Source organism: Bacillus sp. ISO11 (assembly GCF_003458115.1).
Classification (GTDB): Bacteria; Bacillota; Bacilli; order Bacillales; family Bacillaceae_G; genus Bacillus_A; species Bacillus_A cereus.
In genome coordinates, this window is sequence record NZ_QXCO01000010.1 from 1 (window position 1) to 115,343 (window position 115,343).

The window sequence follows — 115,343 nt, forward strand, 5'->3', positions numbered from 1 at the left end:
AGATTTCCCATAGCGTAAGCTAGTAAGATCCCTGAAAGATGATCAGGTTGATAGGTTCGAGGTGGAAGCATGGTGACATGTGGAGCTGACGAATACTAATAGATCGAGGACTTAACCATATAATATGTAGCAATGTTATCTAGTTTTGAAGGAATATGCCTTCATAGTTTGGTGATGATGGCAGAGAGGTCACACCCGTTCCCATACCGAACACGGAAGTTAAGCTCTCTAGCGCCGATGGTAGTTGGGACCTTGTCCCTGTGAGAGTAGGACGTCGCCAAGCAAAAACCTAAGTCGTTTCGACTTAGGTTTTTTTGTGTTTATTTTTATTTACCGAAGGCTATAATCCATAAATTTAATAAAGCTAAAGACGAAAAAAGAATGAAATAGAGACTGTTTAAAATAATAGCAATGATTTTTTGTGTTCCTGATTTTCCTAATGCCACTAAAGTAATACTTAAAATAGGACAAATTATTACTATCATAAGTATATATTTTAAATAATGAGATGCTATAAATAAGTATTTAATAATTACAGAAATTACTGCAATAGAGAAAAATAAATAGGATAATAGCATAGTTCTTTCTTTAACAGTTATCCTCCTTAGAAATTAAATCGTTATAATAATACAAGAGTGTATATATATTGATTTAAAACATACTGAAGTGCCATTTAAACGATTATACGTAAAATAGATCTCTAGAAATATATATTCTAATTCCCTTTTCTTCTTGCATATAGTTGCAATTCTTCTTTTGAATATAACTAAAACACGAACGTTATTGACTACTAATAAAAAAACATTCGATTATTTATTGACATTGTTTATGAAATATTGTTAATATAACCATAGAAACAATAATATAAGACCTCATATAATCGCGGGGATATGGCCTGCAAGTCTCTACCTAACGACCGTTATTCGTTAGACTATGAGGGAAAGTCACTCGGTATTTTTCTATTCACAAGGGATACGTATGCCTGAGTAGAGCGCTTTCTCTCATAGTAAAAGAGAAACTGTTCTATTTCAGGCTTTTTTTATTTGAATCGGGGGGATTCTAATATGAAATCACTAGTTGGAGTCATAATGGGAAGCACGTCAGACTGGGAAACAATGAAATATGCTTGTGACATTTTAGATGAATTAAATATACCGTATGAGAAAAAAGTTGTATCCGCTCATCGGACTCCGGATTATATGTTTGAATATGCAGAGACGGCTCGTGAACGTGGATTGAAAGTTATTATTGCTGGAGCTGGTGGAGCAGCACATTTACCAGGAATGGTTGCAGCGAAGACAAATCTTCCTGTAATTGGAGTTCCAGTTCAATCAAAAGCATTAAACGGCTTAGATTCATTATTATCCATCGTCCAAATGCCAGGAGGTGTTCCAGTTGCAACTGTTGCAATTGGTAAAGCCGGTTCAACGAATGCTGGATTACTTGCCGCACAAATACTTGGATCATTCCATGATGATATACATGATGCATTAGAATTGAGACGAGAAGCGATTGAAAAAGATGTGCGTGAAGGTAGTGAGCTAGTATGACGAGGATCATTTTACCTGGAAAAACAATCGGTATTATTGGAGGCGGCCAGCTAGGAAGAATGATGGCATTGGCAGCTAAGGAAATGGGATATAAAATTGCTGTTTTAGATCCTACAAAGCATTCACCATGTGCACAAGTTGCTGATATTGAAATTGTTGCACCATATGATGATTTAAAAGCAATTCAGCATTTAGCAGAGATAAGTGATGTTGTCACATATGAATTTGAGAATATTGATTATAGATGTTTACAATGGCTTGAAAAACATGCGTACTTACCACAAGGTAGTCAGTTGTTAAATACAACGCAAAATCGTTTTACAGAAAAGAATGCGATTGAGAAGGCTGGGTTACCAGTAGCAACGTATAGATTAGTTCAAAATCAAGATCAGCTTACAGAAGCAATTGCTGAGTTATCATTCCCTTCCGTCTTAAAAACGACGACAGGTGGATATGATGGGAAAGGACAAGTTGTTTTAAGAAGTGAAGCTGATGTTGAGACAGCAAGAAATCTTGTGGATAAAGCAGAATGTATTTTAGAGAAATGGGTGCCTTTTGAAAAAGAAGTATCAGTTATTGTGATTCGTAGTGTAAGTGGTGAAACAAAAGTGTTTCCAGTAGCAGAAAATATTCATGTAAATAACATTTTACATGAATCTATCGTTCCAGCTCGCATTACAGAAGAGCTTTCTCAAAAAGCAATTGCTTATGCAAAGGTACTTGCGGATGAATTAGAACTTGTGGGAACACTAGCTGTAGAGATGTTTGCTACAGATAATGGTGAGATTTATATTAATGAATTAGCGCCAAGACCTCACAATTCAGGACACTATACACAGGATGCATGTGAGACGAGTCAATTTGGTCAACATATTCGAGCAATCTGTAATTTACCTCTAGGAGAAACAAATTTGTTAAAACCAGTTGTCATGGTAAACATTTTAGGCGAACATATAGAAGGGGTCCTAAGACAAGTGAATAGATTAACCGGGTGCTATTTACACTTGTATGGAAAAGAAGAAGCAAAAGCACAGCGAAAAATGGGGCATGTTAATATTTTAAATGATAATATTGAAGTCGCTCTAGAAAAAGCGAAGAGTTTGCATATTTGGGACCATCAAGAACAACTGTTGGAGGGAAAAAGATGATTAGTCGTTATACACGCCCAGAAATGGGTGCAATTTGGACGGAAGAGAACAAATTTAAAGCATGGTTAGAAGTTGAGATTTTAGCTTGTGAAGCATGGGCTGAGCTTGGCGATATTCCAAAAGAAGATGTTAAGAAAATTCGTGAGCATGCATCATTTGATATTGATCGTATTTATGAAATTGAAAAAGAAACACGTCATGACGTAGTTGCATTCACTCGTGCTGTATCAGAAACGCCAGCATTAGGTGAGGAACGTAAATGGGTTCATTACGGTTTAACATCTACAGACGTAGTAGATACAGCATTATCTTACATCTTAAAACAAGCGAATGAAATTATATTAAAAGACTTAGAGAACTTTGTAAGCATTTTAGCTAACAAAGCGAAAGAGCATAAATACACAATCATGATGGGAAGAACACATGGTGTTCATGCAGAACCAACAACATTTGGTTTAAAACTTGGTCTTTGGTATGAAGAAATGAAACGTAACGTAGAGCGTTTCAAACAAGCTGCTGATACAGTTCGTGTTGGTAAACTATCTGGTGCGGTTGGTACATATGCAAATATCGATCCATTCGTAGAAAAATATGTTTGTGAAAACTTAGGATTAGAAGCAGCACCAATTTCAACACAAACATTGCAACGTGATCGTCACGCACACTACATGTCAACACTTGCACTAATTGCAACATCTATCGAAAAGATGGCAGTTGAGATTCGTGGTTTACAAAAGAGTGAAACACGTGAAGTTGAAGAAGCTTTCGCAAAAGGTCAAAAAGGTTCTTCTGCAATGCCACATAAACGTAATCCAATTGGTTCTGAAAATATGACTGGTTTAGCTCGTGTTATCCGCGGTTATATGATGACAGCTTACGAAAATGTTCCATTATGGCATGAGCGTGACATTTCTCACTCTTCGGCAGAACGTGTAATTTTACCAGATGCTACAATCGCATTAAATTACATGTTAAATCGCTTTGGTAATATCGTTAAAAACTTAACTGTATACCCAGAGAATATGAAACGCAATATGACAAGAACATACGGCTTAATTTATTCTCAGCGCGTAATGCTTACACTAATCGACAAAGGTATGGTACGTGAAGAAGCTTATGATATCGTACAGCCTAAAGCGATGGAAGCTTGGGAAACACAAGTACAATTTAAAGAGCTTGTAGAAGCTGATGAGCGTATTACAAGCAAGTTAACACAAGAAGAAATTAATGAATGCTTCAACTATGAGCATCATATGCAACACGTTGATACAATCTTTGAACGCCTTGGATTAAACGAAGCGTAAAATTTCATATGGCACAGAATAGAGTCATTCTGTGCCATTCTTTATAAAAACATTATTCACATTTTTCAAACTACAGGGGGCTTGCGAAATGCAAAAGCTAGAATTGCTGTATGAAGGTAAGGCAAAAAGAATTTATCGTACAGAATCAGCAGATATGGTTTGGGTAGAGTACAAAGATAGTGCGACTGCTTTCAATGGGGAGAAAAAAGAGACGATTACAGGAAAAGGTCGTTTGAACAATGAAATTACAACTTTATTGTTCAGAAAGTTACAAGAAGTGGGAATTAAAACACATTTTGTTGAGAAGTTATCTGAAACAGAACAACTTGTTAAAAAAGTGAGTATTATTCCTTTAGAAGTTGTCACAAGAAATGTAATTGCAGGAAGTCTTTCAAAACGATTAGGAATGGAAGAGGGAACTGTACTTGCAGAACCAATCGTAGAATTTTACTTCAAAGATGATGATTTAGGAGATCCGCTTGTAACGGAAGATCATATTCGTGTATTAAACGTTGCATCACCAGAGCAAGTAAGTGTATTACGAGATATGGCTCTACAAATCAATCAAGTGTTGATTGATCATTTCGCAAGCTGTCGTGTAAGATTAGTAGATTTCAAATTAGAGTTTGGTGTAACGGAAGAAGGAGAAATCATTTTAGCGGATGAAATTTCACCGGATACTTGCCGTTTATGGGATGAAACGAGCAATGAAAAGTTTGATAAAGACGTATTCCGTCGCGATCTTGGAAATTTAACAGATGCTTATGAAGAGATTTTAAAACGTTTAGGGGGAATTTCACATGTATAAAGTTAAGGTATATGTAACATTAAGAGAAAGCGTATTAGATCCACAAGGAACAGCAGTAAAAGGAGCACTTCATAGTCTTTCATTCACAGAAGTACAAGATGTTCGAATCGGAAAGTACATGGAACTAACAATTGATAAATCTGTATCTGATTTAGATAGCAAGGTAAAGGAAATGTGTGAAAAACTATTAGCGAACGTTGTAATGGAAGACTTCCGTTATGAAGTTGAGGAGGTTGTCGCACAGTGAAATTTGCCGTAATAGTATTTCCGGGTTCGAACTGTGATGTCGATATGTTCCATGCAATTAAAGATGAGCTTGGCGAAGAAGTAGATTACGTTTGGCACGATACAGAGAATCTAGATGAATATGATGCAATTCTACTACCAGGTGGATTTTCTTATGGTGACTACTTACGCTGCGGTGCTATCTCTCGCTTTGCTAATGCAATGAAAGCAGTGCAAAAAGCTGCTGAGCAAGGAAAGCCGATTTTAGGTGTATGTAATGGATTCCAGATTCTTGTTGAATCAGGATTACTACCAGGAGCGTTAATGAGAAACGAAAACTTAAAATTTATGTGTCGCACTGTTCAGTTGCGTGTTGAAAATAATGAAACGATGTTTACATCACAATATGGAAAAGATGAAGTAATTAATATTCCAATCGCGCATGGTGAGGGGAATTACTATTGTGATGAAGCGACGCTTAAACAATTAGAAGAGAACAATCAAATCGCATTCCGTTACGTAGAAAACCCTAACGGTAGCGTTTCAGATATTGCTGGTATTGTAAATGAAAAAGGAAATGTACTTGGTATGATGCCACATCCAGAGCGTGCTGTAGATGAATTACTTGGCGGTGCTGAAGGGTTAAAAGTCTTTCAATCTATCTTAAAACAGTGGAGGGAAACATATGTCGTTAATGCTTGAACCAAATCCAACACAAATTAAAGAAGAGCGTATATATGCGGAAATGGGGCTAACAGACGAAGAGTTTGCCATGGTTGAAAAGATTTTAGGTCGTCTGCCAAATTATACAGAAACAGGGTTATTCTCTGTAATGTGGTCTGAACATTGTAGTTATAAAAATTCGAAACCAGTTCTTCGTAAGTTTCCAACTACAGGTGAGCGCGTTCTGCAAGGACCTGGAGAAGGTGCTGGAATTGTAGATATCGGTGATAATCAAGCAGTTGTATTTAAAATGGAAAGTCATAACCATCCTTCAGCTATTGAACCATATCAAGGAGCTGCAACAGGTGTTGGTGGTATTATTCGTGACGTATTCTCTATGGGAGCACGCCCGGTAGCTCTATTAAACTCACTTCGTTTCGGTGAATTACAGTCACCACGTGTGAAATATTTATTCGAAGAAGTAGTAGCAGGAATTGCAGGATACGGTAACTGCATCGGTATTCCGACTGTTGGCGGCGAAGTACAATTTGATCCATGTTATGAAGGAAATCCACTTGTAAATGCAATGTGCGTAGGTTTGATTAACCACGAAGACATTAAAAAAGGGCAAGCGCACGGTGCTGGTAACACAGTAATGTACGTAGGAGCATCAACTGGTCGTGACGGTATTCACGGTGCAACATTCGCGTCGGAAGAACTATCTGAAAGCTCAGAAGCGAAACGTCCAGCGGTTCAAGTAGGGGATCCATTTATGGAAAAGCTTCTTATTGAAGCGTGTTTAGAATTAATTCAATCCGATGCACTTGTTGGAATTCAAGATATGGGTGCGGCTGGTTTAACATCATCATCTGCAGAAATGGCAAGTAAAGCAGGAATGGGTATTGAAATGTACTTAGATGATGTACCACAGCGTGAAACAGGAATGACACCATATGAAATGATGCTATCTGAATCACAAGAGCGTATGTTAATTGTCGTGAAAAAAGGTAGAGAACAAGAAATAGTAGATTTATTTGAGAAGTATGGTCTTGCAGCGGTTACGATGGGGAAAGTAACAGAAGATAAAATGCTTCGTTTATTCCATAAAGGTGAAAAGGTAGCTGAAGTTCCAGCAGATGCTTTAGCAGAAGAAGCACCAATTTATCATAAGCCATCAAAAGAAGCAGCATACTTTGCTGAATTCCAAGCAATGAAAATGGAAACGCCAAAAGTAGAAAATTATAAAGAAACGTTATTCGCTTTATTACAGCAACCAACAATTGCAAGTAAAGAGTGGGTATACGATCAATACGATTACCAAGTTCGCACAAGCACAGTTGTTACGCCAGGTTCAGATGCTGCAGTTGTACGTGTACGCGGTACAGAAAAAGGATTAGCAATGACGACAGATTGTAACTCTCGCTACATTTATCTAGACCCAGAGATGGGCGGTAAAATTGCAGTAGCAGAGGCAGCGCGTAATATCGTATGTTCTGGCGGAGAGCCACTTGCAATTACAGATTGCTTAAACTTCGGGAACCCAGAAAAACCAGAAATCTTCTGGCAGATTGAGAAATCAGTAGACGGTATGAGTGAAGCTTGTCGCACATTACAAACACCAGTTATCGGCGGAAACGTATCGATGTATAACGAGCGTAGTGGTGAAGCTGTATATCCAACACCAACTGTTGGGATGGTCGGACTTGTGCATGACTTAAAACATGTAACAACACAAGAGTTTAAGCAAGCTGGTGATTTAGTGTATGTAATTGGTGAGACGAAAGCTGAGTTTGGCGGAAGTGAATTACAGAAAATGATTCACGGCAAAATTTTCGGTCAATCACCAAGTATCGATTTAGATGTAGAATTAAAACGCCAAAAACAAGTATTAGAAGCAATTCAAGCTGGTCTTGTTCAATCTGCACATGATGTTGCTGAAGGTGGTTTAGCAGTTGCGATTTCAGAAAGTGCAATTGGTGCTAAAGGCTTAGGTGCTACTGTGAAATTAGATGGAGAAGCAACAGCAGCATTATTCGCTGAATCACAGTCTCGTTTCGTGATAACTGTAAAACGTGAAAATAAAGAGGCGTTTGAGAAAGTGGTAGAAGCAATCCAAGTTGGAGAAGTAACAAGTACAAATGAAGTAACAATTCATAATGAAGAAAATGAAGTATTACTTACAGCAAATGTAGATGAAATGAGAAAGGCTTGGAAAGGGGCAATCCCATGCTTGCTGAAATAAAGGGGTTAAACGAAGAATGTGGCGTTTTCGGAATTTGGGGGCATGAAAATGCAGCACAAGTTTCATACTACGGATTGCACAGTTTACAGCACCGTGGGCAAGAAGGCGCAGGCATTGTCGTAAATAATGGGGAAAAAATCGTCGGTCACAAGGGGTTAGGTTTAATATCAGAAGTGTTTTCAAGAGGTGAGCTAGAAGGATTAAATGGAAAATCAGCAATCGGACATGTACGATATGCAACAGCTGGTGGAAGTGAAGTTGCTAACGTTCAACCATTGTTGTTCCGTTTTTCCGATCATAGTATGGCGTTAGCTCATAACGGAAATTTAATTAATGCAAAAATGCTTCGTCGTGAATTAGAAGCAGAGGGCAGTATTTTTCAAACTAGTTCAGATACAGAAGTACTTTTACATCTTATTAAACGTAGCACGAAAGATTCTTTAATTGAAAGTGTAAAAGAGGCTTTAAATAAAGTGAAAGGTGCGTTTGCGTATCTTTTACTAACTGGAAATGAAATGATCGTTGCATTAGATCCGAATGGGTTCCGTCCGCTTTCAATTGGAAAGATGGGGGATGCTTACGTTGTAGCGTCAGAAACATGTGCTTTTGATGTAGTAGGTGCAACATACATTCGCGATGTAGAACCGGGTGAATTACTTGTCATTAATGATGAAGGAATTCACGTGGATCGTTTCACAAATGATGTAGAACATGCAATTTGCAGTATGGAATACATTTACTTTGCACGCCCAGATTCAAATATTGCTGGTGTTAACGTCCATGCAGCACGTAAGAATATGGGGAAACGTTTAGCGGCAGAAGCTCCTATTGAAGCAGATGTTGTTACTGGTGTACCAGACTCTAGTATTTCAGCTGCGATTGGCTATGCGGAGGCGACAGGTATTCCATATGAGTTAGGATTAATTAAAAATCGTTACGTTGGACGTACGTTTATTCAACCTTCTCAAGAACTGCGCGAGCAAGGGGTTAAGATGAAGCTTTCCGCAGTAAGAGGTGTAGTTGAAGGGAAACGAGTTGTTATGATTGATGACTCTATCGTAAGAGGAACGACAAGTAAACGAATTGTTCGTATGCTTCGTGAGGCTGGAGCGACAGAAGTTCACGTAAGAATTGCTTCACCACCTCTGAAATATCCATGTTTCTATGGTATTGATATTCAAACGAGAAAAGAATTAATTGCAGCAAATCATACAGTAGAAGAAATCCGTGAAATGATCGGAGCAGATTCTTTAACATTTTTAAGTGAAGATGGATTAGTAGATGCAATTGGACGTCCATATGAAGGGAAATATGGCGGCCTATGCATGGCTTACTTTAATGGGGACTATCCAACAGCTCTTTATGATTATGAGCAAGAGCTTTTAGAAAGCATGAAATAAGAAAAGTGAGAAAAGCTTCTACTTCTTTTGATGTAGGAGCTAGATCCTTTCTTAAAATAGCCCGCCCTGGATGGGGAGAAATTAAAAGACGAGGTGTAAATAACGATGGCGAATGCATATAAGCAAGCAGGAGTAGATATTGAAGCTGGATATGAAGCGGTATCTCGCATGAAAAAACACGTACAAACAACTATGAGAAAAGAAGTACTAGGCGGTTTAGGCGGTTTTGGAGGTATGTTTGATCTATCAAAATTTGCATTAGAAGAACCTGTATTAGTATCTGGAACAGATGGCGTGGGAACGAAATTGATGCTCGCTTTTATGGCAGATAAACATGACACAATTGGTATTGATGCAGTAGCAATGTGTGTAAATGATATTGTTGTCCAAGGAGCAGAGCCGCTTTTCTTCCTTGATTATATTGCTTGTGGTAAAGCTGAACCTAGTAAAATTGAAAACATCGTCAAAGGTATATCAGAGGGCTGTCGCCAAGCTGGTTGTGCATTAATCGGTGGAGAAACAGCTGAAATGCCAGGAATGTATTCTACGGAAGAATATGATTTAGCTGGTTTTACAGTTGGGATTGTTGATAAAAAGAAAATTGTAACAGGTGAAAAGATTGAAGCTGGTCACGTGCTAATTGGCTTAGCATCTAGCGGTATTCATAGCAATGGTTACTCTTTAGTACGAAAAGTGTTATTAGAAGATGGGGAACTATCTTTAGAGCGTATTTATGGCCGCTTAGAACTACCTCTTGGTGAAGAATTATTAAAACCAACGAAAATTTATGTCAAACCTATTTTAGAACTATTGAAGAAACATGAAGTATACGGTATGGCGCATATTACAGGTGGTGGATTTATTGAAAATATTCCACGCATGTTGCCAGAAGGAATCGGTGCTGAGATTGAACTAGGATCTTGGGAAATTCAGCCGATCTTTAGTTTGCTTCAAGAAGTTGGAAAACTGGAAGAGAAAGAAATGTTCAATATTTTTAACATGGGTATTGGTATGGTAGTAGCAGTGAAGGAAGAAGATGCAAAAGATGTTGTTCGTCTTCTTGAAGAGCAAGGAGAAATGGCTCGTATTATTGGACGTACTATACAAGGAGCTGGCGTTACTTTTAATGGGGGCACAGCACTATGAGTAGATTAGCAGTTTTTGCTTCTGGAAGTGGATCTAACTTTCAATCTCTCGTTAATGCGGTAGAAGAAAAAAGATTGGATGCAGAAATTAGTTTATTAGTATGTGATAAACCAGAAGCGCGAGCTGTTGGACGGGCAAATTATCATCATATTCCGTGTTTTGCTTTTTCAGCGAAAGCATATGAGTCAAAAGAAGCGTTTGAAAAAGAGATATTAAAGAAGCTAGAAGAATATGAAATTGATTATGTTATTTTAGCTGGATATATGCGTTTAATCGGGCCGACGTTACTAGAAGCATACGGCGGGAAGATTATTAATATTCATCCATCATTACTACCGAGCTTTCCGGGTAAAGATGCTGTCGGTCAAGCGTTAGAAGCAGGTGTGAAAGTAACTGGAGTAACAATTCATTATGTAGATGCAGGTATGGATACAGGGCCAATTATTGCACAAGAAGCAGTGGTTGTTTCTGAAGGGGATACGAGAGAAAGCTTACAAAAGAAAATTCAACAAGTTGAACATAAATTATACGTAAATACAGTGAATCAAATTGTTCAGTCTGTGAAAGAATCAACTGTTAACTAACATACAACCAGGGGTGAAGGATAAATGAAAAAGCGTGCATTAGTAAGTGTTTCAGATAAAACAGGAGTAGTAGAATTTGTTAAAGGGTTACTAGAACAAGGGATTGAAGTTATTTCAACAGGTGGTACGAAAAAGTTACTAGAAGAAAATGGCTTACAAGTAATCGGCATTTCTGAAGTAACTGGTTTCCCTGAAATTATGGATGGCCGTGTGAAAACATTACATCCAAATATTCATGGTGGTCTATTAGCAGTTCGTGATAATGAAACACATGTAACACAAATGAATGAGTTAGGTATAGAGCCAATTGACTTTGTTGTTGTTAACTTATACCCATTTAAAGAAACAATCGCTAAGCCTGATGTAACATTTGCTGATGCAATTGAAAATATTGATATCGGTGGCCCAACAATGATTCGCTCTGCTGCGAAAAATCATAAATTCGTATCGGTAATTGTAGATCCAGTAGATTATGATATTGTGTTAGCAGAACTGAAAGAGAACGGTGAAGTAGCAGAGGAAACAAAACGTAAACTAGCAGCGAAAGTATTCCGTCATACAGCAGCGTATGATGCGTTAATTTCTAACTACTTAACAGAGCAAATGGGTGAAGAAAGTCCAGAAACATTAACTGTGACATTTGAGAAAAAGCAAGACTTACGCTATGGCGAGAACCCACATCAAAAAGCAACTTTCTATAAAGCGCCATTCGCAGCAACGTCTTCTGTTGCATACGCAGAACAATTACACGGTAAGGAATTATCGTATAACAATATTAATGATGCAGACGCAGCGCTTAGCATCGTAAAAGAATTTACAGAACCAGCAGTAGTAGCAGTAAAACATATGAATCCATGTGGTGTTGGAGTAGGAACTAATATTCACGAAGCATATAATCGTGCTTATGAAGCAGATCCAGTATCAATCTTCGGCGGTATTATTGCAGCAAATCGTGAAATTGATAAAGCTACAGCAGAAAAGTTACATGAAATTTTCTTAGAAATTGTTATCGCACCTTCGTTCTCGCAAGAAGCTTTAGAAGTGTTACAAAGTAAGAAGAACTTACGTTTATTAACTATAAATATTGAAAAAGCGACAAGTGCAAGCAAAAAACTAACTTCTGTACAAGGTGGACTTCTCGTTCAAGAGGAAGATACGTTATCATTAGATGAAAGTACAATTTCAATTCCAACGAAACGTGAACCTTCAGAGCAAGAATGGAAAGATTTAAAACTAGCTTGGAAAGTTGTAAAACATGTGAAATCAAACGCAATTGTTTTAGCGAAAGATGACATGACAATTGGTGTCGGTGCGGGACAGATGAACCGTGTAGGTTCTGCAAAAATCGCAATTACACAAGCTGGTGAAAAAGCACAAGGTAGCGCGCTTGCATCTGATGCTTTCTTCCCAATGCCAGATACATTAGAAGAAGCAGCAAAAGCAGGAATTACAGCAATCATTCAACCGGGCGGATCAATCCGTGATGAAGATTCTATTAAAGTGGCAGATACTTATGGGATTGCTATGGTGTTCACTGGCGTACGTCATTTCAAACACTAATAGAGGATGTTAAAAAAGTCCGGTTAAGATAACCTTCGCATGTCGTCGTTGCATCGCCAGTGCGGTACTCATGTAGGAAAGCTACACTCCGTGTCCTCCTGGCAAATGCGCCTCGACCTGCTTGGTTCTCTTAATCCTCCTTTTTAAACCTTTATTGATATGGATGTTAAAAAAGTCCGGTTAAGAGAACCTTCGCATGTCGTCGTTGCATCGCCAGTGCGGTACTCATGTAGGAAAGCTACACTCCGTGTCCTCCTGGCAAATGCGCCTCGACCTGCTCGGTTCTCTTAATCCTCCTTTTTAAACCTTTATTGATATGGATGTTTAAAAAGTCTGGTCGAGATAACCTTTTATTGATATGAAAAAGCAAACTAGGAGCATAGCTTCTAGTTTGTACTTATTTAATTATTGGGGGATGAAATATGAATGTTTTAGTAATTGGCCGCGGTGGGCGTGAGCATGCTTTAGCTTGGAAGTTTGCACAATCTGAAAAAGTAGAAAAGGTATATGTAGCACCAGGTAATGAAGGTATGAGAGATGTTGCAACACCAGTTGATATTGATGAAAATGATTTTGATGCATTAGTTTTATTTGCAAAAGAGAATAATGTTGAGTTAACTTTCGTTGGACCAGAAATTCCGCTTATGAATGGAATTGTTGATCGTTTTAAAGAAGAGGGACTTCGCGTATTTGGTCCGAATAAAGCGGCTGCTGTTATTGAAGGTAGTAAAGCTTTTACAAAAGAGCTTATGAAAAAGTATGATATTCCAACTGCGGCGTACGAAACTTTTACAGATTATGAAGAAGCAGTACAGTACATTCAAAAAGTTGGTGCACCAATCGTTATTAAAGCTGACGGCCTAGCTGCTGGTAAAGGTGTAACGGTAGCGATGACGCTTGAAGAGGCATTACAAGCTGTGAAAGAAATGCTGCAAGATGTGAAATTCGGCGCGGCAAGTAAGAAGGTCGTTATTGAAGAGTTTTTAGATGGACAAGAATTTTCATTAATGGCATTCGTGAATGGAACAACTGTACATCCAATGATAATCGCCCAAGATCATAAAAGAGCTTTTGATGGTGATAAAGGACCAAATACGGGCGGAATGGGTGCATATTCTCCAGTACCACAAATTCCAGAATCAGCAGTTCAAGAAGCGATTCAAACCGTATTGCATCCAACTGCTAAGGCGATGATTGAAGAAAACCGTTCGTTTACAGGTATTTTATACGCAGGTCTTATTTTAACAAATGATGGTCCGAAGGTAATTGAATTTAATGCACGCTTCGGTGATCCTGAAACAGAAGTTGTATTACCTCGATTAGAAAACGATTTAGTTGATGTATGTAACGCTGTATTAGATGAAAGTGAACTAACGTTACAATGGTCAGAAGAAGCGGTAATCGGTGTTGTACTTGCTTCTAAAGGATATCCAGAAGCATATAAAAAAGGTGATATTATTAGCGGACTAGATGCACTGCAAGATGTGATTGTTTTCCATGCAGGTACAGCAATGAAACATGGGGACTTTGTAACGAACGGTGGCCGTGTATTATTTGTTGCTTGTAAGGCAAATAGTTTACAAGAAGCAAAAGATAAAGTATATAAAGAAATCGGTAAAATTGAGAGTGATGGTCTATTTTATCGAAGTGATATAGGATATCGTGCAATTGGGCATGAGATGACGAAAAGTTAATATGTAAAAATCCCGCTGAGGAATCAGCGGGATTTTTTATGCATCTTTATCTTTTTTTAATTTCCCTTTTTGCTTTGCCATTTCTCGAAGTAAATACTCGATGTGTGCATTGACGCTACGAAATTCATCATTTGCCCATTTTTCGATGACTGCGTGTAATTCAGGATCAATACGTAATGGAAAGCTTTTCTTTTTAGCCATAATTACTTATAGCCCTTAGTATAGGCTTCCTGTATTAATAACTGGCTGCGCACCTTTATCTGAAACGATGGCAACTAATAAGTTGTTTACCATATTTGCTTTACGCTCGTCATCGAGTTCTAGTACGCCTTCTTCATCTAACATATGGATGGAATCTTTCGCCATCTTCACAGCACCTTCAACAATTTCTTTTCTAGCAGCTAATACTGCTTTTGCTTGCTGGCGTTGTAGCATTGCATGGGCAATTTCTGTTGCGTAAGCTAAGTGCGTTAAACGAGTTTCTAATACTTCTACACCAGCAATTTCAAGACGCGCCTCTAACTCACGTTTTAATTCTTCAGAGATTTCTTCAGTATTTCCGCGTAACGTAACGCAGGTTTCATCTTGGAAATTGTCATAAGGATATTTTGTTGCAACATGGCGGATTGCCGTTTCGCTTTGAATTTCTACAAATCGATCATAATGTTCAACACCAAACATTGCTTTTGCAGAATCAACAACTTTATATACGATAACAGCTGCAATTTCAATTGGATTTCCATCAACGTCATTTACTTTTAATTTTTTACTGTTAAAGTTTTCAACACGTAAAGATACAGTTTGACGGAATGCGAACGGAATCGTTAAAAATAAACCGTTTTGACGAATTGTTCCTAAATAATTACCGAAGAACGTAATAACCTTCGCTTGATTCGGTTGAACAATACCGATACCTGTAGCGAGAACTGCGGCTAATATAATAGTTAGTGCCGCTCCTATGAAAATTTCTTGTGCAAGGAAAAATACACCGATAGCAGCTAAAATCAAAATTCCAATAATACCGAGAAAACCATTTACATAAAATACTTGTTTTTCTTTCATATGATCGCCTCCTGATATAAAAATGATATCACTTTTATATCATTTTAAGCAAGAGGTATGCATCTAATTTTCTGAATTTTATTGGTTGATATCTTTTATATACATTTTAAGGTTCAAAAAGAGAATATACGTTCTGTTTTATGGTAAAATAAAGAAGACTTAACCGCCCACTGCAGCAGCTAAGTCCCTTTGAGAGCATCTTGCATCGTGACAAATGATTCAAAGCGGTTTTGCCAGGATTATATCTTCAATCGCTGACTCAATCTCTTTGTCAGAAGCGTCATAACTTCCTTTTGACTCTGGCTTGTCATGAGTGGAAGTTTGATTCACTTCTTCTTTAGCATGTCCTTTTTCACCAAAATTCATGCTAGGCATTTTAAATGCCCCCATATTCATGTATTTTCCGAATTTCCACATTTCAACAACAGGACAGAAACGAACAATTCCTTCTGCAACTTTCATTGCACCAATCCATAGAAAAATGTTAGACCAAGTGCACCACGGCTTGCGTACAAGTTTAGTTGCACTACATCCGAAGAGGACGAGCCCAAGTGTAATTCGAATTAGAGCGTTTATTGTCCCGATATTTTGCTTCATTAGAAAAACACTCCTTTTTATGAAAGTTGAAATAGATAATACTATTTCTCTTATTAGTATCCCGTTTGATTTTTGGGATATGTAATCCAACATTTGACGTGGAAAAAGATGTTGGATTGTGCGTGTGTGTAAGTAACTTTTTTTGTTATAATGAAAGAATGCATAAAAGGAACTTCAAAATTAAATCCTCTAGTTTAAAAAATATGGAAGAGGTAATTCCAAACTTAATTCTCCGTTTTAAACAAATATTTAAGATGAAGTTAAAACAATAATGATGAAAATAAACTGTTATTTTGAACAGAAATATATATAACTAGAGAAAAGGAAGGGTGTTTTCATGTACGATATTTCCGGATGGAAACATGTATTTAAGCTTGATCCAAATAAGGAGTTAAGCGATGAACATTTAGAAATGATTTGTGAGTCTGGAACTGATGCGGTTATTGTAGGCGGAAGTGATGGAGTTACAATTGATAACGTATTACACATGCTAGTTAGCATTCGTAGATATGCAGTTCCTTGTGTATTAGAGGTTTCTGATGTAGAAGCAATTACACCAGGATTTGATTTTTATTACATCCCAAGTGTTTTAAATAGCCGAAAAGTAGAATGGGTAACAGGTGTTCATCATGAGGCATTGAAAGAATTTGGGGATATTATGGACTGGGACGAAATTTTTATGGAAGGGTATTGTGTTTTAAATCCAGAAGCGAAAGTAGCCCAGCTTACAGAAGCGAAATGTGATTTAACAGAAGATGACGTTATTGCATATGCTCGTTTAGCAGACAAGCTATTACGTTTACCGATATTTTATTTAGAATATAGCGGTACGTATGGAGATGTTGAACTTGTTAAAAATGTAAAAGCAGAATTGAAACAAGCTAAGTTATATTATGGCGGTGGTATTTCTAATGCAGAACAGGCGAAAGAAATGGCACAATATGCTGATACAGTAGTTGTTGGAAATATTATTTATGATGATATAAAATCGGCGTTAAAAACAGTTAAAGCAGTAAAAGGAGAGTAGGTGCAGGCGTATATGAGTATGACAGATAAGTTATTAAACGGTTTAAATCCACAGCAACAAAAAGCAGTACAAACAACGAATGGACCACTTCTATTAATGGCAGGTGCAGGTAGTGGTAAGACACGTGTGTTAACACATCGTATTGCGTATTTACTTGGTGAAAAAGGTGTAGCACCATGGAATGTACTAGCTATTACCTTCACAAATAAAGCAGCTCGTGAAATGCGTGAGCGTATTGATACACTTGTGGGACCAGAAGCAGAAGATATTTGGATTTCGACGTTCCACTCTATGTGTGTACGTATTTTACGACGCGATATCGATCGTATTGGTATTAATCGTAACTTTACAATCTTAGATTCAGGTGATCAGCTAACTGTAGTCAAAAAAATTATGAAAGAGCGCAATGTTGATCCGAAGAAATTTGAGCCGCGCTCTATTTTAGCGGGTATTAGTAATGCGAAAAATGAACTGTTATCTGCGGATAAATATGCAAAAAAAATTACAATGGCTGATCCATATGAAAAATTAACGAGCGATGTATACACAGAGTATCAAAAACGTCTTTTGAAAAATAATTCATTAGACTTTGATGATTTAATTATGACGACGATTCAGCTATTTGAACGTGTTCCAGAAGTATTAGAGTTTTATCAGCGTAAGTTCCAATATATTCATGTTGATGAGTATCAAGATACGAACAAAGCGCAATATCTTCTTGTTAAACATTTGGCAGCGCGTTTTAAAAATCTTTGCGTTGTGGGTGACTCTGACCAGTCTATTTATCGCTGGCGTGGTGCAGATATTTCTAACATTTTGTCATTCGAAAAAGACTATGAGAATGCACAAGTAATTCTGTTAGAACAAAACTATCGTTCGTCACAAAATATTTTAAATGCAGCGAATGCTGTTATTGAAAAAAATACGAATCGTAAGCCGAAGAAATTATGGACAGACAATCAAGTTGGAAGTAAAATCTCGTATTATCGTGCTGCAACTGAAAAGGACGAAGCGTATTTTGTTGCAAAAAAAATTCGTGACGATATTCAAATGGGGAAACGAAAATATACTGATTTTGCAGTGCTATATCGTACGAATGCTCAGTCTCGTATGGTCGAGGAGATTTTCCTTAAATCTAACATTCCGTATAAAATTGTCGGGGGTACGAAGTTCTACGATCGTAAAGAGATTAAAGATATTTTGGCGTACTTACGTTTAATCGGTAATCCAGATGATGAAATTAGTTTTGCACGTATTATAAATGTGCCAAAGCGTGGCATTGGTGCGACTTCTATCGATAAAATTATTAATTACGGTGTGCAAAATGGAATTTCATTAACTGCTGTATTTGATGAGATTGAGCATGTTGGAGTAAGTGCAAAAATTACAAAGGCAGTAAAAGAATTCGCGAATTTATTAAATAACTGGGTAAATATGCAAGAGTATTTATCTGTTACAGAATTAGTAGAAGAAGTTATTGAAAAAACAGGCTATCGCGATATGTTGAAAAATGAACGTTCTTTAGAAGCGGAAGGTCGTTTAGAAAACTTAGACGAGTTCTTATCTGTTACGCAAACATTTGAATCTCAAAGCGAAGATAAGAGCCTTGTTGCATTCTTAACAGATTTAGCACTTGTTGCTGATATTGATCGTGTAGATGAAGACCCAACTGTTGGTGAAGAAGTTATTTTAATGACGATGCACTCGGCGAAAGGATTAGAGTTCCCGGTTGTCTTTATTGTTGGCTTAGAGGAAGGGATATTCCCTCATACTCGTTCTCTTATGGAAGAGGATGAAATGCAAGAAGAACGTCGTCTTGCTTATGTAGGTATTACTCGTGCAGAAGAAGAGCTATATTTATCTAACGCGCAAATGCGTACATTATTTGGTAGAACAAGTATGAACGCTGCGTCTCGATTTATTACAGAAATCCCGACAGAACTAGTGGAATCATTAAATGAAACAGCGCCGAAGCGTGAAACATCGTTTGGTACAAAAGGCAGAACGGCAAGTAGCGGCAAAACGACAATCACAACAGCAACACGCTCTCGTTCAGCTTTCGCGCGCCCTGCGGCTAAGACGACAGGCGGCGAACAAATTGGCTGGGCAGTAGGAGATAAAGCTTCCCACCAAAAATGGGGAGTCGGTACAGTTGTAAGTGTAAAAGGTGAAGGTGATGCAAAAGAATTAGATATTGCGTTCCCAAGCCCAATTGGTGTTAAACGTTTGTTAGCAAAATTTGCACCTGTGACGAAACAATAGGAAAGGAATGAGGATATGTCAAAAGAGATAGTAAAAAAACGTATAGAAGAATTACGTGACTTGTTAAATACATTTAACTATCAATATCACGTATTAGACAATCCTTCTGTTTCTGATGCGGAATATGACCGTAATATGCAGGAGCTTGTAAAATTAGAAGCAGAGAACCCAGAGTTTATGAGTGAAGATTCTCCCTCCGTTCGCGTTGGGGGGACTGTTCTTGATATATTTGAAAAAGTAACACATAAGTCACCAATGTTAAGTTTAGGAAATGCATTTAACGAAGGAGATTTACGTGATTTCGATAGAAGAGTACGTCAAGGAATTGATGGTGCGAATGTAAGATATATATGTGAATTAAAAATTGACGGGCTTGCCGTTTCGCTTCATTATGAAAAAGGACGCTTCATTCAAGGGGCAACACGTGGTGATGGTGTAACGGGTGAAGATATTACTCAAAATTTAAAAACGATTAAAGCTATCCCACTTCGTTTAAATGAAGAAGTAACGTTAGAAGCACGAGGCGAAGCTTATATGCCGAAGCGTTCATTCGTTAAACTAAATGAAGAAAAAGAGCAAAATGGAGAAGATGTATTTGCGAATCCGCGTAATGCAGCAGCAGGTTCAATACGTCAACTTGATCCGAAAATTGCAGCGAAGCGTAACTTATCTATGTTTGTGTATGGTCTTGCGAATGTAGAAGAAAAAACAATTTCATCACATAGTGAATCGCTGGATTTCTTAGGTGAACTTGGATTTAAGACAAATCCAAATCGCCGTACATGTGAAACAATTGAAGAAGTTATAGCTTATGTAGAAGAATGGCAAGAAAAACGTCCGCATCTTGATTATGAGATTGATGGAATCGTTATAAAAGTAGATGATGTTGCTCTTCAAGAAAGTCTAGGAACTACAGCGAAGAGTCCAAGGTGGGCGATTGCTTATAAATTTCCGGCTGAAGAAGTTGTAACGAGATTAACAGGCATTGAATTAAGTGTTGGCCGAACAGGGGTTGTAACACCGACTGCAGAACTAGAGCCAGTGAGAGTTGCTGGTACGATTGTTCGTCGTGCTTCTTTACATAACGAAGATTTAATTCGTGAAAAAGACATTCGAATTGGTGACTACGTTGTTGTGAAGAAGGCTGGAGATATTATTCCTGAAGTTGTGAACGTTATTTTTGATAAGCGTACTGGTGAGGAAGAAGAATACCGCATGCCAACTCATTGTCCAGCATGTGAGAGTGAACTTGTTCGTTTAGAAGAAGAAGTAGCACTTCGATGTATAAATCCGACTTGTCCGGCTCAAATTCGAGAGGGATTAATCCATTTCGTTTCAAGAAATGCGATGAATATTGATGGACTTGGAGAACGTGTCATTACACAACTCTTTGATGCAGATTACATTCGTACATTTGCTGATTTATATGCATTGACGAAAGAGCAATTATTACAGTTGGAACGTTTTGGTGAAAAATCAGCAACAAACTTAATACAAGCAATTGAAAATTCTAAAGAAAACTCGTTAGAGCGATTATTATTTGGTCTTGGAATTCGCCACGTTGGAGCGAAAGCAGCACGTACATTTGCAGAGCACTTTGAAACGATGGATGAGCTTGTAAAAGCAACGGAAGAAGAACTAAAAGCAATTAATGAAATTGGCGAAAAAATGGCTCAATCTGTTGTGACATATTTTGATAATGAAGATGTATTAGAGTTATTACAGCAGTTTAAAGAGTATGGCGTGAATATGACATACAAAGGTATAAAAATTGCAGATTTACAAAATGTTGAATCTTACTTCGCAGGAAAAACGGTTGTTTTAACAGGTAAGCTAGAAGTTATGGGACGAAGTGAAGCGAAGAAGAAGATTGAGGCATTAGGTGGAAAAGTAACAGGAAGTGTTAGTAAGAGTACGGATTTAGTTGTTGCAGGTGAAGCAGCTGGTTCGAAATTAGCACAAGCGGAGAAACATAATGTTGAGGTTTGGAATGAAGAGAGGTTCTTACAAGAGCTAAATAAGTAAGAGGTGCAAACTTACCATGAAAAAAATAGCATTAGCGGTATTAAGCCTTGGCCTACTTGTAAGTGGGTGTAGTGCAGGTGCCGACAAAGATGAAAAAGTGGCTGGGAAATCGGGGAAAGCAAAAGAACAATCAGTTGTTCCAAAATACGCTATTTCGGATGAATATTATAAGACGACTATTCCATTTGATGGTGGAAAGGCACGTGGTTTAGTGGTGCAAGGGTTAAATAGTCGCCTTGATATAGATGAATTTGAAACAGGATTAATGCGAATTGCAAAAGAATCATTTAGTACGAAAGATAATTTTTTAAAAGGCGGAAAAGCTCTAGATACTCAAACTATACAGATGCTTGTTAAAAGAAAACGTACAGATGCTGAACAAAAGGAACTAGAGGAAAAATTAAAAAAAGATGCAGTTAAATTTCCAAATATAGGATTAAATCCTGCATTAGGAACAGGATCCGAATCACTAGAAGTGAAAAATAAAAAAAATCCAATATATATTTCAAATATTTTAGAGCATGATTATTATGTGAAAAAAGGCGATAACGGCGAGGAACGTGTTGGTATGGTAGTTGGATTAGCGATGAATTCTGTTCAATATTTTAACGAAGAGCATGGTTACCCACGTGAAGCTGCAATCCCAGATGAAAAGATGTTAGCTGAAGGGAAAAAAATGGCGCAAGAAATTTTGAAAGTCATACATCAAAAAGAACCTGAAACAAAAAATATTCCGATAACATTTGCGATTTATCGCCAAGCTCCAAAGTCTTCGCTCGTGCCAGGTAATTTTGTTTCTTATGCAAATGTCGAAAAAGGTAGTGAAACGGTTGAAGATTGGAAACAAATTAATGAAAAATATTATTTGTTCCCATCAGAGCAAGCGAAAACAGATAATAAACGTGAAGATCTTGCAAGAGTATCCAACTTTAAGGCAAAACTAAGCGATTATTTCCAAGGCGACTATACAGCTGTTATTGGTACTGGTATGTATAGAGATGATGAATTAAGAGAAATGAAGCTTGATATTCCTGTCCAGTTTAATGGAAAAGCGGAAATAGTTGGTTTTACACAATATGTGGCAGGGCTTGTTATGGAATACTTCCCGAATTATATGAAAGTACAAGTAACGATTAAATCTGTAGAACGCCCAGAAGCTATTATTATACGTGAAGCAAAACAAGATGAACCACTTGTGAAAATTTTAGATTAAATATGAAGGCTGTTCCTCTATGGAACAGCTTTTTTTCTTATGTAATTTTGTTATAATTTAAAATGTTGTAAAAAATAGGGGTAAGGGGTAAAGCTCATGGAAGAATTAAGTTTTCAAGTCATTATTTTATTAATTGCATTCGGTTTTTTAGCAGCTTTTATTGATTCCGTTGTTGGAGGAGGAGGGTTAATTTCGCTTCCTGCACTTATGTTTGTTGGCCTATCGCCAGCTTCGGCAATTGCAACGAATAAATTAGCGGCAACAATGGGGACGTTTACGAGTGCGATGTATTTCATTCGATCAGGAAAAGTTGATTTTAAAATTGTAGGAAAGTTAATCCCGTTAACTATTGTTGGAGCTGTTGCAGGTGCTTTAGTAGTAAAATTTATTCCATCGGATATTTTACGCCCATTAGTACTTGTAATGTTGGTATTTATTGCTATTTATATTATTGCAAAAAAGAATTGGGGAAGTGTGTCTACCTATAAGAAGATGACGCAAAGAAAAACATTAATATTTTTCTTTGCTATTTTAATGATAGGATTTTATGATGGGTTTTTTGGACCAGGGACAGGGTCGTTTTTAATTTTTGCATTTTTATTAATTGGCTTGGATTTTATTCAAGCGGCAGCATCTGGAAAACTTTTGAACTTTGTTAGTAATATTGTATCTTTAATTACTTTTTTATTCTTAGACATAATTCATTTTGAATACGGTATTATCATGGGATTATCAATGATCTTAGGTGCTTATTTTGGATCGAAGTTTGCGGTTCAAAAAGGTGTTGGATATGTAAGGACTTTATTTTTATTAGTTACTATATTATTGATCGGGAAAAATGTTTTGGAATATACTCATATTTTGTAGATTCATACGCATGTATGAATCTCTTTTTTTTATTATATTTTAAAAATTTATTAATTTTTAAAATATAAGTCTAGGAATATTTGAATAAATCTAAATTATCGTGTAGAATAATGTTGTAAAATGTAAACGTTTTTCTAAGGGGAGGCTAAAAAAATGGTAGTAGCATACAAACATGAGCCATTTACAGATTTTTCAGTGGAGGCTAACAAATTAGCGTTTGAAGAAGGTTTAAAGAAAGTAGAATCTTATCTTGGACAAGACTATCCATTAATTATCGGGGGAGAAAAAATCACTACAGAAGACAAAATTGTTTCTGTAAACCCTGCAAATAAAGAGGAACTTGTTGGTCGTGTTTCAAAAGCAAGCCGTGAGTTAGCTGAAAAAGCAATGCAAGTAGCGGATGAAACATTCCAAACTTGGAGAAAATCAAAGCCAGAAATGCGTGCAGACATTTTATTCCGTGCTGCAGCAATCGTTCGTCGCAGAAAACATGAATTCTCTGCTATTCTTGTAAAAGAAGCAGGTAAGCCATGGAATGAGGCAGATGCTGATACAGCAGAAGCAATCGACTTTATGGAATATTATGGTCGTCAAATGTTAAAATTAAAAGACGGTATTCCAGTAGAAAGCCGTCCAATTGAATATAATCGTTTCTCTTACATTCCATTAGGAGTAGGTGTTATCATTTCTCCTTGGAACTTCCCATTCGCAATTATGGCAGGTATGACAACAGCTGCTTTAGTTTCTGGTAACACAGTATTACTAAAACCAGCTAGTACAACTCCTGTAGTAGCAGCGAAATTTATGGAAGTATTAGAAGAAGCTGGCTTACCAGCTGGCGTAGTAAACTTCGTTCCAGGTAACGGTTCTGAAGTTGGTGACTACTTAGTAGATCATCCTCGTACACGTTTCGTAAGCTTCACGGGATCTCGTGATGTAGGTATCCGCATCTATGAGCGTGCAGCGAAAGTAAACCCAGGACAAATTTGGTTAAAACGCGTTATCGCTGAAATGGGCGGTAAAGACACAATCGTTGTTGATAAAGAAGCAGATCTTGAATTAGCAGCTAAGTCTATCGTTGCATCAGCATTCGGATTCTCAGGACAAAAATGTTCTGCATGTTCTCGTGCAGTAATCCATGAAGATGTATACGATCACGTATTAAATCGTGCTGTTGAATTAACAAAAGAATTAACAGTTGCTAACCCAGCAGTATTAGGTACAAACATGGGTCCTGTTAATGACCAAGCTGCATTTGATAAAGTAATGAGCTATGTTGCAATTGGTAAAGAAGAAGGTAGAATCTTAGCAGGTGGCGAAGGAGACGATTCTAAAGGCTGGTTCATCCAACCAACAATCGTTGCTGACGTTGCAGAAGATGCTCGCTTAATGAAAGAAGAAATCTTCGGACCAGTAGTAGCATTCTGTAAAGCGAAAGACTTCGATCATGCACTTGCAATTGCAAACAATACGGAATACGGTTTAACAGGTGCTGTTATTACTAACAACCGTGACCATATTGAAAAAGCACGCGAAGACTTCCACGTTGGTAACTTATACTTCAACCGTGGATGTACTGGTGCAATCGTAGGTTACCAACCATTCGGTGGCTTTAACATGTCTGGTACAGACTCTAAAGCTGGTGGACCTGATTACTTAGCACTTCACATGCAAGCAAAAACTACTTCTGAAACTTTATAAGAAATAGTAGAGGAGCTCTTCACAGAATGTGAAGAGCTCCTTTTAAAATTGAACCCCCATATATTACCGTCGTTCGAAGAGAATGAGCTAAAACCTATTAATAGCGGGATAAACATGTAAACAGAAATAAAATAATGAGAAAAGTTGACTTATTAGTCATATTTTTTAGTATTCATTTTGAGAATTTCCTGTATAATACAATTTGAAAGAAAATCTATGGTTCGACAAGGAACACTCCTTTCGGTTTTGCTCACTGAAAGGAGTGTTTTTTTATGTAGCTAAAAATTCTTGCGTGCTTATTACATTTGCATATACGCCATTTAAACTAGCTAAAATTGTATTGTGAATATAAACAGCTGGTATAGTAGCGTTCTTAAAAGAAAGGTCTTTTGTAGCACAAGCGTCATGTATAACGGTACATTGAAAGCCAAAATCGAATGCAGCCCTTACTGTTGCATCGATACACATATGAGTCATCATCCCGCATACAACGACATGTTCAATATTAAAACGTTTTAATTGCTCTAGAAGATTAGTTTCTCGGAAGCTATTTGGATAATGTTTGACTATAACTGTTTCTTCTCTAAGTGGACGTACGCTTTCGTGAATATGTACACCTTCTGTATTAGGTAGGAAAAAAGTAGCGTCATCTTTTATAGCTACGTGTTGGATATGAAAAATAGGTTCGCTGTTTGTTCTAAATTGTTGTAATAACTGATTAGCATATTCGCTTGCTTCTACTGGATTACGCAATTCCATCTTTCCATTTGGAAAATAATCGTTTTGAATATCGACGAGTAAAAGAGCTGTTTTCATATATTTATCTTCCTCCGAGTTTCATATTCAAATAAATTTATTCAATTCGTAGAGAGGATTCTCCTGTTTAAAAATATGAGGAAGAAGAATTTTAAATAACCTTGAAAGTTACTATTTTTCAGATGAATATTCATCTGAAAATTTTAATAAAGGAATAATTAATATTTTTCTAAAAAATGTATTGACTCTTATTATTCTGAGTTCTATAATGAGAATTAATTAAACGACAATTAAATCGATACATTCTTATCCAGAGAGGTGGAGGGACTGGCCCTACGATACCTCAGCAACGGGTTTTTTAATACCGTGCTAACTCCAGCAAGCCATATAAAGGCTTGGAAGATGAGAAGATGTGAACGAGTACATATAAGTGCTCTCCTTCTTATCTTTATGGTTGATAAGAAGGAGGGCACTTTTTATTTTACCTCGAAAGCTCTGCTTCAAGTTTTTACAGCATATAGGAGGGAAAAAAATGATTTCTTTTACCAATGTAAGTAAAGTGTATGAATCAGCTGGCCAATCTGTTCATGCGGTGGAGGATGTAACATTATCAGTTGAGAAAGGCGAAATTTTTGGCATTATCGGTTTTAGTGGCGCTGGAAAGAGTACGTTATTACGCTTAGTAAATATGTTAGAGAGACCGACGGCAGGAACGATTTCAATAGATGATAAAGATATTACATCATTATCGACGAAAGAATTGCGTAAACTAAGACAAAGAATCGGAATGATTTTTCAAAGTTTTAATTTATTTAATTCAAGAACAGTATTTGGAAATATTGCTTATCCATTAAAGTTAGCGAAAGTACCAAAGAATGAGATAAAAGAAAGAGTAAATGAACTGCTGAAGTTTGTAGGGTTAGAAGATAAAGCAAACTATTATCCAGAGCAGCTATCAGGTGGGCAAAAGCAGCGTGTGGGCATTGCTAGAGCACTTGCGACATCGCCAGATATTCTTATATGTGATGAGGCAACATCAGCCTTAGATCCAGAAACGACGACAGAAATTCTAAACTTATTAAAGAAAGTAAATCGAGAATACAATTTAACAATTCTTCTTATTACACATGAAATGCATGTTGTGAAAGAAATTTGTCACCGTGTAGCTGTAATGGAGAAGGGGAAGGTTATTGAAGAAGGAAAACTGTTTGATGTTTTCACGCAACCAAAAACAAAGACGACTCAAAACTTTGTACGTTCTGTCATTAATGATCATTTACCGGAAAGTGTTCTAGCGAAAATTCAAAATGGTGGTCAAATTTATCGTCTAACATTTACTGGTGAGGAGACAGGACAGCCGGTACTATCATATATCGCAAAAAACTATAACGTCGATGTAAATGTACTGTACGGAAATATTATTGAACTTCAAAATGTGCTATTTGGAAATCTTCTTGTAGAGTTGCAAGGTGAGCAGAGGGGAATTCAAAAAGCATTACAACATCTAAGACTGCAAGTGCAGCTGAAGGAGGTAGAAGCTCATGCGAGTTGATTGGAGTATATTTTGGCCGCGCATACTAGATGCGACGGGGGATACCCTCTTAATGGTAATTGTAACCCTTATATTCGCTACAATTCTGGGTATACCTCTAGGTTTACTTTTATATGTAACGAGAAAAGGAAACTTTTTAGAAAATAAATGGGTCTTTTCTATTCTTAACATCATAATTAATACAATTCGTCCGGTACCATTCATTATCTTTTTAGTAGCCTTAAGTCCACTAACAAGAAGTGTTATCGGAACGACGATTGGAACAGCAGCGGCAATTTTCCCGATGACGTTAGTCGCATCAATTGGTATTGCTAGAATGGTTGAAACAAACCTTGTTTCCGTTCCGAAAGGAGTAATTGAAGCAGCGCAAGCAATGGGCGCCTCACCAATTAGAATTGTTTTTGAAATCCTTGTACCAGAAGCGTTAGCACCATTAATCTTAGGTGTCACATTTATGACAGTTGGTTTAATTGAATTCTCTGCAGTTGCTGGGCTTGTCGGTGGTGGCGGTCTTGGTGACTTGGCAATGACATATGGTTATCAACGTTTTGATACATCAGTTATGTTCGTAACGGTCGTGTTACTTATCATTCTCGTACAGATAGCTCAAAATTTAGGAAACTACTTTGCGAAAGTCTTGTTACGCAGATCATAAAAAGGAAGAGAGGAAAAGAAAATGAAGAAAATTTTAGCATTTGCATTATCAGCGATTGTAGGAGTCTCAGCATTAAGCGGCTGCTCAAGTGGAGACACGGGTGCAGGAGCGAAAGAAAAAGTAGTTCGCGTCGGTGTAACTGGAACGGATGGAGACGCTTGGGAAATTTTGAAGAAAAAAGCTGAAAAAGAAGGGATTAAGATTAAACTGGTCGAGTTCTCTGATTACACAACGCCAAATAAAGCGTTAGCTGATGGAGATATTGAATTAAACTCATTCCAGCATATTGCTTTCTTAGAGCAATTTAAAAAAGAGCATAAGTTAGATATTACAGCTGTTGGTACAACGCAAATTGCGCCAATGGGTTTATACTCTGAAAAATATAAGAAAGCAAATGAAATCCCAGATGGTTCAGAAATTGCAATTCCAAACGATCCAACGAACCAAGCACGGGCATTAAAACTTCTTGATGCAGCTGGATTATTAAAGCTTAAAAAAGACTTTGGTCTATTTGGAGATCCAAGTGGTATTGCTGAAAATCCGAAGAAATTAAAAATTACACCGGTTATCGCACAGCAAACACCTCGTGTGTTAAAAGATGTAGCGGCATCAGTTATTAATAACGGTGTTGCTGGTCAAGCTGGATTAGATCCAGCGAAGGATCCTATTTTCTTAGAAGATCCAAAGAATGAAAATGCAAAGCCATATATTAATATTTTTGCAGCTCGTAAGAAAGATAAAGATGATCCAACATTGAAAAAAGTAATTGAACTATATCATTCAAAAGAAGTAACAGACGCAATTAAGAAAGAAACAAATGATGGTTCCATTTCAGTAGATCTTTCACTTGATGAGCTTGAAAAAATCGTAAAATAATCATTGGGTTTAATGGACTAACAGAAGGAACCCCTCCGCTGTTAGTTCGTTCAACATATAAACTTAACAAACAAACCCTAATTCTGTACCTTCCAATTTTGTATAACATAGAATCCAATGTTTGTTAAGTAGAGTGATAGACCAGGAATTTTCCTGGTCTTTTTTTATGAATGAAAGTAGCTAGCGAACAGTAAGGTGATCCAAATTATAATGGGATAAGAAAATAAGCTGAAAAGGAGTGTAATTACGAATTGCTTTGGATGAATTAAGTGTTTTTTTGATAAAAAAAAGAAAATAGAAAAGAGAGTAATGAAAAATGCTGATATTACGCCGGGGTTATAAGAGCGATAAATGAAAAACAAAATAATATGTTGAACAGAGTTGAAGAAGATGGCCCCTTGTATAAAAATAATCCAGCATATAGAAGACAAGAAGTTAAGTTGATATAGAAAGACGATAAGTAATACAAAGATTGTTAATACGGAAATGGCGATGAAAAATTGTTGGCTAGTTATAAGACGGATTGAAAATTGATTAGCAAGGTATTGTGGCATTTGGAAAGCTTCTTCAAGGTTATGAATGAAAAATAATAAGGGAATGATCCAGAATATAGTAGTGGAATGTTTTTTCATCAATTTACATCACTCCAATAAAGTATAGAAAGCCTAAAAAAAGGCCCTCTATACAGAGATGGTTATTCAATTATGATATTTTTTAAATTAACTTCATGATGCTCTCGTTCTTTCAGATAAGCAGCTAGTTCCTCTTGTAAAATATTTAATATTTGCTTAGCTGATTGTTGGATTGGATTAGGTAGCTCTTCTAATATATGCATCCCGACTTTTACTTTTGTACGAATTACCCTTCGTAGTAATTCCTCATGCATGTACTACACCTCCAAACCGAATATTTAGTACATCTTCTTCAAATTTTGCTCCTTGAATAGAAAGGTGTGTTAATGTTTTTGGTAACGTGATGTTCCGTTTAACAGAACCCGCTCGAATAATAAGTTCATCACCTTTTTGATTTAAGGAAAGTTCACTTTTGTTTGAGAAGGGAATGGACAGAACGAAAATATACTCATCGCCATCCTTTTTTACATATTGAGTGCGCCCGTTAAATTTTACTTTTGTAGGGGAATGATCAGTTTTAAATAAAGAATCTCCTACACGTTCTAACATAGACAAACCAACAACTTCTTGTTCAAACATTGGAGCTTCGTAAATAGGAAGGGGTTGAAAACTATCTTTAATTAATGTTTTATATTTCTTCTGTGTATCTTTCCATGCCTGAAAATAAGGATCGGTGACAGTGTTAGGGATGACGCGGTTAATCATAATGGCATCTACGTTATAATCGTATAAATTCAAATAAGTAAAGCTGCGCTGGGCTTCTTTAATGACCATTTTTTCAGGATTTACAACGATGCGGATACTTGTTACTTCTCGATTTGATAAAATATCTCTCATTTCTCCGAGCTGTTCAAGTGTACTTGTTAATTCGTCCATAATATCGTCGGTTGGAAGAGGGACACCAAGGAGTGGTTGAGCTACTGGACGAACGACTTTTAAAACTTTTCTTTTAATAGGAAATAATTTTTCCATCCACCAGCCGAGCATGTCTGGAAAGCTTAGCATTGCTAATGTTTCTCCTGTAGGGGCACAATCAATAATGATAACATCATATGTGTCTTGCTTATAATAATCGAGTACGCGAAGTAGGCTAATTAAATCTTCCATACCGGGAAACATCGTTAATTCTTCTGTTGTAATATCATCAGCTGCTTTAGAAGTGAAGAGTAGTGTAATATATTTCTGTAATTTTCCCCAGCCTTTTTCCATTTCATAAATCGTATTAATTTCTTGTGCCCACAAATTTTCACGAATTTCTAGTGGTTCAGAAGATAGCTTTATACCAAATGAATCTCCTAAACTATGAGCAGGATCTGTGCTCATTACTAATGTTTTTAATCCTTGTTTCGCACTTTGAATTGCTGTTGCTGCTGAAATGCTAGTTTTTCCTACGCCGCCTTTACCTGTATACAAGATAATTCTCATCATTCATATCCCCTTTGTTTCGAATGTCGAATATTACGAGTGTCGAAGTAAATGGTTGAATAAAAACCCAGATAGGGTTTTATTCAATCGGAATGTTTTTCATTTTAGGTGTAGAAATCTTTTCTTCTGTTTTTTGCTGTGACGTAGCGATGTGATTCATGATTTTTTGGAAGATTTGTAGTAAGAATGCTTTTTCTTCTTCTGATAATGCTTCTGTTACTAAGCTAAAGTAATGGGCCGCATTTTGTTTTACTTCTTGAACGAGTATTACGCCGTTTTCTGTTAACCGAATTAATACAATACGTCGGTCATTTTCATCACGGTAGCGTTCAATATATCCCTTTTTTACAAGGCGATTTACAACGCCCGTTGTTGTACTCATCGGTATATCAAGAAGATCAGCAATTTTCGTCATTGTAATATCTGTATTTCGTTCCATCCAAAGTAAACAAAATACTTCTGTTTTAGAAAGTGTTAAATCTAGGCTTACCCATTCTTCAGGATAGAAAAGTTTCTTGGCGTTATCTAGCAGTAAGTCTAAAAAATGTTCATATTGCAACAATTAATTCCACTCCCGTATATTTCGAGGTTCGTAATATTTATTTTTATTTTATGTAGAATAGAAATAATTGTCAATGATTTTAATTGTTTTTTCAGATTAGGCAGAAAACTTTCTTTAAAATAGTATTCTTTTATGATAGATTTATAAATATAAAACGAGAATTTACATAAAAATCCATCATGGTAAATATACTTATCTATAATGGGTATGCAGCTAACGAGGGGGAGAACGATGAGAAGACGTAATACGCAAGCGTTCACGTTTTTAGCATGGACTTCATTTGTTTGTGCGATTTCAGGTATGCTAATTGGGATTTATACGTTAGATGAAACGCTTAGTGTAAAAGGATACTATTTAATTGGAACATTATTTTTAACGATGTCTTGTTTTGTATTACAAAAAACAATTCGTGATAATGAAGAAGATAACGAGAGATTTCCGAAAAATAAACCGTTAGATAAAGAGTAAATTGTAAAGAAAGGCATTTGCCTTTCTTTTTTTATGTAAAAATGGCGTAAGTACTCTGTGTTGACTTGCTTGAAGTACTGAAAATTTGGTATCATCAATAGTATTGTAGATTGAACGATATATTATGGAGGTGGCCTAGCCGTGTCAAGAATTTCCGTTGAGAATGTAAAGCACGTAGCACATTTAGCACGTCTTGCAATTACTGATCAAGAAGCAGAAAAATTTCAAAAACAACTAGATGCAATTGTTACATTTGCAGAACAGTTAAATGAATTAGATACAACAGATGTAAAACCAACAACTCATGTATTAACTATGAAAAATGTTATGCGTGAAGATGTACCAGAAAAAGGTTTACCAGTCGAAGAAGTATTAAAAAATGCACCGGATCACAAAGATAATCAAATCCGTGTTCCAGCAGTATTAGAATAGAGGAGGGGAATTTCGATGTCATTATTTGATCATTCAGTATCAGAGTTACATAAGAAGTTAAACAACAAAGAAATTTCCGTTACGGATTTAGTAGAAGAATCTTACAAACGTATTGCGGATGTTGAAGATAACGTAAAAGCTTTTCTTACATTAGATGAAGAAAATGCACGCGCAAAAGCGAAAGAATTAGATGCAAAAATCGGCGCTGAAGATAATGGTTTATTATTCGGTATGCCAATTGGTGTAAAAGATAACATTGTAACTAACGGTCTTCGTACAACTTGTGCGAGCAAAATGTTAGCAAACTTCGATCCAATTTATGATGCGACAGTTGTGCAAAAGCTAAAAGCTGCTGACACAATTACAATCGGTAAATTAAACATGGACGAGTTCGCAATGGGTTCTTCAAATGAAAACTCAGGATTCTACGCTACGAAAAACCCATGGAACTTAGATTACGTTCCGGGCGGATCTAGTGGTGGTTCTGCAGCAGCTGTAGCAGCAGGAGAAGTACTATTCTCTCTAGGTTCTGATACGGGTGGTTCTATCCGTCAGCCAGCTGCATATTGCGGTGTTGTAGGTTTAAAACCAACTTATGGACGCGTATCTCGTTACGGATTAGTAGCATTCGCATCTTCACTTGACCAAATCGGACCGATTACACGTACAGTAGAAGACAATGCATACTTATTACAAGCTATTTCAGGTATTGACCGCATGGATGCAACTTCTGCAAACGTTGAAGTTGGAAACTATTTAGCTGGTTTAACAGGCGATGTTAAAGGTTTACGCATTGCTGTACCGAAAGAATACTTAGGCGAAGGTGTTGGCGAAGAAGCTCGTGAGTCAGTACTAGCTGCTTTAAAAGTATTAGAAGGTATGGGCGCAACTTGGGAGGAAGTATCGCTTCCACACTCTAAATACGCTCTAGCAACGTATTACTTACTATCTTCTTCTGAAGCATCTGCGAACCTTTCACGCTTTGATGGCGTGCGTTACGGTGTTCGTTCTGATAATGTAAATAACTTATTAGATCTTTACAAAAACACACGTAGTGAAGGTTTCGGTGATGAAGTTAAACGTCGTATTATGCTTGGTACATTTGCGCTTAGCTCTGGTTACTATGATGCATATTACAAGAAAGCACAACAAGTACGTACATTAATTAAAAACGACTTTGAAAATGTATTTGCTAACTATGATGTTATTATTGGACCAACAACGCCAACTCCGGCATTTAAAGTGGGCGAAAAAGTTGATGATCCAATGACAATGTATGCAAATGACATTTTAACAATCCCAGTAAACTTAGCGGGTGTTCCAGCGATTTCTGTTCCATGTGGATTCGGTGCTAACAACATGCCACTTGGTCTACAAATCATTGGTAAACACTTCGATGAAGCGACAATTTACCGCGTTGCACATGCGTTTGAGCAAGCAACAGACTATCATACAAAAAAAGCAAGTCTGTAAGGAGGCGAGCATAGATGAATTTAGAAACAATTATTGGTTTAGAGGTTCACGTTGAGTTAAAAACAAATTCGAAAATTTTCTCTGCGAGTCCAACAGAATTCGGAGCGGAGCCAAATACACAAACAAGTGTAATTGACTTAGGATACCCAGGGGTACTTCCTACTTTAAATAAAGAAGCAGTTAACTTTGCAATGAAAGCTGCAATGGCATTAAACTGTGAAATCGCAACGGAAACGAAGTTTGACCGTAAAAACTATTTCTATCCAGATAACCCGAAAGCTTACCAAATCTCTCAATTTGATAAGCCAATTGGTGAAAATGGTTGGATTGAAATCGAAGTAGACGGTAAAAAGAAACGTATCGGTATTACACGTCTTCATTTAGAAGAAGATGCTGGTAAATCAACGCATACAGCTGATGGTTCATTAGTAGACTACAACCGTCAAGGTATGCCTTTAATCGAGATCGTATCTGAGCCAGATATGCGTACGCCAGAAGAAGCATATGCATACTTAGAGAAGTTAAAATCAATCATTCAATACACTGGTGTATCTGATTGTAAGATGGAAGAAGGTTCCTTACGTTGTGATGCGAACATTTCTCTTCGTCCAGTTGGACAAGAGAAGTTCGGTACAAAAGCGGAACTGAAAAACTTAAACTCATTCACTTACGTACAAAAAGGTCTTGAGCATGAGCAAGTGCGCCAAGAAAAAGAACTGTTATCTGGTGGCATCATCCAACAAGAAACACGTCGTTATGATGAAGCAACAAAGAAAACAATCTTAATGCGTGTGAAAGAAGGATCTGACGATTACCGTTACTTCCCGGAGCCAGACTTAGTTGAACTTTACATCGATGATGAGTGGAAAGAAGCAGTTCGAGCTTCTATTCCAGAACTTCCAGATGCACGTAAAGCTCGCTACGTTGCAGAATTAGGCTTACCAGCTTATGATGCACACGTGTTAACATTAACGAAAGAGATGTCTGATTTCTTTGAAGCAACTGTTGCAGACGGTGCTGATGCGAAATTAACATCGAACTGGTTAATGGGTGAAGTACTTGCATACTTAAACAAACAACAAAAAGAATTAAAAGACGTTGCATTAACGCCTGCTGGTTTATCTAAAATGGTTCAATTAATTGAAAAAGGTACAATTTCTTCTAAAATCGCGAAGAAAGTATTTAACGAATTAATTGAAAAAGGTGGAGACCCAGAAGAAATCGTTAAAGCGAAAGGTCTTGTTCAAATTTCTGACGAGGGTACACTTCGTAAAGTTGTAACAGAAATTCTTGATAATAATGAGCAATCTATCGAAGACTTTAAAAACGGTAAAGACCGTGCAATTGGCTTCTTAGTTGGTCAAATTATGAAAGCTACAAAAGGACAAGCAAATCCACCACTTGTTAACAAAATCTTACTTGAAGAGATTAATAAGCGATAATAGTAGTGACTTTTAAAGATTAAGCAGAAAAACACCCGTACATGGGTGTTTTTCTAGGTTAATCAAACGTTTGTTTAAATGAGACAAAATCGTTTAAACAAACGTTTGATTAACTGTCAAAAGTGGAAAAATGTTTGTATAGCAACTATGGTATGATAGTTGCAAAAAGGTGGGAATAATGATAAATCTAAACATAGAGGTTTTTTTCATCTCATGAAATAATAGATAGTTATTATTCGTTATATGTAAATTTTTATGGAAGAATGGATAGAAATAAAGTGAAACTTTAATCAGTAGGAGGTTCATCCACCATTGATTATTAGCCCTCACCAATCGGGCATTTACTGCCCGCAAATAGCGGGATAAATTTTGGAGTCAAATAAAAAACCATTGAAATGAATATTTACTTTTGATGGACTACACGAATCGGGTTCTTACTGCCTGTTTGAGCGGGATAAAAGAAGGATAGCAAGATGAGAGGAGGTAGGCATGGGAATACTGAATAGAAGTTCAGTATGTTCTTTTTCGATACATAAAGAAATTTCCTGTGCTAATAAATGATGAAGCGAGCAAGAATTATTTATAATCCTACTTCGGGGCGTGAGCTATTTAAGAAGAGCTTACCAGAAGTATTACAAAAATTAGAACAAGCTGGCTATGAGACATCTTGTCATGCGACAACGGGTCCTGGAGACGCTACTGTGGCGGCGAGGCAAGCTGCGGATCGTAAGTTTGATGTTGTTATTGCGGCTGGTGGCGACGGTACATTAAATGAAGTAGTAAACGGTTTAGTTGGGCATGAATTCCGTCCGAAATTTGGAATTATTCCAGTTGGAACGACAAATGACTTTGCACGTGCAATTGGTGTACCTCGTTCTATTGAAGAGGCAGCAGATATTATTTGCGAAGGAAAAACAGTGCCATTAGACCTTGGTAGAGCGAACGATACATATTTTATTAACATCGCTGGTGGCGGTCGTATTACAGAATTAACATACGAAGTACCGAGTAAGTTAAAGACAGTATTAGGACAACTTGCTTATTACCTAAAAGGTATCGAGATGTTACCATCATTGCATCCGACATATGTTGAAATTGAGTATGATGGAAAGTTACTACAAGAAGAAATTACGATGTTTTTAATTACGAATACCCGTTCAGTAGGTGGATTTGAAAAGGTAGCACCGTATGCATCTATTAACGATGGGTTATTTGACCTATTAGTACTGAAAAAAGGTTCTATCGCTGATTTAATTAAAGCAGCAACACAAGCACAACGTGGTGAACATATTAATAATCCAAAAGTGTTATATACACAAGCGAACCGAATTAAAGTACATTCACCAGATAAACTAATGATTAATTTAGATGGTGAGTATGGTGGAGATGCACCGATGGAATTCGAAAATATATATCATTGTTTAGAACTATTTGTTCCTGAACATCAAGAGGATGCCCTGTAAAGGCATCCTTTTTTACTTTGTTAAAATGAATTGTAAATTGGGAGTTAGTTTGATTTTTATGGTATTTTTACAATTCTTTTATTTTACATCCATATTTTATTGATACACTGGAGGAGATAAGAAACGAGAGGTAGGATGCTATGGAGAAGGTAAAAGCAATACTATTTGATAAAGATGGGACATTAATGGATTTTCATTCAATATGGATAAAAGTAGCTGAAGAACTTGTAGCTGAATGTATAAGTTTATATCATTTACCAAGTACAATGCGGCAGACCTTATTAGAAGAGATTGGTGTAGAGGGAGCATTTGTTAATCCGAGGAGTGCAATAGCTGCTGGAACAAGCCTTGATGTAGCGAAGGGGCTTTGTAATTATATTGAGTCTGCTAGAGAAGAAGAGATGCACCATTGGGTAAGTGAGAAGTTATTTTCCCTTATGTATGAGCATCGTTCGCATATGAAAATGACAGCAGATTTACCGAAAGTGTTACAGGCATTAAAAGATAAAGGATTTATATTAGGGGTTGTCACGGCGGATGATTTCGCACCAACAGAATTATTTTTAAGACAATATAAGTTGGAGAACTTTTTTGATTATATTATAGCCTCGGATACATTCCCTGCGCAAAAACCAGATAAAAAGATTATAGAAGTGTTTTGTGAGAAATTTAATTTAGAATCATGTGAGGTTGCGGTTGTTGGAGATACGCCAACTGATTTACATTTAGCCAAAAATGGCGATTGCTATGCAATTGGGGTGCTATCTGGTACGGGAGACCGTCCAACATTAGAACCACTTGCTGATTTAGTGTTAGATTCTGTTGAAGAGTTTATTTCTCAATCGGGTGAGTTTTTCTGGGAGAAAGAAAAGTCTAATGTGTAAGGAAAATAAGTCTATAAAGACTCTTAATGAGTCTTTATAGACTTATTTTTTATGCCTGGATACAAAGAATATAGGATAAATGCTAGAAAAGAAAGTTGGCATACATTTTGCAATAAAAAGAGAAAACAATGTAAAGAAAAGGATGGGGTACGCAATGAACACAAAAAAATTTGCTAAAGTAAATGAACAAATTCCAGGACCGAAAGCGGCATCTTTATTAGAACGCCGTCAAAATATAGTACCAAAAGGAGTAAGTAACGGCATCCCAACGTTTGTACAATCTGCAAATGGTGCTCTTGTAACGGATGTTGATGGCAATCAGTACATTGATTTTGCAGGAGCAATCGGGACAATTAACGTAGGGCATTGTCATCCAACGGTTAAAGAAGCGCTCCATAAACAAGTCGATCAATACATTCATACTGGATTTAATGTCATGATGTATGAGCCATATATTGAATTAGCGGAAAAGCTTGCGGCATTGGCACCGGGAAGTTTCGATAAGCAAGTCCTCTTTTTAAATAGTGGTGCAGAAGCAGTTGAGAACGCGGTGAAGATCGCTCGTAAATATACGAAGAGACCTGGTATTATCGCATTTTCTAAAGGTTTCCACGGGCGTACATTAATGACAATGACGATGACAAGTAAAGTGAAGCCATATAAATTTGGATTTGGTCCCTTTGCTCCAGAAGTATATAAAGCGCCATTTCCATACGAATACCGTCGCCCAGAGGGATTAACGGAAGAGCAGTATGATGATTTTATTATTGAAGAGTTTAAGAACTTCTTCATATCGGAAGTAGCACCAGAAACAATCGCAGCTGTTGTAATGGAACCTGTTCAAGGGGAAGGTGGATTTATCGTCCCAAGTAAGAAATTTGTTCAAGAAGTACGCCGCATTTGTTCAGAGAACGGCATCTTATTTGTAGCGGATGAAATACAAACAGGCTTTAGTCGTACAGGAAAATATTTTGCAATTGATCACTATGATGTCGTTCCAGATTTAATTACAGTGTCTAAATCATTAGGTGCTGGTGTACCGATAAGTGGTGTCATTGGACGTAAAGAAATTATGAATGAGTCTGCACCAGGTGAACTTGGTGGAACGTATGCAGGAAGTCCATTAGGATGTGCGGCTGCATTAGCTGTTCTCGATGTAATAGAAAATGAGAAATTAAATGATAGAGCGATAGAATTAGGAAAAGTCGTAATGAACCGATTCGAAGAGATGAAAAATAAATATCATTGCATCGGTGATGTGCGTGGGTTAGGAGCAATGTGTGCATTTGAGGTCGTTCAAGATCGTAAGACGAAAGCACCTGACAAAGCGTTAACAGCTAATCTATGTACAGAAGCAAATAAGCGTGGGTTACTGTTATTATCAGCAGGAACATATGGAAATGTTATCCGTGTGTTAATGCCTTTAGTTATTACAGATGAGCAACTTGAAGAAGGATTAACAATAATTGAAGAATCGTTGCAAGCTTGTTATGAACAAACAAACATCGCTCGCGTTTAAAAACTGAAGTATAAATAGCAAACATTCTAGCTGACTCTATATTAAATGCAGAAAATTCACTTTATAATAAAGGTAGTGAAGTGGATCGATGGATTTGAAGTTAGGGGTGGCTAGGATGGTTGCAGAAAAGGAACGAGTGTTAATGGATTTAAAAGATGTATTTGAATATGCGTTTGACGAAATTTTTGTTACAGATGAGCAAGGGATCGTTGTGCGTGTAAATAGTACATGTGAAAGGCACTACCAACTAGCTGCCGAAGAGTTAGTTGGTAAGCATGTAAAAGAACTACAAAAGGACGGAATCTTTTATCCATCAGCGACATTAGAAGTGATTGAAAAAAAGAGGCCAATTGAACTCGTTCAAACTACAAAATCAGGAGAGTATTTACACGTTCGTACAAGGCCTGTTTTTGATGATGAGGGAAATTTAAGAAGAGTGATTAGTTATTCTCGGGACCTTACTGAACTCTATCAATTACGTCAAAAGGTAGAGGAAATGGATAATCAGCTAAAAACATATAAAAAAGAATTAAGAGAAACATATGAGCATGAAGGACTTATTTTTAAAAGTCTAGCTATGCAAAAAATAGTCGATACAATCAAAAAAGTATCTGTAGTGGATAGTACTGTTCTCGTTTTAGGCGAGACTGGAGTTGGGAAAAGTCGATTAGTACGCCATTTACATGAAGTGAGTCACCGTAAGAATGAAAGTTTCTATGAAATTAATTGTGCGGCATTGCCAACTAATTTAATTGAATCAGAGCTTTTTGGATATTCAGGTGGATCTTTTACAGGTGCGAATCGTGAAGGGAAAAAGGGACTATTAGAATCCGCGCATAAAGGAACTCTTTTTTTAGATGAAATCGGTGAAATGCCGCTTGAAATTCAAGCGAAGCTTTTGCAAGTATTGCAAGAAAAAACATTTCGTCCTATAGGCGGAAGAGAATTAAAAAAAGTGGATGTCCGAATTGTGGCGGCAACAAATAGAGATTTAAGCGAGATGGTGAAACAAGGAACATTTCGGAAAGATTTATACTATCGTTTGAATGTCATTCCAATTGCAATTCCCCCGCTTAGGGAAAGAACAGAAGATATTTTGCCGCTTATTTATCATTACTTGCAGCAATTTAATAAAAAGTACGGACGTGATGTGAAACTAGCGCCGAGTACGTTACAAATGTTTGTTGGATATCCGTGGGAAGGAAACAATAGAGAAATAGAGAATGTAATTGAGAGAATTGTTATTACTGTCGATGATGTTGTAACGGTAGAGGATTTGCCACTCTCTATGCAAGAGGCTGCAGTTGAACAATCGGGGCAAAGCCTTTATAAAATGCTGGAAGAGGTAGAGAGAAATATTATTCTTAAAGCGTATAAAACGTATGGATCAAGTTATAAAGTAGCTGAGTTTTTGCAAATTAGTCAATCTGCTGCTACTAGGAAAATTAAGAAGTTCATAGAGGAGGAAGAAAACATTGGATAAAAAGGCGGCTTTTGTAAGTATAGATAAAAAGGCGATGTATATAAATGGTGAGTGGATTACACTACAAGAACAAATTGAAGTAAATAATCCTGCGACGAAGGAAATATTTGCAACTGTACCAAAAGGCGGAGTAACAGAGGCAAAGCAAGCTGTTGATGCTGCACATGAAGCTTTTAAAACGTGGTCTAAGTTAACGGCAGCAGATCGTGCAACGAAGTTAAAAAAGTGGTTCATGCTTATTGATAAAAATAAAGAAGAGATCGCAGCGCTTATGACGAAGGAACAAGGAAAGCCGTTTGCAGAAGCGCTTGGTGAAGTAAATTATGCAAATAGTTTTGTTGAATGGTATGCAGAAGAAGGGAAACGTGTATATGGTGAAATGATTCCTGCTTCTCATCCGAATAAGCGCATTTTAGTTATGAAGCAACCAGTTGGCGTTATGGCAGCTATTACACCTTGGAACTTCCCAGCTGCTATGATTACGAGAAAGGTAGCCCCAGCGCTTGCAGCAGGCTGTACAGCCGTTGTGAAACCGGCAAGTCAAACGCCGCTAACTGCATTGAAATTAGCTGAATTAGCCCATGAAGCAGATATTCCAAAGGGTGTAATCAATATCGTAACAGGTAGTGCAAAAGCAATTGCTGATACGTGGATGGAAGATAGTCGCGTTCGAAAAGTATCCTTTACAGGGTCAACGGAAATCGGGAAAGAGTTAATGGCTAGTGCTGCACAAACGATGAAAAAAGTTTCGCTTGAGTTAGGTGGCCACGCTCCGTTTATCGTAATGAATGATGCGGATTTAGATAAAGCAGTAGAAGCGGTGATTGGTTCGAAATTCCGTAACGCAGGACAAACGTGTATATGTACAAACCGAGTATTCGTTCAAGAAGAAGTATACGAAGTATTTGTAGAGAAGTTCCAAAAGGCAGTAGGGCAGTTGAAAGTAGGAGACGGTTTCGGTGACGGAACGACTGTCGGACCACTTATTGATGAGAATGCAGTTTCAAAAGTACAAGAACATATTGAAGACGCTATTCAAAAAGGTGGAACAGTTTTATATGGTGGTCAAAAGGTCGCAGAGTTAGAGGGACATTTCATTCAACCGACTGTAATTGGATTGGCAAATGATACGATGCTTTGTATGAATGAAGAAACATTTGGGCCAGTGGCACCAGTTGCGAAATTTAAAACAGTTGATGAAGTAATCGAACGTGCAAATAATACACCATACGGTTTAGCTGCGTATATTTTCACGAAAGACATTAGCCGAGCATTCCAAATTAGTGAAGCGTTAGAGTACGGTATTATCGGTCTAAACGACGGTCTTCCATCAGTTGCACAAGCACCATTCGGTGGATTTAAAGAAAGTGGTATCGGCCGTGAAGGAGGCCATTTCGGCATCGAGGAATATTTAGAAATTAAATATATTTCATTGGGACTATAAGTAGTATACTAGAATCTCTATAAGGTAACAGAGAAGGAGATTCTAGTATGGTATATTGGCTATTATTACTTGTTACAATTATTTTTGAAGTAGCTGGAACAATTGCAATGAAACTATCGAATGGTTTAACAAAGCTCGTTCCAAGTGTACTGATTTTCGTGTTTTATGGAATTTGTTTCAGCGTGTTCGCCATCGTTGTGAAAAAGATCCATTTAAGTATTGCTTATGCTATTTGGTCTGGCGTTGGAACATTACTTATTACAATCATTAGTGTTTACTTTTTTAAAGAGCATATTAGTTTATTCCAAGCATTTTGTATTCTTTTTATTGTTTTGGGTGTCATTGGGCTTAAGGTTTCATCGGCATCATGAAAGCTATCTTTTGTAGAAGATAGCTTTTTTCTATTTGTGCAGTTAGCAATTAATACGACAAAATATGACAAGAAAGCGTAAAGCATTTTGTTATGATACATATGAAATATTGTCTTATGTGGGGGAAAGAGTATGTTAAAAAAGGTGAGTCAAATTGTTTTAATTTTTGGCATAGCTTTTAGTTTAAGTGCTTGCACTGAGACTAAAGATAGTAATGAAAGTAAACAAGAAGATGTTCAAGATAAAGTGTATAAAATAGGGGAGACAGTAGACGTAGATGGTTTGCAAGTAACTATCGATTCAGTTAAATTAGGATATCCGGATTATGATGAGGATAAAAAGAAAGAGGAGATTTTGGGGATTATTTTCAAAGTAGAAAATAATAGTAAAAAGGAAATACCTTTTGCATTTTATGAATTTGAGATTACCGATAAGAAAGGTACAAGATTTAAAGAATATAATAACCCTGATAGCTTTATTAGTAAAAAGTTAGCACCAGAAGAAAAAATTCAAGATATCATGCTATTTGACGTAGCGAAAGAAAATACGTATATCGCTACGTATAGACCAGAGTTTACGCGTGAAAATAGAATAATAAAATTTGAATTGAAACCAAATAAATAAAGAAACACATTGGATTATCCAATGTGTTTCTTTATGGTAATAAATTTAAAACGCCCAGTTACCTTTACGGAAGATAGGCTCATGTCTGCCATCAGCAGTAATACCGTCAATATCAAGCTCAGCTGATCCAATCATGAAGTCGTTGTGTGTAATACTAGCGTTTGCGCCGTTTTCAGCAAGTTCTTCTTTAGACATTGTTTTTCCGCCAACTAAGTTAAATGCGTAAGCATTTCCAATCGCAAGGTGGCAAGATGCATTTTCGTCAAATAGTGTATTGTAGAATAAAACATTTGTGTTTGAAATTGGTGAGTCATGAGGTACTAAAGCTACTTCCCCTAAGAAGTGAGAACCTTCATCTGTTTCTACTAAATGTTTTAAAGCTTCTTCACCAGCTTCAGCTTTATAGTCTATGATACGTCCGTTTTCAAATGTTAACGTGAAATTATCGATAATATTACCTGCAAATACTAACGGTTTTGTACTAGAAACTTGGCCGTTTACACCTGTTTTAAGTGGCATTGTAAATACTTCTTCAGTTGGAATATTAGCCATAAATGGTACGTTCTTTTCATTTAAGCTACCAGCACCAGCCCATACATGTTTTTCTGGAAGTTCGATTGTTAAATCTGTTCCAGGACCTGTATAGTGAAGAGCTTTATAATGCTTTTCGTTTAAGTAATCCACTTTTGTATGTAATGTTTCATCATGTTCTTTCCATGCTTCTACAGGATTTTCTAAATCAGCACGAGTAGCTTTGAAAATAGCATCCCATAACTTTGCTTCTTGTTCTTCTGGCGCTACGTCAGGGAATACTTTCGCAGCCCATTCTTTCGTAGGAACAGAAATGACACACCAGCTTACTTTATCTGCTTGTACGTAATCACGGTATACTTTCATTGCTTCTCCAGCTACTTTATGAGCTGTTGCGATACGCGATGGTTCTACACCTTTTAATAAATCAGGGTTTTCTGCATAGATAGACATAAATGCAGCGCCTTCTTTTGCTAATTCTTCACGAGCATGTGCTTTCCAAGATGGAAATTCAGCGAAAGCTTCTTCAGGAGCTAGATCGAATTTTAAGCGTGTTAACGTCTCATCATTCCAATCTACATATACGTGTTTTGCACCAGATTTATATGCTTTTTCTGTAACGAGGCGTACAAATTGTACAGCTTCAAGAGGTGCACTAATTGATAAAGTTTGTCCAGGTTGAATATTAACACCAACATTAACTGCAAGAGCAGCATATTTCTCTAACGTTTGTTCAAATGACATATGTATAATCTCCTTTAATTTGAAAGATTTCTTACTATATATAATACAAGAAAATTCTAAAAATATATATAAATATAAATATAAAGAGAGCTCAAAATGTATTGAGCTCTTACATTTACTTAATTGAAGAAGCAAACTGCTCTACAGTCGTTGTATGGTGTATACGAACGCGCTTCATCTTTAACAATTCATCAGGTTCACCCTTTGTAATGAATTGCCCAGGCTTTGTCGTCGTCGCAAATTGATAATACTTCTTCGTTTCTGCAACAACCTTATCATCTACATGACCGAATGGATAAGCAATCGCGATAACAGGCTTACCTGTTATTTTTTCTAGCTTTTCTTTTGAACCTTTTAACTCTTCCTCATAGTTTGTAATTTTCGGTAAGTCTGCATGTGTTGCAGTATGAGATTGCACCGAGAAAATGCCGGAATCAACCATTTCTTTTATTTCAGAAGTAGACAATGCTCCTTCTATATCAACGTTATCAACAATCATATATTCTGTTGCTGCCGGTTTAAAAGTATCATCTTTTAGCTTTTGTAAAACGCGAAATGCATTCATATTATTTTTCATACCGTCATCAAATGTAACGAAAATCGGTTTATTTACTTTATTTATATCGCCCCAGCGTTCAAACGTTAAAAGCGTATAACCATTGTCCTTTAAATGCTTCATTTGTGCTTCAAAGTTAGCTGGTGATACGAATAAGTCTTTAATGCCTTGACCATGATAATCATCAATTGCGTGATACATAAGAACAGGAACCTTTTGTTCAAAAGTAATAGTAGATTTCGTAAGCGGGATTGTTTTCCCATCTTCTTTCATTCCTGTTGCTTCAATTTGAAACTCACCGCGTTTTCCTTCAAATTCTTTTATATCAAAAGAAATTGCAAATTGTTTCTCCTTTTCTTTAGAAGAAAAAGATTTAGCATGTTCCTTTCCATCAGCTGTGCGCCAAATTTTATATTGTACTTCATTTAAAGAATCTTTTATGTCTGTAATATGAATACTTGTGTTTGTAGACTTGTATGTGATGGGAGTATAAGAAATTTTACCTTGTTCTTGTACAGTCTCTTTTTGTTTAGCTACTTCTTGAACCTTTTTCTCTTTTTTAGGTTCTGGACTTACATTGTTAGTATTACAGCCTGCTAGAATGGCAGACGTACATAAAGCAATTGCTGCATATTTTCTCATGAAAATCACCTTCTATTGTGTAGTATGTTGCATATTGACATTAAAATCCCCACCGCTATAAGAGTGGTGGGGATATACCCTTGTTCATCATATCATTTGAAGAAAATGAGGGGAATATGATTTTTAGGAGGTTATTAATGTAATAGTTTAGTGACTTTGAATAGATGTATTTTTTTGTTTCTTATTAGAATTAATAATAATATAACCGACTACAAAGATAAGAGGAATAATGAAGCCATAGATAGGCATTCCCCATACATAATAGCTTTTCAGCGTTAAGACTAGTAAATGTAAGAAATCGAAAATTGCGTGAGCTTTCATAATATCCTCCAATGGTTTTTTGAAAATTATAACATTTTGAACTTGTTATTTGTATAATTTGGAAAGTTATTTAAGCTAATTTTAAAGTAAGAAGAATACATATTAATATGCAATTTTGCATAAGGGTATGTATTTTATTAAAATATAAAGATTTTATACTATAATGAAAACCGCTATAAAACTAAGTAAGAATAATGTATGGAGTGGAGAATAGAAATGAAATATAAAAAAATAATATATATCTTTTTCATATCGCTATTTATAGTTGGTTGTCAAAGTGAAGTGAGTAAAGCGAATAGCGTGGAAGAGTATATTCCATCGCATCTTATGAATGCGGAAGTAACGGCGGATATTATGACACTTGAATTTCCTTATGAGATAAAAGAGAAATTAGAGAAAATCGGAAATAAAATGAGCGATAGTATTACAAATAATTTAGATTGGTATTTGAAGTATGCCGAGGAAGAAATTATACCGAAAAAAACGTTTCCTTATCATCAAAACTTAGGTATTACAAAAGAAGAATATGATTTTATGATAGATAAAATGGATAATGCAGAATATATAAATACCAAAGACGGAAAACTCTTTTTTAAAAAGAAAGATCGTGAAATTCAAATTCTCTCTGATGAAAATTTGAATCTAATTAAAAATATTCGAATTGATACAGAGAAGAATACAATTAAAACTCCTTTGGGAGAATGCGAATATGAAGGTGAGATCAAGGCGTCGGATGAACAAAAAGCTACTGGTCCATGGAGTGGGAAGATGTGGACTTTAAAAAGCAATGGATTGCTTTATCATTTTTCATTAGGAAAGTTAAAAAACATAAACAAATCTATCATTTACATTTCAATAAAAGGTATATATAAAGATAGTATTATCAATACAGAAGAAGCAGTTGAATTTCACTCGGTTTCATAAAGAATCAAAAAAATCACCTTACTCGTTAAAGTAAGGTGATTTTTTATTAAATAAACAATCCAGCGATTGTCGCAGATAAAATAGAAGCAAGTGTTGATGCAAATAGCATTTTCCAACCAAATTTAGAAACAACGCTTCCTTGTTTTTCAGAAAGGGCACGGATTGTACCAACGATTGCACCAATTTGGCTAATACTTGCGAAGCTAATTAAGAATACTGTAACGATTCCAACTGTACGTGGAGCTAATGTTGTAGCTGTGTCTTTTAAATCAAGGATTGCTACAAACTCATTTAAAACAATCTTCGTACCCATAATACCACCAGCTGGGATAATATCTTGAGTTGGAATACCCATTAAGAATGCGAATGGAGAAAGTACGTAACCGAAGATTTGTTGTAAAGTAACAGCATGTCCCATTGCGCCTGAAGCTGCACTAATTACGTAGTTTACAACTTCCATCACACCGATAAAAGCGATCATTAATGCGGCAACGATACCAGCTACTTTTAAACCATCAAGCGCACCGTTAATCATTGCACCGATAAAGCTGTCCCCGAATAGAGTTCTATCAAATTTTTGAATCACTTCATCTTCTTTCTTCGTATCAACTGGTGTTAATAACGAACAAACGATTAAGCTTGAGAATAAATTTAGCGGAAGAGCTGCTAGTACGTATTTTGCATCTAACATCATTACGTATGATGCTGTAACAGAAGCAGAAACGGAGCTCATCGCAGAACAACAAATGATAAACATACGGTTTTTATTGAAATGCTGTAAATCGTTTTTAATAACGATTAACGCTTCACTTGAACCGAAGAATACAGAGTTTACTGCGTGGAATGACTCAACGCGTGGTAAACCAGTAATTTTTGAAATAGCACCGCCGACAACGCGAACGATGAATGGTAAAACACCTAAATAACTAAAGATTGAAAGTAGTGCTGAGAAAAATACGATAATTAATAATACGTTTAAGAAAAAGACAAAATCTCTGTGAATTCCATTAAAGAGAAAATCGACACCTGTCGTACCAAGTTTAATTAGTTTGTTGAAAACTTTACTAATGAAAATAATGATTTGTTGACCAATCTTTGTAGCAAACATAAACCAACCGATTAAAATTTGGAAACCAATCATAATTGCAATTGCACGGAAGTTGATTTTACTTTTGTTGTTTGACAAAGCAAAACATAAACCTAACACGGCAAGAATACCGATAATGCTCATTACATATTGCATGTAGTTGCCCCTTTCAGAAGTTCGTATAAAGTTTGTACATAAAACGCTCGTTATATTACTAAAAATAAAAGAACGAGGTTTTATGTCATACGTAAGATGTCTGACCTTTTAGAAAAATAAAAATAAAAAAAGACCCATATGGATTCACTTTCATCTATGAGAGAAAGCTAATCAATATGAGTCCTTTTTTGCGCATAGGCTAATATTCATTAGTTTTCCCCATAGTCCAGCAATTTAAGGTTGCCGGGTAGAAACTCTCGATCCATATTATCAAGTATATATGAGGTAACATCGTCCGTATTAAATTAGTAGTAGCGTAACATTAACAGAGAAGTATCGTCAATAGCTTTTTTTCTTCCAATAGAAAAAGACCATATAAGTATGATAAAATGTAACGCAGTGTTATGAAAAAGAGAGGTCGGAAAATGAGTACTAAAATGACGCCACCAGTTGAGAAAAACGAGTTTATAGATGTAGTATTTGAAGATTTAACACATGATGGTGCCGGTGTTGCGAAAGTAAAGGGCTATCCTATTTTCGTTAAAAACGGATTACCAGGTGAAGAAGCGCAAATTAAAATTATTAAAGTGAAGAAAAACTTCGCATTTGGTCGTTTAATGAAGCTTCATACAGAAAGTCCATATCGTAAAGATGCTGAATGTCCAGTATATAATCAGTGCGGCGGTTGTCAGCTTCAGCACTTAACTTATGAAGGACAATTACAAGCGAAAGAAAAACAAGTACGTGACGTTATGCAACGTATCGGAGGACTAGGTGATGTTCCTGTTCATCCTGTACTTGGCATGGAAAATCCGTGGGTATATCGCAATAAAGCACAAGTACCAATCGGAGAACGTGAAGGCGGACTTGTAGCTGGTTTCTATCGCCAAGGAACGCATGATATCATTAATATGGAATCATGCTTAATTCAGGCAGAAGAAAACGATACATTAATTCAAGAAGTAAAACGTATTTGTGAAAAGCACGGTATCACTGCGTACAACGAAGAGCGTAACAAAGGAACACTTCGTCACGTAATGGCTCGTTACGGACAAGTAACAGGGGAAATTATGCTTGTCTTCATTACACGTACAGCAGAATTGCCGAACAAAAACGCAATCATTGAAGAAATTGCAGCGAAATTCCCAGAAGTAAAATCCATTGTTCAAAACGTAAATACGAAGCGTACGAATGTAATCTTCGGAGATAAAACGACAGTACTGTACGGATCAGAATATATTTATGACTTTATCGGTGACATTAAATTTGCGATTTCAGCACGTTCATTCTATCAAGTAAACCCAGAACAAACGAAAGTGCTATACGATAAAACGTTAGAATACGCAAAATTAAACGGTAACGAAACAGTAATTGATGCCTATTGCGGAATCGGATCAATCTCGTTATTCCTAGCGCAAAAAGCGAAAAAAGTGTACGGCGTTGAAATCGTCCCAGAAGCAATTGAAGACGCAAACCGAAATGCAGCACTAAACAACATGACAAACGCTGAATTTGGCGTAGGAGAAGCAGAAGTAGTCATTCCAAAATGGTACAAAGAAGGCGTAATTGCTGACACAATGGTCGTAGACCCACCGCGTAAAGGCTGTGACGAAGCATTACTAAACACAATCATTGACATGAAGCCAAACCGCGTCGTATACGTATCATGTAACCCAGCAACATTAGCACGTGATTTAAAAGTACTAGAAGAAGGCGGATATAAAACACAGGAAGTACAACCTGTTGATATGTTCCCGCATACGACGCATGTGGAGTGTGTGGCTTGGCTTAAGTTAGTATAATAGGAAAGCAGTTGATATAGAAAAAATCTATACCATCTGCTTTTTGGTTTACAAAAATACCATTCATAAGCGATTTTAGTTAAAATAAATATTGCTGATTTTCACAAATTATAAATTGAGATTTTGAAATTGTATTCATAGTGAGAGGATTTGAATTTAAAATGATAGATAATTTTTGGCGTGAATTACCACGGCCATTTTTCGTACTTGCACCAATGGAAGATGTAACAGACGTTGTTTTCCGTCACGTAGTAAGTGAAGCTGGTCGTCCGGACGTATTCTTCACAGAGTTTACAAACTCGGATAGCTATTGTCATCCAGAAGGTATGAAAAGTGTACGTGGCCGTTTAATTTTTACAGAAGACGAGCAGCCGATGGTAGCACATATTTGGGGAGACAATCCCGAATACTTCCGTCAAATGAGTATCGGTATGGCAGAGCTAGGATTTAAAGGCATTGATATTAACATGGGTTGCCCAGTTCCGAACGTTGCATCAAGAGGAAAAGGTAGTGGCCTTATTCTACGTCCAGACGTTGCGGCAGAACTTATCCAAGCAGCAAAAGCGGGCGGACTACCTGTCAGCGTAAAAACACGACTTGGCTTTAAAGAGTTAAGCGAGTGGGAAGATTGGTTAACGCACATTTTCAAACAAGATATTGCAAACCTTTCTATTCACTTACGTACAAGAGAAGAAATGAGCCAAGTAGATGCGCATTGGGAACTAATTCCGGAAATTAAAAAATTACGTGACCGTATCGCACCAAATACGTTAATAACAATCAATGGAGACATCCTTGATCGTAAAATGGGACTGGAACTTGCTGAAAAATACGGCATTGATGGCGTAATGATCGGACGAGGCATCTTCAAAAATCCATTTGCTTTTGAAAAAGAGCCAAGAGAGCATAGCAGTAAAGAACATCTAGATCTTTTAAGACTACAACTTGATTTACAAGATCAATATGCAGAAGTACTGCCACGCTCAATCACAGGGCTTCACCGCTTCTTCAAAATTTATGTAAAAGGCTTCCCTGGAGCTGCTGAATTGAGAAATCAATTGATGAGCACGAAGTCGACGGATGAGGTGCGTGCTTTGTTGGATAAGTTTGAGGATAGTGTTGGTGAGGCTCAGGATAGTGAGATGGTTTAACTTTTAAGCAGTTAAATCATTTCATATGTAGTGCATGACATGAGTGAGTTGAAAATAAGTGCAGAGCTGGAAAAGAACAGTGTATTTGAGAAATCAAAGCACTGTTTTTTTCTTTTAGTTAATGTTAAGAGAGAAATTTTTTTATAGGCATATAAAAAACATGTAAGAGCTCTGTAGATACAATGATAGAGAAAAGTTCGGGTAAGACTATAAAACATATCTTTAAAATGTTAAAGTATTAATTTAGCGGACAATAACTAAAAGGTTAGATTAAACATGATAATTTAAAGCAGGTTATAGCATAAACTTTAACCGCTGAATAAATAATCAACATTTCAGGAGGAAACCCAATGGCAATGAGCAACAACGATATATTAAAAAGAGTACGATACGCTTTAGATATAAAAGATATAGATATGGTAGAAATCTTTAAACTTGGCGGGATGGAAGTAACGAAAGAAGACGTAGTTGATATGCTTACAAAAATAAAGAGAGCTCCTCAGCATGAAGCTGAAAATGATGAGGTAGCTGAAGATGAGTACGTAAAAACATGCGATATGATGATGTTAGAGGCATTTTTAAATGGATTTATTACTTTAAAAAGAGGAAAGCAAGATCCGAAACCAGGGCAGCCTGCACCTGTACAGAGCAAGGAGAGTGCCAATAACCTTCTTCTAAAGAAAATGAAAATCGCACTATCTTTAACGAGTGAGGATGTACTTGATATATTAGATAGCGTGGGCGTTACGGTAACAAAAGGAGAGTTAGGCGCTCTATTAAGAAAAAAAGGTCATAAAAATTACAAAGAGTGCGGCGATAGATACGCAAGGAATTTCATTAAGGGATTAGGTGTAAAGTATAGAGGATAATGAGTTCGTTAAAGCAGTAAATGATATAATAGGTAGAGTAGGACGTTCGTATCCTACTCTTTTTTATTTGTAAAAATACTATGCTAGGTGATGAAATGGTACATACATATTTAGGTGAGACAATTAATTTTCATATAACTTATAAGAAGAAAAAGTCCGTGCGTCTTTTTGTAGATTCGTATGGAAATGTAGAAATACAGGCTCCGAAAGGGACACCTGTTGAATACTTAGTCCAGTTGCTAGAAGAGAAGTGGGGTTGGATTCAGACAACACGTAAAGAAATGCAGGAGCGAGCGCATGGACCACAGGAAAAGGATTATGATCAAGGAGAAGGCTTTTTGTATTTAGGGAATACGTATCCGATACAGATTTCCCAAGATGCAAGCATTGAGCAAGACAACGCAGTATTTAAAGGGGATAAGTTACATATTTATGTGAAAGAGCTTAAGGATGAGAAAATACAACAAGCTTTAAAACGATTTTACTATAAGCAGTGTAAATCTTTAGTAGAGAAGAGTATTAAAGCGCATCAAAGTAATTTCAAAACAAAACCACGTTCTATTCGTATTACAGATAGTAGTCGTACTTGGGGTACTTGCGATTCGAATTTACAACTAACATTCAATTGGAAGCTAGCAATGGCACCACAGCGAGTAATTGACTATGTAGTTGTTCATGAAATGTGTCATATGGTTCATTTAAATCATGATCGATCGTTTTGGCGTCTTGTCGGGAAAATCATGCCCGATTATAAGGAAATGGAGAACTGGTTAGCTTTATCTAGTTGGAAGATGACGGTTTAATGTTGCGCTTTGTATAGGTTGCAATTATTGTCAATCTTTGTCGGTAAGTCGATATATTTCGAAAATCGCTGATATATTTGAAGTTGCGCCGATATATTTCGAAAATCGCTGATATATTCGGAGTTGCGCCGATATATTTCGAAAACCGCTGATATATTCGGAGTTGCGCCGATATATTTCGAAAACCGCTGATATATTTGGAGTTGCAATCGATATGTTCAATGAAGCGAAAGTAAAAGGAGAGGTCACAGCAGACATCTCCTCTTTTCGAGTATATAGATTATCGCCCAAACTTCACAACAAAATCTTCATCAACTTTCCCCATCTCATACCCACGATACCCCTCCGAAAGCAAAGCCTGCTGTCCACTAGCATCACTCATTAGAATACTTTGAACATCCGTCCAATCTCTTTTCTTGTCTTCACGCAATTCCTTCACAAAAACATACCGCAGACTACCACCATACTTTTCCTTCAGCGCAGCAATCTCCATCCCTTGCGCAAACTTATCCTTCAAACTCGGAATGTTAAAAGGAGCAACGGTGCAGCATACATAATCATATTTGCTGTCTTCTTTTTGTAATTCTTCCATAATGACTTTTGCTAATATTTTTTGCATACCATTTCCTCGGCAGTTCGGATGAACGTTTGAGATTTCTTGATAGATGACGCGGTGTAGTTCACTTTCTGGCAAACCAATATCAAGCCCTAAATGTTCATCGTCGATAGGAGGGACGAGTAGAGCGCGAAATGCGATGAGTTTGTTTTCGATAAAAGCACCGATCATCATGCCGTTTCCTTCTAGAATGTATTGAAATTCTTCTAGTGAGAGTGGTTGTAAACGACTTTTATCTTCTAGTGCTTCAACTACGATGTTTTGTAGTGATAAAATTTGTTCGATGTGCTCTAGTGATAGTAATGTAACGTGAAATGATTCGTTATTTTGTTTTAATGTTCCTTTGTATAGAACCGTCATATGATAGTCCTCCTTTAGCGTACAACGTCTTGAAAGACGGTTAGTTCTTGTAGTGTATCTTCGTTTATTTCAATACCGAGTCCGGGCTTTTCGTTTAAGCGAATGAATGGTACATCGTAATGTAAGTTTCCAATGTCTTTCGTGAATTTTAATGGTCCTGTTAGCTCTACGCTCGTAATGATTTTCTTTGAGAAAGCGACATGGAATCCTGCGGAAGAGGCAACAGATGATTCGACCATTGATCCCACTTGGCATTCAATGCCGGCCATTTCAGCTTGATGAGCGAGCTTTACAGCTGGATATATGCCACCGCATTTCATTAGTTTTATATTCACTTTATCAGCAGCTTCTAATTTAATAATTTGGCGCATTTCACGAGAACTTTTTAGTCCTTCATCAATCATAAGCGGGAGGTCTGTCTTAGAACGGATATGAGCCATGGCATCAATATCGTCCGCGATAACAGGTTGTTCAATCCAGTCAATGTTTAAATGTCCTAATGACCGCAGTGCTGTTAATGTGTTTGCGCTATTTTTCCAGCCTTGGTTTACATCAACGCGAATAGCGATGTCATTTCCTACACGTTCTCGTACAGCTTCAATACGTTTCACATCTTCTTTTACATTCGTACCAACTTTCATTTTGAAAGATTGGTAACCTTTTTGAATCATAGAAGCAGCTTCTTCAGCCATATCTTCAGGATCGGCAATACTTAAAACGTGAGTGACAGGGAATTCTTCATGATAGCGCCCGCCAATTAATTGATATACAGGTTGATTTAGTTTTTTGCCCATTATATCAAAACAAGCAATATCAATTGCAGCTTTCGCTGTTGGAACACCGTAAATTGTATTGTCCATTATGTCGTGTATTTTTTCGATATTCATTGGATTTTTCCCGATTAGAGCAGGGGTTAGCGTATGTTTTAAAGTATGGAAAGTACTTTCCCATGATTCACCTGTGACGTGATCATCAGCAACGCCTTCACCGTAACCGATAATACCTTCATCTGTTTCCATTTTGACGATAATAGAGGGCATATCAGAATAAGAGCCATAACTAATAACAAACGGATTGCGAAGCGGTAAACGAATTGCGTAAAGATGAATAGCTGTAATTTTCATTGAATAGAAACCCCTTCCTGTTTACAATAGTTTTGTACATTTGATATAGTTGACGTTAAATAGTCGTTAATTAATGATAAGGAGTTAGAGAAAATGATGATAAAAATTGCAGTTGTCGGTTCAAAGGAGTTTATGGAGAACCTTTTTCCTATTGCTCAAAAATTAGAAGGAATAGAAATTGATCCATATATTTACCTTCATCCGGCGGAATCTTCTGAATTATTAAAGTGTCTAAAGCCTTGTGATGTCATCTTTTTCTCAGGTGCTTTACCTTATTATATGGCAAAAGAAATAAGAGAACAATTACGAATTCCAAGTACATACTTACAGCAAGACGAGACAACTGTCGCATCTTCAATTCTTTCTATCATGTATCATCAAAGTATTCAACCACATAACATTTCCATCGATTTAGTAGACCGCTCGTTTATTACAAATGTGTTCCATGATATTGGTATAAAAGAAAGCCCGCAAGTGTTGGATTATGAAAATATGCTGTGGAGTAAAGATGAAATAAATAGAGTTATCGATTTTCATGTAGCTAAATATCAATCTGGAGAGGCTCATTTAGCTTTAACTAGTATTCACGCTGTTTACGATGAGCTTCAAAAAATAGGTGTTCCTTCAGAGCGTATGATTGATCCAACACAGTCCATTATACATGGGCTAAAAGATGCAAAAATAAAAGCTGAGTTAGCAAAAAGCTATTCAGCTACTGTTGGTGCTTGTATTATTTCTTCCTTAGAATTACGAGCGAGTTTGCTTGAAAAACTAGATTTCATTTCAAAAGAACTACGTGGTTCATTTAAACAAGTGGATGAAATGACATGCATTTTGTATACAACTCGTGGTGATATCGAATCAATTATTAAAACAAATGCGATAGATAACTTGTTTGCGAGCGTAGAAGGAACGATAGCTATTGGATTTGGTTATGGGAAAACCGTGAAAGAGGCGGAGCAAAATGCAAAAATTGCTCAAAGTTTTGCAAAGAATAATCCAATAGATCGTTGTTTTTATATACTAACAAGTGATAAAGATTTGTTTGGTCCGTTCCCGAAAGAACAGAGAGTACAAAGTTTGAAAAATGATAATCCGGAACTAATGAAAATAGCGAAGGAAACGAAGCTTAGTCCGGCCAACTTGTCAAAAATCATTCAATTTAGTCAATCGCATCCGTCATTGAAGTTTACAGCAGCTGACCTTTCTGAGTACTTACAAGTGACTCGAAGATCGACAGAAAGGTTGTTAAAGAAATTAGTTGATTACGGGTATGCTCATATTTGTGGCGAGGAAATGCCCTATCAACAAGGGCGACCTCGCGCACTATATGAACTGAATTTACCGCTATTTTTAAGCTTCTAGTTGAGCTTTTTGTTTCTTTAGTAATTCTGCTTTTTCAATGTCTGATAGTTTTACAATTGTGAAGCCTGTTATGCCATAAATGATTGAGATAATAGGTACGATGAAATTCAAAATAGCATAAGGGGCATATTCAAATGCACCTACGCCAAGTGTAGCGAGAATAAATACACCGCACGTATTCCAAGGAACGAAGACAGAAGTTAATGTTCCGCCATCTTCTAATGCTCTGGATAAGTTTTTTGAATATAGTCCTTTTTCTGTGTATGCATTTGCGTACATTCTTGAAGGGACAACAATTGAAATATATTGTTCAGAGCAAGTAAGGTTTGTTGCAAAACAAGATGCGATAGTAGAAGCGATAAGCCCTTTTGCTGATTTCGCTAACTTTAAAATTTGATTTACAATTGAGCGAAGAATACCTGTATGTTCTAATACTCCTCCGAAAGTCATAGCGACAATTGTAATAGAGACTGTATTCATCATCGAATCTAAGCCACCGCGGTTAAATAGTTCGTCTACTAGCTTGTTTCCAGTGTCTATAACAAATCCAGCTTGGAGTGCACCGACAGATGCTGAGACAGAACCACCTTGAATAAAGACTTGTGATAAAAATCCTAAAATAATACCGACGAGAATCGCTGGTATAGCAGGAACTTTTTTTGCGACCAATACCATAACGACTACGGGTATAATGAGTAGGAAAGGTGAGATAACAAAGTTTTGTTGCAATACTTGTAACGTTTGATCGATGCTCTTCGCATCAATATTGTTAGCGCCGAAGCTTCTTCCTAAGAGCGCGTAAACGATAAGAGTAATAATTAAACCTGGAACTGTAGTAAATAACATATGACGAATGTGTGCGAATAAATCTGTATTTGTTAATCCTGCGGCTAGGTTAGTTGTATCTGAAAGCGGTGACATTTTATCGCCAAAATAAGAGCCTGAAATAATGGCACCAGCAACCATTGGAGCTGGGATTCCCATACTTAGGCCAATTCCCATTCCAGCAACACCAATTGTCCCCATTGTAGACCAAGAGCTACCAATTGCTAATGCAACGATAGAACAAATGACGGTAATGGAAACTAAAAATAGTGATGGAGTTAAAAGTTTTAAACCGTAATAAATCATCGTTGCGACGATTCCACCGCCAATCCAAGCACCAATTGTTAAGCCAACAAGAATAATAATGACGATAGCAGGTAATGCAAGACGAATCCCTTTATACATTGCTTCTTCAAGATCATTCCATTTGTAACCATAACGCCAAGCGACAATAGAAGCAACGGTTGTACCGATAATAAGTGGAACGTGAGGGGTTTGTTTTAATACAACAATTGTAACCATCATAACTGCAACGGTAATGATAATAGGGATAATCGCTATTCCAAAAGGTATTTCTTTTTTCATAAAGTTCCTCCTTGTTACGTATGTTTGTTTGTATTTTTAGAATTGTCGTAAAATAGACGTTTATTAGGTTATGATAACTAAAAGTTTATGTAAGCGTCAACATAAAAAACAGAAAATAAGGAATGTTCTAGTTGTTTGTTTAGTTTGTAATATAAGTGCAGAGTAAGGTTTTTAAGTATTTAAAAATAAACAATTGACTTTTTTCTTAAAATTCAATATGTTCATAAAAACATCTGTTTTTCATAAGTATAATTAACCCGAATCGTTTGTAATGTGGGAAGGAGACTGGAACGTTGAAAACATTAGAACTACAAGAGCGCTTAACGGAGATTTTTCAGCATTTACACGAAAACCCTGAAGTAAGTTGGAAAGAATATGAAACGACAACGTATATTACTGACTTTTTAAAAGAAGAAGGAATTTCATATAGAACATTTGATGATTGTCCAGGTGTAATTGCTGAGATTGGAGGCGGGAATCCAGTTATTGCGATTCGTGCTGATATGGATGCACTTTGGCAAGAAGTAAATGGAGAATTTAAAGCGAACCATTCATGTGGCCATGATGCTCATATGACCATTGTAATGGGACTTATTTTACAATTGAAAAATATGAGATGGAAAAGTGGTACGGTTAGATTTATTTTTCAGCCGGCAGAAGAGAAGGGTAATGGTGCTTTGAAGATGGTGGAGAAAGGTGCTGTAGATGATGCCGATTTCTTATTTGGCGTCCATCTAAGACCAATTGAAGAACTATCTTTGAAACAAGCAGCCTCATCTATTCGCCATGGAGCAGCAGGATTTTTAGAGGGTATGATTCATGGGGAGGATGCACACGGGGCAAGACCACACCAAGGTGTGAATGCGATTGATGTCATTTCCATGATTAATGTCGGTTTGAAAAATATTTGGCTGCCACCGCAAAGTTCTTATTCAGTAAAAATGACGAGATGCCAAGCTGGTGGTGATAATTTAAATATTATTCCGGGAAATGGTCATTTCAGTTTAGATGTAAGAGCAGAGAGTAATATACTATTAGAAGAATTAAAGAAAAAGATTGAGCATGTAATAGAATCAGCTGCATCGATGGGGTCGAAAACTTCATACGAATGGATGGATCTTGCACCAGGAGCAGAGGTTTCTGAAGAAGCAGAGCGCTTTATGCGTAAAGGTATTCTCGAAGTGTATGGGGAAGAGAGATGCACAGGGCCTCTCTATACGACAGGAAGCGATGATTTCCATTACTATACAGTGAAAAGACCACATTTAAAAGCTGTCATGCTTGGACTAGGAGCAGACCTACAACCTGGATTACACCATCCGTATATGAGGTTTGATCATAGTTGTATTATGGATGGGGTAGAAATATTGAAACAAACTGTATTGAAAGTGTTAGAAGACAGGGGCTAAAGAGCTCCTGTTTTTTTGTCGTGAATTGTCGGTAAATCGATATATTGAGAAAATCGTTGATATATTTGAAGTTATGATAGATATATTGAGAAAATCGTTGATATATTTGAAGTTACGATAGATATATTAAGAAAATCGTTAATATAATTTCACGTACCTATTAATTTGATGAAAAATGAGCCTCCAGTACATGGTGTATAATAATAAGTACCATTTTTTAATAGGAGAAAACGAATGAACGAACAATATTACGATGCAGTTTTACATATAAAAACAGTCGGTGAGCAAAAAGGGTTTAACAAGTCTATGCATTATCACCGCTACGAACCGACGCCGTATAGCGGGTTAGATGAGTTATTGAATCAATATGAAATACGAAGTAGCGACCGAATTGTAGACTTTGGGTGCGGAAAAGGGCGATTAAACTTTTATATGCATCATAAATGTGGGGCTTCAGCAGTTGGAATTGAAATGAATGAAGAATTTTATAAAGAAGCGATGGATAATCGAGATCGTTATGCCCGAAAGGCACGAAACAGTAAGGGGAAAATTCAATTCCAATGTTGTTTAGCGCAGGAATATAAGATTGATCCACATGATAATAGGTTTTATTTCTTTAATCCGTTTTCTGTGCAAGTGTTTATGAATGTAGTAAATAACATTTTGCTTTCAGTAGAAAACACGGGGAGAGAAGTGGATATTATTTTATATTATCCTTCTGAGGACTATATTTTCTTCTTAGAAAATCAGACTGCGTTTGAGCTGAAGAAAGAAGTTAGATTGCCAGGTGCTTATGAGAAGAATGGGAATGAGAGGTTTTTAGTTTATACATTAGGGTAATAAAAAAACAGGTGCCAAGGCACCTGTTTTTTATTAGTTACGGATTAAGTAATCAAATGCACCTAAAGCTGCGTTTGCACCTGAACCCATAGAGATGATGATTTGTTTGTACGGATTATTTGTACAGTCACCTGCAGCAAACACTCCTGGTACGTTTGTAGCGCCGTGCTTGTCTGTTACGATTTCACCGCGAACGCGTTCAACTGTTTCGCCTAACCAGTCTGTGTTTGGCACAAGACCGATTTGTACGAATACACCTTGTAATTCAACGTGATGAACTTCTTCAGTTTCACGATCGATGTAAGAAATACCGTTTACTTTATCAGTACCAGTGATTTCTTTCGTTTGAACGTTTTTCAGAACAGTTACGTTTGGTAAGCTGTTAAGACGCTCTTGTAATACAGCATCAGCTTTTAATTCTGGCATGAATTCAAGAACAGTTACGTGCTTAACGATACCTGCTAAGTCGATAGCTGCTTCAATACCAGAGTTACCTCCGCCGATAACTGCTACGTCTTTTCCAGTGAATAATGGACCGTCACAGTGTGGGCAATATGCTACACCTTTATTTTTGAACTCAGCTTCACCTGGTACGCCAACATTACGCCAGCGAGCACCTGTAGAAACGATTACGCTCTTACTTTTCAGAATAGCGCCGTTTTCAAGTTCCACTTCAATAAGTTCTTTTTTCTCTAAACGTTTCGCACGTTGTAGATTCATTACATCGATGTCGTATTCTTTTACGTGTTCTTCAAGGCTTGCTACTAGCTTAGGACCTTCAGTCTTTTTTACGCTGATGAAGTTCTCAATGCCCATAGTATCCATTACTTGACCACCGAAGCGCTCAGCAACGATACCAGTGCGGATGCCTTTACGTGCTGCGTAAATTGCTGCACTTGCACCAGCAGGGCCGCCACCAACAACAAGAACATCGTATGGATCTTTATCAGAAAGCTCTGATGCATCTGGACCGTTACCCATTTTAGCTAAAATTTCTTCAAGTGTCATACGACCGCTTCCGAAAGATTCGCCGTTTAGGTAAACAGTTGGTACTGCCATGATGTCTTTGCTTTCTACTTCCTCTTTGAATGCAGCGCCATCAATCATAGTATGTGTAATACCAGGGTTAAGAACGCTCATTACGTTAAGAGCTTGTACAACATCAGGACAGTTATGACAACTTAGGCTGATATAAGATTCAAAATGATATTCGCCTTGAATGTTTTTAATTTGATCGATTAATTTTTGTTCAACTTTTGGAGCGCGTCCACTTACTTGTAGTAAAGCTAACACTAATGATGTAAATTCGTGTCCTAATGGAATACCAGCGAATACGACACCAGTGTCTTCACCAGGGCGGTTTACGCTAAAGCTTGGTGTTCTCTCTAATTCAACTTTTTCTACTGTAATCTTAGATGACATAGTAGCTAATTCGTCTACTAGAGCTAACATATCTTTAGATACGTTATCGTCTCCTGCGCTTACCTTAAGTAAAATATCGTTCTCCATTAATTGAAGGTATTGGGATAGTTGTGTTTTTATATCTGCATCTAGTATCATTTTGATCGAACTCCTTAGATTTTGCCTACAAGGTCAAGGCTTGGTTTAAGTGTTGCAGAACCCTCTTGCCATTTAGCTGGGCAAACTTCACCTGGGTTGTTACGTACGTATTGAGCAGCTTTAATTTTGTTAACAAGAATGCTTGCGTCACGGCCGATACCGTCAGCATTGATTTCCATAGATTGGATAACGCCGTCTGGATCGATGATGAATGTACCACGAGCAGCAAGACCTTCTTCTTCCATTAAAACGTTGAAGTTTGTAGTGATTGTGCGAGTTGGGTCACCAATCATGATGTACTCGATTTTGCCGATAGTTTCTGAGCTATCATGCCATGCTTTGTGAGTGAAGTGAGTGTCTGTAGATACAGAGTATACTTCAACGCCTAAGTCTTTTAGAGTTGCGTATTGGTTTTGTAAGTCTTCAAGTTCAGTTGGGCAAACGAATGTGAAGTCAGCTGGGTAGAAACAAACTACACTCCATTTTCCTTTTAAACTTTCGTCAGTAACTTGGATAAATTCTCCATTATGGTAAGCATTAGCTTTAAACGGTTTTACTTCTGTGCCGATTAATAACATATTAAAATTCCTCCTAAATGTTGGTTTTGAGCATCAAAAAATAGTGTGCTCATAAAATATATTTTTTAATTAACTATAATAATTCTAATTCGATATTAATTATCATATAGAAGTGGTTATTTTGTCAAGAGAATAAACCAACTTTATACCGATTTAATTAATATTTATTCTCAATTAAGGCTAACAGGGAATGGAAAGGTAACTTTAAGTTTATAAATTTTCAATGATTGTTTGAAAGAGTAGTGTGTATGTTAGAGATATGGTGTAAGTGTAAATTCTTAGGAAGGAAATATTTCTTAGAAGTTATGTATTTGAAAAGGAACTGCTTATTTCTATTTTACAAAGAATTGTGCGATAAATAAAATAAAATGAATCGAAATCTTTTTGAACAATTTTTGTCATCTCAAATATATAATTAGGAAGTATATTACGCTGATAGTTAGAAATATTGACTCAAAGTGCTAACGAGATATAATAAAACCTAGATATACCTTTCAAAAAGAAGAATACATATTTATAGGATGAAAAAATTCAACCTATTATTTTTTATAGCTTTTAGAAAACGCTTACAATTGGTGTGGAGGGGAAACCATGTCTAAGTTCACAAAGTATTTTTTAATGGAAGCTAAAGATGTGATTGCATATGTGAAAGAGAAATTATCTAAGTTTGAACATGCAAAGGGGCTAAAGTGTAAAGAAATAGGTGATGGCAATTTAAATTATGTGTTCCGCGTTTGGGATGAAAAAGAGAACATCTCTGTCATCGTAAAGCAAGCTGGGGATACAGCTCGCATTTCAGATGAGTTTAAGTTGTCGACGAATCGTATTCGCATAGAATCAGATGTTTTGCAGTTAGAGGATGAGTTAGCACCTGGACTTGTTCCTAAGGTGTATTTATTTGATAGTGTGATGAACTGTTGCGTAATGGAAGATTTATCGAATCACACAATATTACGTACAGCACTTATAAATCATCAAATATTTCCGCAGCTTGCTGACGACTTAACTACTTTTATGGTAAATACACTTTTATTAACATCTGATGTTGTAATGAATCATAAAGAGAAGAAGGAACTTGTGAAGAATTATATAAATCCTGGATTATGTGAGATTACAGAGGACCTCGTATATTCAGAACCATTTACAAATCATAATAAGCGTAATGAGTTATTTCCTTTAAATGAGGGATGGATTAGGGAGCATATTTATAGTGATAAAGAGCTTCGTATGGAAGTAGCGAAACGTAAATTTTCTTTTATGACGAATGCACAGGCATTGCTTCATGGTGATTTACATACTGGTTCTGTTTTTGTAAGAGATGATTCTACAAAGGTTATTGATCCTGAGTTTGCTTTTTATGGACCTATGGGATATGACGTTGGGAATGTAATGGCGAATTTAATGTTTGCTTGGGTGAATGCAGATGCAACGATGCCACCTGGAGCTGAGAAAGATACGTATATGGATTGGTTACAAACTACGATGGTAGAGGTAATTGATTTATTTAAGAAGAAGTTTTTAGATGCTTGGGATATTCATGTGACCGAGATTATGGCGAAGGAAGAAGGCTTTAACGAAGTATATTTACAATCTGTATTAGAGGATACAGCTGCAGTGACAGGTCTTGAATTAATCCGCCGTATTGTTGGATTAGCGAAAGTAAAAGATATTACTTGTATTGAGAATGAGGAAGCACGTGCTAGAGCGGAGCGAATTTGTCTTAAAGTAGCGAAGAGTTTTATTTTACGAGCGAATCAATATAGAACAGGTACAAGTTTTGTAGAAACGTTAAAAGAACAGTCAATGCACTACGCGGAGTAAGGGGAGAATATGATGGAAGAGCAATTAATACCAATTCAGTGGAAAGATGATGCTTTAGTTTTGTTAGATCAAACGTTATTACCGAATGAAATTGTCTATGAATCATTTAAAACAGCTGAAAGTGTGTGGGATGCCATTCAAGTAATGAAAGTACGAGGTGCACCAGCGATTGGTGTTTCAGCAGCTTATGGAGTGTATTTAGGGGTAAAGGAATTTGCTGAAAGTACGGAAGAAGGATTTATGGATGAAGTAAGAAAGGTATGTACATACTTGGCGACATCAAGACCGACTGCAGTAAATTTATTTTGGGCACTTGAAAGAATGGAAAGTGTAGCGGCAGATAATATTCATTTATCAATCTTACAGTTGAAAGATAGATTACTAGAAGAGGCAAAAGAAATTCATAGAGAAGATGAAGAAATTAACCGTCAAATTGGAGAACATGCATTAACATTATTCCGTGATGGAATGGGAGTATTAACACATTGTAATGCTGGTGCGTTAGCGACGACTAAGTATGGTACTGCGACGGCTCCAATGTACTTAGCAAAAGAAAAAGGATGGGACTTAAAAATCTTTTCGGATGAAACACGTCCAAGATTACAAGGGTCAACGTTAACGGCATTAGAACTACAGCGAGCGGGAATTGATGTTACTGTCATTACGGATAATATGGCGGCTATGGTCATGTCACAAGGGAAGATTGACGCTGTAATTGTTGGATGCGACCGTGTGGCAGCGAACGGTGATATAGCAAATAAAATTGGAACATTAGGCGTATCTATTTTAGCGAAATACTACAACATTCCGTTTTATGTAGCAGCGCCAACGCCGACAATTGACTTAAAAACACCGACAGGAAAAGAAATTCCCATCGAGGAAAGAGATGCTTCTGAAGTGATTAATCGCTTCGGACAATATTCTGCTCCGAAAGAAAGTAAAGTATATAATCCAGCATTTGATGTTACTCCACATGAAAATGTAACAGCGATTATTACAGAAAAAGGGATTGTAAAGGCACCGTTTACGGAGAATTTAAAAAAGATATTTCAATAAGTAGATAAATATAAAAGTCAGTCATCATAAGCTTCATACTTAGGGGGATGTATATGTTATTACAAAAAGAAAGAGAAGAAATTGTAGCGTATGGAAAGAAAATGATTTCTAGTGGTTTAACAAAGGGAACGGGCGGTAATATTAGTATCTTTAATCGTGAACAAGGTCTTGTTGCGATTAGCCCAAGTGGTTTAGAGTATTATGAAACAAAGCCTGAAGATGTGGTTATATTAAACTTAGATGGTGAAGTAGTAGAAGGAGAGAGAAAACCATCAAGTGAATTAGATATGCACCTTATTTACTATAGGAAGCGTGAAGATATAAATGCGCTTGTGCATACACATTCTCCTTACGCGAAGACGATTGCGTCATTAGGATGGGAGCTTCCGGCTGTGTCATATTTAATTGCTTTCGCAGGACCGAATGTGCGCTGTGCACCGTATGAAACATTTGGTACGAAGCAATTAGCAGAGGCTGCTTTTGAAGGCATGATTGATCGCCGTGCTGTTTTACTTGCGAACCACGGTTTAATTGCAGGTGCAAATAATATAAAAATGGCATTTACTGTTGCAGAAGAGATTGAGTTTTGTGCTCAAATTTATTATCAAACGAAAAGCATTGGGGAACCAAAGCTATTGCCAGAAGATGAGATGGAGAATTTGGCGAAGAAGTTTGAAGGATATGGGCAGCAGTAGAATGAAACAAAGACACCCTCAAGAAAAGATCTTGAGGGTGTCTTTTAAGCTTTTTTAAGCAACAAATACATAAAGTAAGGAGCCCCAATTAAAGCAACGACAATACCTGCTGGAATGCCATTAGGATCAACGATATTTCTTCCAATTGTATCTGCTAATAATAATAGCCATCCGCCGATTAAAAGGGCGATAGGCATGAAGATTTGATGTCTTGGACCTACTAAAGATTTCGCGATATGAGGAGCCATTAATCCGATAAAGCTAATTCCTCCTGTTACGGAAACAGCTGCAGCTGCAAGCGCAACGGCTGCGACTAATAAGTATCTGCGTTCTTTTTCAATTTCAATTCCAACGCCGATTGCGACTGGCTCGTTTAATGCTAAAATGTTTAATCGATTTGCTTTATAGAAAACGAACGGAATTAATACGATTAACCATGGGAGCATTGCTAAAACGAATATCCAGTCATCTCCCCAAATATTTCCGGCAATCCATTTTGAAATAAAGTCTACTTTCATACGATCCGCGGATGAAATAAGGACAATCATCGTTCCAGATAGTGCAAATGCAAAACCGATACCGGTTAATGTTAATCGGATTGGCTGAAGTCCAGTTGATTTACTATAAGAAAATACGTAAATTAGAACAGCTGTCAGAAATGCGCCGATAAATCCAACAACAGGTAGTAAGTAAAGAAATGAACCTACATCTATTGGAAAGTATAAAAAGAAAATAGCAACAGCAACACCGGCCCCAGAGTTAATACCAAGAATACCAGGTTCAGCTAAATCATTTCGAGTAATTCCTTGAAGAATAGCTCCTGATAAAGCGAGAGCCATACCAGCTAATAATGTAATGACAATTCTAGGTAGCCTTAAAGAGTATAAAACAAACTCCTCTTTAAAAGTCCCTTGCCCCATTAATGTTGGGAGTAGTCGATCATAAGATAAAGATGCTGAACCAAGTCCCATTCCAACTACAATGGTTGTGATAATTACTATAAGTAAAGTGAGTATAATGAGACGCTGTTTTCTTAAAATAGATTGCATCATGAGAATGTTTTTCCTCCTTTACGTACAATGAATAGGAAGAATGGTAACCCTACAATCGCGACAATTGCGGCAACTGGTGTTTCGTATGGAGCGTTAATAGTACGTCCGATTGTATCTGCAAGTAGCATAAAGGAAGCTCCAGCAATTGCTGACATTGGTATAACAAATCGGTAGTCTGGCCCGACAATTGGACGTACCATATGAGGTACCATTAAGCCGATAAATGCCATATTTCCGACAAGAGCTACAGACGCACCAGCAAGTAAGATAATAATGATAAATAGAATGGTTTTAATAACAATAATTTTTTGACCTAGTCCAATAGCAACTTCTTCACTGAAACTAAGAACTGTCAATTTTTTTGCTAGTAAGATAGCGATAAAGATACTAATTGAAATGACTGGAATAATAATTTTTAATTGGCCCCAAGTTGTTCCAATTACGCCCCCAGCAGTCCAAAGTGATACCTCTTGTGAAATTTTGAAGTAAATGCCGACTCCTTCTGAAATTGCGAGTAGAAATGCTGAAACGGCAGCACCGGCTAATACAATTCGAAGAGGGGACAGCCCGCCTTTTTTCACCATACCAATTCCAAATACCATAATCGCACCGATTGCAGCACCGATAAAGCAAGCTAATGTTAAGTAAAGATAGCTGATGGAAGGGTTGAAAGCAAGTGTCAGTGCAAGTGCAGCATTTGCTCCACCAGATAGCCCTAGTAATCCAGGATCTGCAAGCGGATTTCGTGTTAATCCTTGCATAATTGCTCCAGAAACAGCAAGTCCAGCTCCTACAAAAATTGCAGCTACTTCACGTGGTAAACGAATTTCTCGAATAATAGATATTTTGTCCCCTTTAGCAGAGGAAGTGAGCGCTAACCATACATCTTTTATTGAAGTATCGGCAGCCCCTAATACCATTGCCACCATAAAAATAAGAAAAAATGCAATTATGCTCAAAATTAGTTTGTATGTAAAAGCTATAGAACGTGGATTGTCGTGATCTTTTGTCATTCGTTTCACATCTTTTCTGTTCATAGAATAAAGGAAGAGGAATTCTTAATTTAAGAATTCCTCATGTTTGTATTATTTACCAAGAAAGCTCTTCTTGAAGAAGTCTAGTTGGAAATCTAGTGTAAGTGGATCGTTGAAATAGAATTCCATCATGTTTGCTTCGTATACGCGATTATTTTTTACTGCTGGGATGTTTTTATATGATTCTGTCTCTTGGAATGAGTTATCAGTATCTTTATTTTTACTTACGATTAAGTAATCACCAGCAAACTCAGGTAATACCTCAGTAGATAATGCGTAGTAACCTTCTTTTAATGCTTTTTCTTTTACTTTTTCAGGCATTTTTAATTTCATTTCTTGGTACAGAATTTCTGTTCCGCGGCCCCAGTTTTCGCCGTATACATAAAGCTGTTTGTTGAAGTTTTCTACAACAGAAACTGTTGCATCTTCACCGATTTTTGCTTTAATTTCTTTACCAGCTTCTTGTGCACGTTTCTTGAAGTCATCAACCCAAGTTTTTGCTTCTTTTTCTTTGTTTAATAACTTACCGATTTCTAAATGCTGTGTTAAGTAATCAACTTTTCCGTAAGTGTATGTTACAGTAGGCGCGATTTTCTTTAACTTATCGACATTTTTAATATTTGATAAACCGATGATTAAATCTGGATTTAGTTCAGCGATTTTTTCAACATTTTCATCTGATACTTCAGCAACATCTTTAAGTTTGCTATCAAAACGTGGGTTTTGTTTAGACCATGAATCTACCCCAACAAGATTTACACCTAATGACATTACGTTACCAGCGAATGATGATAATACAACAACGCGTTTTGGATTTGCAGGAACTTCTACTTTACCATTTTCAGATTGGTATGTAATTGTTTCTGATTTGCTACCTTTTGCATCGTCCTTTTTGTCTGTAGAGCTATTGCTACAAGCGCTCATAACAAGAACGAAAAGGACTGTTAGTGAAATAAATAACTTTTTCATCGTCTTTCTCCTTTAACATAGATGATATGTGTATACAATAATTTATTTAACTGTAATATTTTTGAAATAGTAGTGGTAATGCAAAATAATTTATTAAAAATCTTGAATATGAGATTTTATAATATAGTAATAACCATATTAATGAAAGAAGATGTAATCTCAAATTTGCTAATTATTAACAAAATGATAATGATTATCACTATTGATTCTTTAAATAATATAATTTTATATAGGTGTATTGTCAATAGTAATTTTGATTGTAAATTTTGCGGAAACAGGTTATATTTTATTGAGAATGATAATCAGTGATTAGTAGCTGAGGAGTGAGCACGAATGAATCGAGAAGAATTGTTTGATGTAACCGTGATAGGCGGAGGACCTGCAGGGCTTTATTCAGCTTTTTATAGTGGACTCAGAGAAATGAAAACGAAAATAATAGAATTTCAACCACATTTAGGTGGAAAAATACATGTGTATCCGGAAAAAATGATTTGGGATGTAGGAGGACTATTACCAGTTACAGGTGATAAGTTAATTGAACAACTTGTACAGCAAGGGTTAACATTTAAGCCAGAAGTTGTATTAGATACAAAAGTGGAATCAATTATTCGTAATCAAGATGGTACTTTTACATTAAAAACAAGTACTGGGGAAGAACACTTTTCAAAAACAGTTATCGTCGCAACAGGAAGTGGTATATTGAAACCGCAAAAGTTATCTATTGAGGGTGCTGAGCGATTTGAAGTATCAAATTTAAATTATACAGTTAAATCTTTAAAGCGTTTTAAAGGTAAAACAGTTATTATTTCCGGTGGAGGCAATTCTGCTGTTGATTGGGCAAATGAATTAGAACCAATTGCGAAAAAAGTGTATGTAACCTATAGAAAAGAAGAATTATCTGGTCATGAAGCACAAGTAAAACAACTTATGAACAGCTCAGCGGAGTGTTTCTTTAATACATCGATTACAAAATTAATTGCTGGTGATAATCATGAAGCGATCGAATATGTAGAATTAACAAATCATGAAACAGGTGAGGTTTCTCATTTACCTATTGATGAAGTTATTATTAATCATGGATATGAACGCGACATTACATTATTAGAAAATAGTGAGTTAGACGTTGCAATTATAGATAATTATTATATTGCAGGTAATGCAAATAGTGAGTCTTCAGTAGATGGATTATATGCTGCTGGAGATATTTTAAAGCACGAAGGGAAACTACACTTAATTGCAGGTGCATTCCAAGATGCTGGAAATGCTGTGAATAAAGCAAAACAATTTATCCAACCAGATGCAAGTGAGTATGGAATGGTTTCTTCTCATAATGAAGTATTTAAGAAGAGAAATCGCGAACTGATTAAGCAGATGATGAAATAATAAGGAACAAGTATACCCCCACGTATTTCTCTATTCCAATGGATGAGAGATGTACGTGGGGGGTTTCCTGTTTACTATATTTTCTATCATTATAATGACACCGGTTTCATCAGTTCATATGATATGAACATTTTATTGGTAAAGCATCCTAGAAAATAATTTAGCTATGTTTTGCTTACGCAGAACATGGCTAAATTACGCTGTCCCTTTAGCGCGTTCATTAGGAAATGGCATATTTAGTATAGAAGCAATATACTGTTTTCCATGCATTCGAGCTAATGATTCTAATATTTGGCGAACACGTTTTGTAAGATGACCTTGTTTTTTGATGGCTTCACAATATGCGTCATAGAAGGCATATTTAGCCCAAAGGAAATCATCTTGTTGGAATAAGAAATGATTTTTGTACCATTCACCAATTGTATGATAACAATTGTTTTCATGTATTGCTGTGCTTTGAGAAAGAAAACGATCAGATAAAGATACATTTAAATGAGAAATTGTGTTTTCTGTTTCAACTTGTAGTGTTTTTTCTAACATTGTAATGATGTGACGAGTAGCCATATGTTAACTCTCCTTTGTGTAAATGGGTAATACCATTCTATATTTAAAAAATTCTTACTATATAATACTATACAATATATGGAATGCATCTACCTGCTTTTTGAACTGCATTTACAAAATCTTTTTTATTTGTTTACAAAAATAAAGTAAAGTAAGATACAGTATAGATGAAAAAATAATAAAGGAATGAACGCATTGTATATAACAGTAGAAGAGACTGCGGAGTATTTGAATTTACCAAAATCGTATATTGAAGAGTTAATTCAGCAAAAGAAAATTCGTGCGCTATTCGATGGAGAGCAATATTTAGTAAATAAAGAACAATTTAATACACATTTAGAACAAATGGAGAAATATAAGCAATTAGTGGAAGAAATATTGAACGAACCAATTCCAGAAGATATGGATGTTAAAGACGAAGATTAAACTATGGAAAATCCCTTATGAAGATATGCAGAAATGTATATTCATAAGGGATTTTTTGTTTGAAGATATCAAAAACATAAGGAGTTCTTAGCCTTTCTTCAAATTTTGATAGGTAGTAGTCTACCATGTTAAAAGCATATTTTTTTCTAGCTAGGACAAACATAGAGAACGTAACCTGTACAGATACATATACTATCAGTGCAAAAGCTTATAAATTAATGGAAGGGGTTTTCTCGTGAGTTTATTTCATTGTGATTTTCTGAAAGACTTAATTGGATCTTTTGTGAGAGTAAACAGGGGTGGTCCAGAATCTCAAAAAGGGACAATAGTCGCTGTATGTTCGGATTACTTTGTATTAAAGAATGAAAAAGGAGAGCTCTATTACTATCAGATTCGTCATCTGAAAAGTATTACAAAAAATGCGAAAGATTGTAAAGCAGATGATTGCAGATGGTTGGAATGTGAATGTGAAGATGACTTTGAAAAGTTACTTCAAAGCTTCAAATATTGCTGGGTGAAAATTAATCGTGGTGGCCCAGAGAAAGTTGAAGGTATTTTACAAGATGTTTCTTGTGAATTTGTGACACTAATTGTAAAAGAAGAAGTTATATTAGTTGCAGTATCTCATATTAAGAGTGTAACAGTACCTTGTAGAGAGAGCGAAGAAAGCGAAAGTGAAAGCGAAAGTGAAAGTAATAATTCAGGTCGAGCTCGCGCACAAAGACAGTCAAGAAGAGGAAGATAATAAGAAAGGAGGATATAAATTTGGAAAGTATATTATGCTGTGAACAAATTAAAGGCTTAGTCGGTGAGACTGTAAAAGTAAATCTTCGTGGACCAGAGAGTCGAGTGGGGGTACTTGTATCGTTAGGAAGAGATTACCTTACATTACAACTTCCTCTTGGTGAATTAGTATATTACCAATTGAAACATGTGAAAAGTCTAGTTAAGAAAGTGAAAGAAAGTAAATGTGGCGATGGCTATGTTTCATGTTTCTGCTCTGATGATGATACTTTTGTCGATGTATTACGTGACTTGAAGTATAAGTGGGTAAAGATTAATCGTGGCGGCCCAGAGTGTGTAGAAGGCTTATTAAGTGAAGTGCATGAAGAATGTATTACGCTAGTAAACGGTGATGAAGTTATTTATATCATTAATTATCATATTAAGAGTGTGAGTCAAGTAGTGAAATGTAAAAAGAATGAAGATGAATAATGTTTAATAAATAAGAGGGGCATTATGAGGGAAAGAGAAGAACAATTTCTTATTTCGATAGTATGAAAAGGAATTACTTACTATTAAGACAGAACATTGCCCTGATTATTTTTTTGAAATGGAAGATAGTAAAGCTGAAATTCATAGGAAGGAGGATATAGATGAATGAGTTAAACAAAAGTATTGGGGAAAATATATATGTTAAATTAATCGGTGAAAAAAGGTTTAAAGGTATATTAATAGACGTAGGAAATGACATTATTGTTCTTTACAATGGACAAGACTATGTATATATATCTTTATATCATGTACAATACTATAAATTTTTAAGAGCACATGACGAAGACATACTAAAACCAGATGTTGATTCTGTAATTAAGAGGGAATCCCCTTCAATTTCTTTGAGAAAAGTATTAAGTACTTCTAAAGGGATTTTTACAGAAGTTTATGTAGCAGGAAATGCTCCAATACATGGTTATGTTACAAGTGTGATGAACGACTATATTGTTTTTTATAGTCCGGTTTATAAAACGGTATATATATCTTTAAAGCATTTAAAATGGTTAATTCCGTATAAAGAAAACCAAGTACCGTATGCCCTCAATAAAAATGAACTCCCCGTAAATCCGTTAAATATTACATTAGCTAGAACATTTGAAGAACAGCTTATTAAAATGACTGGGAAAATTATGGTGTTTGATTTAGGTGAGGAGTCCAATAAAATTGGAAAAATGGCGAAAATTGATGAAGGTCATATTGAAATATCAAAAGCACGTGATGCAAAAATGTATGTGAATATTCAACATGTAAAATCCGTCCATTGTCCGTAGATTAGTTGGAAGGGCTGACTTTTTCTTTTATATGCAGAAGAAAAGGTCGAGCCTATTTGTTTTAGTTTAATTTGAAGATGAGGGGAAAAATGAATTGAATATAAACATAGTATAGTGTGATTTTTTAAAAGGTAACTTTGCACTAACTTATAAAAATTGTGTACGAGCTATCTTTTTATGTATTCAATTTATTTTTTGAGGAGGAGCTGCTCAACTAATTTATTAAAGGGGTTTTGTTTGTGGAGCAGTTTCCGAATTCGTTATCAATTACATTGCTTGGTAGTGCTGGTGGAGCAGCAAAAGCAGTTTTAGCAATTTTAAATCAAGCGATAGCAAATGAAAAAGATCCAATTTATGAAGTATTAAAGAATGCTAAATTTCATTTGGTGGATATAAAACAAAAAGATAGGAATTATTACGATGAGTTGTTTTCGAATTTGAAAGATCAATTATATTTATATGAGATAAACCTTCAAAATGTAGTGGAATTTAAACAACATTTAAAAGAAAAAAGTACGAGTGTTGTGATTGATGTTTCAGGGGCAGATACAGTTAGAGTATTAAGCTGCTGTAATGAATTAGGAATTTGTTATATTAATTCAGCCTTGGAAAATGAAGCAGTAGATCAGGACGACAGCTTAATCGGCTTTCAGCTTACGGAAAGATATACAAGGTTTGAGAAGGAGAAAGAGAAATTTACAAATACAAAAGCGATTATAGGTTCAGGTATGAATCCAGGTGTTGTTCAATGGATGGTTGTTGAGCTTATGAAGGAACGACCAAATGAAAGGCCAAGAGCATGTTATATTGTAGAACATGACACGTCGTTTTTGCATGATACAGCACTTATAAAGCCACATACACTTTATGCTTCATGGGCAGTAGAGCGATTTTTAGATGAAGCAATCTGGAGTTATCCGATGTATATGAGTCATCATCGGCCTCTTTACTTTTATGAAGATGTATATGCTTCAGAGTATAAAGTGAAGTTAGGAGAAAAAGAATTCTATGGTTGTTTAATGCCACATGAGGAAGTATTAATTTTAGGGAAAAACTTCAATATGGAATTTGGTTTTCTTTACCGAATTAATGAGTATACAACAAATATAATTAGACAGAACTTAGATCAAGTAGAAGATTTATGGAACTGGAATCGTAAAGTGTTTAATCCAGCGGAAGAAGAGGTTGCTGGAGAGGACTTGGTCGGTGTGTTACTCGTTTATGAAAATAGTGAGACATATATGTATAATGTAATGAATAGTAGCCAAGTTTTTCGTAAATATAAAACGAATGCAACGTATTTTCAGGTAGGGTGCGGAATTTATGCGGGCTTGTCTAGTTTACTTTTAGATCAATTTGAACAAGGTGCTTATTACGTCGAGGAGTTGTTATTAAATACAGAAAGTAAGTACGGTGAGTATTTAAATTTATATATGAAGGATTTTGTAATAGGGCATAATAATTTTACTGATGGATTGTTACATGATAGGGTAAGGTGGATATAAGTTGTTACTAAAAGGAAGGAGAGATCTCCTTCCTTTTAGTATTATAAGGTTAAATATTGCCCTGAAAGCAATTTCATACTTATACTTTAAGGAGATAACAATGAAAGTTTTTTGTATCGATCAAGGGGAGTTTTTATATGAACAAATACAAGAGCTTGATTTATGAAGAAAGAAGAGCCTTAAAGGTATTTATATTATTATTTTATATTATATTCTTTTTATATGACGCTATATATTATTTTGTATATCCTGCTATGAATATTAGTGGAACAGCGGTAGGGTGGCCAGAAGGTAGTCTTGGGATAGGTGTGCCTATATTTGTAATAGCATTATTTCCTATTTCTATATATCTTCAAAAAAGAGGGTATGTATATTCTGTAAAATATTTATTTTTATTTGGATACATGTTTATCAATCTTGTTAATAATTTAATGATTTATTTGCGAACGGATAGACCTTTTGAACATGGTAGTATGGTAGAAATGTTGTTAATTTTATTTGCCCCAGTTTTCGTGAATAGAAAATACTTTTATTTAGTTTCCTTTAGTGTAATTGGAAAGTACGTATTTTTCACATTGCTATTACAAGATTTAAAAGTGATAATTCCACTTGTTTTATGTGTATTTTATTTCATTATTTCACATTCTTTATTAAAACGATTTCAATCTTATGTAAGAACAGTGGTTGAAATGATGAACAATATGAAAGAGACGGAAAATTTAGCTGTGATTGGGACTATGTCTACAACAATTGCCCATGAAATTCGAAATCCACTAACAGCGTTAAAAGGGTTTACGCAAATGCAAAAAGAAAGAAATCCAACTGATACGATGAGCTACGACATTATGCTACAAGAAATTGAAAGGGTTAATGGATTTGTTAGTGAATTGATGTTGTTAGGGAAACCAAAGCCAACAAATTATGAAAGGTGTAATATACGAGACACCCTTCTATATGTTGTGCATCTAATGGAAAGTTATGCAACGCAATATAGAGTTAAATGTAATTTACAAGTAGATGGAAATTTACCGGCTATAAACGGTGATGATAAGCAATTAAAACAAGTGTTATTAAATATCATTAAAAATGGAATAGAATCAATGCCAGAGGGTGGAGAAATTCATATCTGTGCATATCAAAAAACGCAAGGACATTTGTGTATTTCTGTTGAAGACCAAGGATGTGGTATAGAGAATGAGAAGTTAGAAAAAATCGGTAAGGCGTTTTACACAACAAAGGAGAATGGTACAGGACTTGGATTAATGATTACATATAAAATTATTAAGGAACATCAAGGGAGTATCACGATCCAAAGTAGTCTAGGAGTAGGAACGAAAGTAGAAATTTTTCTGCCGACCGTTTAATGTATTTGAGAAAAGATTTTTCAGAAAAGTGTTCTTGTTGTGTAAATATAAACATTTTATAAAATGTTTCAAGAAGGGTTTTTTTTATAAAATACTTCGTTTATAATGGAGGAAAATATCGACATGAGATTGATTGCTCATGTAACGGTTCAGTAGTGTTATGAAAAGATAAGAAGGGGTGCACGCGCATCCTTTTTTCTATGCAGATATTATGAAAGAGGTGGTATGATGGAATTAACATTAAATTCGACTGTATGTTTACACACGATTCAATTTCGAAAAGAGCAAAAGAATTATACTGTAAAAGACACAATTACAGGAGAAAAATATGAAATGCCGCCACTTTGGATTGATGCATTGGCAATGATGCGTGACGGTTTTTTATTGGGGGAAATTGAGGAGAAATTAAAAGAAGAGTATCCATCCGAAGAAGTGAATATGTTAGCATTCACGAAGCAACTGTTAGAACTAGAACTTGTTGAAATGGTAGATGGGGAAGAAATAGCTTGTACAAAGAAGAAAGAGAAGGATTATTTAGCTTGGTTACGTCCTCATGTTGAGCAATTCTTTCTTAATTTAAATAAAAAAAATAGAAGCAAAGGTCAATGATGATCTTTGCTTTTTTGTATAGTTTGTTTAAAAAATTACAGCAAATGCTCTTGCAAAAGCACCGTCGCTATCTTTAATTTTTAAAGGTGCTGCTGAGAAGAAGAAACGTTTCGTGTGAATGGCATCTAAGTTTGTTAAGTTTTCGATTAAATAAATATTATTCCCAAGTAGTATGTGATGAATTGGTGATGTTTCTGTCGTTACCTCATCAGGAGAAATAAAATCTAAACCGACAGATTTTACTTTTAATTGTACTAGTTCCTCGGCTAATTCTTCAGAAAGATAAAAAGCTTCTTTCTCATACGCCTCCGTGTTCCATTTAGTAGATAGATTGGAATGGAAAATAACAATATCTCCTTCTTTTATATCAGCATCGTGCAGTACTTCTTTAGGTAGTTTTCGTTCTTGTACATGAGTTACATCAATAAGAACAGCTTCACCTACAAATTGATCCAGCGGTAATTGATCGATGGTCGTTGCGCCTGAAATAAAATGCGCAGGAGCATCACAATGCGTGCCAACATGAACGACAGAATGAAAATCTGTAACTTGATAGCCTGATTCTTCAACACTTGTAACAGCTTCTAGTTGTATTTTAGGTGTTCCAGGAAATTGAGACATATTATTTTCAAATGTTTGTGATAAATCAATTACTTTCATTTTACATACCTCCAATATATGTTTTTCAAATAATAAAAAGCTCATCCTTCAGTATCAAGAAAGATGAGCTTTACATGCTAGTTGAGTTTTATCTTCCAAAATGCAATGCATTTTGCAGGAATTAGCACCTATTCAGTTCGTATAAACTGAGGTTGCTGGGCTTCAAAGGGCCAGTCCCTCTGCCTCTCTTGATAAAGAAGTATTCAGTTTCAAAATCTTAATTTTCTGATAGTTAAATTGTAATTCATTTCCTTTTTGTGTGCAATACAAAATAGGTATTCACCCAAATAAAGCCGCTCGCATATTGTAGCTTATGTAAATAGAATGCTGCGAAGGAGTGAGTGCAGTGACAGGAAATGTATTGAATTATTATGCTGGTGGTAATACAGCTAGGGGATTTCACAATTTATACGAAGAGAATTTAAAAGGATTAGACAGATTATTTATCTTAAAGGGTGGTCCAGGAACGGGAAAATCTTCTTTAATAAAGGCAATAGGTCGTGAATGGGTTGGAAAAGGATATGATATTGAATTTTTACATTGTTCTTCTGACAATAAATCGGTTGATGGTGTAATTATCCCACAATTAAAAGTAGGAATTGTTGATGGGACATCACCGCATGTTATTGAGCCAAAAATGCCAGGAGTTGTTGAAGAGTATATAAATTTAGGAATTGCTTGGGACTCAGATAAACTAAGAAAGCAGAAGTTAGAAATTGAAAGATTTGTTTCAGAAGCAAGCAAAGCTTTTCAGTCTGCTTACGCACGTTTTAAAGAGGCATTGGTTATACATGATGAGTGGGAGAAGATATATATTGATAATATAGATTTTAATAAAGCAAATGAACTAACCGATCAGCTAATCCAGAAATTATTTGCAGATAAAAGCGGGAGACAATCGCTTGTCAAACATCGTTTTTTAGGAGCTGCAACACCGAAAGGAGCAGTTGACTTTGTTCCTAATTTAACAGAAGGGTTACCACATCGTTATTTTATAAAAGGCCGCCCAGGCTCTGGAAAATCAACGATGCTCAAAAAGTTAGCTGAGGCAGCTGAAGAAAAAGGATTTGAAGTTGAAGTATATCATTGCGGATTTGACCCGAATAGTCTTGATATGGTTATCGTAAGAGAATTAGGCTTTGCAATTTTTGATAGCACCGCACCGCATGAATATTTTCCAAGTCGCGAAGGTGATGAAATTATTGATATGTATGCCCTTATTGTTACGCCAGGGACGGATGAGAAATATGCGAAGGAAATTCGTGATGTTTCCATTCAGTATAAAGCAAAAATGAATGAGGCAATGTCTTTCTTAGCGAAAGCAAAATCGGTTCGTGATAAATTAGAACGAATTTATATTGCTGCTATGGATTTTTCAATAGTAGATGCATATAAAGAGGAGATTCAAAAAGAGTTTGAACGAATTGCTGCTACTGTAATCGAAAAGCAACAATAGAAGTTTTATTAGGCTGTCAGTAATTTCTGACAGTTTTTTTAGTATGTAGTAAAATTAATAGTGTATTGTCGAATTTCCAAGGAAATAATCAAAAAATGGAGATGTTATGAAATGAGAGAGAAAATCGAGTTGGAGTTAGAAAGAATTGAAAAAGAGAATGATGTAAAAATTTTATTTGCGGTGGAATCAGGGAGTCGTGCTTGGGGATTTCCATCGAAAGATAGCGATTATGATGTTAGGTTTGTTTATATACATCCGGTAGAATGGTATTTATCAATTCATGACAAACGTGATGTAATTGAATATCCAATTAGTGATGATTTAGATATAAGTGGTTGGGATATTAAAAAGGCGTTGCAACTATTCGCGAAGTCGAACCCAGCTTTACTTGAGTGGATTCGATCACCAATTTTTTATTCGAAAAACTCTAATTTTCCAGAACTACTTCAACAGATGAGTGAGAAGAATTTTGATCCAAAAGCAACGATATATCATTATTTACATATGGCGTCGAAAAATTATCGTGAATTTTTGCAAGGTGAGAATGTAAAGCTGAAAAAGTACTTTTATGTATTACGTCCTATTTTAGCTTGTAAGTGGCTAGAAGAGAAAGCAACTTTACCACCTGTAGAATTTGATCGATTGATTACAGAATTACCATTAGAACGTAGTGTGTTAGATGAGATTGAAAAGTTGTTAATAAAGAAAAAAGCAGGTACTGAATTAGATGTTGGATTGAAAATTAAGGTGCTAAATCAATTTTTAGAAGAACAAATTCATTACTATGGGCAATATGTAAAAGGAATTGAAAAGGGATCAGGGATCGATATTGAAATTTTAAATACACTATTTCGAGACATGCTGTTTGGAGCATATGAAAAAGAGCACAAGTAAGTTTGTGCTCTTTTTATTTTGTAGGAATGAAGAAAACAGATATAGCTGCGATAAGACCTGCAAAGGAGAATAAGTAAAAATTCCATGCTAAGTCATATTGCATTGTCATAATAATACCGATGAGAATAGGGCCAGCAATTGCACCAACTCGGCCAAGTCCCAGTCCCCAGCCTAAGGAGGTAGCTCGGATATGTGATGGGAAGTATTGTGTTACATATGCATTTAATATTTGAGTAATACCGACCGATCCAATACCAGCAAGGCCAATTAAAAGATAAATGATTGTAACAGATGGCTTAATTGTTAATAGTCCGATACATATGGCTGCCATAAGATAAGAGATGCTAATAACAATTTTTGCGCCTATACGATCAGCAATTGCTCCAGCGAATAACGCACCAACAGCTGCGGTAATATTTAGCATAAGTAGAAAAGACAGACTAGATCCAAGAGGATATCCCGCCTGGCGCATCATCTGTGGTAACCAAGTACTTAAACCGTATATTAAAAACATTCCCATTATATAAGTGATCCAAAAAAGTAGTGTTGCTTTTATGTATTCTTTTGAGAATAAAGTAAAAAATCCATTTTTCTTTCGTATAGTAGATGGAGCTTGATGAGTTTTATTTTTTACATGAAATTCAATTTGAAAACGATTAAGAATTTGGTTCACTTCTTCTTGGCGATTACGTGATAATAAAAATTGAATGGACTCAGGTAAATAGCGAATAATGAAAGGAATGAGGAGTAGTGGAATCATTCCGATACCAAACATAATTCTCCATCCGAAATCTTCTAACATAAACATAGACAAAATAGCACCTAATACGATACCTAAAGGATAGCCAGTAAACATAAGAGCATAAATAAAAGATTGCCTTTTTTTTGGTGAATATTCAACAGTAAGTGCTGAAGCCGTTGGGATAACACCGCCTAATCCGATTCCTCCTATAAATCGAGATAATCCAAATAACTCAGGAGAAGAAGCGATAGCCGCTAAACCCATTGTGATAGAAAAAAGTGCTAAACAGCATATAAGCGTCCATTTACGCCCAATTAGATCTGTAATCGTTCCAACTAGAATAGCCCCAATAAACATCCCAAATAAAGCATAGCTTGCAATTGTACCAGCGTGCGCTGGTGATAGCGCCCAGCTTTTGTCTTCTAGGAGCTTTGGTAGAACGGCACCGTAAATACCTAAATCATATCCATCAGCTAAAATGGCTAGCCAACAAATAAAAACAACAAGTTTTGTAATAGAGCTTGAAAAGATAGTTTCTGTAGATTCTAGATGAGGTGGAGCTGAAGGTTGCATAATATTCACCCCTTTTAATTTGTAGATGAATATATTATTTTATTTAATGTTAATATTTTCCTTCCTGTGTCGAAATTTATCTGAACAGGTTTTATAACAAATAAAGAAGTTCAACCGTAATTCTGTTGAACTTCTTTATTTGTTTACTCATTATCAACGCGTTTTAACGGTTGATCTGCTGGGCCTTCAAGAACGTCTCCCTCAATTGAAAAACGAGAACCATGGCAAGGACAATCCCAAGTACAATCACCATTATTCCATTCAACTTCACAGCCGAGATGTGTACAAGTTGTATCGACGATATGTAATTTTCCTTCTTTGTCCTTATAAGCACCTGCTCGTTTACCGTTAACATGTACGACAGATCCTTCACCAACTTCGAGATCTTCTGGCTTACGTAATGCGGTTTCAATCTTTCCTTCAATTAAATGTTTCGCAACATCAATGTTCTGGGAGAGGAACGTTTTTATATCTGGATTTGCATGGAAGCGTGATGGTGCATACAGTTCTTTATAGGGACTGTGGACTTTTAGGATGGAGTCCTTCAGTAGGTGAGCGGCAGCAGTTCCAGTTGTCATGCCCCATTTGCGATATCCAGTTGCAACAAAGATATTTGGATTTCTTTCGTTAATATGTCCGATATAAGGAAGCTTATCTAGAGTGATTAAATCTTGTGCTGACCATCTATAAGGAACCTCGTCTATTCCAAAAGTTGCTTCAGCAAAAGAATAGAGTGCTTCATAATGAAGCATCGTATTTATTCCTTGTCCTGTTTTATGACTCTCTCCGCCAATCAAAATTAATTTTTCTCCATTGTTTGTTATATAGCGTAAGGAGCGCTTTGGATCATCAATACTTAAATACATGCCACCTGGATAATCCATTTTTGCTTTTATTGCAAGAGCGTAGGAGCGTTCTGCGTACATTCGCGTAAAGAAAAAGCTATTTGCATCATAAAAAGGAAAATGTGAACAAGAGACGACATATTCACAAGTGATATGATGGCCCTCTTTTGTAATTATTTGTGGATGATCTCCCTTTTCCACATCCATAGCTGTTGTTTGTTCGTAGAGCTTTCCGCCCATCTCCACAAACTTTTCTAAAAGTGTTTTTAAATAAAGAAGGGGATGGAATTGTGCTTGATTTTTCATTATAAGCGCAGATTGTACTGGAATAGGAATCGATAGAGATTGAACATAGTCACAAGGTATATTTAATTTTTGATAAGCTTCATATTCTTTCGATAAATTTCTTAATCCGTTATCGGTAGTTGTATATAAATATGAATCTTCATTTGAGAAATTACAGTCGATTTTATATGTTTGAACAGTTTCATTTATGAATTGTAGAGCCTGATTATTTGATTCATAGTAAAGCCCGGCCTTTTCTACACCGAAATGGTTTATTAATTCATCATAAATAAGATCATGTTGTGCTGTTACTTTCGCTGTTGTATGCCCAGTCGTTCCGTTTAAAATACGACCAGAATCAATTAAAACAACATCGATGCCTTCTTTTGCAAGTAAATAGGCAGTAGTAATACCTGTAATACCAGCACCGATAATAGCAACTTTTGTCTTTATATTTTCGGATAAACGAGGGAAAGTAGGAAACTGAGTAGATTCAATCCAATAAGATAGCGGCAGTTGTGGAAATGTATCACTTGTCATTGCGGAAACCTCCTGATTTTAGAACAATTTTCCTTTTAATATTTCCATAATATATGAAATTCATGTGTGTTGTTTTAGAAGTAGTCTATTTTTATTAAAAGAGGTTATAAATTATTTTAATATAATTAATTAGATGGGGCATTATGAAGTGGTAGGATTTATATAAAACTAAATTCAAGTGATTCTGTTTGTTGATTACATAGGGAGTTATTGAATGAGATAGAGTCTATGGCGTTTAAGAAAATGTCTATATATAGTGGGTAAATCCTTATGGAATCTATACATTTTCTTTAGTGAAATAAAGTATGATTATAAAAATATAACCACCTTTTATTACTAGGTCATAAAAGGTGTTGACAATATAGAAATTCTATTGTTATGATTCATCATGTGGAAAGGTTGATAGAGAGTAAAAAGAGAAATGTTTTTCATTGATAATAAAAGCGAAAAATAAGTGACGATAGAGTGAGTATATTTTCCTTATAATAGATGCTTTTTGGATCATCTAGTAAAATCAATCTGGAAGCAAGAATTGATATATGTAAGTTGCGCAAGGCGCGGCATAAGAAAGGAGCAAAAGGATGAAGGAGCTTCATACGTTTGGGTGGTATGCAGCACGTGTATCACCACATTTGCCGAAAAAAGCATTTAAACCAGTGCCTACTCGTTTATTTGGTGGACTGGCTTATTTGCTTGTGGCATTGGCGGGGTTAATATCGATTGGTGTATTTGAATTGAATGTGTGGGCGAATCTAGGAATTGCGATTGTTCTTGGATTATGTTTTGCTTCACTTGGATTTTTAGGGCATGAAATTTTACATGGAACTGTTGTAAGAAAGGCATGGCTTCGTGACTTCTTAGGCGCGATTGCATTTATGCCATTATCAACAGGGCCAAAGCTTTGGAGAAAGTGGCATAATGCAACGCATCATGTTCATACACAGCATGAAGAGAATGATCCGGATGCATGGCCGACACTTGAGAAACTTAAGAAGAGTAAGTTTTTGAGTTGGGTATATCGTATGCCTTTACATGTACGTTCATTCTTTAGTTTTCTGTCACTAACAATTCAATTTACATTGCATTCGACTCGAATGTTCTTTCATTTTATAAAAGAGTTCAAGTCATCCAATCAAAAATCTGTATGGCTTCAACTTCTTTTGCCTTGGACAGTTTGGATTAGTTTATTGTTTATTATGGGACCTGGAAAATGGTTATTTGCATATGTCATTCCGTTGTTAATTGCTAACTTTATTGTAATGGCATATATTGCAACAAATCACCGCTTAAATCCAATTGTTCCAGTAAATGATCCGTTAGCAAACTGTTTGTCAGTAACAGTGCCGCGCTGGGTAGACGTTTTACATTTCAATTTCTCATATCATACAGAACATCATCTGTTTCCTGCTATGAGTTCTAAATACTATCCGTTAGTAAAAGAGAAGATTAAAGAAATGTGGCCGGAACGCTATCATGAGATGCCGATGACAAAAGCTTTGGCAGCGCTATGGAATACACCACGTGTGTATTATCAAGGAAGTGAATTAGTGGATCCGCATAGAGAGCATTTCTATGGTTCTTTAGGAAATGGACTAGATCCTCATAATATTTCATATCGTGAGGAACATATAGAGGAAGAAAAGAGTATTAAAAAAGTAAATCAGTAAAAATTAATATATTTTTGCAATGAAAAAGCAAGCCATCTCAGGCTTGCTTTTTCTTATAAAGAAACTTCCTTTTTGTTCTTTTTATGGAATTGGACGGAGTTAGTTTCTTTTCGTTGTAGTCGTTTTTCTAAGAGATTAACAAAATAAGTAAATAGAAGAACAAGTACGAGATAGTATACACCAACGATTATGTAAGTATCTAATTGTTGGAAGTTACCTGCTGCAATTGATAAACCTGATCCCCATAACTCGGACAGTCCTACGTAAGCGACAAGTGAAGAGTCTTTTAATCCGATAATAAATTGGTTTCCTAGAGGAGGAAGAGACAGACGAAATGCTTGTGGTAATATAATCCGGCGCATAGCTAAAGGGTAAGGCATACCTAAGGAGCGAGCGGCTTCCAATTGTCCCCGGTCGACGGATTGAATGGATCCTCGGAAAATTTCCGTAATATATGCACCGTTATGAATTGCTAAAGCGATTGCTCCTGCCCAAAAAGGGGAGAAAACAATGACAGATGTAATGCCAAAATAGAGAATTGCGATTTGAACGATTAAAGGTGTACCACGAATAATAGCAATATAGATATGAGCAATGCTATTTAAAACTTTGTTATTCGAGATCCGAAAGAAAGCAAATAATAATCCAATTAATGAACCGAGTACTAGGGAGGTTAATGTTAATTGTAATGTGACAATAGTAGCTTTTAAGAGTGTGGGATAGGTAGAGATAAAAATTTCAAACATGCGTTTCACCTCATATTGTATAGATTTTAGTAGAGAATGAAATGCCCCACATAAAATGAACATTTAATCAGTGGGGCACTGTTTATGAATCTTTTGAATGGCTAACTTACTTCGTTTTTTCCTCTTCACCGAGAATATTACGCCCGAACCATTTTTTACTGATCTTTTCATACGTACCATCTTTAATGATTTCATCTAACGCTTTATTTACTTTCTCAACCATTTCTTTATCATCTTTGCGAATAGCAATTCCCATTTCATCAAGATTTAATGGTTTTCCGGCTTCTTTTATATTTGATTTTCCTTCTTTTATCATACGTAGACCAACCATTTGATCCGTAATTACTGCGTCAACACGCCCAGGCTCTAAATCCATAAGAGCAGTAATATCGCTGTCATATTCAGTGATTTGATCTGTATATTTTGCAACAAGATTTTTAAAGGTACTAGCTTTTACAACACCAATTTTCTTACCTTTTAAATCTTCTGGAGAAGAGATAGCGTTATTCTTTTTAGCTACAAAAATTTGGGCGCCAGAGCGATAGTACGGATTTGAGAAACTAACAGCTTTTAAGCGCTCCTCTGTAATTGCCATACTACCCAGTATTACATCATATTTCTTCGCTTGAAGACCTTGAATCAGCGTTTCCCATGGGTTTGTAACTGGCGTAGCCTTCATGTTCATCTTTTTAGCAAGAGCTTCACCGATTTCTACATCAAAACCGACAAGTTTGCCGTCATTTTCTTTATAGTTAAAAGGTTTGTATAATCCACTCATCGCATAGCGAAATTCTTTTTCACCATTTGTTGAAGTAGTAGAGCTTTCTTTGCTACAAGCTCCTAGTATGAAAGATGTACATAGTGTAATGCTAGCAACAATGGTTAATAGTTTTCTTTTCATAAAACCCCTCCTATATATTGATCATACGGATGGTTTTTTAGTATGTTATTGAAATATTTTATTTGGATGATTAGTTGTGCACCGTATGAATGTATTCTTTTTCGTTCGAAACAAAAGTTACATTATAAAACGTTGCGTAAAAATTGTTTTGCCCGTTCATGTGATGGAGCTGAAAAGAATTGTGCTGGCGGAGCATCTTCTACAATCTTTCCATCATCCATAAAGATGACGCGATCTGCTACATCTCTTGCGAAATTCATTTCATGAGTAACAATAACCATTGTCATCCCTTCTTCAGCAAGTTCTTTCATAACTTGCAATACTTCTCCAACAAGTTCAGGGTCTAAAGCTGAGGTAGGCTCATCAAATAGCATAATCTTAGGGCTCATTGCAAGAGCTCGTGCAATGGCAATGCGCTGTTTTTGACCACCTGAAAGAAGATGAGGAGTTACATCTGCTTTATCTTGAAGGCCGACTTTTTGGAGAAGTTGAGTTCCAATATCCTTTGCATTTGCTTTCTCTAATTTTTTTACGTGAATAGGTGCTTCTATGATGTTTTCTAGTGAGGTCATATGAGGAAAGAGGTTAAAGTGCTGAAAAACCATACCGACATTTTCACGGACTTTATTTAAATTTGAATGCTTTGGATCAATTCGCTCACCTTGTAAGTGAATTTCGCCTTCATCGTACATTTCTAAAAAGTTAAGACAGCGAAGTAATGTACTTTTACCAGAACCACTGGCACCAATTAAAACAACAACTTCTTTTTCTTTTACTTCTAAATCAATTCCTTTTAACACATCAAGTGAACCGAATGATTTTACTAGATTTCGAACTTGAATCATACAAAACCCCCAGTTAAAAATATATTTTACAAATGTTGCCCCTTATTTCTGTTATTAGTCATAAATTGTCAGAATCCTTTATTTTTTTCGTGCAATTTGATATTCAAAGAAATAATTTTTTTAAAATCTCTATATCCTTCTATAATGAAAATATGGATAATAATATATAGGTAGTATTTATATTGCTTATAAAAAGGGGGAAAGGGAAGATGGAAAAAGAAAGGAAAACATTTTCTTTTGGATTACGTACACAACTTATGCTATTCACTACAGTTTTAGCTTTCATTACATATTCAACAAGTATCTTTTTTATTTACGTGATATACGATTATTTTCAAAGTTATGTAAGTCAAACTGTATATAATATTATCGTTATGTTATTAGGGGTAGTATGGTCTGGAATTTTAGCATATGGAGCAGCCGTATTTTTAATTAAACCGCTTCGCAAGTTAGAGGAAGCGGCAAGAAAAGCAGCTGAGGGTGATATTCGTGAAGATGTTCCATTACCGAAGACAGATGATGAAATTAAATCTTTAAGTGTTGCATTTAATATGATGTTAGGAAACTTAAGGGGCATGGTAAAAAATATTGATACAACATTTTCGTATACAAATAATCAAGTACAGCAGATTAGAAAACAAACAGGCGAAGCAACGAGACAAGCGCAAGGTGTATCTGAGACACTTGCAGAAATTTCTTCAGGCGCTGAGCAATCAGCGGCATCAATTCAAGCAATTGTTTCTGCTGTTGATACAACGACTTCTATTGCAAGTGAAGTAGAAGAAAAAGCGAAGCAGTCTGATACATTGTCTTCAGAAATGGTTGAAGCTTTAGGGCATAGTACTCGTGTCTTTACGTCTTTAATTCAAGGTATTCAAACATTGGCAAAAGAAAATGAAGATTCAATGCAAAATGTACAGAAGTTAGAAGAACGAATGAAACAAGTAGAACATATTGTGTCTGTTGTGAGTGCGATTGCTAGCCAAACGAATTTATTAGCACTAAATGCTTCTATTGAGGCAGCTCGCGCAGGAGAGCATGGAAGAGGCTTTGCGGTTGTTGCGGAAGAAGTACGTAAACTTGCTGATGAAAGTGATCATTCTGCAAGAAACATATCGCAGTTATTACGGAATATGCAAGATGAAGTACAACAAGTTGCAATGAAAATGACAGAACAAGTGAAAATAGCTAAAGAAGAGGCGAAACGTGGGGAAGCTACGGAATTAATTTTAAAAGAAATGTCATCAAGTGTTATGGAAGTAGCCGATGCAACTCAGCAAATTAGTAGTTATATGAATGAACAAGTGAGCCACATTCATCAAACAGGAGCACAAACAAAAGCTGTAGCAGCAATTGCTGAAGAAACGTCAGCTGGTTCGCAAGAAGTGGCGCGTGTGACGCTACAACAGTCTAAAAATATGATAGTAATCGATCAATTATTAAAGGATTTAGAGAAACAAGCAACTGATTTGAAACAAACAATTGAACGATTTTCAATGTAAAAGGAAGAACAGAATGCTGTTCTTCTCTTTTTTATTTAGCTTGATTTAATATTTACAGTTAAACTATGAACGTTTCCGCAACATTCTTTTCTGTCCCTTTCGGATGAAAATTATAGCGAGCTATAATATTAAAAGGGGTGTCTTTTATGAAAAAAGAAAAAAGACAACGGTTAATTAAACAATTTGTAAAGGAGTATGAAATAGATAAGCAAGAAAGATTAGTAGAATTGTTAGCAAAAAAAGATGTATTAGTAACACAAGCTACGGTTTCTCGCGATATTCGTGAGTTAAACTTAACGAAGGTACCTTCTCAAGAAGGATTAATGATATATAAAGTTTTCTCAGAAGAGCATGTACAAACTGATATAAAGTTAAAGAAAAAATTACGAGAAGTTGTTGTGAAAATTGATTGTGTAGATCAATTAATGGTTATTAAAACATTACCTGGTAATGCACATGTTATTGGTGTTTTATTTGATGAGTTAGATTGGAAAGAAAAAATAGGATGTATATGTGGAAATGATACATGCCTTATAATTTCACAGTCGAAATCAGATAGGGAGATTATAGAAGAAAGATTAAATTTAATTATTTAGATGCAAAAATCCTGTTTTTAATAAAATTAAAAACAGGATTTTTGTTTAAATACGGAAGTTAAATATTCAACATATATGCGTAATATATGTATTTTTTATTGAGAAAGCGAGATAGTTTGTTATAAAAATACATATTCGTATGATTTTAAAAAAATAACTTGTTTAATATTTCACAATGATAATGTGGATACTTTCACAAAGATGAAAGTGCAGAGCATTTATTATGTACTTGTAAGACATCAAACATATTTAAAAGGAGGTACAACAAATGAAACATCCGATACATGTTACTTCAGAAATTGGGGAATTACAAACGGTTTTATTAAAACGACCGGGTAAAGAAGTGGAAAACTTGACGCCAGATTATTTGCAGCAATTATTATTTGACGATATTCCATACTTACCAATTATTCAAAAAGAGCATGATTATTTTGCACAAACGTTACGCAATCGGGGTGTTGAAGTTCTTTATTTAGAAAAACTAGCCGCTGAGGCGTTAGTAGATAAAAAACTTCGAGAAGAATTTGTTGATCGTATTTTAAAAGAAGGACAGGCCGACGTAAATGTTGCACATCAAACTTTAAAAGAATATTTACTTTCCTTTTCAAATGAAGAATTAATTCAAAAAATTATGGGCGGTGTACGGAAAAACGAAATTGAAACAAGTAAGAAGACACATTTATATGAATTAATGGAAGATCACTATCCGTTTTACTTAGATCCAATGCCTAATTTATATTTTACTCGTGATCCAGCAGCTAGCGTGGGCGATGGCTTAACGATAAATAAGATGAGAGAACCAGCGCGTAGACGTGAATCATTATTCATGGAGTACATCATTAAATATCATCCAAGATTTGAAAAACATAATGTACCAATCTGGTTAGATCGTGATTATAAATTTCCAATTGAAGGTGGCGACGAGCTAATTTTAAATGAAGAAACAATTGCGATTGGAGTATCTGCTCGTACTTCAGCTAAAGCAATTGAACGTTTAGCTAAAAATCTCTTTAGCCGACAAAATAAAATTAAGAAAGTGTTAGCAATAGAAATTCCAAAATGTCGAGCATTTATGCATTTAGATACAGTATTTACAATGGTTGATTATGACAAGTTTACAATTCACCCAGCCATTCAAGGGCCAAAAGGGAATATGAATATTTATATTTTAGAAAAAGGATCAGATGAGGAAACTCTTAAAATTACACATCGTACTTCTTTAATGGAAGCATTAAAAGAGGTATTAGGCTTAAGTGAATTAGTTCTTATTCCATGTGGAGGAGGAGATGTAATTGCTTCTGCTCGTGAACAATGGAATGATGGCTCGAACACATTAGCAATCGCGCCAGGTGTAGTTGTTACATATGATCGCAACTATGTATCTAATACGTTATTACGGGAACACGGTATAGAAGTGATTGAGGTGCTAAGTTCGGAATTATCTCGTGGTCGTGGGGGTCCACGTTGCATGAGTATGCCAATTGTTCGTAAAGATATTTAGTATAAATAACGGAGAAAGTAGGGATGAATTATGTTAATGACTAGACCAAATTTAAAAGGAAGAAGCTTTCTAGCAGAAAAAGATTTTACACAAGAAGAATTATTATATTTTCTAGATTTGGCAGCAGAATTAAAAGAGAAAAAGAAAAATGGTATTCCGCATCATTATTTAGAAGGTAAAAATGTAGCGCTCTTATTTGAAAAAACTTCTACTCGTACACGTTGTGCATTTACAGTAGCATGTACAGATTTAGGAGCAAATCCTGAATATTTAGGGAAAGGTGATATTCAACTTGGGAAAAAAGAATCTGTAGAGGATACAGCAAAAGTGTTAGGGCGTATGTTTGACGGAATTGAGTTTCGTGGATTTAATCATGAAACCGTAGAATCTTTAGCACAAAATTCTGGTGTGCCGGTTTGGAATGGATTAACAGATATGTGGCATCCAACACAAACACTAGCAGATTTATTAACAATTAGAGAACATATAGGGAAATTGAAAAATGTGAAGCTCGTTTACGTTGGCGATGGACGAAATAATGTTGCTAATAGCTTACTAGTTGGTGGAGCAATCGTTGGAATGGATGTACGTATTTGTACACCGGAATCTTTATGGCCTGCACAAGAAGTAATTGATTTAGCAAAAAAATATAATGAACAGGTAATGATAACAAGTAATGTGGAAGAAGCTGTTGCGAATGCGGATGTAATTTATACAGATGTATGGGTGTCTATGGGGGAAGAAGAAAAATTTGCTGAACGTGTCGAGTTATTGAAACCTTATCAAGTAAATATGAAAATGATTAAAGCAACAGGGAATGAAAACGTGATTTTCTTACATTGTTTACCTGCATTTCATGATGTTGAAACGATGTATGGCGAAGAAGTTTATGAGAAATATGGGTTGAAAGAAATGGAGGTAACTGACGAAGTATTCCGCAGTAAACATTCAAAAGTATTTGATCAAGCTGAAAATAGAATGCATACAATTAAAGCGGTTATGGCAGCTACTTTAGGAAATATGGAGTAAAGAAGAAAGGGAGTCTTCCTTTCTTCTTTCTCCTCCTTTAGACACGATCATTCACTATTGCTTTTGTATTGTTATTGCAATTTAAGAGAGGTGAGTGGAATGGGTGAAGATAAGAAATTAGGGTTGTTTACACTAACGGCTCTTGTAGTTGGGTCTATGATTGGCGGTGGAGCCTTTAATTTAGCGAGTGATATGGCAAAAGGTGCTGGTGCTGGAGCCATTATTATTGGCTGGGTTATAACAGGAATTGGGATGATTGCACTTGGATTATCTTTTCAAAATCTAACTGTAAAACGGCCAGATTTAGATGGTGGTATTTTTAGCTATGCAAAAGCAGGGTTTGGTAATTTTATGGGGTTTAATAGTGCGTGGGGATACTGGCTATCTGCTTGGCTTGGAAATGTAGCTTACGGTACATTATTGTTTTCTTCATTAGGATATTTCTTCCCGATCTTTGAAGGCGGTCAAAATGTAGAATCCATTATTGGTGCAAGCGTATTATTATGGTGTGTTCACATGTTAATTTTACGTGGAGTTCAATCAGCAGCCCTTGTGAATTTAGTAACTACAATCGCAAAATTAGTACCTGTATTTGTATTTATTGTCATAGGAATCTTCGCGTTTCATATTGATACGTTCTTAGATGGATTTTGGGGGCAAGCTGGTTCTTTTTCATGGGGAGCAGTTGGCAGCCAAGTTAAAAGTACAATGCTTGTAACTTTATGGGTATTTATTGGGGTAGAAGGGGCTGTTGTTTTATCCAGTCGAGCAAAAAATAGAAGTGATGTAGGGAAAGCAACCGTTATTGGCTTAATTGGTACACTCATCATTTACATTTTAATCACATTATTGTCTCTTGGACTTATGCAGCAAGCAGATATTGCAGGTTTGAAAAATCCGGCTATGGCTTATTTATTTGAAAGTGTTGTTGGAAAATGGGGTGCTATCTTTATTAATTTAGGTTTGGTCATCTCTGTATTAGGTGCTTGGTTAGGTTGGACTTTGCTCGCTTCTGAAATTCCATATTTAGCGGCTAAAGATGGAGTATTTCCAAAATGGTTCGCAAAAGAAAATAAAAATAAGGCTCCAGTAAATTCATTATGGATAACAAATGGTTTAATACAAATGTTCTTGTTAACATTCGTCGTTTCTGATCAGGCGTATAACTTTGCATTCTCTTTAGCATCTTCAGCTATTTTAATCCCATATGCTTTTTCAGCGTTTTATCAACTGAAGCATAGCTTAAAGTCTGAAGAAGCAGATCGAAATAAAAATATAATAATTGGCTTGATAGCAAGTATTTATGGCGTGTGGCTAGTTTATGCAGCTGGTTTAGAGTATTTATTATTAACAATGACTTTATATGCGCCAGGTATTTTTATTTTTTACAATGTTCAAAAGCAAAAGAGTTCGAAGCAAATATTTACTCGAGTGGAATTAGCATCATCCGTAGCAATTGGTGCTTTAGCATTCTTTGCGATTTATGGATTAATTACAGGCAGTATTACTTTATAAAGCGCTGTGAAAGCGAAATCAACTGGAGGGCTGGAATATGGCACGAAGAAAAATTGTAGTTGCACTAGGGGGAAATGCGATACAGTCTGGAGAAGCTACTGCGGGAGCGCAGCAAGAAGCGTTGGAAAAAACGGCAGAACAACTTGTGAAAATAATGGAAAATGATGTGGATATAGTAATTGCGCATGGAAATGGCCCACAAGTGGGGAATATTTTATTACAGCAAAAAGCTGCAGAAACGGAAAAGACACCTGCAATGCCATTAGATACTTGTGGGGCAATGAGCCAAGGAATGATTGGATATTGGATGGAAAATGCGATTGAAAAGGCATTGAAAAAACGGAATATAAAAAAAGACGTAGCAACGGTTATAACACGCGTTGTTGTGGATAAAAAAGATGAGGCATTTAAAAATCCAACTAAACCAATCGGTCCTTTTTATACAGAAGAAGAGGCCAGAAGATTAATGGATGAAACAAAAGCAGTGTTTAAAGAAGATGCTGGTAGAGGATGGAGACGTGTTGTTCCATCACCGAAGCCTGTAAGTATTCATGAACATAAAGTGATTAATTCTTTGGTCGAAGATGGAAATATAGTGATAGCTGTTGGCGGAGGTGGAATTCCAGTAATTGATTCCGAAGAAGGGCTAAAAGGAACTGAAGCGGTTATCGATAAAGATTTCGCTGCACAGAAATTAGCAGAATTAGTAGATGCCGATACGCTCGTTATTTTAACTGCAGTTGATCATGTGTATGTAAATTATAATCAACCGAATCAAAAAAAATTAGAGCATGTCACAGTGAATCAATTAGAAGAATATATTGAAGAACAACAATTCGCTGCGGGAAGCATGCTTCCGAAAATTGAAGCTGCTATTAATTTTGTTAATACAAATCCAAAAAGAAAAACAATTATTACGTCTTTAGAAAAAGTATATGAAGCACTAGAAGAAAAAGCTGGTACTATTATTTCAAAACAGAATGTATGCATGTATGTTTAAATTCTTATGTACGCTACTTAGTAGTAAAAAAGAATGGAGTTAGTAACTTCATTCTTTTTATTTATTAATATTTTTTGTACTCATTGTTCATAAAGTTTTCATGATGAAATCTGAATATGTAAGTTAATTATGATAAAATTCAAATTGAATACGCTTTCTTGATTTTTTCGCTCCAACATACAGCAAGAGAGAGGGAATTTTATGAATAGACGGAACGTAGTGAAAGACTTAAAGCAGTTCGAATTATTTGCTCATTTAACAGAAAAAAAATTGAAAGGCTTAACAGAGTTTGTTTATTGGCGAACTTATAAAAAAGGTCAATTTTTATTTTTAGAAGGGGATTCAAGAGAAAGAATTTACTTCATGTTAGATGGTTTTGTAAAGTTAGAGCGGGTTAATCAAAATGGGAACTTATTATACGATGACTATGTGAAGCGATATTCTATTTTTCCTTATGGTGGTATGTTTACAGACAGAGGATATAACTATACAGCAGAAGCAATGACGGATGTGGAGGTATATTATATTCCAACGGTAATCTTTGAAGATATGGTAAAGTCCAGCAGAACGCAATTGATGTACGTTGTTCAGCAATTATCATCTATATTAAAATTGAACGAAAATCGAGTGCAAAATATTACAATTCCTAATGCACAAGATCGTGTTATCCAAACGTTAAATTATTTAATGCAGGATTTAGGAGAACAGAGTGGAGAAAAGATTGTAATTTCATGTCCACTTACAACAATTGAAATATCCAAAATATCTGGAACATCTCGAGAGACAGTTAGCAGCGTATTAAAACAATTAAAAAATGATAGCATTGTTACAATTTTAGATAAAAAAATTACAATACATGATCCAACATATTTTGAAGAAATCTCTATGTGAAAATTGTATATTGATTTTTTAATTCATAGTGTATATTAATAAGGTTCTTTATATATTTATAAGGAACTTTTTTACGTTATCCTCTATAAAAAGATTGTATAGTATGGTAAAAATAGCTAAAATCGATAATAAAATACAAAGTGAAGGGGAGAAAGAATGATTCGTATTGAGTATGATCGATTAGTAGCTATTTGTTACAGTATAGGGGTTTTGTTATTATTAAAAATTCCAAATGATAATGAATTAATTGGGGAAAAACTATTCAATGTCTATAAGGTTCCGATACATACGTATGTTTATATGGATTATAAAGTCTCAAATATATTGATTGTTTCTTTCATACTACATGTAATTGCATTTATATTATTTTTAAAATGGCTAGGAAAAAAGGAGTCTAGTACATTTAGAAAAACGAATAAGATAAAAGTAGTAGGCATTAGTATTTTGATTGTAATGATGCCGTTTATTTTAAATACAATCCTCCAGACATTGAATAAAACATGGTACTACGCAGGAAAAACAGGGGTAGAAGCAATAGAATATAAAAAAGAAGATAGCCAGTGTAGAATGGAGAAAAATGGAGAGAATATCCAACCGAAGTGCATTGTTACTTTAAAAAATTATCGTAATCATTCACAAGCATTAAAAGTTGTTTTATACGATAATGCAAACGAGAATTCAAAAAGCTATCCAGTACCGAAACCAGTCTATTTACAAAAACATGAGACAAAGCAATTCGAATTTCAAGTTCCTGTTTCTTATAATAGAGGTATTGAAAAAGATAAAGTACCAAATATTAAATTACATTCATTGCATGAAAATGATACGAAATACAATTAATCTGTAAGTAAAAGTTTATGAGTAGGAGCAAGAATTTGAAACGATATAGAAAATCAACTTGAATCATCCAACATACTGCGAGGTAACGGTATATTGGATGATTTTTTTATGTTATCCCCTTTTTTCACGTATGAAAAGGAGGAATACTTTGTTGGAAATGAAAAACATCACAAGGATCATACATGGTTTTTACTTTACGTAATCTGTGAAAGTTAGAGCCATAATAACTAGTTTGCCAATTTTTAATGTCGATATCGGGCCAGTTCACATAGTCACCTAGTGTATAAGGATCTAAGCTTTCTCGTAAACCTTTAACCCAGCGTATATTTCGATTTTCTTCATCATCGCATTTCCAAGAGGTAATGTATTCTTGAGCAATAATTGCTTTACGATGAAAATAAGCCGTTTTATTCGGCGAAATATTTTCAACAGCACCTATGAGCGATTGATGCCAAATACTAGCATCTTTATTCGGTGCATGAGAAAGAAAGTATTGCATGATTTGAATGCCTTTAAGGGGAATAGGTTTATAGACATAGGAACCAGAGCGCTTGAAATTTTCAGGGATGTTACCGCCATTAAAAAATTCAACAGCCTTTATATAAGGAACTTCTTCTATAAAGAGAGAGGGGCTACCAGTTTCAAGAAGAGGTGAAGAATGAGATTTACCTTTGTGAGAAATAAATAAAGCATAAGAATAAAGAATCTACATAGAGTTCAATGAAAACAGTTGCAAACTGTTCATATTTTGTTATGATAGTGTTACGAAAACGTTTGCATAAAATTCCGATGGGATGCAAAAGGAGAGAATGACTATGAATAAGACATGGTGGAAAGAAGCGGTTGCTTATCAAATTTATCCACGAAGCTTTATGGATTCAAATGGTGATGGTATTGGAGATTTACAAGGTATTATTGCAAAACTGGATTATTTAAAAGATTTAGGTATAGATGTAATTTGGATTTGTCCAATGTATAAGTCGCCTAATGATGATAATGGTTATGATATTAGTGATTATCAAGATATTATGGATGAGTTTGGTACAATGGCAGACTTTGATGCTTTACTAGATGAAGTTCATAAGCGTGATATGAAGCTTATTATTGATTTAGTTATTAATCATACGAGTGATGAACATCCATGGTTTATTGAATCACGTTCATCTAAAGATAATCCGAAGCGTGATTGGTATATTTGGCATGATGGTAAAGATGGTGCGGAGCCAAATAACTGGGAAAGTATTTTTAATGGTTCGGCATGGGAATATGATGAAGAAACAGAACAATATTATTTACATCTATTCTCACGTAAACAACCAGATTTAAACTGGGAGAATAAAGAAGTTCGCGAAGTACTATATGATACGGTTAATTGGTGGCTTGATAAAGGTATTGATGGTTTCCGCGTTGATGCGATCAGTCATATTAAAAAAGAAGAAGGCCTCAAGGATATGCCAAATCCAAAAGAGTTAAAATATGTGCCATCTTTTGATAAACATATGAATGTGAAAGGTATTCAACCTTTATTAGAAGAGCTAAAAGAAAATACATTCTCTAAGTACGATATTATGACTGTTGGTGAAGCAAATGGTGTTAAGATTGAAGATGCTGAGCTATGGGTTGGAGAAGAGCAAGGTAAGTTCAATATGGTATTCCAATTTGAACATTTAAGTTTATGGGATGCAGAGAAGAAGAAAGACCTTGATGTTGTAGGATTGAAAAAAGTATTAACGAAATGGCAAAAAGGATTAGAAAATAAAGGATGGAACGCTTTATATATTGAGAATCACGATAAACCACGTATCGTTTCAACATGGGGAGATGATAAACAATATTGGCGTGAAAGTGCAACAGCTCTAGGGGCGATGTATTTCTTTATGCACGGTACACCGTTTATTTATCAAGGCCAAGAAATTGGTATGACAAATGTTCAGTTACCAAATATTGAAGATTACGATGATGTAGCAATTAAAAATTTATATCGCGAGAAAATTGCAGAGGGCGTACCACATCAAGATATGATGGAGATTATATGGGCTTCTTGCCGCGATAATTCACGTACACCTATGCAGTGGAATGATGAGATGAATGCTGGTTTCACAACAAGTACACCTTGGTTTAGCATGAATCCAAATTACAAAGAAATTAATGTTGAAAAGCAAAAAAATGAAGAAAAGTCTATTTTCAATTTCTATAAGAAAATGATTGCCCTGAAAAAAGAGCACGATGTACTGAACTATGGTACGTACGATTTACTTTTAGAAGACGATCCACAAATTTATGCATATACACGTACGTTACAGGATGAAAAAGTCATTGTAATTAGTAATATCTCAAAAGAGGAAGCTGTGTATAATGAGGGTTCATTTGCACTAGAACGCAAACGTTTGCTTTTAAATAACTATGAAGTTGCGGAACATGAAGAAGTAACAACAATTGCTTTAAAACCTTATGAAACAAGGGTTTATCGCATTTCATAATAAAAAAGGATGCTCTTTGAGCATCTTTTTTTATGAAAAAAAATAAATTTCTATTGCAAAGTGAAAACGCTTTTATTAAAATAGATTTATGAAAACGGTTGCGTAAAAAAGAAAAATGATATGAGGAATCGTTTTCATAAAAGGGACAGAAATTATAATTTAAATCATTATGTTGTTATAAATAAAGGGGAGGAAGAACAGATGAAAATTACGTCTTTTGATTTTTGGCAAAAGTTCGGGAAAGCTTTATTAGTTGTTGTAGCTGTAATGCCAGCAGCTGGTTTAATGATTTCCATCGGTAAGTTAATTGGTATGTCTGCTGGGGATGTTAACGCAGTTCATACAATCGCTCGCGTAATGGAAGACATCGGTTGGGCAATCATTACAAATCTACACATCTTATTCGCAGTAGCAATTGGGGGATCTTGGGCGAAAGATCGCGCGGGTGGTGCATTTGCAGCGCTATTAGCATTCGTCTTAACAAACCGAATTACAGGAGCTATATTTGGGGTAAACGCTGAAATGTTAGCGGATTCAAAAGCGAAAGTTTCTTCAGTAATAGCGGGAGATTTAATTGTAAAAGATTACTTTACTTCTGTACTTGGTGCACCCGCATTAAACATGGGAGTGTTCGTAGGGATTATCACAGGTTTCTTAGGAGCTACTTTATATAACAAATATTATAACTATAATAAACTGCCACAGGCATTAGCATTCTTTAATGGAAAACGATTTGTACCATTCGTTGTAATTCTTTGGTCTACAGTTACTGCGATTGTATTATCACTTCTATGGCCATTCATCCAAAGTGGGTTAAATGAATTTGGTCGCTGGATTGCAGCTTCAAAAGATAGTGCACCAGTTGTTGCACCGTTTGTATATGGAACGTTAGAGCGTTTATTATTACCATTTGGTTTACACCATATGTTAACGATTCCGATGAACTATACAGAGCTAGGCGGAACATATACGATGCTAACTGGTTCAAAAGTTGGACAAGTTGTAGCAGGACAAGATCCATTATGGCTTGCATGGATTACAGATTTAAATAATTTACTAGCAAATGGAGATACGAAGGCATATAACGATTTATTAAATAACGTTGTACCAGCTCGTTTCAAAGCTGGACAAGTTATCGGCTCAACAGCAGCGTTAATGGGGATTGCATTTGCGATGTTCCGTAACGTTGATAAAGAAAAGCGTGCAAAATATAAACCAATGTTTTTATCAGCAGCATTAGCAGTATTCTTAACAGGTGTAACAGAACCAATTGAATTCATGTTCATGTTTATTGCTCCAGTATTATATGTTGTATATGCTATTACAACAGGACTTGCATTCGCGCTAGCTGATTTAATTAACTTACGTGTTCATGCATTTGGATTTATTGAGTTAATTACTCGTACACCAATGATGGTTAACGCAGGTTTAACAAGAGACTTAATCAACTTTGTTATTGTTTCATTAGTGTTCTTCGGTCTTAACTTTACACTATTTAATTTCTTAATTAAAAAATTCAACTTACCAACACCAGGGCGTGCAGGTAACTATATTGATAATGAAGATGAGGCATCAGAAGGAACAGGAAATGTACAAGACGGTTCATTAGCAACAAAAGTTATCGATTTATTAGGTGGAAAAGAAAATATTGCTGACGTAGATGCTTGTATGACACGCTTACGTGTAACAGTAAAAGATTTAGATGTTGTTGCACCAGAAGCACAGTGGAAACAAAATGGTGCTTTAGGGCTTATTGTAAAAGATAAAGGTGTACAAGCGGTATATGGTCCGAAAGCTGACGTATTAAAGTCAGACATTCAAGATATGTTAGGTGCGTAATAATATATGAAATTGCTAACTTTAAACTGTCATTCTTGGCAAGAAGAGAATCAAATAGAAAAGATACAATACCTTGCTAAAGTAATTCAAGAAGAAGGGTACGATGTCATCGCATTGCAAGAAGTAAGTCAGTCCATACAAGCTGAAAATGTATGCGGTAACAAGAAAGAAGATAATTTTGGACTTTTACTATTAGAAGAGTTAAAAGCGCTACATGTAAAAGATTACAATATTACTTGGGATTTCTCTCATATTGGTTATGACGTGTATGAAGAAGGATTAGCAATTATAACGAAGCATAATATTATAAAAGAAGATACGTTCTTCATTTCAGAAAACGAGGATACAACGTATTGGAAAACGCGTAAAATTGTAAGTGCAACAATTGCTTATAATGGTAAGGATATAACGTTTTACTCTTGCCATCTCGGTTGGTGGAATGATGAAGAAGAGTCATTCGAAGGTCAAGTCGATCGTTTGATGGAGCGTGTAGATAGCAATAAGCTCGCCTTCTTAATGGGGGATTTTAATAACAATGCTCGGTTGGAAGGCGAAGGTTATGAGTATATGATGCAAAAAGGGTTGTATGACACATATGAATTAGCAATAGAGAAGGATGAAGGAACGACTGTCCAAGGTGAGATTGCTGGTTGGGATGAAAATAAACATAATTTGCGAATCGATCTAATATTGTGTAACCAAAGTAAAAAAGTTCATTCTTCAAAAGTTATTTTCAATGGTACAAACAGAAATGTAATTTCAGATCATTTCGGTGTAGAGGTTCAATTGGATATATAATAGAAGAAATCCTCACAGAGAATAAAAGCTGTGAGGATTTTTTTTAGGAATACAAGTATTTCCAAGAGAAAATACTTGTATTTTTTATGACATTTCATATATATTTGTTATTATTGAATGTAAAACCGATTTGGTCATTTTGTATTCATACTTTGACTCACTTCGTTATATAATGAAGTAAGTGAAAGTTAATGGGAAAAAATAGTACGTTTTTGGTTAATACACGATGTAGAAAGTGATATAATTGCAAAATGTATGTATCATTTTCTAAAGAAGGAAAAATATATAATTAGGTGATAACTTCTATGAAACAGATTTGGCGTATTTATAAGACAGATTTACGGAATGTAGCCAAACATTGGGCTGCAATTGTTATTGTTTTAGGATTAATGATTTTACCATCGTTATATGCATGGTTTAACATTAAAGCTTCTTGGGATCCGTATGGAAATACAAAAGAGGTTCCCATTGCAGTTTCCAACCAAGATGCAGGTTCTAATTTAAGAGGGAAAGATATTAATATCGGGAAAGAGATTGTAGACTCCCTTAAGAAAAACAAAAATCTTGGCTGGAAATTTGTAGATGAAAAACAAGCAATTTACGGAGTTGAGCGTGGGGATTATTATGCAAGTATTACGATTCCAAAAGACTTCTCTGAAAAAATCGCAACTGTTCTGGATGAAAATCCGAAAAAACCAGAACTGGATTACTATGTGAATGAAAAAGTAAACGCGATCGCACCGAAGATTACAGCAAAAGGTGCATCAGGTATTACAGAAGAAATTAGTAAAAATTTTGTTAAAACAGCAAACGGTGAGATTTTTAAAATTTTCAATGACCTTGGAATCGATTTAGAAACAAACTTACCAAGTATCGAGAAAGTAAAAGATCTTGTCTTTAAGCTAGAAGCGCAGTTCCCAGAAATGAATACACTCATGGATAAGGCGTTAGATGATGCAACTCGAGCAGAAGATGTTGTGAAAGTAGCGCAGAAAGAGTTGCCAGTTGTAGAGAGTGTTATGAATGATGGGCAAGAAGCGTTAGGGAATTTAGATAAGTTCTTTGCAAATAATGATGAAACTTTAAAGAACGCACCTGGAACAATGAGAAACAATTTAACTGTAGCAAAAGATGTAATGGATAAGGCCAATGCTTTTACGAACTTTTTAATGAATCCAGGGATAGACCTTTCTGGTATGAAGGGATTACCGGAGTTCCCAGCACGCCCTGATCTTTCAAAGATGAATGATGAAGGTTATAAAAACATTGCAAGAAACATTAATCAAACAGTTAATAACGTTTTAAACTCAGCACGTGCAGGAACAGCATATGGAAAAAGTGTTGTGAATGGATTGCAAAATGGTCAGTTTGATCCAGAAAAGGCAAAACAAGACCTTAATGCGGTTTCTGAAAATCTTCAAGGGCGTACAGATAGTATTGCATATCTTATTAATGTATTTACTGAACTTCAAAAGTCAGCGACGACTGATTTTGGTCAAAGCTTTTTCCAAGGGCGAGTGGATCGCTTAACTAAGCTAAAAAGCGGTATGGAAAATGCAAACAATGGTATTAAAGATATTGTAAATGTTATTGGTACAGGACAAGAAGTAAAGAAAGATGTAACAGATGTAGCGAATCAAAAATTAGATGCAGCAAATGGATTAATTGATCAAGCGGAAAAAGATTATAATGAAACGTTTGTAGCAGATTATAAAAAAGCAGTCAGCACAGTCGATCAAGCTAAAGCTGATGCAAATGAAGCATACGATAGTGTGAAAAATGAATATGAAAAGGCAAAAAATAATTTAGAAGGTGTTATAGCAGACGTAAATAATAGAGGTGTTAATGGATTAGATAGTACAAAAGTAGCTTTAAACGATTTAAATGGTCAACTACAAGCTACTAATAATCTAATTGGTGATGCGATTCCGGTTCTAGAAAGCACAAATAAGGTATTAGCAGATGTAAATAGCGGAAAAAACCTTAATGGCGGAATTGCAAAATTGAACAAAATACAAAATTCTGTTCAAAAAGGTATAGATGCAACGAATAAAGCAACTACACTAATTAATAATGGACAGAAGCCTACAAAAGAGGTTGTAGAAAGCATTAATGAAGCGACTAAAAATGCTTCAGCTCAATTAGGCGATTTCTTAGCAACATATGATTCAGAAATCGTTCCAAACTTTAACACAGCAATTGAACGTACGAAACGTATGTCTAAAAACACATCTCAAATTTTAAAAGAGGCAGACAAAAAGCTTCCAGATGTTAAAAAATTACTAGAAGATTCATCAAAAGGCTTAGTAGACGGTAGAAAGAAATTAGTAGACATTAAAGCTGAAATGCCGGAGACTGAGAAAAAGATTAAAGAATTAGCAGATAAAATTCGTGATTTTGAATCTGAAGAGGATTTAAAAGACATCATACGCTTATTGAAAAACGATGTTGAGAAGCAAAGTGATTACTTTGCGAATCCAGTAAATTTAAAAGAAAATAAATTATTTGCGATGCCGAACTACGGTTCAGCGATGTCACCATTCTATACAGTGCTTGCATTATGGGTAGGCGCATTATTAATGGTTTCATTATTAACGGTAGAAGTACACGAAGAGGGCGCGAATTATAAGAGCCATGAAATTTACTTCGGACGTTTATTAACATTCTTAACGATAGGTCTTTCACAAGCGTTTATCGTATCGATGGGAGATATATTCTTACTCGGTACGTACGTAGTCGATAAGTTCTGGTTTGTGTTATTTAGTTTATTTATTGGTGGAGTCTTCGTTTGTATCGTATACTCACTCGTTTCTATTTTCGGAAACGTTGGGAAATCGATGGCGATCATTTTACTTGTACTACAAGTAGCAGGGTCGGGCGGAACATTCCCAATTCAAATGACACCGAAATTCTTCCAAGCAATTTATCCGTTCTTACCGTTCACATACGCAATTAGTGCAATTCGTGAAACTGTTGGCGGAATGCTTTGGGATATCGTAATAAGAGACTTACTTGTGTTAAGTGTTTTCGTAGTAGTTATGATCGTTGCTGCGTTATTACTGAAAACACCAATTAACAAATCAAGTGAAAAATTTGTTGAGAATGCAAAAGGAAGTAAAATCATTCACTAAAATAAAAGGTTCCTACCGATAGAGGTAGGAACCTTTTTGTTTAATCAAATTTTAATTTTTTTAATGCTTCCGCGAATGGGTTATTTAATGGTTCTTCTTCTTTTTTCTGTTGTTTCATATATTTTTGAACGTCGCGTTTATCGGCTTTGTTTCCAGATTCTTTTTTACGTCGCTCTTGGAATGTTGATAATTTCTCGCGATAGCCACATTTACATGCGAAAATTTGGCCTGCACCCTCACCACGTAATTCTAGTTTCTTTTTACATTGCGGACAGCGAGCATTTGTTGTACGAGATACATTTTTACGATGACCACATTCACGGTCTTGGCATACGAGCATTTTTCCCTTTTTTCCATTTACTTCTAGCATTGGTTTACCGCAATCTGGACAAGACTTCGTTGAAATGTTGTCATGTTTATATTTCTTATCACTCGATTTAATTTCAGAAACAATTTCTTTCGTATAGTTCTTCATTTCCGAAATGAATACTTCTTTCTTTAATTTTCCTTTTGCAATTGCTTCAAGTTTTTGTTCCCACTCACCAGTTAGTGTAGGTGATTTTAATTCTTCTGGTACTAAATCAAGTAATTGACGACCTTTTGATGTAATGTGAATATCTTTACCACGTTTTTCAATTAAGAAAGAATTGAAAAGTTTGTCGATAATATCTGCACGTGTCGCTACAGTACCTAATCCACCAGTTGATTTTAACGTATCAGCAAGTTGTTTATTTTGCGTATCCATATATTTTGTAGGATTCTCCATTGCTGAAAGTAAAGTTGCTTCATTAAAGCGTGCAGGTGCTTTCGTTTGACCTGATGTTTGCATAAGTAACTTTACAGTTAATGTATCGCCCTTTTCAATGTGAGGTAGAATCTGCTCTTTTACGTCATCAGTTACATCATCGTCTTCAAATCGATTTTCGTATACTTCCTTCCAACCAGCATGTAAAATCGTTTTTCCGCGTGCAATGAATGTTTCATTGCCGACCTTTGTGCGTAACGTTAGTTGTTCGTATTCGAATGCTGGGAATAAAACAGCTAAGAAACGTTTTACAACTAAATCATAAATTTTGCGTTCTTTATCTGTGAATGCTGCGAAGTTAACGTATCCTTCTGTTGGAATAATCGCATGATGATCGCTTACTTTACTATCATCAACAAATGATTTGTTAGGTTTGATAGGCTTTTGTAATACTTTATGTGCGAAGGGACGGTATTCTCCAACACCACATGCTTTTAGACGTTCTGGAAGTGTTCCGACGATATCAGATGAAATGTAGCGTGAATCTGTACGAGGGTACGTTAGTACTTTATGCTGTTCATACAATTTTTGCATAATATTTAATGTTTCTTTAGCAGAGTAACCGAACTTTTTATTTGCATCACGTTGCAATTCAGTTAAATCGTAAAGACCAGGAGAGAATGACTTCTTCTGTTTCTTATCAATTTCCACAACAGTAGCATCTTGTTTATCTAAACTTTTTACAATACCATCGATTTTTTCTTTATTAAAACTACGGCTATTGCCATTTGCATCTTGCCAAGTAAGTTTGAGCTTCTCCATTGTTTGAGCTTCGATGCCGTAGTAAGTTTGAGCTTTGAAGTTCTTTATTTCATCTTCACGACTAGCAATCATAGCAACAGTAGGGGTTTGTACACGACCACAATTTAACTGAGCATTAAAGCGAGTCGTTAAAGCACGAGTTGCATTAAGACCGATATACCAGTCAGCTTCTGAACGTGCAACTGCTGAAGCGTATAAATTGTCATAGGCTTTACCTGGTTTTAAATTTGCAAAACCATCTTTAATTGCTTTATCAGTAACGGATGAAATCCATAGACGTTTGATTGGCTTGTTAATTCGAACCTTATCAATAATCCAACGAGCAACCAATTCTCCTTCACGTCCAGCGTCTGTTGCTACAATAATTTCATTTACATCTTTTCGAAGTAGCTGACTTTTTACAGCATTAAATTGTTTACCAGTTTGTTTAATAACCGTTAATTTCAAACGCTCAGGTAGCATCGGTAAATCTTCTAAATTCCACTTTTTATATTTCACATCATAACTTTCTGGATCTGCTAATGTAACGAGATGACCTAAAGCCCAAGTTACAATATATTTACTACCCTCAAGATAGCCGTTTCCTTTTTTATCACACTTCAGTACACGAGCAATATCTCGTGCAACGGAAGGTTTTTCAGCGATTACAACGCTTTTTGACATATTAAAAACATCCTTTCAAATTTCCATAAGTTAAATATAGCATACATCTTCTTGAGATTCAGTTTCGCTCCATATTTGATCGGTTTTTAGTGGGATGAACAAAACACTCACTGATTAAAGTTTCACTTGATTATGTTTATTGTTATATAGGTTGCTTCTATATGAAATAGAAAAGTAAAGAACTTGTTATTTTACTAGAATAAGAGTAGACTTTGAAGTAGATGAATAATAAGCACATGGGAGTTTGTGGATACAAACTGAGAGTATGACTAGTCCGTCATTGACCATTTGAACCTGTTGGATAATGCCAGCGTAGGGAGAGTGTAAAAGCACATGTTCAGGCACTTTGCGTACGCGCAAAGTGTCTTTTTGTGTATCTCCCATCATTATAGTTAGGAGATGAAAAGGATGAATATGAAAGAAATTAGTAAAGTAGTGGATTTGGTGAGAGAATCTAATCCGCTCGTTCATAATATTACAAATGTTGTTGTAACAAATTTTACTGCTAACGGTTTGTTGGCACTTGGAGCATCGCCTGTAATGGCGTATGCAAAAGAAGAAGTAGCAGAAATGGCTAGCATTGCTGGAGCGTTAGTATTAAATATGGGGACACTTCGTCCTGAAGAAGTAGAAGCGATGTTACTCGCGGGTAAATCAGCAAATGCGAACAATGTGCCAGTACTATTTGACCCAGTTGGTGCAGGAGCAACTTCGTATCGAACAGAAGTTGCGAGACATATTCCAGCCGAAATAGATTTAGCAATTATCCGCGGAAATGCGGCTGAAATAGCAAATGTTATTAATGAGAAATGGGAAATTAAAGGGGTAGACGCTGGTACTGGAAATGGCAATGTTGTAAGTATTGCAAGGCAGGCAGCAGATGAACTAAATACAGTTGCGGTCATTACTGGAAAAGAAGATGTTGTTACAGATGGAGAGAGAACTATTGTTATTCGAAATGGTCACCCTATTTTAACGAAAGTTACGGGAACAGGTTGTTTACTAACTTCTGTAATAGGAGCATTTGTAGCAGTGGAAAAAGATTATGTAAAAGCAGCAGTAGCCGCATTAACGTTTTATGGTGTAGCTTCGGAACTGGCAGCTGCTAAGGCGGTAGAAAAAGGGCCTGGTAGTTTCCAAATTGAATTTTTAAATCAATTAGCGAATACAACTTCAGGTGATATTGAGAAGTATGGGAAGATTGTGGAGTTAGAGTAAGAGGGAGTGAAAGAAATGGCACGCATTGAAATAGATAAAATGTCTAAGCTATTGCAAGTGTATTTTATTATGGGAAGTAATAACTGCACGAGGGATCCTTTAGCTGTATTGAAAGAAGCGTTAGATGGTGGAGTGACACTTTTTCAGTTTCGCGAGAAGGGGGAAGGTTCTTTAATCGGAGAAGATAGAGTGCGCTTTGCAAAAGAATTGCAGACGCTTTGTAAGGAATATAGTGTTCCTTTCATTGTAAATGATGATGTAGAATTAGCCATTGAATTAGATGCAGATGGTGTTCATGTTGGACAAGATGATGAAGGAATTACATCTGTTCGTGAAAAAATGGGAGATAAAATTATCGGCGTATCTGCTCATACAATTGAAGAAGCACGTTTTGCAATCGAAAATGGAGCGGATTATTTAGGTGTTGGTCCTATTTTCCCAACGAGTACGAAAAAAGATACGAAAGCGGTTCAAGGAACGAAAGGATTAGCTTATTTTAGAGAACAAGGAATTACAGTGCCAATCGTTGGTATTGGTGGGATTACAATTGAAAATACAGCGGCAGTTATAGAGGCGGGTGCGGACGGTGTTTCAGTTATTTCAGCAATTAGTTTAGCGGAATCTGCGTATGAAAGTACGAGAAAATTAGTTGAAGAAGTAAAGAGAAGTTTGTAGGGAAGGACGTGTAGTATTTTAAGTGCTACATGGAGAAATAGACTGCCCCAAAATTTAAACAAACATTTGATTAAAAAAGCACAAACCTTTTTAAATAAAGGTTTGTGCTTTTTCTTTAAAACATAATTGAAATTAAGAGCATTCCAATTCCGATAGAAGTAAATGTTGCAATTAGGCCCGGAATCATAAAACTATGATTTAATACGTATTTACCGATACCTGTTGTACCAGTACGGTCAAAGTTAATGGCAGCAACGATTGTTCCATAGTTTGGAATGAAGAAATATCCATTTACTGCAGGGAACATCGCAATCAGTAGCGCTGGTGGAATACCAAGAGATAGTCCAAGTGGCATTAAGGCACGAACTGTTGCTGCTTGGCTGTACAGTAAAATAGATAGAATGAATAGTGCGATAGCAAATAGCCAAGGTGCACTTGTTACTAAATGCTGAATGGATCCTTGAATCATATTTAAGTTTCCATTAAAGAAAGTATCTCCCATCCAAGCGATACCGAAAATAGCAACAACTGCTGTTGCTCCTGCTTTAAAGACGTTACCAGATACAATGCTTTCTACATTTGGTTTACAGAAAATAATAATAAGAGCCGCGATAGTTAACATAACCATCTCAATTGTGTTCGGCATGGAAAGACGGGCTAACTTCCCATCAACTATCCATCCTGGACGAAGTGCTTCAAATGAACCAAGAAGTACAACAAGGAAGGTTCCTACAAGGAAAAGGATAACTGATAATTTTGCGCCCTTTACACCTACAAATTCTTTTTTCTCTTCAAGCTTAGGAATTAATCCTTCTTTTAATCGTTTTAAGTATTCAGGGTCTTCATTTAATTCTTTTCCCATCTTACTAGCAACAAATGCAGCTATCATACAAGCGATGAAAGTAGAAGGGATACTTACTTTTAAAATATCTAATAAGGTGATTTTATAGTCAGCTAACATTGCTAAAAGTGCAACTGTTGCAGCTGATATAGGACTAGCTGTAATTGCTTGTTGGGAAGCAATTACGGCAATTGACATTGGTCGTTCTGGTCTAATTCCGGATTCGCGAGAGACTTCAGCGATAACAGGAAGTACAGAATAAGCAACGTGACCAGTTCCTGCACAAAGTGTAAATAAATAAGTAACAATTGGAGCAAAGAATGTAATGCGTTTTGGATTTTTTCGTAATGCCTTTTCAGCTAGATGAACAAGGTAGTCCATTCCTCCAGCGGCTTGCAAAGCACCAGCAGCTGTAATTACTGCCAAAATCATAAGCATTACATCGATAGGAGGCGCCGTTGGTTGTAAGTGGAAGACAAAAACGAGTATTGCCATACCAACTCCACCCATTACTCCTAAACCAACTCCGCCTAGGCGTGCACCAATAAAAATACAGAGTAACAAGGTAAGAAATTGTAGCCAAAACATGATAAACTACCTCCGAAATTCATTAGTTAAGATATATTCGAATAGTTTAATTTGATTGAAAATTAAATAAATACCCGAAGAAATCCTTGTTATTTATACATTTTTTATTATATAACACAAAAAAAGTAACATTCACGTACTTTTTGAAATTATTTTGAAAAAGCAATGCATTGAAAATTTGTATTTATATCTCTAAATAAGTAGACATTTTGATTTATATGTTGTAATCTTTGAAAGAGAATAAATTAATTCTCATAGAACTCCCATATCGTTCAACTCGTTCAGCGAGAAAGGCAAACTGATGGAAACATGAGGACGCAAAACTACAGGAGCTAAGGTCGAAAGGCTACGCTAGCCAGTTACCGGACGGATAGGGTTGGTCTTGGCCAATGCTTTTACATTGGCTTTTTTTTATTCTCGAACATATTGAGAAACATTTTCAAACAAAATATTCATATATTTTGTTTTTTTGTTTATGTTGATTAAGGAAGGTGGATATTAATGAAAAAATATTGGCATAAGTTATCGTTCCTTCAAAAGAACGTCTTATTAACCGTATTAGTTATTTTGACACTTGTTGGAAGTATGGGTGCATTAAGTTTCAACATGTTTCAAAATAGTATGATGTCTTTATTTGAAAGGCAGTCTATTGAAACAGGAGAAATAGTATTGAAAAAACTGGATGTAGAATTAGTTAGAGACATGGCGAAAGATCCTACAGCCGAAAAAGTGAAAAAAGAAAAGTTAACAGAGAAATTAGATGAAGTATCAAAAGAATTGAAAAGCGTTGGACAAACGTATGTTACAGGAGCAAAGCCGAATGAAAAGCGAGAATTACAACTCGTTGGTTTGACTACAGAGTTAACAAATGCGTTTCCTATAAAGCCGGGAGATTATTATGAACAACCCGCTCATTGGATGAAGGCATACGATAAAGTGATTGATACGAAAAAGGCTCAAATGACAGAAGTATATGAAGATGAAATAGGTTCGTGGGTGACAATATTAGAACCAATTACAGATGGAGAAAACAATATTGTTGCAATTATTGCGGCTGACTTAGATGCTTCCATTGTTCCTATTACAAAAGAGAAGTTTATGATACAGGGCTTACTCTTCATCATTATTTCATTAGCAATTGCGACTATTACTCAATTCTTTATCGTGCGTCACTCGCTAGCTCCATTAAAAGATTTACGAGAAGGGTTACGTAAAATTGGTGAAGGTGACTTAAGTATTAAATTAAAAGAAAGACCAGATGATATTGGAATTATTAATGTTTATTTCAATAACACGATTGAAAAATTTAAAGGGATTATAGATAAAGTAAGGCAAACTGCTGAGCAAGTTTCTTCTTCTTCACAAGAATTGTCGGCGAGTACAGAGGAAAACAGCATGGCAGTTCAAGAGATTGCAAGTTCTATTGAAGGTTTAAGAGTAGGGGCACAGTCTCAAAAAACTTCAGTACAACAATGTTTAGGAATTGTACATGGAATGGAAGATAAGGTAGAAGAAATAACTGGGGCTGCAAAACAAGTTGCGGTTGCTTCTGAAGGTATGGAACAACATTCAATTGAAGGTAATGAAGTGATTGGACAAATTATTAATCAAATGAGTTTAATCCAAAATGCAGTACAAGATTTATCTTCCATCATTTATTCGTTAGAAACAAGGTCAAAAGAAATTAGTGATATCGTAACTGTAATTACAGGTATTTCAAATCAAACAAATTTATTAGCTTTAAATGCTTCTATTGAGGCTTCACGTGCTGGAGCAGCTGGAAGAGGGTTTGCAGTTGTTGCTGATGAAGTACGAAAATTAGCAGAACAAACGGAAGCGTCTGCAAAAGATATAGCGAAATTGATTGGTGAAACACAAGCTGAGACAGAAGATGCTGTAGTTTCCATGCAAAAAGGTTCAAAAGAAGTAGAAACTGGAATTTCGCTTGTTCAAAGTAGTGGAGATTTCTTTGAAAAAATCTCAAAATCAGCGCAATCTGTTACAGATCAAGTAAAAGCTGTTTCCGGTAATTCGAGTGACATTTTACAAAATAGCCAGAATATTGTTCAAGTCGTAAATGAATTATCACATATTGCAAATACTTATGCTAACAGCAGTAGTAATGTTGAAGAAAGCATGAAAGAGCAAGAAATATCAGTACAAGATATTGCAGAATTAGCGACTTCTTTAAGTTGGCTTTCTCAGGAATTACAAGAGCTTATTGGTGAGTTTAAAAGCGAATAAGGAGAAAGTTCAATTCTAATCAAGGGGGTATCTCCGCTACTGATTATGAATTGAACGAATCTGCCCTTTAATAAGGGATGAAAAAGGTGTGAATTTTCACACCTTTATTATATTTAAGAGAGGAATTTACATAAATATGAAATTAGCAATTTCTTATAATGAGATGGTAAAAGAATTTTTAGGAAAAGTAGAAGGAAGTATTAAAATACCTAAAGATGTGCAAGGAACAGAACTTAGGATAAAAAGGAAAACGGAACTGTTTTCAAATTTGACTCACATTGTAGATTTAATAGGAGCGACTGTAACGTGGTTATATCATATTTCTAAAGAAAAACATATTGTCGTGCTTTATCATGTAAGAGGAAATTTATTTCCAATTACTATTGAAGTTTCTAATTTTCTCTCCTATGAAAGTTTAAATTTACAAATTGAAGAGCAACTGGAGCAAATTAAAGAAATGAATGAGGAAGAAATAGAAGAGTTTCAAAACGGTAATACATTATATGAAATGTCACCTATTATTATTGGTGAAACATATTATGAGCTAAAAGACACGAATACATTACAATTTGTATTTAGTAAAAATATGCAAAGTGTAGAAATAATATTTAATAGTGTTAATTGGAAAGAGACAACGATTACTCGTTATGCACAACAAATACAAGGTGTTTTAGTTGATATATCACAAAATACTAATAAGTATATAAAACATTTTAATATTATTACAGAGGCCGAGATGGCACTTTATAGTCAAGTGAATGATACGACAGCAGTATATCCTGAGAAAAGTATCGTCGATATGTTCTATAATACTGTTACTCAATTTCCAAATCGTATAGCTTTATCTTCAAGGGAAGGTACTTTAACTTATGAGGAGCTAAATAAAAAAAGTAATCAAATAGCTCATATGTTAATTAAAAACGGCGTCCAATTAGGAGACTATGTTGGAATATTTATGAAACGTAGCATAGACACAGTAGTAAGTATGGTAGCTATATTAAAAGCTGGTGCAGCGTATGTTCCGATTGATCCAGATTATCCGGAAAGTAGAATACAGTACATTATTCAAGATAGCCAAGCGAAAGTTATATTGATGAAAGAGACGCCTATAACATGTGATGGGGTTCAAACAGTTTCATTGTATGATAGTGAAACTTATGAAGATATAGATGTAAAGTTGTCTATTCATTGTGATGATGTAGCTTATATGATTTATACATCGGGTTCAACAGGGAATCCAAAGGGAACGATGTTAGCACATAGAGGCGTTGTTAATCTGTACACTTGGATGAAAAAGCAATATGAATTGACAGAAGAGGATGTATTTGCTCAATTTCCTTCCTTTAGTTTCGATGCTTCTGTATGGGAGTCATTTGCTTCTTTATTCTGCGGAGGAAACTTGTATGTACTATTAGAGGAAGAGCGATTGTCTGTAGAGGCATTTGCAAATGCAATCTATAAAGTGAAAGCAACTTCAATCTTGGCATTAGCAACAATTTTTGTTCGACAAGTAGCAACTTATTTAGCAGAAGAAGATATATATAAGCTAGCTTCCCTAAAAAGAATTGCGATTGGTGGTGAAATGTTGCCTGTAGAGGTTATTAAATTGTGGAGAGAAAGAATAGGTACAAATGTTGAAATTTATAATGTATACGGACCGACAGAATGTACTGTAGTGACGACAACCTATAAAATACCTAGTCAGTTAAATGAGGATGTTGCGAGTATTCCCATTGGTAAACCATGTGCTAATTATCAAGTTATGATTTTGGATGAGAATATGAATCTTTGTCCAATTGGTGTACCTGGTGAATTATATATAGATTCAGTGGGATTAGCAAAAGGGTATTTTAATAAGCCTAATAAAACAATTGAAGCTTTTATTCCGAACCCTTTTAATCCTATAGTTAATATATATAAAACAGGTGATATCGTTAAGTTGCTAGAGGATGGAAATATAGAGTTTTTACATCGGAAAGATGATCAAGTAAAAATTAGAGGACATCGTATTGAACTAGGAGAAATCCAAAGTAAAATTTCTCAAAAGCATAATATAAAAGAAAATGCTGTTTTTGCTAAGAAGAGTAAGGAAGGTAGCCAATATTTAATCGCGTTCTATACAACTTTAAATAAAAAAGAAATACCAGAATTAGTTTATCAGTTACAAGAGCAATTACCAGATTATATGGTGCCATCTAAACTAATTTATATTAATGAATTACCACTTACACCTAATAAAAAGATTGATGTTAAGAAGTTAGCTCAGTTAGAAGAAAAGTATGAACCGGTTCGGCTACAAGAATATGTTGCACCTTCTAATAAAGCAGAAAAACAAATAGCGAACGCCTGGGCGGAAGTATTAGGAATTTCAAAAGTTGGAGTGCATGATGATTTCTTTACAATTGGTGGACATTCATTAAAAGTATTACGAGTCTTAACATTGTTAAAAGAAGATTTCTCACATTTAACAATTCAAGATTTCTTTAAAGAAAGAACGATATATGGATTAGCTCGAATTGAGCGAGAAGTAAAAGTAGAGAAAGAAGAAGTATTTCGTGAATATAAAGTGATTCACGAGCCAGATACTATCACGTATGCAAACGTTTTGGAAGAAACCCAGATTTCAAATGTCTTTTTAACAGGAGCTACTGGTTATTTAGGATCACACATATTATATGAATTGTTGAGAGATACATCTGCTACTATTTATTGTTTAGTAAGACCAACCAAAGATGTGCAGCAAAGAATTATAGATACATTAACAGGCTACTTTAATGATATATGTGAAGAATGGTTACAGCGTATACAGGCCGTAGCTGGTGATCTGGGAGAAGAGTATCTTGGGATGAGCGAAGAAGAATTTATGTTCATCAGTTCTAAGATGGATACGATAATTCATTGCGGTGCAGATGTAAGACATTTTGGAGATGTAAAACAATTTGAAAATATAAATGTCCAAGGAACTAGCCGTATGCTAGCATTAGCGGAGAAAGGTGCTACATTCCATTTTATTTCTACAATTGGTATCCCGTTAGAATTAGCGGTAGATCAATGGGATACATACATGAAAACTGGTGATTTTAATTACAGTGTAGACTTAGAGAATGTATATTCAAATAGTAAACTACAAGCGGAAAACATTGTTCGTGAAGCAATGAAAAATGGTTTGCGCGGAAATATTTATCGTGCAGGTAATTTAGCATGTCATTCAGAAACCGGTTCGTTCCAACAAAATATTGAAGGAAACGCATTTTATCGTCTTATTAAAACAATGCTATTAATTGGGAAAGCACCAAATGTGAAGTGGAAAGTTGATTTCACACCAATTGATTTTGCTAGTAAATCAATTGTATCGTATTTACAAGATGCGCAAATTGTAGGAGAGACGTTACATATTTGTCATCCACATCAAATTGAGTTTGAACAATTTATACAGCTAATTGGAGAGTGTGGATACAATCTTGAAATGGTTCCACTTTCAGAATATGTAAATACCGGACTTGCATTAGCGAAGGGAAATGAAGTAATAGCAGAGTTAATTGCTTCTCAAGTTGCAGGAGATGGAGCACAGCAATCTGAAATTGTAATGGGTACGCGTAGAACGAATGAATGGATTAAGAAAAAAGAATTGATAGTACCAGCAATTAATAAAGAATTTATACAGCAGTTATTAGCTCATGGTGAAAAAGTTGGTTATTTTCCAAAAATAATGAAATGATTATGCATGCTTTTGTTTGTTCAATAAAATAAATCATGCTACA

General features: G+C 35.7%; 98 protein-coding genes, 2 rRNA genes, 4 pseudogenes and 6 riboswitches. Of the genes and pseudogenes, 73 read left to right on the forward strand and 31 right to left on the reverse strand.

Features of this window, described 5'->3' with window-relative positions:
- Both D1166_RS12815 and rrf read left to right on the forward strand, forming a co-directional pair.
- Window positions 1–119, forward strand: a 23S ribosomal RNA gene (locus D1166_RS12815); the annotation flags it as partial.
- 48 nt (window positions 120–167) lie between these two features.
- Window positions 168–283, forward strand: a 5S ribosomal RNA gene (gene rrf, locus D1166_RS12820).
- Between the two features lie 43 nt (window positions 284–326).
- Here rrf and D1166_RS31785 read toward each other — a convergent pair.
- The gene (locus tag D1166_RS31785) at window positions 327–578 is read right to left on the reverse strand and encodes a hypothetical protein (RefSeq protein ID WP_000927502.1); all 252 of its coding nucleotides are present in this window, start codon (window positions 576–578) and stop codon (window positions 327–329) included.
- Window positions 579–852: 274 nt separating this feature from the next.
- A riboswitch (purine riboswitch) is annotated at window positions 853–954 on the forward strand.
- A gap of 110 nt (window positions 955–1,064) precedes the next feature.
- Between D1166_RS31785 and purE the strand changes: the two genes are divergently transcribed.
- From purE to purD, 12 genes are all read left to right on the forward strand, one after another.
- On the forward strand, window positions 1,065–1,550 hold the full coding sequence (gene purE, locus D1166_RS12830; RefSeq protein WP_000839367.1) for a 5-(carboxyamino)imidazole ribonucleotide mutase: 486 nt from the start codon (window positions 1,065–1,067) through the stop codon (window positions 1,548–1,550).
- Window positions 1,547–2,698: a 5-(carboxyamino)imidazole ribonucleotide synthase gene (gene purK / locus D1166_RS12835; RefSeq protein WP_000196770.1), complete on the forward strand. Its 1,152-nt coding sequence runs from the start codon at window positions 1,547–1,549 to the stop codon at window positions 2,696–2,698. The genes purE and purK overlap by 4 nt, the downstream gene beginning before the upstream one ends.
- The gene (purB, locus tag D1166_RS12840) at window positions 2,695–4,002 is read left to right on the forward strand and encodes an adenylosuccinate lyase (RefSeq protein ID WP_000625682.1); all 1,308 of its coding nucleotides are present in this window, start codon (window positions 2,695–2,697) and stop codon (window positions 4,000–4,002) included. The genes purK and purB overlap by 4 nt, the downstream gene beginning before the upstream one ends.
- 88 nt (window positions 4,003–4,090) lie before the next feature.
- Window positions 4,091–4,810 (forward strand): phosphoribosylaminoimidazolesuccinocarboxamide synthase, encoded by a 720-nt coding sequence (gene purC / locus D1166_RS12845; protein WP_001170544.1) that lies wholly within the window; start codon window positions 4,091–4,093, stop codon window positions 4,808–4,810.
- Window positions 4,803–5,057 carry a phosphoribosylformylglycinamidine synthase subunit PurS gene (gene purS, locus D1166_RS12850; protein WP_000278823.1) on the forward strand — a complete coding sequence of 85 codons (255 nt, stop codon included), beginning with the start codon at window positions 4,803–4,805 and terminating at the stop codon, window positions 5,055–5,057. Before purC ends, purS begins: the two co-directional genes overlap by 8 nt.
- Window positions 5,054–5,737: a phosphoribosylformylglycinamidine synthase subunit PurQ gene (gene purQ, locus D1166_RS12855; RefSeq protein WP_000666787.1), complete on the forward strand. Its 684-nt coding sequence runs from the start codon at window positions 5,054–5,056 to the stop codon at window positions 5,735–5,737. The genes purS and purQ overlap by 4 nt, the downstream gene beginning before the upstream one ends.
- Complete coding sequence (gene purL, locus D1166_RS12860; RefSeq protein WP_000055564.1) at window positions 5,721–7,940, forward strand: phosphoribosylformylglycinamidine synthase II; 2,220 nt, start codon at window positions 5,721–5,723, stop codon at window positions 7,938–7,940. The genes purQ and purL overlap by 17 nt, the downstream gene beginning before the upstream one ends.
- Window positions 7,925–9,340 carry an amidophosphoribosyltransferase gene (gene purF, locus D1166_RS12865; RefSeq protein WP_000879032.1) on the forward strand — a complete coding sequence of 472 codons (1,416 nt, stop codon included), beginning with the start codon at window positions 7,925–7,927 and terminating at the stop codon, window positions 9,338–9,340. The genes purL and purF overlap by 16 nt, the downstream gene beginning before the upstream one ends.
- Before the next feature lie 105 nt (window positions 9,341–9,445).
- Window positions 9,446–10,486, forward strand: a complete 1,041-nt coding sequence (purM, locus tag D1166_RS12870; protein ID WP_001262439.1) for a phosphoribosylformylglycinamidine cyclo-ligase — start codon at window positions 9,446–9,448, stop codon at window positions 10,484–10,486.
- On the forward strand, window positions 10,483–11,070 hold the full coding sequence (gene purN, locus D1166_RS12875; protein ID WP_000088589.1) for a phosphoribosylglycinamide formyltransferase: 588 nt from the start codon (window positions 10,483–10,485) through the stop codon (window positions 11,068–11,070). The genes purM and purN overlap by 4 nt, the downstream gene beginning before the upstream one ends.
- 24 nt (window positions 11,071–11,094) lie before the next feature.
- Window positions 11,095–12,630 (forward strand): bifunctional phosphoribosylaminoimidazolecarboxamide formyltransferase/IMP cyclohydrolase, encoded by a 1,536-nt coding sequence (gene purH / locus D1166_RS12880; RefSeq protein WP_097856382.1) that lies wholly within the window; start codon window positions 11,095–11,097, stop codon window positions 12,628–12,630.
- Between the two features lie 422 nt (window positions 12,631–13,052).
- Entirely contained in the window at window positions 13,053–14,324 is a 1,272-nt protein-coding gene (gene purD, locus D1166_RS12885) for a phosphoribosylamine--glycine ligase (protein WP_001101975.1), read from the forward strand.
- Window positions 14,325–14,360: 36 nt separating this feature from the next.
- Here the strand turns inward: purD and D1166_RS12890 are convergent, their stop codons facing one another.
- From D1166_RS12890 to D1166_RS12900, 3 genes are all read right to left on the reverse strand, one after another.
- Entirely contained in the window at window positions 14,361–14,525 is a 165-nt protein-coding gene (locus tag D1166_RS12890; protein WP_001085171.1) for a type II toxin-antitoxin system antitoxin, read from the reverse strand.
- Window positions 14,526–14,540: 15 nt separating this feature from the next.
- Window positions 14,541–15,386 carry an SPFH domain-containing protein gene (locus tag D1166_RS12895; protein WP_000660669.1) on the reverse strand — a complete coding sequence of 282 codons (846 nt, stop codon included), beginning with the start codon at window positions 15,384–15,386 and terminating at the stop codon, window positions 14,541–14,543.
- Between the two features lie 219 nt (window positions 15,387–15,605).
- Window positions 15,606–15,983 (reverse strand): YgaP family membrane protein, encoded by a 378-nt coding sequence (locus tag D1166_RS12900; protein ID WP_000812348.1) that lies wholly within the window; start codon window positions 15,981–15,983, stop codon window positions 15,606–15,608.
- Between the two features lie 337 nt (window positions 15,984–16,320).
- Here D1166_RS12900 and pcrB point away from each other — a divergent pair, with 337 nt between their 5' ends.
- The 6 genes from pcrB to pruA all read left to right on the forward strand — a co-directional run bounded on the left by pcrB (window position 16,321) and on the right by pruA (window position 25,078).
- Window positions 16,321–17,010 (forward strand): heptaprenylglyceryl phosphate synthase, encoded by a 690-nt coding sequence (pcrB, locus tag D1166_RS12910; RefSeq protein ID WP_000272102.1) that lies wholly within the window; start codon window positions 16,321–16,323, stop codon window positions 17,008–17,010.
- Window positions 17,011–17,022: 12 nt separating this feature from the next.
- A complete protein-coding gene (pcrA, locus tag D1166_RS12915; RefSeq protein ID WP_118043336.1) occupies window positions 17,023–19,272 on the forward strand; it encodes a DNA helicase PcrA in 2,250 nt (749 codons plus the stop codon).
- Between the two features lie 15 nt (window positions 19,273–19,287).
- Window positions 19,288–21,297, forward strand: a complete 2,010-nt coding sequence (ligA, locus tag D1166_RS12920; protein WP_061655287.1) for an NAD-dependent DNA ligase LigA — start codon at window positions 19,288–19,290, stop codon at window positions 21,295–21,297.
- Between the two features lie 16 nt (window positions 21,298–21,313).
- Complete coding sequence (locus D1166_RS12925; RefSeq protein WP_000717034.1) at window positions 21,314–22,510, forward strand: CamS family sex pheromone protein; 1,197 nt, start codon at window positions 21,314–21,316, stop codon at window positions 22,508–22,510.
- 96 nt (window positions 22,511–22,606) lie between these two features.
- Window positions 22,607–23,377: a TSUP family transporter gene (locus D1166_RS12930; RefSeq protein WP_000391975.1), complete on the forward strand. Its 771-nt coding sequence runs from the start codon at window positions 22,607–22,609 to the stop codon at window positions 23,375–23,377.
- A gap of 153 nt (window positions 23,378–23,530) precedes the next feature.
- Complete coding sequence (gene pruA, locus D1166_RS12935) at window positions 23,531–25,078, forward strand: L-glutamate gamma-semialdehyde dehydrogenase (RefSeq protein ID WP_000259555.1); 1,548 nt, start codon at window positions 23,531–23,533, stop codon at window positions 25,076–25,078.
- A 250-nt stretch (window positions 25,079–25,328) separates the two neighbouring features.
- Here pruA and D1166_RS12940 read toward each other — a convergent pair.
- A pseudogene (locus D1166_RS12940) lies at window positions 25,329–25,894 on the reverse strand (cysteine hydrolase family protein).
- A 243-nt stretch (window positions 25,895–26,137) separates the two neighbouring features.
- Window positions 26,138–26,243: riboswitch (SAM riboswitch) on the forward strand.
- 123 nt (window positions 26,244–26,366) lie between these two features.
- Here D1166_RS12940 and D1166_RS12950 point away from each other — a divergent pair.
- The 3 genes from D1166_RS12950 to D1166_RS12960 are packed head-to-tail and all read left to right on the forward strand — an operon-like array spanning window position 26,367 to window position 28,917.
- Window positions 26,367–27,386, forward strand: coding sequence for a methionine ABC transporter ATP-binding protein (locus D1166_RS12950; protein ID WP_118043331.1), 1,020 nt, complete (start codon window positions 26,367–26,369; stop codon window positions 27,384–27,386).
- Complete coding sequence (locus D1166_RS12955; RefSeq protein WP_001261865.1) at window positions 27,376–28,041, forward strand: methionine ABC transporter permease; 666 nt, start codon at window positions 27,376–27,378, stop codon at window positions 28,039–28,041. The genes D1166_RS12950 and D1166_RS12955 overlap by 11 nt, the downstream gene beginning before the upstream one ends.
- 21 nt (window positions 28,042–28,062) lie before the next feature.
- Complete coding sequence (locus D1166_RS12960) at window positions 28,063–28,917, forward strand: MetQ/NlpA family ABC transporter substrate-binding protein (protein ID WP_000721594.1); 855 nt, start codon at window positions 28,063–28,065, stop codon at window positions 28,915–28,917.
- A gap of 164 nt (window positions 28,918–29,081) precedes the next feature.
- Here D1166_RS12960 and D1166_RS12965 read toward each other — a convergent pair whose 3' ends face one another.
- From D1166_RS12965 to D1166_RS12980, 4 genes are all read right to left on the reverse strand, one after another.
- Window positions 29,082–29,549: an HXXEE domain-containing protein gene (locus D1166_RS12965; protein WP_001986283.1), complete on the reverse strand. Its 468-nt coding sequence runs from the start codon at window positions 29,547–29,549 to the stop codon at window positions 29,082–29,084.
- 62 nt (window positions 29,550–29,611) lie between these two features.
- On the reverse strand, window positions 29,612–29,803 hold the full coding sequence (locus D1166_RS12970; RefSeq protein ID WP_000544105.1) for a DUF3926 domain-containing protein: 192 nt from the start codon (window positions 29,801–29,803) through the stop codon (window positions 29,612–29,614).
- Window positions 29,796–30,977, reverse strand: a complete 1,182-nt coding sequence (locus tag D1166_RS12975) for an ArsA family ATPase (RefSeq protein ID WP_002102676.1) — start codon at window positions 30,975–30,977, stop codon at window positions 29,796–29,798. The genes D1166_RS12970 and D1166_RS12975 overlap by 8 nt, the downstream gene beginning before the upstream one ends.
- A 76-nt stretch (window positions 30,978–31,053) precedes the next feature.
- On the reverse strand, window positions 31,054–31,536 hold the full coding sequence (locus tag D1166_RS12980; protein ID WP_000942472.1) for a MarR family winged helix-turn-helix transcriptional regulator: 483 nt from the start codon (window positions 31,534–31,536) through the stop codon (window positions 31,054–31,056).
- Window positions 31,537–31,767: 231 nt separating this feature from the next.
- On the opposite strand from D1166_RS12980, the gene D1166_RS12985 reads away from it, so the two are divergent.
- The 11 genes from D1166_RS12985 (at window position 31,768) to D1166_RS13035 (ending at window position 43,139) form a co-directional block, all read left to right on the forward strand.
- Window positions 31,768–32,004: a YiaA/YiaB family inner membrane protein gene (locus D1166_RS12985; RefSeq protein WP_001254391.1), complete on the forward strand. Its 237-nt coding sequence runs from the start codon at window positions 31,768–31,770 to the stop codon at window positions 32,002–32,004.
- Between the two features lie 141 nt (window positions 32,005–32,145).
- The gene (gene gatC, locus D1166_RS12990) at window positions 32,146–32,436 is read left to right on the forward strand and encodes an Asp-tRNA(Asn)/Glu-tRNA(Gln) amidotransferase subunit GatC (RefSeq protein WP_000086999.1); all 291 of its coding nucleotides are present in this window, start codon (window positions 32,146–32,148) and stop codon (window positions 32,434–32,436) included.
- A 15-nt stretch (window positions 32,437–32,451) separates the two neighbouring features.
- Window positions 32,452–33,909: an Asp-tRNA(Asn)/Glu-tRNA(Gln) amidotransferase subunit GatA gene (gene gatA, locus D1166_RS12995; RefSeq protein ID WP_000051441.1), complete on the forward strand. Its 1,458-nt coding sequence runs from the start codon at window positions 32,452–32,454 to the stop codon at window positions 33,907–33,909.
- 14 nt (window positions 33,910–33,923) lie between these two features.
- Window positions 33,924–35,351, forward strand: coding sequence for an Asp-tRNA(Asn)/Glu-tRNA(Gln) amidotransferase subunit GatB (gatB, locus tag D1166_RS13000; protein WP_001047685.1), 1,428 nt, complete (start codon window positions 33,924–33,926; stop codon window positions 35,349–35,351).
- 557 nt (window positions 35,352–35,908) lie between these two features.
- The gene (locus D1166_RS13005) at window positions 35,909–36,814 is read left to right on the forward strand and encodes a diacylglycerol kinase (RefSeq protein ID WP_000977679.1); all 906 of its coding nucleotides are present in this window, start codon (window positions 35,909–35,911) and stop codon (window positions 36,812–36,814) included.
- A gap of 140 nt (window positions 36,815–36,954) precedes the next feature.
- Window positions 36,955–37,698, forward strand: coding sequence for an HAD family hydrolase (locus tag D1166_RS13010; protein WP_000416669.1), 744 nt, complete (start codon window positions 36,955–36,957; stop codon window positions 37,696–37,698).
- Window positions 37,699–37,852: 154 nt separating this feature from the next.
- On the forward strand, window positions 37,853–39,217 hold the full coding sequence (gene gabT, locus D1166_RS13015) for a 4-aminobutyrate--2-oxoglutarate transaminase (RefSeq protein WP_033667321.1): 1,365 nt from the start codon (window positions 37,853–37,855) through the stop codon (window positions 39,215–39,217).
- Between the two features lie 115 nt (window positions 39,218–39,332).
- Window positions 39,333–40,700, forward strand: coding sequence for a sigma-54 interaction domain-containing protein (locus D1166_RS13020; protein WP_000225144.1), 1,368 nt, complete (start codon window positions 39,333–39,335; stop codon window positions 40,698–40,700).
- Complete coding sequence (gabD, locus tag D1166_RS13025) at window positions 40,693–42,144, forward strand: NADP-dependent succinate-semialdehyde dehydrogenase (protein WP_000358087.1); 1,452 nt, start codon at window positions 40,693–40,695, stop codon at window positions 42,142–42,144. The genes D1166_RS13020 and gabD overlap by 8 nt, the downstream gene beginning before the upstream one ends.
- A 47-nt stretch (window positions 42,145–42,191) precedes the next feature.
- Entirely contained in the window at window positions 42,192–42,515 is a 324-nt protein-coding gene (locus D1166_RS13030) for a DMT family transporter (protein WP_000263262.1), read from the forward strand.
- A gap of 132 nt (window positions 42,516–42,647) precedes the next feature.
- Window positions 42,648–43,139, forward strand: coding sequence for a DUF4352 domain-containing protein (locus D1166_RS13035; protein ID WP_084065567.1), 492 nt, complete (start codon window positions 42,648–42,650; stop codon window positions 43,137–43,139).
- Window positions 43,140–43,184: 45 nt separating this feature from the next.
- Here the strand turns inward: D1166_RS13035 and D1166_RS13040 are convergent, their stop codons facing one another.
- From D1166_RS13040 to D1166_RS31285, 3 genes are all read right to left on the reverse strand, one after another.
- Entirely contained in the window at window positions 43,185–44,414 is a 1,230-nt protein-coding gene (locus D1166_RS13040; protein WP_000007356.1) for an aminopeptidase, read from the reverse strand.
- A gap of 115 nt (window positions 44,415–44,529) precedes the next feature.
- Window positions 44,530–45,612 carry a polysaccharide deacetylase family protein gene (locus D1166_RS13045; RefSeq protein WP_087947617.1) on the reverse strand — a complete coding sequence of 361 codons (1,083 nt, stop codon included), beginning with the start codon at window positions 45,610–45,612 and terminating at the stop codon, window positions 44,530–44,532.
- Window positions 45,613–45,759: 147 nt separating this feature from the next.
- A complete protein-coding gene (locus D1166_RS31285; RefSeq protein WP_165851665.1) occupies window positions 45,760–45,933 on the reverse strand; it encodes a hypothetical protein in 174 nt (57 codons plus the stop codon).
- 216 nt (window positions 45,934–46,149) lie between these two features.
- Here D1166_RS31285 and D1166_RS13050 point away from each other — a divergent pair, with 216 nt between their 5' ends.
- A complete protein-coding gene (locus tag D1166_RS13050; RefSeq protein WP_097861534.1) occupies window positions 46,150–46,857 on the forward strand; it encodes a hypothetical protein in 708 nt (235 codons plus the stop codon).
- Between the two features lie 46 nt (window positions 46,858–46,903).
- Here D1166_RS13050 and D1166_RS13055 read toward each other — a convergent pair whose 3' ends face one another.
- Entirely contained in the window at window positions 46,904–48,100 is a 1,197-nt protein-coding gene (locus tag D1166_RS13055; RefSeq protein ID WP_001200491.1) for a NupC/NupG family nucleoside CNT transporter, read from the reverse strand.
- 202 nt (window positions 48,101–48,302) lie between these two features.
- Window positions 48,303–48,404: riboswitch (purine riboswitch) on the reverse strand.
- 121 nt (window positions 48,405–48,525) lie between these two features.
- Between D1166_RS13055 and rlmD the strand changes: the two genes are divergently transcribed.
- The 4 genes from rlmD (at window position 48,526) to D1166_RS13075 (ending at window position 52,725) form a co-directional block, all read left to right on the forward strand.
- A complete protein-coding gene (rlmD, locus tag D1166_RS13060) occupies window positions 48,526–49,902 on the forward strand; it encodes a 23S rRNA (uracil(1939)-C(5))-methyltransferase RlmD (protein WP_097796303.1) in 1,377 nt (458 codons plus the stop codon).
- 161 nt (window positions 49,903–50,063) lie between these two features.
- Entirely contained in the window at window positions 50,064–51,053 is a 990-nt protein-coding gene (locus D1166_RS13065; RefSeq protein WP_000566705.1) for a tRNA dihydrouridine synthase, read from the forward strand.
- Between the two features lie 350 nt (window positions 51,054–51,403).
- Window positions 51,404–51,922, forward strand: coding sequence for a YehS family protein (locus tag D1166_RS13070; protein ID WP_001251702.1), 519 nt, complete (start codon window positions 51,404–51,406; stop codon window positions 51,920–51,922).
- Window positions 51,923–52,017: 95 nt separating this feature from the next.
- Window positions 52,018–52,725, forward strand: coding sequence for a M48 family metallopeptidase (locus D1166_RS13075; protein WP_000233735.1), 708 nt, complete (start codon window positions 52,018–52,020; stop codon window positions 52,723–52,725).
- A gap of 280 nt (window positions 52,726–53,005) precedes the next feature.
- Here D1166_RS13075 and D1166_RS13085 read toward each other — a convergent pair whose 3' ends face one another.
- Both D1166_RS13085 and D1166_RS13090 read right to left on the reverse strand, forming a co-directional pair.
- Window positions 53,006–53,701 (reverse strand): N-acetyltransferase, encoded by a 696-nt coding sequence (locus tag D1166_RS13085; protein WP_097856386.1) that lies wholly within the window; start codon window positions 53,699–53,701, stop codon window positions 53,006–53,008.
- A 14-nt stretch (window positions 53,702–53,715) separates the two neighbouring features.
- A complete protein-coding gene (locus tag D1166_RS13090) occupies window positions 53,716–54,825 on the reverse strand; it encodes a mandelate racemase/muconate lactonizing enzyme family protein (RefSeq protein ID WP_000704486.1) in 1,110 nt (369 codons plus the stop codon).
- A gap of 93 nt (window positions 54,826–54,918) precedes the next feature.
- On the opposite strand from D1166_RS13090, the gene D1166_RS13095 reads away from it, so the two are divergent.
- On the forward strand, window positions 54,919–56,190 hold the full coding sequence (locus D1166_RS13095; RefSeq protein ID WP_097856387.1) for a transcriptional regulator: 1,272 nt from the start codon (window positions 54,919–54,921) through the stop codon (window positions 56,188–56,190).
- Here D1166_RS13095 and nhaC read toward each other — a convergent pair.
- On the reverse strand, window positions 56,179–57,600 hold the full coding sequence (nhaC, locus tag D1166_RS13100) for a Na+/H+ antiporter NhaC (RefSeq protein WP_097856388.1): 1,422 nt from the start codon (window positions 57,598–57,600) through the stop codon (window positions 56,179–56,181). The two genes, D1166_RS13095 and nhaC, sit on opposite strands and share 12 nt — an antisense overlap.
- Before the next feature lie 293 nt (window positions 57,601–57,893).
- Between nhaC and D1166_RS13105 the strand changes: the two genes are divergently transcribed.
- Complete coding sequence (locus D1166_RS13105; RefSeq protein WP_000853546.1) at window positions 57,894–59,009, forward strand: M20 peptidase aminoacylase family protein; 1,116 nt, start codon at window positions 57,894–57,896, stop codon at window positions 59,007–59,009.
- A 234-nt stretch (window positions 59,010–59,243) separates the two neighbouring features.
- Window positions 59,244–59,849: an SAM-dependent methyltransferase gene (locus tag D1166_RS13110; protein ID WP_001005631.1), complete on the forward strand. Its 606-nt coding sequence runs from the start codon at window positions 59,244–59,246 to the stop codon at window positions 59,847–59,849.
- Window positions 59,850–59,882: 33 nt separating this feature from the next.
- Here the strand turns inward: D1166_RS13110 and ahpF are convergent, their stop codons facing one another.
- Both ahpF and ahpC read right to left on the reverse strand, forming a co-directional pair.
- Window positions 59,883–61,409 carry an alkyl hydroperoxide reductase subunit F gene (ahpF, locus tag D1166_RS13115; protein ID WP_000599501.1) on the reverse strand — a complete coding sequence of 509 codons (1,527 nt, stop codon included), beginning with the start codon at window positions 61,407–61,409 and terminating at the stop codon, window positions 59,883–59,885.
- A gap of 14 nt (window positions 61,410–61,423) precedes the next feature.
- Window positions 61,424–61,987, reverse strand: a complete 564-nt coding sequence (ahpC, locus tag D1166_RS13120) for an alkyl hydroperoxide reductase subunit C (RefSeq protein ID WP_000924420.1) — start codon at window positions 61,985–61,987, stop codon at window positions 61,424–61,426.
- A gap of 591 nt (window positions 61,988–62,578) precedes the next feature.
- Here ahpC and mtnK point away from each other — a divergent pair.
- The 3 genes from mtnK to D1166_RS13135 are packed head-to-tail and all read left to right on the forward strand — an operon-like array spanning window position 62,579 to window position 65,559.
- Window positions 62,579–63,808, forward strand: coding sequence for an S-methyl-5-thioribose kinase (gene mtnK, locus D1166_RS13125; RefSeq protein ID WP_000033221.1), 1,230 nt, complete (start codon window positions 62,579–62,581; stop codon window positions 63,806–63,808).
- 9 nt (window positions 63,809–63,817) lie between these two features.
- Window positions 63,818–64,864, forward strand: a complete 1,047-nt coding sequence (gene mtnA, locus D1166_RS13130; protein ID WP_087947609.1) for an S-methyl-5-thioribose-1-phosphate isomerase — start codon at window positions 63,818–63,820, stop codon at window positions 64,862–64,864.
- Window positions 64,865–64,917: 53 nt separating this feature from the next.
- Window positions 64,918–65,559: an L-fuculose-phosphate aldolase gene (locus D1166_RS13135; protein WP_000926557.1), complete on the forward strand. Its 642-nt coding sequence runs from the start codon at window positions 64,918–64,920 to the stop codon at window positions 65,557–65,559.
- 44 nt (window positions 65,560–65,603) lie between these two features.
- Here D1166_RS13135 and D1166_RS13140 read toward each other — a convergent pair whose 3' ends face one another.
- Genes D1166_RS13140 through D1166_RS13150 form a run of 3 tightly spaced genes read right to left on the reverse strand, consistent with a single transcriptional unit; the run spans window position 65,604 to window position 68,614 of the window.
- Window positions 65,604–66,611: a FecCD family ABC transporter permease gene (locus D1166_RS13140; protein ID WP_000983759.1), complete on the reverse strand. Its 1,008-nt coding sequence runs from the start codon at window positions 66,609–66,611 to the stop codon at window positions 65,604–65,606.
- Window positions 66,608–67,648 (reverse strand): FecCD family ABC transporter permease, encoded by a 1,041-nt coding sequence (locus tag D1166_RS13145; protein ID WP_001986097.1) that lies wholly within the window; start codon window positions 67,646–67,648, stop codon window positions 66,608–66,610. The genes D1166_RS13140 and D1166_RS13145 overlap by 4 nt, the downstream gene beginning before the upstream one ends.
- Window positions 67,649–67,696: 48 nt before the next feature.
- Window positions 67,697–68,614 carry an iron-hydroxamate ABC transporter substrate-binding protein gene (locus tag D1166_RS13150; protein ID WP_000732594.1) on the reverse strand — a complete coding sequence of 306 codons (918 nt, stop codon included), beginning with the start codon at window positions 68,612–68,614 and terminating at the stop codon, window positions 67,697–67,699.
- Between the two features lie 333 nt (window positions 68,615–68,947).
- On the opposite strand from D1166_RS13150, the gene D1166_RS13160 reads away from it, so the two are divergent.
- Window positions 68,948–69,997, forward strand: coding sequence for an NAD(P)/FAD-dependent oxidoreductase (locus tag D1166_RS13160; protein WP_001078268.1), 1,050 nt, complete (start codon window positions 68,948–68,950; stop codon window positions 69,995–69,997).
- A gap of 195 nt (window positions 69,998–70,192) precedes the next feature.
- On the opposite strand, the gene D1166_RS13170 is transcribed toward D1166_RS13160, so the two are convergent.
- Window positions 70,193–70,561, reverse strand: coding sequence for a hypothetical protein (locus D1166_RS13170; protein ID WP_000235475.1), 369 nt, complete (start codon window positions 70,559–70,561; stop codon window positions 70,193–70,195).
- A 186-nt stretch (window positions 70,562–70,747) separates the two neighbouring features.
- Here D1166_RS13170 and D1166_RS13175 point away from each other — a divergent pair, with 186 nt between their 5' ends.
- The 7 genes from D1166_RS13175 (at window position 70,748) to D1166_RS13205 (ending at window position 76,510) form a co-directional block, all read left to right on the forward strand.
- Window positions 70,748–70,987 carry a helix-turn-helix domain-containing protein gene (locus tag D1166_RS13175; RefSeq protein WP_001998970.1) on the forward strand — a complete coding sequence of 80 codons (240 nt, stop codon included), beginning with the start codon at window positions 70,748–70,750 and terminating at the stop codon, window positions 70,985–70,987.
- Between the two features lie 235 nt (window positions 70,988–71,222).
- Window positions 71,223–71,732 (forward strand): hypothetical protein, encoded by a 510-nt coding sequence (locus D1166_RS13180; protein ID WP_000051534.1) that lies wholly within the window; start codon window positions 71,223–71,225, stop codon window positions 71,730–71,732.
- A 20-nt stretch (window positions 71,733–71,752) separates the two neighbouring features.
- Window positions 71,753–72,202 carry a hypothetical protein gene (locus D1166_RS13185; protein WP_000443836.1) on the forward strand — a complete coding sequence of 150 codons (450 nt, stop codon included), beginning with the start codon at window positions 71,753–71,755 and terminating at the stop codon, window positions 72,200–72,202.
- 161 nt (window positions 72,203–72,363) lie between these two features.
- The gene (locus tag D1166_RS13190; RefSeq protein ID WP_001004266.1) at window positions 72,364–73,032 is read left to right on the forward strand and encodes an LSm family protein; all 669 of its coding nucleotides are present in this window, start codon (window positions 72,364–72,366) and stop codon (window positions 73,030–73,032) included.
- A gap of 239 nt (window positions 73,033–73,271) precedes the next feature.
- Entirely contained in the window at window positions 73,272–74,537 is a 1,266-nt protein-coding gene (locus tag D1166_RS13195) for an S-adenosylmethionine decarboxylase related protein (protein WP_097861530.1), read from the forward strand.
- A 137-nt stretch (window positions 74,538–74,674) separates the two neighbouring features.
- The gene (locus D1166_RS13200; protein WP_001046105.1) at window positions 74,675–75,901 is read left to right on the forward strand and encodes an ATP-binding protein; all 1,227 of its coding nucleotides are present in this window, start codon (window positions 74,675–74,677) and stop codon (window positions 75,899–75,901) included.
- 228 nt (window positions 75,902–76,129) lie between these two features.
- Entirely contained in the window at window positions 76,130–76,510 is a 381-nt protein-coding gene (locus D1166_RS13205; RefSeq protein WP_000424119.1) for a hypothetical protein, read from the forward strand.
- A gap of 27 nt (window positions 76,511–76,537) precedes the next feature.
- Here the strand turns inward: D1166_RS13205 and D1166_RS13210 are convergent, their stop codons facing one another.
- Complete coding sequence (locus D1166_RS13210) at window positions 76,538–77,170, reverse strand: cyclase family protein (RefSeq protein ID WP_000862983.1); 633 nt, start codon at window positions 77,168–77,170, stop codon at window positions 76,538–76,540.
- Between the two features lie 85 nt (window positions 77,171–77,255).
- Window positions 77,256–77,368: riboswitch (SAM riboswitch) on the reverse strand.
- A gap of 148 nt (window positions 77,369–77,516) precedes the next feature.
- Here D1166_RS13210 and D1166_RS13215 point away from each other — a divergent pair.
- Complete coding sequence (locus D1166_RS13215) at window positions 77,517–78,626, forward strand: PRK06851 family protein (protein WP_000147484.1); 1,110 nt, start codon at window positions 77,517–77,519, stop codon at window positions 78,624–78,626.
- Window positions 78,627–78,737: 111 nt separating this feature from the next.
- Window positions 78,738–79,520: a nucleotidyltransferase domain-containing protein gene (locus tag D1166_RS13220; RefSeq protein WP_001208233.1), complete on the forward strand. Its 783-nt coding sequence runs from the start codon at window positions 78,738–78,740 to the stop codon at window positions 79,518–79,520.
- Between the two features lie 13 nt (window positions 79,521–79,533).
- Here D1166_RS13220 and D1166_RS13225 read toward each other — a convergent pair whose 3' ends face one another.
- On the reverse strand, window positions 79,534–80,835 hold the full coding sequence (locus D1166_RS13225) for an MFS transporter (protein WP_118043333.1): 1,302 nt from the start codon (window positions 80,833–80,835) through the stop codon (window positions 79,534–79,536).
- A gap of 143 nt (window positions 80,836–80,978) precedes the next feature.
- Window positions 80,979–82,505, reverse strand: a complete 1,527-nt coding sequence (locus tag D1166_RS13230) for an FAD-dependent oxidoreductase (protein ID WP_000199976.1) — start codon at window positions 82,503–82,505, stop codon at window positions 80,979–80,981.
- A gap of 581 nt (window positions 82,506–83,086) precedes the next feature.
- Here D1166_RS13230 and desB point away from each other — a divergent pair.
- The gene (gene desB / locus D1166_RS13235) at window positions 83,087–84,172 is read left to right on the forward strand and encodes a Delta(10) desaturase DesB (RefSeq protein WP_000661226.1); all 1,086 of its coding nucleotides are present in this window, start codon (window positions 83,087–83,089) and stop codon (window positions 84,170–84,172) included.
- Window positions 84,173–84,225: 53 nt separating this feature from the next.
- On the opposite strand, the gene D1166_RS13240 is transcribed toward desB, so the two are convergent.
- From D1166_RS13240 to D1166_RS13250, 3 genes are all read right to left on the reverse strand, one after another.
- On the reverse strand, window positions 84,226–84,981 hold the full coding sequence (locus tag D1166_RS13240) for an amino acid ABC transporter permease (RefSeq protein WP_002004337.1): 756 nt from the start codon (window positions 84,979–84,981) through the stop codon (window positions 84,226–84,228).
- 43 nt (window positions 84,982–85,024) lie between these two features.
- Window positions 85,025–85,819, reverse strand: coding sequence for an ABC transporter substrate-binding protein (locus D1166_RS13245; RefSeq protein ID WP_000823768.1), 795 nt, complete (start codon window positions 85,817–85,819; stop codon window positions 85,025–85,027).
- A 122-nt stretch (window positions 85,820–85,941) separates the two neighbouring features.
- Window positions 85,942–86,664: an amino acid ABC transporter ATP-binding protein gene (locus D1166_RS13250; RefSeq protein ID WP_000616925.1), complete on the reverse strand. Its 723-nt coding sequence runs from the start codon at window positions 86,662–86,664 to the stop codon at window positions 85,942–85,944.
- A 374-nt stretch (window positions 86,665–87,038) separates the two neighbouring features.
- Here D1166_RS13250 and D1166_RS32330 point away from each other — a divergent pair.
- The 9 genes and pseudogenes from D1166_RS32330 to D1166_RS13290 form a co-directional block, all read left to right on the forward strand.
- Window positions 87,039–87,224, forward strand: a pseudogene (locus D1166_RS32330) (HAMP domain-containing protein); the annotation flags it as partial.
- A 369-nt stretch (window positions 87,225–87,593) separates the two neighbouring features.
- Window positions 87,594–88,166, forward strand: a pseudogene (locus D1166_RS32335) (methyl-accepting chemotaxis protein); the annotation flags it as partial.
- Window positions 88,167–88,312: 146 nt separating this feature from the next.
- A complete protein-coding gene (argR, locus tag D1166_RS13260; protein WP_000711827.1) occupies window positions 88,313–88,762 on the forward strand; it encodes an arginine repressor in 450 nt (149 codons plus the stop codon).
- A gap of 268 nt (window positions 88,763–89,030) precedes the next feature.
- The gene (gene arcA / locus D1166_RS13265; RefSeq protein ID WP_000682337.1) at window positions 89,031–90,263 is read left to right on the forward strand and encodes an arginine deiminase; all 1,233 of its coding nucleotides are present in this window, start codon (window positions 89,031–89,033) and stop codon (window positions 90,261–90,263) included.
- 30 nt (window positions 90,264–90,293) lie between these two features.
- The gene (argF, locus tag D1166_RS13270; protein ID WP_000930289.1) at window positions 90,294–91,292 is read left to right on the forward strand and encodes an ornithine carbamoyltransferase; all 999 of its coding nucleotides are present in this window, start codon (window positions 90,294–90,296) and stop codon (window positions 91,290–91,292) included.
- A 99-nt stretch (window positions 91,293–91,391) separates the two neighbouring features.
- Window positions 91,392–92,807, forward strand: coding sequence for an arginine-ornithine antiporter (arcD, locus tag D1166_RS13275; protein ID WP_000503410.1), 1,416 nt, complete (start codon window positions 91,392–91,394; stop codon window positions 92,805–92,807).
- 37 nt (window positions 92,808–92,844) lie between these two features.
- The gene (gene arcC / locus D1166_RS13280; RefSeq protein ID WP_000113948.1) at window positions 92,845–93,807 is read left to right on the forward strand and encodes a carbamate kinase; all 963 of its coding nucleotides are present in this window, start codon (window positions 92,845–92,847) and stop codon (window positions 93,805–93,807) included.
- 201 nt (window positions 93,808–94,008) lie between these two features.
- Window positions 94,009–94,698 carry a Crp/Fnr family transcriptional regulator gene (locus tag D1166_RS13285; protein WP_001081905.1) on the forward strand — a complete coding sequence of 230 codons (690 nt, stop codon included), beginning with the start codon at window positions 94,009–94,011 and terminating at the stop codon, window positions 94,696–94,698.
- Window positions 94,699–94,854: 156 nt separating this feature from the next.
- On the forward strand, window positions 94,855–95,538 hold the full coding sequence (locus D1166_RS13290) for a hypothetical protein (RefSeq protein WP_000619194.1): 684 nt from the start codon (window positions 94,855–94,857) through the stop codon (window positions 95,536–95,538).
- Between the two features lie 124 nt (window positions 95,539–95,662).
- Here the strand turns inward: D1166_RS13290 and D1166_RS13295 are convergent.
- A pseudogene (locus D1166_RS13295) lies at window positions 95,663–96,199 on the reverse strand (BBE domain-containing protein); the annotation flags it as partial.
- Window positions 96,200–96,353: 154 nt separating this feature from the next.
- On the opposite strand from D1166_RS13295, the gene D1166_RS13300 reads away from it, so the two are divergent.
- From D1166_RS13300 to D1166_RS13315, 4 genes are all read left to right on the forward strand, one after another.
- On the forward strand, window positions 96,354–98,018 hold the full coding sequence (locus D1166_RS13300) for a glycoside hydrolase family 13 protein (protein ID WP_001044703.1): 1,665 nt from the start codon (window positions 96,354–96,356) through the stop codon (window positions 98,016–98,018).
- 201 nt (window positions 98,019–98,219) lie between these two features.
- Entirely contained in the window at window positions 98,220–99,857 is a 1,638-nt protein-coding gene (locus tag D1166_RS13305) for a PTS transporter subunit IIBC (RefSeq protein ID WP_000705560.1), read from the forward strand.
- A gap of 6 nt (window positions 99,858–99,863) precedes the next feature.
- Window positions 99,864–100,655: an endonuclease/exonuclease/phosphatase family protein gene (locus D1166_RS13310; RefSeq protein ID WP_061113725.1), complete on the forward strand. Its 792-nt coding sequence runs from the start codon at window positions 99,864–99,866 to the stop codon at window positions 100,653–100,655.
- Window positions 100,656–100,960: 305 nt separating this feature from the next.
- A complete protein-coding gene (locus D1166_RS13315) occupies window positions 100,961–103,786 on the forward strand; it encodes a YhgE/Pip domain-containing protein (protein WP_097856523.1) in 2,826 nt (941 codons plus the stop codon).
- Between the two features lie 40 nt (window positions 103,787–103,826).
- Here D1166_RS13315 and topB read toward each other — a convergent pair whose 3' ends face one another.
- Window positions 103,827–106,016: a DNA topoisomerase III gene (gene topB, locus D1166_RS13320; protein ID WP_097856522.1), complete on the reverse strand. Its 2,190-nt coding sequence runs from the start codon at window positions 106,014–106,016 to the stop codon at window positions 103,827–103,829.
- A 226-nt stretch (window positions 106,017–106,242) separates the two neighbouring features.
- Window positions 106,243–106,352, forward strand: a riboswitch (TPP riboswitch).
- A 72-nt stretch (window positions 106,353–106,424) separates the two neighbouring features.
- On the opposite strand from topB, the gene thiM reads away from it, so the two are divergent.
- Both thiM and thiE read left to right on the forward strand, forming a co-directional pair.
- The gene (gene thiM, locus D1166_RS13325; protein ID WP_001056095.1) at window positions 106,425–107,234 is read left to right on the forward strand and encodes a hydroxyethylthiazole kinase; all 810 of its coding nucleotides are present in this window, start codon (window positions 106,425–106,427) and stop codon (window positions 107,232–107,234) included.
- Window positions 107,235–107,249: 15 nt separating this feature from the next.
- Window positions 107,250–107,909: a thiamine phosphate synthase gene (gene thiE, locus D1166_RS13330; protein WP_000090967.1), complete on the forward strand. Its 660-nt coding sequence runs from the start codon at window positions 107,250–107,252 to the stop codon at window positions 107,907–107,909.
- A gap of 115 nt (window positions 107,910–108,024) precedes the next feature.
- On the opposite strand, the gene D1166_RS13335 is transcribed toward thiE, so the two are convergent.
- Window positions 108,025–109,338 (reverse strand): anaerobic C4-dicarboxylate transporter family protein, encoded by a 1,314-nt coding sequence (locus tag D1166_RS13335; RefSeq protein WP_000498691.1) that lies wholly within the window; start codon window positions 109,336–109,338, stop codon window positions 108,025–108,027.
- A 282-nt stretch (window positions 109,339–109,620) separates the two neighbouring features.
- Window positions 109,621–109,705, forward strand: a riboswitch (cyclic di-GMP riboswitch).
- Window positions 109,706–109,839: 134 nt separating this feature from the next.
- On the opposite strand from D1166_RS13335, the gene D1166_RS13340 reads away from it, so the two are divergent.
- Window positions 109,840–111,582 carry a methyl-accepting chemotaxis protein gene (locus D1166_RS13340; protein ID WP_000761081.1) on the forward strand — a complete coding sequence of 581 codons (1,743 nt, stop codon included), beginning with the start codon at window positions 109,840–109,842 and terminating at the stop codon, window positions 111,580–111,582.
- Between the two features lie 136 nt (window positions 111,583–111,718).
- On the forward strand, window positions 111,719–115,300 hold the full coding sequence (locus D1166_RS13345; protein ID WP_097861529.1) for a non-ribosomal peptide synthetase family protein: 3,582 nt from the start codon (window positions 111,719–111,721) through the stop codon (window positions 115,298–115,300).
- Window positions 115,301–115,343 lie beyond the last annotated feature (43 nt).

Coding starts and splice junctions, on each gene's coding strand:
- pcrA (WP_118043336.1), top strand. CDS start 17,023: ATGAGTATGACAGATAAGTTATTAAACGGTTTAAATCCACAGCAACAA.
- D1166_RS12890 (WP_001085171.1), bottom strand. CDS start 14,525: ATGGCTAAAAAGAAAAGCTTTCCATTACGTATTGATCCTGAATTACAC.
- argR (WP_000711827.1), top strand. CDS start 88,313: ATGAAAAAAGAAAAAAGACAACGGTTAATTAAACAATTTGTAAAGGAG.
- purK (WP_000196770.1), top strand. CDS start 1,547: ATGACGAGGATCATTTTACCTGGAAAAACAATCGGTATTATTGGAGGC.
- D1166_RS13140 (WP_000983759.1), bottom strand. CDS start 66,611: ATGATGCAATCTATTTTAAGAAAACAGCGTCTCATTATACTCACTTTA.
- D1166_RS13210 (WP_000862983.1), bottom strand. CDS start 77,170: ATGAAAGTAATTGATTTATCACAAACATTTGAAAATAATATGTCTCAA.
- D1166_RS12985 (WP_001254391.1), top strand. CDS start 31,768: ATGAGAAGACGTAATACGCAAGCGTTCACGTTTTTAGCATGGACTTCA.
- D1166_RS13055 (WP_001200491.1), bottom strand. CDS start 48,100: ATGCAATATGTAATGAGCATTATCGGTATTCTTGCCGTGTTAGGTTTA.
- purL (WP_000055564.1), top strand. CDS start 5,721: ATGTCGTTAATGCTTGAACCAAATCCAACACAAATTAAAGAAGAGCGT.
- D1166_RS13145 (WP_001986097.1), bottom strand. CDS start 67,648: ATGAACAGAAAAGATGTGAAACGAATGACAAAAGATCACGACAATCCA.
- D1166_RS13290 (WP_000619194.1), top strand. CDS start 94,855: ATGATTCGTATTGAGTATGATCGATTAGTAGCTATTTGTTACAGTATA.
- mtnK (WP_000033221.1), top strand. CDS start 62,579: ATGTCTAAGTTCACAAAGTATTTTTTAATGGAAGCTAAAGATGTGATT.
- mtnA (WP_087947609.1), top strand. CDS start 63,818: ATGATGGAAGAGCAATTAATACCAATTCAGTGGAAAGATGATGCTTTA.
- D1166_RS12975 (WP_002102676.1), bottom strand. CDS start 30,977: ATGATGAGAATTATCTTGTATACAGGTAAAGGCGGCGTAGGAAAAACT.
- ligA (WP_061655287.1), top strand. CDS start 19,288: ATGTCAAAAGAGATAGTAAAAAAACGTATAGAAGAATTACGTGACTTG.
- purD (WP_001101975.1), top strand. CDS start 13,053: ATGAATGTTTTAGTAATTGGCCGCGGTGGGCGTGAGCATGCTTTAGCT.
- purH (WP_097856382.1), top strand. CDS start 11,095: ATGAAAAAGCGTGCATTAGTAAGTGTTTCAGATAAAACAGGAGTAGTA.
- D1166_RS13175 (WP_001998970.1), top strand. CDS start 70,748: ATGAACGCATTGTATATAACAGTAGAAGAGACTGCGGAGTATTTGAAT.
- arcD (WP_000503410.1), top strand. CDS start 91,392: ATGGGTGAAGATAAGAAATTAGGGTTGTTTACACTAACGGCTCTTGTA.
- gabT (WP_033667321.1), top strand. CDS start 37,853: ATGAACACAAAAAAATTTGCTAAAGTAAATGAACAAATTCCAGGACCG.
- D1166_RS12960 (WP_000721594.1), top strand. CDS start 28,063: ATGAAGAAAATTTTAGCATTTGCATTATCAGCGATTGTAGGAGTCTCA.
- D1166_RS12970 (WP_000544105.1), bottom strand. CDS start 29,803: ATGCATGAGGAATTACTACGAAGGGTAATTCGTACAAAAGTAAAAGTC.
- D1166_RS13315 (WP_097856523.1), top strand. CDS start 100,961: ATGAAACAGATTTGGCGTATTTATAAGACAGATTTACGGAATGTAGCC.
- D1166_RS13285 (WP_001081905.1), top strand. CDS start 94,009: ATGAATAGACGGAACGTAGTGAAAGACTTAAAGCAGTTCGAATTATTT.
- D1166_RS13010 (WP_000416669.1), top strand. CDS start 36,955: ATGGAGAAGGTAAAAGCAATACTATTTGATAAAGATGGGACATTAATG.
- D1166_RS31785 (WP_000927502.1), bottom strand. CDS start 578: ATGCTATTATCCTATTTATTTTTCTCTATTGCAGTAATTTCTGTAATT.
- D1166_RS13160 (WP_001078268.1), top strand. CDS start 68,948: ATGAATCGAGAAGAATTGTTTGATGTAACCGTGATAGGCGGAGGACCT.
- D1166_RS13250 (WP_000616925.1), bottom strand. CDS start 86,664: ATGATTCAAGTTCGAAATCTAGTAAAATCATTCGGTTCACTTGATGTG.
- ahpC (WP_000924420.1), bottom strand. CDS start 61,987: ATGTTATTAATCGGCACAGAAGTAAAACCGTTTAAAGCTAATGCTTAC.
- purM (WP_001262439.1), top strand. CDS start 9,446: ATGGCGAATGCATATAAGCAAGCAGGAGTAGATATTGAAGCTGGATAT.
- D1166_RS12895 (WP_000660669.1), bottom strand. CDS start 15,386: ATGAAAGAAAAACAAGTATTTTATGTAAATGGTTTTCTCGGTATTATT.
- D1166_RS13300 (WP_001044703.1), top strand. CDS start 96,354: ATGAATAAGACATGGTGGAAAGAAGCGGTTGCTTATCAAATTTATCCA.
- D1166_RS13135 (WP_000926557.1), top strand. CDS start 64,918: ATGTTATTACAAAAAGAAAGAGAAGAAATTGTAGCGTATGGAAAGAAA.
- purF (WP_000879032.1), top strand. CDS start 7,925: ATGCTTGCTGAAATAAAGGGGTTAAACGAAGAATGTGGCGTTTTCGGA.
- D1166_RS13200 (WP_001046105.1), top strand. CDS start 74,675: ATGAACAAATACAAGAGCTTGATTTATGAAGAAAGAAGAGCCTTAAAG.
- D1166_RS13085 (WP_097856386.1), bottom strand. CDS start 53,701: ATGACGGTTCTATACAAAGGAACATTAAAACAAAATAACGAATCATTT.
- pruA (WP_000259555.1), top strand. CDS start 23,531: ATGGTAGTAGCATACAAACATGAGCCATTTACAGATTTTTCAGTGGAG.
- D1166_RS13340 (WP_000761081.1), top strand. CDS start 109,840: ATGAAAAAATATTGGCATAAGTTATCGTTCCTTCAAAAGAACGTCTTA.
- D1166_RS13095 (WP_097856387.1), top strand. CDS start 54,919: ATGATGATAAAAATTGCAGTTGTCGGTTCAAAGGAGTTTATGGAGAAC.
- D1166_RS13220 (WP_001208233.1), top strand. CDS start 78,738: ATGAGAGAGAAAATCGAGTTGGAGTTAGAAAGAATTGAAAAAGAGAAT.
- topB (WP_097856522.1), bottom strand. CDS start 106,016: ATGTCAAAAAGCGTTGTAATCGCTGAAAAACCTTCCGTTGCACGAGAT.
- nhaC (WP_097856388.1), bottom strand. CDS start 57,600: ATGAAAAAAGAAATACCTTTTGGAATAGCGATTATCCCTATTATCATT.
- purB (WP_000625682.1), top strand. CDS start 2,695: ATGATTAGTCGTTATACACGCCCAGAAATGGGTGCAATTTGGACGGAA.
- D1166_RS13245 (WP_000823768.1), bottom strand. CDS start 85,819: ATGAAAAGAAAACTATTAACCATTGTTGCTAGCATTACACTATGTACA.
- D1166_RS13020 (WP_000225144.1), top strand. CDS start 39,333: ATGGTTGCAGAAAAGGAACGAGTGTTAATGGATTTAAAAGATGTATTT.
- arcA (WP_000682337.1), top strand. CDS start 89,031: ATGAAACATCCGATACATGTTACTTCAGAAATTGGGGAATTACAAACG.
- D1166_RS13305 (WP_000705560.1), top strand. CDS start 98,220: ATGAAAATTACGTCTTTTGATTTTTGGCAAAAGTTCGGGAAAGCTTTA.
- purS (WP_000278823.1), top strand. CDS start 4,803: ATGTATAAAGTTAAGGTATATGTAACATTAAGAGAAAGCGTATTAGAT.
- D1166_RS13040 (WP_000007356.1), bottom strand. CDS start 44,414: ATGTCATTTGAACAAACGTTAGAGAAATATGCTGCTCTTGCAGTTAAT.
- D1166_RS13030 (WP_000263262.1), top strand. CDS start 42,192: ATGGTATATTGGCTATTATTACTTGTTACAATTATTTTTGAAGTAGCT.
- D1166_RS13110 (WP_001005631.1), top strand. CDS start 59,244: ATGAACGAACAATATTACGATGCAGTTTTACATATAAAAACAGTCGGT.
- D1166_RS31285 (WP_165851665.1), bottom strand. CDS start 45,933: ATGAAAGCTCACGCAATTTTCGATTTCTTACATTTACTAGTCTTAACG.
- D1166_RS13050 (WP_097861534.1), top strand. CDS start 46,150: ATGAAATATAAAAAAATAATATATATCTTTTTCATATCGCTATTTATA.
- D1166_RS13335 (WP_000498691.1), bottom strand. CDS start 109,338: ATGTTTTGGCTACAATTTCTTACCTTGTTACTCTGTATTTTTATTGGT.
- D1166_RS12965 (WP_001986283.1), bottom strand. CDS start 29,549: ATGAAAAAACATTCCACTACTATATTCTGGATCATTCCCTTATTATTT.
- D1166_RS12900 (WP_000812348.1), bottom strand. CDS start 15,983: ATGAAGCAAAATATCGGGACAATAAACGCTCTAATTCGAATTACACTT.
- ahpF (WP_000599501.1), bottom strand. CDS start 61,409: ATGATACTAGATGCAGATATAAAAACACAACTATCCCAATACCTTCAA.
- rlmD (WP_097796303.1), top strand. CDS start 48,526: ATGAGTACTAAAATGACGCCACCAGTTGAGAAAAACGAGTTTATAGAT.
- argF (WP_000930289.1), top strand. CDS start 90,294: ATGTTAATGACTAGACCAAATTTAAAAGGAAGAAGCTTTCTAGCAGAA.
- thiM (WP_001056095.1), top strand. CDS start 106,425: ATGAATATGAAAGAAATTAGTAAAGTAGTGGATTTGGTGAGAGAATCT.
- D1166_RS12930 (WP_000391975.1), top strand. CDS start 22,607: ATGGAAGAATTAAGTTTTCAAGTCATTATTTTATTAATTGCATTCGGT.
- D1166_RS13035 (WP_084065567.1), top strand. CDS start 42,648: ATGTTAAAAAAGGTGAGTCAAATTGTTTTAATTTTTGGCATAGCTTTT.
- arcC (WP_000113948.1), top strand. CDS start 92,845: ATGGCACGAAGAAAAATTGTAGTTGCACTAGGGGGAAATGCGATACAG.
- D1166_RS13070 (WP_001251702.1), top strand. CDS start 51,404: ATGGCAATGAGCAACAACGATATATTAAAAAGAGTACGATACGCTTTA.
- gatB (WP_001047685.1), top strand. CDS start 33,924: ATGAATTTAGAAACAATTATTGGTTTAGAGGTTCACGTTGAGTTAAAA.
- D1166_RS13240 (WP_002004337.1), bottom strand. CDS start 84,981: ATGTTCATTTTATGTGGGGCATTTCATTCTCTACTAAAATCTATACAA.
- purC (WP_001170544.1), top strand. CDS start 4,091: ATGCAAAAGCTAGAATTGCTGTATGAAGGTAAGGCAAAAAGAATTTAT.
- purN (WP_000088589.1), top strand. CDS start 10,483: ATGAGTAGATTAGCAGTTTTTGCTTCTGGAAGTGGATCTAACTTTCAA.
- desB (WP_000661226.1), top strand. CDS start 83,087: ATGAAGGAGCTTCATACGTTTGGGTGGTATGCAGCACGTGTATCACCA.
- pcrB (WP_000272102.1), top strand. CDS start 16,321: ATGTACGATATTTCCGGATGGAAACATGTATTTAAGCTTGATCCAAAT.
- D1166_RS13230 (WP_000199976.1), bottom strand. CDS start 82,505: ATGACAAGTGATACATTTCCACAACTGCCGCTATCTTATTGGATTGAA.
- D1166_RS13170 (WP_000235475.1), bottom strand. CDS start 70,561: ATGGCTACTCGTCACATCATTACAATGTTAGAAAAAACACTACAAGTT.
- D1166_RS13205 (WP_000424119.1), top strand. CDS start 76,130: ATGGAATTAACATTAAATTCGACTGTATGTTTACACACGATTCAATTT.
- D1166_RS13005 (WP_000977679.1), top strand. CDS start 35,909: ATGATGAAGCGAGCAAGAATTATTTATAATCCTACTTCGGGGCGTGAG.
- D1166_RS13150 (WP_000732594.1), bottom strand. CDS start 68,614: ATGAAAAAGTTATTTATTTCACTAACAGTCCTTTTCGTTCTTGTTATG.
- purE (WP_000839367.1), top strand. CDS start 1,065: ATGAAATCACTAGTTGGAGTCATAATGGGAAGCACGTCAGACTGGGAA.
- gatA (WP_000051441.1), top strand. CDS start 32,452: ATGTCATTATTTGATCATTCAGTATCAGAGTTACATAAGAAGTTAAAC.
- D1166_RS12925 (WP_000717034.1), top strand. CDS start 21,314: ATGAAAAAAATAGCATTAGCGGTATTAAGCCTTGGCCTACTTGTAAGT.
- D1166_RS13065 (WP_000566705.1), top strand. CDS start 50,064: ATGATAGATAATTTTTGGCGTGAATTACCACGGCCATTTTTCGTACTT.
- D1166_RS13075 (WP_000233735.1), top strand. CDS start 52,018: ATGGTACATACATATTTAGGTGAGACAATTAATTTTCATATAACTTAT.
- D1166_RS13090 (WP_000704486.1), bottom strand. CDS start 54,825: ATGAAAATTACAGCTATTCATCTTTACGCAATTCGTTTACCGCTTCGC.
- D1166_RS13045 (WP_087947617.1), bottom strand. CDS start 45,612: ATGAGAAAATATGCAGCAATTGCTTTATGTACGTCTGCCATTCTAGCA.
- thiE (WP_000090967.1), top strand. CDS start 107,250: ATGGCACGCATTGAAATAGATAAAATGTCTAAGCTATTGCAAGTGTAT.
- D1166_RS13225 (WP_118043333.1), bottom strand. CDS start 80,835: ATGCAACCTTCAGCTCCACCTCATCTAGAATCTACAGAAACTATCTTT.
- D1166_RS13190 (WP_001004266.1), top strand. CDS start 72,364: ATGAATGAGTTAAACAAAAGTATTGGGGAAAATATATATGTTAAATTA.
- D1166_RS12950 (WP_118043331.1), top strand. CDS start 26,367: ATGATTTCTTTTACCAATGTAAGTAAAGTGTATGAATCAGCTGGCCAA.
- D1166_RS13310 (WP_061113725.1), top strand. CDS start 99,864: ATGAAATTGCTAACTTTAAACTGTCATTCTTGGCAAGAAGAGAATCAA.
- D1166_RS12955 (WP_001261865.1), top strand. CDS start 27,376: ATGCGAGTTGATTGGAGTATATTTTGGCCGCGCATACTAGATGCGACG.
- D1166_RS13345 (WP_097861529.1), top strand. CDS start 111,719: ATGAAATTAGCAATTTCTTATAATGAGATGGTAAAAGAATTTTTAGGA.